This window comes from Bradyrhizobium canariense (assembly GCF_019402665.1).
Classification (GTDB): domain Bacteria; phylum Pseudomonadota; class Alphaproteobacteria; order Rhizobiales; family Xanthobacteraceae; genus Bradyrhizobium; species Bradyrhizobium canariense.
Map to the genome: position 1 here is coordinate 1 of NZ_VSST01000021.1, position 108,144 is coordinate 108,144.

Consider the following 108,144-nt stretch of genomic DNA (forward strand, 5'->3'; position numbering starts at 1 on the left):
CGAAGGCGAGCGTGCTCGCGCCTTCGATCGAGCTTGCCGCCTGCGCGGCCGCCTGGCGGCGCAGCACCGCGTTGATGCGGGCGAGCAGCTCGCGCGGGTTGAACGGTTTCGGCAGATAGTCGTCCGCGCCCATCTCCAGACCGACGATGCGGTCGACGTCCTCGCCGCGTGCGGTCAGCATGATGATCGGCGTCTGTCCTTCCGCGCGCAGCTTGCGGCACAGGCTGAGGCCGTCCTCGCCGGGCAGCATGACGTCGAGGATGATGAGGTCGACGCGATGAACGGCCATCGCGCGCGACATCTCGCGGCCGTCACTCACGGCGGTGACGTTGCAGGCGTTGTTGCGCAAATATTTCGCAATCAAAGTCCGGGTTTCGCGATCGTCCTCGACGACCAGGATGTTGGGCGATGGAAGAGTCATGAACTCTGTTTGCCTAAGATTCGGACCAAGTAGCGGAGATTTTTGTTTCGGATTGTTTCTTAGGTGTCGTTTCGAAAGGGTGCAATCCCAGGCATTGGAGCGGCAAGATTTCGTTTAGGCCGTTAACCGTGGCGGGACCGGCCCGACCTCATTTCAGCAGCGTCCGGCGGCAAGTATCAGTGGTCAGAGCAGCGGCTGCAACAGGAATTGCAAGTTGCAAGTCACCGTCAGCACGATTTTTTGAACTGAATGCGCACGCGAACAAGGGCCTTACTCGACGGCACAGAACCGCAATTGCGATCTCTCAATACAAGGGTTTCGTTCCAGGGATCGATATCCTCAAGTGGGCTCCTCTTCATCCGCTGCTGGCGAGGTGACAACGAGGAACACAAGGTCGAGCAAACCCGAATTCGAGATAGCGTGCTCGACGCCGGGCGGCAGGAAGATGACGTCGTGCTTGCGCACCACGTGGGTTTTGCCAGCGATCTCCATCAACCCCTCGCCGTCGAGCACGTGATAGACCTGCTCCTGCACCTTGTGATGATGACGCGCCACATAGGCCATCGGCTGGTACATCGAGATCCGGTAGTCGATGTGGCGTGATCCCGCGGTCTCCGGCATCACCAGCGGCTTCGACAGCGCGCCGCCGAAGTGATTGGGAAATTCGCGCCAGGGTACTTCTGCGATGTTGCGGATGAAGGCGCCGCCGGTTTCCTTGATCATCGTCGTGCTCCCTAATTCACCAGCGCGCCGCCGTCGACATAGACGATCGACCCGGTAGCAAAGCCGTTAGCCATGAAGCTTGCGATCTGCCGGGCGATATCCTCGGCCATGCCGACGCGGCCGACCGGTAGCGCGGCTGCGGTCTTGGCCAGCATCTCCTTCCGCACAGCCTCCGGCATCGCGGCTCTGATCGGCGTGTCGATCACGCCGGGAGACACTGCGTTCACGCGCACCGGCGCAAGCTCGAGTGCGAGTGCGCGGGCGAGCGATTCCAGCGCGCCGTTCGCGGCACTGATGATCGCCGAATTCGGCCGCGGCCGGACGCTGAGAAAACCGGTGACCAGAGTCAGCGAGCCGCCGGGGCGGATCTCGGCCTCCCGCGCGACGCGCCAGGCGCCCCAGAATTTTCCTTCCATGGTGGCGCGCACATCCTCCATCGGAACCGTCTTGAACGGCCCGGTGCGAAGCTGGGCGGCGGTGAGCACGACGTGATCGACGGAGCCAGCGCGGCGAAACAGATCAGCGACGCTCTGGTCGCTGGTGACGTCGGCGGAAATGGCCGTCACTTTTAGCCGCTCGGCGACGGGGTCGAGTTTTGCGGGGCTACGTGAGGCGATGATCACTTCGGCTCCGTCCGCCTTGGCGAGCTCCGCCGTCGCAAGGCCAATGCCTGAGGAGCCGCCGATCACGACGACCTTTTTGCCTGCGAGCGTCATTCCGATCTCCCGATATCTCGTTGATTGTAGATTTGCCGGCCGCGGTCAGGCCGGCTGGAAGCGCGTGCCGATGCCGGCCTTGCTCTGGCCAAGTCCCGGCAACTCCCAGACGCCGGCGCCGGACGGATTGACATCGGCAGCGATGTCGACGTCGATCAGATACGGCCTATTGGCGGCGATGCCCTTGCGGATCGCCTCGCCGAGATCGCCGGCGCGATCGACGCGCACGCCCTCGACGCCGCAGGAGCGTGCCAGGGCCGCGAAATCCGGATTGTAGCGCTCGCCGGTGTCCGGATGCTTGAAATCGGTGGCAAGCTCGCGCCCCCCGAGATAGCCGCGCTGCAGCCCGCGGATCGAGGCATAGGCGTAATTGTTCCAGACCACCCAGACTACGGGGAGATTGTACTCGACCGCCGTGCCCAGCACGTTGGCATGCATGAAAAAGGCACCGTCGCCGCACACCGAGACGCACGGCCGGTCGGGTGCCGCAAACTTCGCACCCATCACGCCGGCGACACCAAAGCCCATCGGGCCAAAGCCCATCGAGCCGATCAGTGAATCCGGCCGCTTCGGTTTGCAGAAGCCGAGCAGCCAGTTGTGGTGCACGCCGATGTCGGAGACGAGGATCGCATCCTCCGGCAGCGCCTTGTCGATCTCGGCGGCCGCGCGCTGCGGATTGATCGGCATGGTGTCGTCGGAGAAGCCGGGCGCGACGAATTTGTCCCACTCCTTGCGATAGCCGTCGATCTGCGCCAGCCATTTCTTGCGCGCGTCGGACTTCCTAACGAGGTTATCGCGACGATCGAGCTCGGCATGCACCTGCCTCAGGAAGGTGCGAACGTCGGCCATCAGCCCGAGCGCCACCGGATAGTTGCGGCCGATCTCCTCGGGATCGATGTCGACGTGGATCAGCCGTGTCGGCGGAATCGTGAAGGAATAACCCGGGATCCAGGAGCTCGAGGTGCGATCATCGAAACGGACGCCGAGCGCGAGCAACACGTCGGCCTGCCGCGTGGCGTGATTGGCCTGGTAGTGGCCGGCGCGCGCGACCAAGCCGAGCGCGAGCGGATGATTGACATCGAGTGCACCGAGGCCGCTGGCGGACGCCGCTACCGGAATTTGAAGCCGTTCGGCCAGTCTGCGCAGTTCGTCCGCCGCGCCGCCATAGCGCACACCCTGCCCGACCAGCATCACCGGCCGTTCCGCCGAAAGCAGCATGTCCACGGCCTTCTCGACGCCTTCCGGATCTGCGCCGCAGCGGCTGGAGATATTGGCGCTCCACTCGATCGCCTTCGGTGCCTCCTCGGCGGCCGCCTCCATGAAGACGTCGAAGGGCACGTCGATCACCACCGGCCCCGGCCGCCCGGTGATCATGGTCTTCCAGGCCTGCCGCACCGCGAGCGGCACCATCTCGCCGCGCGTCGGCTGAAACACCTTCTTGCACATGGTGCGGACTGTGGAAGGAAAGTCCGCCTGATAGTGCCGGTACATCTCCTGAAAGGCGCCGCGATTGAACTGGCTGGTCGGCACGTTGCCGGTGATCGCCATGAACGGCACGGAATCGAGGTAGGCATTTGCAAGCGAGATGGGCAAATTGGCCGAACCCGGCCCGCAGGAGGTGAAGGTCGCTGTCGGCCTGCCGGAGACGCGGTAATAGACATCGGCCATGAAGCCGGCGACGCTCTCGTGATGCACGGAGATCGTCTTGATCTCGGAAGAGCGCTCATACAGCGCGTCGATGAACTGGATGTTGCCGTGGCCGCACAGCCCGAACACCTGCGGCACCTTCTCCTGGATCAGATAGTCGACAATGACCTGGGCGCCATTGAGCATGTTTTTCGACATCAACACGTCTCCTGCCGGCCCACGGCTTCTTGTGGACCGATGCAGTGGACTGGACGGTCGCCGTTGGGCTGCGGGCACCCTATTTCTCATAATGCTGTACGTCAATTTATATTGTGATAGACTGCCGACCGAAGGAAACGCGGTCTGAACTCCGACGGTGACGTGGTTGCGTGCTACTGTCGCAACATCCCGTCATGACGATTCACCAGAGGGGGCCTTGTCCTTGAGATCGCGTACCAAGCCCACGACCGCCGAGAAGCCAGCGAGCCCGCGCAAGGTTGCGATCGCCAAACTGGTCACCGGCCCCAAGACCGACGGCGACGACGAGGCCGACGACAAGCAGCGTAGCGGCGGCGTTCAGTCGCTCGGCCGTGCCTTCTCGATCCTCGAACAAGTGGCGCGGCATCGCGAAGGCATTGGGCTTGCCGAGCTGAGCAAGCTGGTCGGCCTGCACAACTCGACCACTTTTCATCTGGCGAAGACCCTGGTCTCGCTCGGCTACCTCCGCCAGGAAAAGGACAACAAGCGCTACCGCATCGGTCGGCCCCTGTTTGCGCTCGCGGCGTCCGCGCTCGACGAGATCGAGATGGTCAATGTCGCAACCCCCGTGCTGGAGGAGCTGTCGCGCCAGACCGGCGAAAGCAGCCATTTCGCCGTGCGAATGGGCGATGCCGTGATCGTCATCGCCCGCACCAGCGGCCCCGGCGCCTTTCAGCTCACCGACCGCGTCGGCGTAGTGCGCCCGGCTCACTGCACCGCGCTCGGCAAGATCATCCTGGCCGCGCTCCGTCCTGAGCAGCTCCGGCGGTTCCTCGATCGCGCGGAGCTGAAACCGTCGACGCCGAAGTCCATCACCGATGCCGGCGTGCTGATGCGCGAGATCTCGGAGGTGCAGCGCACCGGTGTCGCCTTCGATGACGGCGAGTTCAATCCGGAAGTGCGCTGTGTCGCCGTGCCCGTGACCGATTTCACCGGGCAGGTGATTGGCGCGCTCGGCATTTCCGGGCCGATCTGGCGGCTCTCCAACCAGGCGCTGCACGCCGGCGCGCAAATCGTGCAGGCCGCCGCCGACCAGCTGTCGGCCGAATTTGGCGCGAAGGACCGGGCGCACAAGGCGTTTGCGCAGAAAGCCTGAGACACGCCCAAGCGGCGATTTTGCCGGTTGACACCGGCAATGGCGTTCGGGATTATCCTCCAGCATTAGAAGAACGTCTCTCACAATATCGGATGTCCGATCTTGAAGGGGGCCCGCGATGCACCCGGGGAGGAGACAAACATGATCCGCTACCGCAGACGGACGTTGTTGCAGGCGGGCGCCGCCCTGGTGGGCGCATCCGCATTTGGGCTTCCCGCAATCGTGAGGGCACAGGCCGAGCGAGTCCGGATCGGGCACCTGACGCCGTTGACGGGCTTTCTCGGCGTGATCGGCAGCTACGCCCAGTTGGGCGTCAAGCTCGCGGCCGAGGAGATCAACGCGTCCGGCGGCATTCTCGGCAAGCCAATCGACCTGCTCTCGGAAGACTCGATCAATCCGGCGACCGCTGCGACCAAGGCGCAGCGCATGCTGGAGCAGGACGGTGCGGTGGTGCTGCTGGGCGAGATCTCCTCGGCCTCCTCGCTCACCATCATGCAGGTGGCCGAACGCAACAAGAAGGTGTTCTTCTCGACCGGCGCGCGCTCGGACGCGCTGCGCGGCAAGAACTGCAACAAATACTCCTTCCACTGCGACATCCCGAACACCGTGATGGTCAACGCGGTCGGCACCGCGCTGTCGCAAAAGGGCATGGTGAAGGGCAAGAAATTCTTCACGCTCACCGCCGACTACATTTTTGGCCACGACCTACTGAAGGCGGCGAAGACATTCTTCGGTGCGCATGAGGCCAATCTGATCGGGGACGAGCTGATCGCGACCGACGTCACCGACTTTAGCCCGTATCTGCTGAAAGTGCGGCAGGCAAAACCGGATGTGGTCTGCTGCAACCTTGCCGGCAACCAGGTAACAAATCTGGTCAAGCAATATGCCGAGTTCGGCTTTCCCTACCCGCTGGTCGGCTTCAACCTCAACACCGGCGATGCCTGGGCCGCGGGTGCGGGCAATCTCAGCGGCACCTGGCCGACGGTCTGGTATCATACGCTGAACAATCCGACCTCGCAGGCGTTCGTCGCGGCGTTCACCAAGAAGTACGGCAAGCCGCCGGAGAACCACGCCTGGATCGACTACATCACGCTGAAGCTGCTGGCCGAGGCGATCAACACAACCAAGTCGACCGACAGCGGCGAGCTGATCGCCTTTTTCGAAAAGCAGGCCCAGTTCGACATCGGCAAGACGCGAAAGGCCTATTTCCGCAGCTGGGATCACCAGCTGGTGCAGGAGGCCTATCCGTTCACCGTCAAAGCGAAGGACCAGATGAAGGACCAGTGGGACATGCTGGTGCTCGGCGAAGTGGTGCCGGCGGCGAACGATGGGCTGGAGACGATCTACCCGACCAGGGAACAGAATCCCTGCGAGATGAAGGCCTGACGCGCGCACACGCGGCAAGGACGCACCATGCAGTTCGAGTTCTTGCTGGAACAGGTGGTCAATGGCCTCGTGCTCGGAGGCTATTACCTGCTCATCGCGCTCGGCCTGTCGCTGATCTTCTCGGTCGGCGGCATCGTCAACCTCGCGCATGGCGCCTTCTATGCGCTCGGCGCCTATGTCTGCGTCGAGCTGACGAAGCGTTTCGGCTTCGGCGCCTCCGTGGTGATCTCGCCGTTCGCGGTGGCCCTGCTCGGCATCTTGTTCGAGCGCTTCATCCTGCGCCGTTTCTACAGCGCCGATCCGATCCTCAGTCTGCTGGTCACGTTCGGCCTTGCGATGGTGGCCGAGCAGGCGATCCGCATGATCTGGGGTGCAGCGCCGGTCTCGACCGAGATCCCCCAAACCTTTCGCGGCTCGATCATCGTCGGGGACTTCCTGTTCTCGCGCTATCGCCTGCTGATCCTGGTCGTGGTCGCCGCCGTGCTGCTCGGGATCTGGGGACTGCTGCACAAGACCTCGTTCGGACGCGTGGTCCGCGCCGGCATCCAGCGGCCGGACATGGTCGCCGCGCTCGGCATCCGCCTTCAGCCCTACATGACGGCGATCGTGGTGCTCGGCGTCGGCATGGCCGCGCTCGGTGGTGCCTTCTTCGCGCCGATCACCACCGTGCACCCGGCGATGGGCGCCGAAATCATGACCGTGGCCTTCGTCGTCGTCGTGATCGGGGGCCTCGGCAGTTTTTGGGGCGTCGTCATCTCGGCTCTGCTTGTCGGCGTGGTGCGCGGCATCGCCATTCACTTCGAACCGGCGGCCGGCGAGGCCTCGATCTACGTCCTGATGTTCCTGGTGCTGCTGGTGCGCCCGCGCGGCCTGCTCGGCGAGCGCATGGAGAAATTCGAATGAGGAACGCCTCCACCACCGAGAGGCTGAAGCCGCTGCTGATCGCGACGATCGCAGTCATCGCACTGCCCTTCCTGCTGAGGGCATTTGGACTGTCGCTCAACACCGGCACCTGGATCGTCGGGCTCGCGATCGCGACGATGGGGCTGAATCTCTGCATCGGCTATACTGGCCTCGTCTCGTTCGGCCACAGCGCCTGGTTCGGCATCGGCGCCTATGCCGCCGGCCTGATCCAGCTTCGATACTTTTCCGGCGAGATCTGGCTGCCGCTGCTGGGATCGATGATCGTCGTCGCGATCGCAGCGAGCGCAACGGGAATGCTGATCCTGCGCCGGCGCGGCGTCTACTTCTCACTGCTGACGCTGGCGCTCGCGGCACTGGTCTACACCACCGCCTTCCGCTGGACGAGCCTGACCGGCGGCGAGGACGGGCTTGGCGGCTTGAAGCGCGGCGGCATCGGCCCCGTCAGGTTCGACAGTGCGCTCAACTATTACGCCGTGGTCGCGGCGGTCGGACTCGCCGTGCTCTACGTCCTCATGCGCCTCGTGCGCTCGCCATTCGGTCACGTGCTGATGGCGATCCGCGAGAACCAGTTGCGCGCGAGCTTTCAGGGTTATCCGGTCGAGCGCTACAAGCTCGCCGTGTTCGTGATCTCCGCTGTCGTCACCGGCCTTGCCGGCGCTCTGATCGGGTTCCTCAACTATCTCGTCTCGGCCGAAGCCGTCTCGGTGCCGTTCGCGGGTGAGCTGCTGGCAATGGTGGTGATCGGCGGCATGCGCAGCCTGCTCGGCCCCGCGCTGGGCGCGCTGTTCTTCATCCTGTTCCGCGAACTGTTCTCGATCTGGACGTCGGACTGGCTGTTCTGGTTCGGCCTCGCCTTCGTGGCCTTCGTGATGTATTCGCCCGGCGGACTCGTCGGCATCGGTGCGCTGATTATGCGGCGTCTCAATCCGCCCGCTGAAGAGTCCGCCGCGATGAGCCGGCGCAAGATCTATGACGGCCTGCCGCTGCCCGATTTCCTGCGGCCGGAGGCCCTGAAGGGCACGGTGCTCGAGGTCAGCGGTGTGTCGCGAAAGTTCGGCGGCATTCGCGCGGTCGAGAATGCGAGCATCACGGTCGCCGCCGGCGAGATCCACGCGCTGATCGGCCCGAACGGGGCCGGCAAGACCACGCTGTTCAACCTGGTCTCCGGCCTCTACGCGCCCGACCGGGGCACGATCCGCCTTCAGGGCCGCGACATCGCCGGCGTGCCGGCGAACCTGATCTGCCATCAGGGGCTGGCGCGCTCGTTCCAGATCACCAACCTGTTTCGCGGGTTGACGATCTACGAGAATTTGCGTCTGTCGCTGCAGGCACGGCGGCCAATGCGCTTCAACATCTGGAACGACATCGACGCCTACGAGGACATCCACGCCGAGACCGCTGCGCTGACAAAATTCCTCGGGCTCGAGGGCATCGAGGAGATCGAGGGCGGCGAGCTCTCCTATGGCGGGCAGCGCCTGGTCGATCTCGGCATTGCGCTCGGCAGTAAGCCGCAGGTGCTGCTCCTCGACGAACCGCTCGCGGGTCTTGCCGCGACTGAGCGCGAACGCGTCTCCCGCCTCGTCAAGAACATCGCGGCGAACATTCCGGTGCTGATCGTCGAGCACGACATCGATCGCGTGCTCGGCTTCTCGCAGACGGTGACCGTGATGAACCAGGGCGAGGTACTGATGTCCGACTGCCCGAAGGCGGTTCGTGTCGATCTGCGAGTGCAGGAGATCTACACCGGCAAGGGCATCCCCGCCGTCGCGGATCGGCGCAGCATTGAGGCCGCTGGCGGGTCCCGGACGGTGCTCCGGCTCGATGGCGTCAACACCTTCTACGGCAAGAGCCACATCCTCACTGACGCTGCGCTCGACGTGCGCGAAGGCGAGATCGTCGCGCTGCTCGGCCGCAACGGCGCCGGCAAGTCGACACTGCTCAAGTCCATCGCAGGCCTCGCGCCGCCAGCCTCAGGGACCATCGACTATCGCGGCACCGACATCGCGCTCCTCCCGGCGCCCGACATCGCGCGCCGCGGCGTCGGCTATGTGCCGCAGGGGCGCGGCCTGTTCGCCGGCATGACCGTGCGCGAAAACCTTGCGCTCGGCCGCCTCGCCCGCAAGACCGATGGCAGCGACGGCGTGGTCTGGGATGAAGACCAGATTCTGCAATACTTCCCGCGCCTGAAGGAGCGTCTGAACGTCGCCGCCGACTATCTCTCCGGCGGCGAGCAGCAGATGGTCGCGGTCGCCCGCGCGATGTCGGGCAATGTCCGCCTTCTGCTGCTCGACGAGCCATTCGAAGGCCTTGCGCCGGCAGTGACGCTGGAGCTGTTCAAAGTGTTCGATCAGCTTCGCAAGCACATGTCGATCGTGATCGTGGAGCATAATCTCGATATCGTGCTCGCGCTCGCCGACCGCGTCTTCGTGCTAGAACGCGGCGCGGTGTTTCATACGGGACCGGCGATGCCGCTTTTGACGAACGTCAATTATCGCAAGCAGATCCTTTGGCTGTAGAGCAGGAGGTTGCGCCTAGGAAAGGCAAGCGCTTACGGCTCGAACACCAAGTCGCGGTCTACAAGTTGGGAATCGGACTGAGATGCAAATGACCGTCGGGCAAACATCGCAGCCAAAGTCTGGCGGATACGCGACCAGAGTGCTGCCGTGACGAGTGTTCCCTCTCACCGGCGGGTGAGCTGAACATCGCAGCTTCAATTCACATCATTCGGCGCTTAGCGCCGGCCGCCGCCCATCCCGCCTCCGGGACCTCCGAAGCCCCCTCCACCCATTCCACCGCCCGGCCCAATGGGACCGCCGCTGGGCGCGCCGAAGCCGCCGGGGCCCGAGGGACCGCCAGGCCCTTGCCCTGTCGGAGCTGAGCCAGGCGCTGGGCCGGGGCTCGATCCCGGCGCAGTCGTCCCCGGCACGACGGGCTGGCTGCCGCCAGGCGTTGTCGCGGGACGATTTGGATGCAGGATTGAGCCACCCGGCGAGCGTCCGGTATTGCCTGCGCCGCCCGGCCCTTGCGGTGGCGATCCCGGGCCTGGGCCGATCGCTCGAGCCGAATCGACTTGAAGACCACGCGCGCGATCGAACGCGCCGTTGACCACCATGCGGGCTTCGCCGGCCGCCGGGCCAAAGCGCGAGCCGTCACGGGCAATGAGCCCCGAGCCAAGCTGGAGGTTCGATCCCGACCGCTGCACATAAGCCTCGATCGACAGGCGGCTCGCGCCGGCAAGATCCGAGAAATCGTCGATCCGCGTGCGCAACGCCTGCATCGCGCCCTGGCGCGAGCTGCCCTCAATCTGGACGCGCTGGCCGACCAACTGCGGATCGACACCGTTCAGCTTCAGTCCGCCGATACGCAGGCCATCGGGCCCGCGCTCGACCAGCCCGGTGACACGCTCGGCCGTCCCGCGCCGCGGCTCGACCAGACTGGCGACGATCACGCCATCGGTCCGGCGCAGGCCGTAGACGGCTACCTGCGTGCCCGCGCGAAGCTTTTTCTCCTTGTCGCTTGCGACGATCTTCTGGCCGAGCACTGTCAGCTCGTTGCCCTTCACCGCTTCGATCGGACCGGCGACCTCGCTTGCGATCGTGATGTTGCGCGTCACGAGCGTGCCGTCGGCCTGTCGGGTCGCAACCACGCGCGCGAGCTGACCGATGCGCAGGGCCTTGAGGCCCGCGGCCTCGCCGTCGATCCTGACAGGCACGTCGTCCGCATAAGTGATGCGCTCGCCGTTGACGTAGATGCTGCCAAACCGCTGGATCAGGCCGACGATGCCGGTGCCGCCAATACCGTGGTCGTCACCGCGCTTGATTCCCGTGCCGCCAATGCCCTGATCGGTGCCGCGCTTGACCTGCGCGTGGGCGATCGCCGTTCCGGCGAGCCAGAATCCCGTCAGCAGCAGACGGCGGGAGAGGAGCGGCGGCCGGCTCATGACGAACCACCCTCCTTGCCACCTTCCTTGACGTTTTCCTTGGCGCCTCCCTTGGCCTGCCCCTCCTCATCGACAGCCTCGCTGTAGATGTAGATGCCGAAGTTCCAGCGGGCATTGCCGCCCTTGTCCTTTGCGAGCGCGCGGTTGGCCTCGCGGTTGGCGGTCTTCAGTGCGTCCATCGCGAGCTCGCGCGAGCGCGCCTCGAGCTTCAGTGCCAGCTTCGGCGAGATATTGTTGTAGTGCACCGCGCGTTCGAGGAAGCGCGGCGCGGCACCTGAGACATTTTGCTCGGCGGCGGCGATATGATCGTGCAGATTGCGGCCGAGATAGTGCCATTTGCTGTCGTCCTCGCCTGATGGGACGAAAGCGGCCTCGACCAGCTCGATCTCATCGGTGTCGTTGATGGTAACGAGCTTGCGGTCGATCCATTCGTCCAGCACCGCGCGCGGGCGCACGTCCTTGGTGACGGAGGCGACGAGCTGCTCGAACGACGGTGCATCGCCTTCCGCCGTGCGCGGCAGCGCCAGCGGCTCGCCCCTCGCATCGGTGAACTCCGGCGCGGCAAGCCAGCGCGCGATCACGGCGCTCGTCAGCGACACCGCGGCCGGCGTCTCGTGCACGGGCGCGCCTGCGCCGCGCAGCCGCGCCACCTCCTTGCGGTGAATGCCGGTGAGCAGGCTGACGCGGCTGTCGGTCTGCTCCTTCCCCTCCAGCGCGAAATCGTGCTCGGCGACGTTGACGAACAGCTCGCGAAGCAATTGCGCCAAGGCCGGAAAGGTCATGCCGCTGCGAACGCAGAGCCGCACCAACGGGCGCAGCAGCCGTGCCAGCGGCGCGTGTAGCTTCGCGGCGGCATTCGGCTGGGGTACCGCTGCTTTGGGCCCGGACTTGGCATTCATGTCCTGATTTTAACGGCGGCCCGCGTGGGACACAATCCCACTTTTTTGCTCCACCGGTTGACGTGGTAATTTTTCCCACGTATAAGAGACGGCACTGAGGACGCGACTTGAAGGGACATTGACCATGGCCAACCGCCTGGCCCGCATTTCCAGTTCACCGCTTGCCGCTCCGATCCCCGATCGCCGCCACGGCGAGGCCGAGCCGATGCTACCGGCGCTCGTCCGCGGCGTGGTCTTCATCGCCGTGCTCGCCGCGCCGTTCCTGGCCGCACTTCTCACGGGTTGATGCCACATGAATGCGACAAGCGACTCCGCGCACCGGCCCTCGGTGCTGCACATCTTCAAGATCTATTATCCCGACCTGTTCGGTGGCACGCTTACGGTGATCCGCGACATCTGCGCGAGCCTGAAAGAGACCTTCACCTCCGCCGCGCTGGTTTGCTCGCAAGCGGGCAAGCGATGCGACACGGTTGGTGAGGTCGAGGTGGAGCGGGTCCGCTCGTTCGGCAACGTGTTGTCGCTGCCGGCGGCCCCCTCTTATCCCTGGCGGCTATGGCGGAGGATTCCCAAACACGATCTGCTGGCGCTCCACGCCCCCTTCCCGCTCGCCGATCTCGTCTTCGCCTTCGGCTTTGGCCGCAGCCGGCCGCTGGTCGTGCACTGGCATGCCGACATCGTCACCCATGCGGGCCTGCGCCGGTTCATCGAGCCGTTGATGCGGCGGACCCTGCGCCGCGCCAAGGCGATCATCGTTTCCGATCGCGTGCTGGTCGACGAGACCCCGCTGCTGCGCGAATTCGGGGACAAATGCCACGTCGTGCCGTTCGGCATCAACACCATCGCCTACGACTATCCGAACATCGCACCAAATCACGTCAACGATCGCGGCCGCCTCGTGCTCGCCTGCGGCCGGCTGGTGCCTTACAAGGGCTTTGACGTCTTGATCCGCGCCGCCGCAGGCCGCCAGTTCGAGGTCTGGATCATCGGCGAAGGCTCCGAGCGGCCGAGGCTCGAGCAGCTGGTCCGCGATCTCGGTCTCGGTGATCGCGTCCGCCTAATCGGCTCGGTGAAGGATTGCGAGCGCATCAAGCTGATGTGCCTCGCCGACGTCTTCGTGATGCCCTCCGTGACCAATGCCGAGACCTTCGGCCTCGTCCAGCTCGAAGCCATGGCCGCCGGCCGTCCGGTCGTCAACACCGCGCTCGACACTGCGGTGCCGCGCGTCGCCCGCCACGGCATGGAAGCCATCACCGTCCCGCCGGGCGACGCCGAGAAGCTCGGCGAGGCCATCGACACTCTGGTGAACGACCCCGAACGACGTCGCCGCATGGGGCTTGCGGCCCGGATGCGGGCGCAGACCCGCTATTCCGCCGCAGCCTTCAAGAAAGGCATGGAGACCGTCTATCGCGACGCTCTCACCGCCTCCTGCAAGGAGCCGTCGACCGCCGCCGCGCCGCAGACGACCGGCTGGCTGGACAGCGTGCGGATCGCGGCGGCGCTAGCCTGGTCCGACATGCGCCACCGCTATGTGCGCTCGCTGCTCGGTCCGTTCTGGATGTCGCTCCAGATGGCGATCGTGGTCGCGGTGCTGGGCTCGGTGATCGGTCAGATGTCGAACACCGACATGCTGACGCGCCTGCCGATGCTGGCGGTGTCGATGACGGCCTGGACTTTCCTCAACGGCGTCGTGCTCGATGCGACCACGGCGCTCCAGAACTCCGCGAGCCTGATCCGCGATCGGGCGCTGCCGCCGGTGATCTTCCTGCTGCAATGCACCTTTCGCCAGGCGCTGTTCGCACTGCATAACGCCTGCGTGCCGCTGGTGTTGTGGCTCGCGCTGTCGCGGCACGACCTCTCCCACACGCTGGCGGCGCTGCCGGGCCTGCTACTGTTCGTCGCCTGCACCTTTGCCCTGAGCCTGGTCCTCGGCGCCACGGCGACGCGCTATCGTGACCTCAAGCCGATCATCGAATCCACCATGATGCTCGCCTTCCTCGCCTCGCCCGTGATCTGGTCATCGGACATCATCAATCACCGCTCGACGGTGATGCGGCTCAATCCGCTGACGCATCTGTTCGCGGTGTGGCGCGAGCCGCTTGCGGGCGCCTCCATCGATCCCGGCAGCATCGTCTACGTCCTGATCACGCTGGCGCTGCTTATCCTTGCGAGCGCGCTGACGCTGGTCCACCTGCGCAAAGCTGCCTTCTGGATTTGACGCATGGTCTCGATCAGCCTGCACAACGTCTGTCTCGATTATCCGCTCTACGGCGCCTACGACTTCTCGCTGAAGCGACGACTGCTCGGCCATCTCATCCGCGAGCCGGGCGAGACGCGGATCATTCGCGCCATCGACAATTTCACGATCGAGGCCGAAGCCGGCGCCCGCATCGGGCTCGCCGGACCCAACGGCTCCGGCAAGTCGACGCTGCTGCGGCTGATCGCCGGCGTCTACCCGCTGAGCAGTGGCCGCGTCACGGTTCGAGGCAACGTCGTGCCCCTGCTCGGTCTGAATGCCGGCGTCAACCTGGACTTCGTGGCGGAGGACAATATCGCGCTACTGCTGCGGATCAGCGGCCGCAAGCCGATCCGCAGCGTGATTGACGATATCTGGGCCTTCACCGAGCTCGAGCCGCGCATGCAGCGGCTGCCGTTGCGGATGTTTTCCTCGGGGATGCTGATGCGGGTGCTGTTCGCGACCGCCACCGCCTTCCCGGCCGACATCCTGCTGCTCGACGAATGGCTCAGTGTCGTCGACGAGCACTTTGCGGAGAAGGCCGAGCGGCGGCTGCAAAACCTGGTCTCGCAGGCGGCGATCGTGATCATCGCCTCACACGACCAGCAGCTGCTGCGCCGCACCTGCTCCAGCATCATCACCCTCGATCACGGCCGCATCGCCTCGACCATCGCGGTCGAGCCGCCAGCCACCCTCGATCTACGCGAGAAACGCGCATGAAGCAGAACATCCTCGTCGTCTCCGAGTCGCTCGGACAACCCAATCACAAGCGCGGCATCTTCCACTTCACCCGGGAATTGGTCCGTTCGCTCGCCTCCGAGGGCCATGAGCTCACCCTGCTGGTGGAGACCTCGAAGCGCTACCGCAAGCTCTGCCGGCGCGAACGACGCACAAAGCTGTTTGCGGCGCAGTCGCGCAACATCGAGCTGCTTGCCCTTTATCGGTTCCTGGACGAAATCAACGTGAGCGGGCCGGTGACGCTCAGCGGCACGGGCCGCAAATTCGACTGGCTCCGCCACAGGGCCGGCATGTTGCTGTCGCGCGACAACGTCTTCTGCCTCCTGCGCGCGATCGGCCTGCGTGGCCTGAACGCGCGGCTGATCGAGAACCGGACCGCCGCGCTCGAATACATTCCGCCGGATCTGGGCCATCTCGAGCTGTTCGGTGAGTTTCAGCTCGAGCCGGGATTCTTCAACTATCAGGACTCCTCGGCCTTCTTCCTTCTGCCGCCGCCCCGGATCGACGCGCGTGACTACGATGTCGTCGTCGTGGACACCCCGACCCGGGTAGCGATCACGCGCAGGCCCGGCGCCAAGGTGATCTGCGTGATCCACGACTTGTTGCCGCTCACCGACCTCAAGCTCAGCGACATCGCGACGCGGCAGTTCCTGGCGAGAATCCGCACCAGCCTGCGCCAGGCCGACGAGCTCGCCTTCGTTTCAAACTATAGCATGATGCGGTTCAGTGAACTGTTGCCGCAGTTTGCGCACCTACCGGCGCGGGTTGTGTATCCCCGCACCCGGTTCGACGCCCCGGATGTCCTGCACCTCCCAGCCCCGTCGGGGCGTCCGGGGCGGCCGAGCTTTGTCGTGATCGTCTCGAACGAGCCGCGCAAGAACGTCGCCACCGTCATCCGCGCCTTCCGCAACGTGCCGCAGGCCGATCTCGTCGTGATCGGCTATGCCGGCGAGATCAGCCGGATGCGTAATCTGCCGCCAAACATCCGCTTCGCCGGCTATGTCGACGAGCACGAGAAGGCGGCGCTGATCGCGGAATCGCATGGCCTGATCATGCCGAGCCTTGCGGAAGGATTCGGTGTGCCTATCATCGAGGCGCTGGCCGCGAACACGCCCGTGCTGTGCTCCGACATCACCGTGTTCCGCGAAGTCGCGGGCGACCTCGCCGACTATTTCGATCCGTTCTCCACTGAGGCGATCGTCGCCTCGGTCACCCGCGTCCTGGCACGGCAGGAGGAGTGGCGCGGCAAGATCCGGGCGAGACGTCACGAACTCGCTGAACGGTTCGGCTACGAGACCCAGGCCCGGGACTTCCTTGGACATGAAATGCCGAGAGAACGCTTGGTCGCAGCCCAGTAAACATCAGCAGATGAGAGCTGAACAGGCAGCATGGTCCGGCCCTGCCAGGCCGCCAACCTTACGCGACCGATGGCAGGCCTTCGGCAAATCGGCCGCGTTGATCCGGGCTGCCGATGGGCTCGCCGGCCTGATCGCGGCGTCGCTGCCCTGGTCGACCACGGCCCCTTCGATCTTCATCGGGCTTTGGCTGCTCGTGGTGACGCCGACCATCGACTGGCGGGATTATGCGCGCAACTTCGCACAGCCGGCGTTCGCCCTGCCCTTCGCCTTTCTGCTGCTCGCGCTTTTCGGCGTCTTGTGGTCCGACGGCGCGTGGGTCGACCGGCTGCATGCGATCAAGCCGGTCGCGAAGCTCGTGCTGATCCCGGCGCTGCTCTACCATTTCAGCCGCTCGGAGCGCGGCCTCTGGGTCTGCGCTGCCTTTCTCCTCTCCTGCGCCCTGCTTGCGGTTTTATCCTGGATCGTGCTGCTGGACCCCGCGTGGAAAATCACCGCGACGGCGTCGGCCGGCGTTCCCGTCAAGAACTACATCGACCAGAGCCAGGAATTCACGCTCTGCGCGTTCGTGCTCGCGCTGCCCGCGCTGACCTTCGGCCGCAATGGAAACACGGTTGCGACAGCCATCTGTCTGGCGGTGAATCTGCTGTTCGTCACCAGCATGGTATTCGTCGCCTCGGCCCGTACGGCCCTGCTCTGCACGGCCGTGCTGCTTGCCCTGTTCGCCTGGAAGCACCTGAGCCGCCGCGCGACGCTGCTCCTGCTCGCCGGCACACTCGCCGGAAGCTTGGTCGCCTGGACCACCTCATCCTATTTGCGCCAGCGCATTACCGACGTTGCGGTAGAATACCGCCACGGTCGCGAGGACATCAGCCGGGCTTCGACCGCGCAACGACTGACTTACTGGCGCAAGGCACTTTATGCTTTTGCCGAGGCGCCCCTGATCGGCCACGGTACCGGCTCAATCAAGCGTCAATTCGAGCGCGCCGCCACGGGCGAGAGCCGCCTTGATGCCGAGATCGTTAGCAATCCGCATAACCAGACTCTCAATGTCGCCGTGCAATGGGGCCTGCTCGGTCTCATCCTGATCTATGCGATGTGGATCGCGCATCTCCGCCTATTCGCAGGCAAAGAGCTCGCCGCCTGGATCGGCTTCGTAGTGGTGGTGCAGAACTTCACGAACTCATTGTTGAATTCGCACCTCTTCGATTTCCACGAAGGCTGGATGTATGTGCTCGGCGTCGGCGTCGCGGGCGGCATGGCGCTGAAGACCAAGGCGAAAAGGCGTCCGGCAGCCAGGCTTAGCGACTAGCTCGCCCGTCGCCTTCGCCGCTACGTTGATGCGCAGCCGTACGAACCACGCGCGATCTCAGTTCATCACCGCAAGGGTTGAACGCTGGCCTTCTCCAGGCCCGATGACCCCGGGAAGATCTGCCGCTTCACCGGCGATCATACCCGACATCCGCCAGAACAGATGGGCCAAGCGCGAGAACACCAGCCGCTCGCGCTCGACGGCACCGGTGCCATCCGGAATCGTCACCGTTTCAAGGCCCACGATCTTCTTGAAGTCCGGCCAGATCGTCATCGACTGCGCGATCAGGGAGTAGCAGCGCGGGTCCTCGTCACTCTCGTCCGGTGCCGATGGCAGACCCGGATATTGTGTCGGCGTAGCGTAGAATTTGTAGGCACCATATCCGAGCTTGAGCAGGAATTTCTCGGGGGCGGCGATGTCCGCGGCGAAAGATACCAGCCGTGCCTCGCTCAGCACGTCCGGGTCGATGGCATCGAGGTCCGATACGCGGAGCGCCGAGCAGAAGGACAGATCGCGATTGTGCTCGCGGAGCAGATTGGCCAGCGGCGGCTGCTGTTGCACGGTGTCGGTGAGCAGGATCATACTCTTGAGCATCGGCGTGATTCCTCATGGAAAGAGATGGCGGGCGGTCATGACCGCACCTTCAGTGGCGTGGGATGCGAAGAAATCGTTGGCGATGCGCTGCCCCGGCGCGATCTCCAGGATGCGGTAGCGCGCCTGTGCCGCGGCATCGCGCGCTGCGTCGACGTCCTCTTGCCAAGCGCACAGCGACAGCTCGAGTCGGCCGTAGCCGCCGCAATCGGCGGCGTACGAGCCGGTCACGGCTTCCACCGTCGCGGCAACCGCGCCCGCATCGCTGGCCGAGATGTCGCGCAGGATCACGGCGATGCCGTTTGCGGTCTCGGGCTTCGCGGTCATGACCATGAAGGCATCGCGGGCGCCGGTGCGGCCGGCACGGCGGGCCGAGCGCACGATGCCTGCAAAGGCCGGATCGGGGCCGAGCTCCAGCGTCGTCGTCTGCTGGTCATGCAGGATTGTGGCGCGCATCGCGCCGAGGTCGCCCTTCAGCGCGTGATAGGAGCGCGGCAGCCATACCGTGTCGAGCGGCACCTGCGAGGAGGTCAGGCTCCAGGCCTGGTCGAGCAGATAGCCCTCCCAGATCGCGGGATATGACGCGGCGAGCTGCTGCCAGGCTTGCAGCAGCATTTCGGCGCGCTCGGTGCGGCCGAGATAGAGCGTGCGCGCGGACATTTCCCAGCGATTCCACTTGTGGAGCGCGACGTCGCAACCGACGAAGGACGGCAGCAGCGGCGCTTCGCGCAAGGTCGCACCGGCTTCGACGAACAGCAGCGGCTCGCGGTGTTTGTTCCACATCCGCATCATGAACTCGGCCTTCTCGAAGCAGAGGAGGCGGTCGCCGAATTGCGTTTCAATCGGCTCGATGTGACAGGCGAGGTCGAACCGCTCGAGCGAGTGCCGCAGCGTAAAGGCCGCGGTTGCGTCGCCGCCGCGCGGATAGCAGGAGACGATGCGGGGGCGAGTAATGGATGTATCGGCAGTGGTGAGGAGTTTCGACCAGCCGATGCCGCCCCACCACATCTCGTGCGGGCCGTCCGTGCCGCAGGGACCGACGGTGCCGAACTCGGTCAGCTTGGACTTGAGGAAGTCGAAGCCGGGATTCTCGCTTCTGGCGATGACAACGGCGCAGCCGGGATTGAGCGAGCGGTAGAACAGCTCGGCCGCGGCGCCGCTCAGCGGCTCCTTGAGAATGATGACGCCGTTTCGCCTGATGTCCGGCACATTATCGAGCGTCGGCGCGCCGTACGCGCCGACCAGCCAGCCCAGGCGATCGCGCTGGGGCCGGCAGAGCCTGATACCGCCTGTCAGCAGCAACCGATCTAGGTTTTCGTGCGTCCCGTCCGTCAATTCCGTGCCCCCGGTTCAAGTCCTCGGTCTTCAACGGCCCTGGCGACACGATCAGGCGGACTATTTGGGACTAGATCCGAGTGGTGTGATGGCCACGGAATAGACCGCGACGTCCTGCGTCATCGGGGCGATCGGGATCAGCAGGCAGCCATCCTCACTCTCCGCGCGATAATGGTCGCCGTTTCGCTGAATGCCGGCATAGACCAGGCTTTCGGCTGTGATGGCGAGCACGTCCTGGCTCTCGGCGGCGTCGCGCACGTCGTCGGCGGACTGGATGGTCACGCCGTGCAGCAGGCCCTCCGCGGCGAATTTCGGCAGCGGTAGCGCGATCATGGCGATGCCCATCGCACGCGAGACCGAAATGCGCACGCGTATCTCGCCGAGGCCGGTCCGGTGGACAGCGACCGATTCAAGACTCGCTTCGCCATCGGCACAAAACAAGCCGACCTGAACCGCGCCGCAGGGACTTTCTTCGAAGACATCGGCGGGCAGGCGGTTGGTGCCGAACAGCGTATAGAGATAGGCATAGGACGGCGACAGGCGCGCGAAGCTGCCTGCAAGCCACATTGGCGGGCCGGCCGACGTACAGGCGGCGGAGAGGCCGCGGGCGGTGATCTGATTGCGGACGAACTCGGGGTCGAGCATCGGCGCCAGCGCCTGCGTGCCGAGATTGACGTCGTGTTGCAGGCCTCCGAGCAGCGCCAGCTCGTCGTCATCGGGCAGCAGCAACAGGCGCGCCAGCGTCGCCGCGCTCCAGCGTGCAGCGACGTCGGGCGCGGCAAACGGGCTGAGACAGAAGTCGAGCGCAACGTTCCCGGCGCTCGCGGCAAAGGCGAGGGCCCCGGCCTGGAGTTCGGCCGTCAGCGCGATCTGGGTCGCGGAATGCGGGTTGATCTCGCGCAGGACCTGATTGCCTTCATAGTCGCGCACCGAGCCATCGGCGGAACAGCAGGCCTGTTCGAGCAGCGCGACGTTGCGGACCAGCATGCGCTTGACGTGAGGGGTGACCACGAGATCAGAGATGAAGCCTGCGGCGCTATCGTCCTCGGCGAGGTCGATGAAGGAATCGTCGAGAGAGAGAAGATAAGCACCATGGAGGCGAATCCTGATCCCTTCCTGGTCGAAGACCCGTCGCAAGGCCTTCTGGACGCTACCGGAATAGCCGAGATCGACGAGAACGAGGTCGGTACAGTCGTCGAAATCCGGTATCTCGTGGCGCATATAGGCGAGCAGCCGTGCACGCAGGATTGCGGCGAGCTCGAGAAGATCGCTGGTCTCCATCAAGGTGGGCAACGCTGCGGCAAGCTCCCGGCCGGTCACGATGCCATCGGGTGATGTCGCGAAGAACGCCGCGACTTTCGGCGGCAGGAGCTTGACCACTTCGCGGAAGGTCGGTGCGTCGAACTTCGCTATCTTGGGGAGGAAGTCGGCGAGCGGCTGCATCGTGTCGGCCGAGGCCATCAGGCCGACACGACGGTTGATCTCGATATAGGCGGAGGTCATGCCGTGCAGCTCCTGCCAGAGCCGGTGCGGCAGAAAACCGTCGCGGCCGAGGAAGCCGAGGGCGACGTTTCGGTCGGCGCCTGCAACCTGCCCGCAGCGCCTGGCGACGAAGGCGTCGAAGGCGGTCATCACCGGGCCGAGCACCGTCGCGCCGAGGTGGAAAGCCGGAGATTTATCGGCGCTGCGCGCGGCCATCATCCGTCGCAGCGTGCGCGAACCCTGATCGAGCCGCGAGGGCGCGCCCGGGCACAACAGCTCGAACAGCGCGGTCTCACGTTGCAGCTTCGAGGCCAATTCCCGCGAGGCCTGAGGATAGTAATGCGGACGAATGCCGTGACGCCGCGCTCCCTTGATGTCCGCGCGCTCATTGTCGCCGATGTGGAACGAGGCGCTGGCATCGATGCCCTGCTCGGTCAGGTATTTCGCGAACAGATCCTCGCTCTTGCCGCTGCCATGGTCGCAGGAGGCATAGAGAAAGTCCCACGTCAGGCCGGGGCGGCAAGCGCGCAGCAGTTGCCCCAGCCGGCTGGAATCCCAATAGGTGTCGGAGATGAATCCGACGCGGTGGCCGGCTCGTTTCATGTCCAGGTATTGCCGAAACATGTCCGGATTGGTGCGGCAGAGCTCGAGCTCCGCCGAGAATTCCGATTCGACGAGATGGTTCAGATCGCTGCGCGCGAGGCCGAACAGATTGAACGGAAAGAACGAATAGATCTCATCGATGTGAACTTCGCTTCGGCCGCGCTTCTCCTTCGCGGCCCGCCGCGCGCGCGATTCGGCCTGGATTCGATGCTGAACGAAACTCGCGGAAACATCCGGACAAGTTCTTGAAATGCCCGATAGCTCGTAAGTCCTTTCAAATACGCCATCCGGCGTCGTGCAGGCGCGAAGCAGAAATGTATCGAAAACATCGAACGACCAAGCAGAAACAATTCGCGCGCGGGGTTCGAGCCCGGTCGTTGCGGTCTTCATGCGACAATTCCCCGTCCACCATGATCATTAACGTGCGCTTGTGCGGAGTCAGGCGCCTCCACAACGAAAATAAATTCACGCGCGATTCAAAATCGCGTTCGTCGCGACTGACAGATTCAAAAAAAACGCTAGCTTCGAAAAGGTGATTCGGAAAAAATTGCCGAGTGCAGAAGTCGTCTCGCGTTCGTTCACACTCGGAAACAATCGCTTCCTGATGCGCTTCGCACGCGCCGCGTTCGATCACCTAGTGCCGCGTAATGTCAGCGTTTTCTCTCAACGACATCTGTTCAGGATGGATGATCCGCCATGGCGCGAGACGATGTGAAGATTGCAGCTGCGACGCGCGAGAGCATCGCGCAGTCGGCAATTATTGCCCGATGCTCGGCAAAAAACGACCGGCTAACATCTTGAAAACTAACAAAAATTCTTCGCCTGGAATGTTTTGGCCCCGCGTTCAACGCCTGGAAGCCGTGCGGCATGTGCGCCGTCGGCATTGCGGGTTGGAGGTTGCGGGATGAGTTACGCTGCTGATGTCTGGGCTCCCGCCGAGACCGAGATCACGACAACGATGCCGGTCGATGCGATCGTGCCGGTGATGCCGTCGGTGCCGCTCGCGCCTGATAGCACGCCTGTTGCCGCCGAAATCGTCTACGACGAGGACAGCGAGCTTCTGGACAAGCTCGCCACCGGCGACGAGGCTGCGTTCCGCATGCTGGTCGAGCGGCACATCGACCGCGCCTATGCGATTGCGTTGCGCATCGTCGGCAACGCAGCGGACGCCGAGGACGTGGTGCAGGACACCATGCTCAAGATCTGGAGCCATCGTGGTCGTTGGCAGCACGGCCGCGCCAAGTTCTCGACCTGGCTCTACCGTGTCATCTCCAACCGCTGCATCGATCTGCGCCGCAAGCCGCGCAACGAGAATGTCGAGACCGTGCCAGAGGTCGCCGACGATCAGCCGGGCGCCGTCGCGATCATCGAGCGCAACGAGCTGAACGACATGCTGGAGCTCGCGATGCAGCGCCTGCCCGAACAGCAGCGCATCGCGGTGATCTTTTCGTACCACGAGAACATGAGCAACGGCGAGATCGCCCAGGTGATGGACACCACGGTGGCTGCCGTGGAGTCGCTGCTCAAGCGCGGCCGCCAGCAGCTTCGTCAGCTGCTTCGCAAGCATGAACGCGACATCCGCACCGCGTTTACCGATTGCTAACCATAAAATTGCCCTCGCGAAAATTTTCGCGCCTGATCTCCTTGCACTCCGCCGTTTGAGCGAACGGACGGGGCTGCGGTCCGCGTCGTCGTAAGTCGATTTCAACGATGCGGCACGCTTGCCCATCAGCACAGGAGCTTCCAATGCCCGCAATCAATACCAACACCGCCGCCAACGCCGCGGTCCGCTACCTCAACATCAACTCCTCGCAGGAGACCAGCTCCCTCTCGAAGCTGTCGAGCGGCTCGCGCATCACATCCGCGTCCGACGACGCCGCCGGCCTCGCGATCTCCACCCGCATCTCCTCGGACGTGACCACGCTCCAGCAGGCCGCGACCAACGCCTCGCAGGCCAACGCGATCCTCCAGACCGCCGACGGCGGCGCCTCGAACATCTCCGATATTCTCGCGCGCATGAAGTCGCTGGCCTCCGAATCCGCGTCGGGCACCACGACCGATTCCAGCCGCGCCTACATCAACTCGGAATTCTCGCAGCTGCAGGACGAAATCGATTCGATCGCATCCGGCACCCGCTACTCCAGCCAGAGCTTGCTCGATGGTTCCAGCGTGTTCGCCTCCGGCGTCTCGGTTCTGGTCGGCTCCTCCGGCTCGGATACGATCACCATCACGCTCACGAGCCTCACCGCGTCCTCGCTCGGCGTGTCCTCGCTCGACGTCAGCTCGCTGTCGGATGCAACCTCGGCGCTGACGGCGCTCGACACGGCGATCGACACGGTATCGGCAGCGCGCGCCAGCATCGGTGCCCAGGAATCGCGCTTCAACTTCAGCGCCGACTCGATCTCGACGCAGACCCAGAACCTGCAATCCGCAAATTCGGCGATCAAGGACGTCGACATCGCGGCCGAGCAGTCCAAGCTCTCCTCGGCGGAAGTGAAGACCCAGGCCGCCGTGTCGGCGCTGGCCGCCGCGAACCAGATGCCCCAGTACCTGCTCAAGCTGCTGGGCTGATGATGATCCGGGCGGGCCGGCATGATGCCGGCCCGCTTCCTACCAGGGATGACCAGGCAAAGTGACCAGCGTCAGTTCGACCAACAGCACAAGTTCGGGCGTCTCCGTCACCACGAGCGGGACCACCAATTCGAGCAGCATCGACTGGTCGGCGCTGATTCAGGCCGCCGTCGACGCGAAGACCGCGCAGGCGGACACGATCTCGACCACGATCACGAACAACGAGGCCAAGATCTCGGCCTATCAGACGCTCCAGACCGATCTGAAAACGTTGTATTCGGGCCTGGCGTCGCTTTCGACCGCGGTGGTCAACTCGTTGTCCGCCAGTGCCTTTGCGACGCGCTCGGCGAGCATCAGCTCGACCGGCGACGTCAGCGCCTCCTCGGCGCTCTCCATGACCATCAAGAGCGGGGCGGCCATCGGCGATCACACGCTGACGATCAGCCAGCTCGCCACCGCAAACAAGGTATTCGGCACCTCGCAATCGAGCCAGACCGATGAGCTCGGCTACTCCGGGACGTTTTCCATTGGCCTGAAGGGCGGCAGCACATCCGACATCACCGTCACCAGCACGATGTCGCTCCAGGAGGTCGTCGACGCCATCAACGCCCAGACCTCGACGACCAACGTCCAGGCCTCGATCGTGCAGGTCTCCAGCACGTCGTACCAGATGGTGCTGACCGGCACCGAGGATGCGGCGGACATCGCCTATTCCAGCACGTCCGGCAACGACATCATGAACGAGCTGGGCGTGACCGACAGCTCGGGGAGCTTCGCCAACGTGATCCAGGAGGCGCAGTCGGCCGAATTCACGCTCGACGGCATCTCGATGACCCGCGACACCAACGACATCTCCGACGTCCTGAGCGGGGTCACCTTCAGCCTGCTCCAGGAGACGCCGGACGGAACGTCGCTCAACATCAGCATCGAGACCGACACCAGCCAGATCGAATCTGCGGTGGAGACGTTCGTCACCAACTACAAGACCTTTCGCGACGAGGTCATCGCCCAGCAGACGACCGCAACCGACGGCACGGCAGCCTCGAGCGCAGTCCTGTTCGGCGACGGAACCATGCGCAACATCATGGATGCGCTCCAGAACGCCCTGAACAGCACCGTGGGCGGCATGACGATGGCCGATCTCGGCCTGTCATTCAACGAGAACAACGAGCTCGAGCTCGACACCAGCACGTTGTCGGATATCCTGAGCACGAATTTGAGCGGTGTGACCAAGCTGTTGTCGGCGCAGACGACGACCTCGTCGAGCCAGCTCAGCGTTGTCAATACAGGCACGTCGCCGCAATCCTTCACGCTGGACCTGTCGGTCGATTCCGACGGAAATCTCGCCTCGGCTTCGGTCGGCGGCGACTCGTCGCTCTTCACGGTAAGCGGAACCACGATCATCGGTGCTTCCGGTTCGATCTATGCAGGTATGGCCTTCACCTATAGCGGCTCGACCTCGCAGTCGATCACGGTGACGTCGACCTCGGGCATCGCCACGCAGCTCTATCAGATCGCGAAGAATTACTCGTCGACGACCGGCGTATTGCAGACGCTGATCACCCATCTGACGACGCGCGACGACGATCTCCAGCAGAAGGTCGATGACATCAACAGTGCCGCCGCGACCCTGCAGTCGCAACTCCAGACGCAATACGCGAAATACCAGGCGGCGATCGAGAGTGCAAACAGCACGCTGACCTATCTCAAAGCCCTGCTCAATTCATCGAGCGACTAATTGTGTGAAACAGAGTGATTGATGATGCATAATCCGATGGTGTACATGGCCAACCAGGCCTATCGGGGAGCGGCAACGACCGTGCCGCCGCTCAAGGCGATCTCGATGCTGCTTGGCGGCACGATCACCTTCCTTCAGAAGTCGGTCGCCGCGCAGGAGGCGCGCCGCTTCGAGGAGGGGCACGAATACCTGATGAAGGCGACCGCGATCCTGCGCGGGCTGAGCCACAATCTCGATTTCACCAGGGGCGGGGCTGTCGCGGAACGGATGTTCCAGACCTACAACGCGTTGATCCTGGCGAGCCTGAAGGCTTTCGGCCGTCCGCGTGCGCGCGAAAACTACGAGCGCATCGTCGCCGGGCTGACTGAGCTGCGGGAGGCTTGGGAGCAGGTCGATGCCACGTCGCGCGGCGGCAAGGCCGTGCCGGCCGATTCGGCTCGCAGGGGCTGAACAGCACGGGCTGCCCGATCCTGACGGTGGGCGATGCCCCGGCCGGCCGTTTCGGCCGCTTTCCGTAGTGCTGCGGGCACCTTTGGCGCGTGAAACCGCTGAAATCCGGTTTTCCCCGTGCCTGCAATGCTTTATGACGTGGCCCGACCGAGGCTGAATCGGCGGGCGATGGACGTCACCGAGTTTGAGGAAATGATCGATCGGCTGGGCGAGGATCTCTCCTTCTGGCCCGACGATCGGCGTTTGCCCGCGGAAGAGCTGCTGGCGGGCTCCCCCGCTGCGCAGGCCCTGCTGGACGAGGCGCGCACCTTGCGTCAGGCACTCGCCGCGCCTACCGTCCGCGCGCCTAAAGGCCTCGCCGACCGCATCGCCGCCGCTGCTGCGAAAATGAAAGGCGACCCCGCCGAGCCGAGCACGGAAGGCGAGACGGCGGGGAGCTGAAGGGCTCTTTCCGACATCGTCGCTTCCTTCATCTTGTCCCACATCTTGTCCCACTTGCGGGGCGAGGTCGTGCACCGCCGCTGCGGCTCTAAATCAACCTCGCATCATCGCTCTCTAACACGCACGACACGGCAGATTTTGCCGTGTCGAAAGCCGCTTTCCCGCGCGTGAATCCCCGCCTGAATCCGCGCGTCCACCCGTTTCATCAGCACACAGATTTCAAGCGCAGCCGACCGACATCTCGTCGTCGACAGCGCGGGAAAGCCGGAGTTTCTGATGACCGTTTCCGCCACGAGTTCTGCAACGACTGCGGCCACGACGACATCGTCATCATCGAGCACGTCGTCCAGCTCGACGCTGACATCCAGCGATTTCCTGACCCTGCTGGTCAGCGAGCTCCAGAACCAGAATCCGCTGGATGCAACCTCGACCACGGACCTCGTCAATCAGCTCAGCTCCTATGCCAATTTCACCTCCCAGCAGTCGATCAACTCCAATCTCAATTCGCTTGCGAGCTCGTTCTCGAGTCTCGTGACGCTCAACTCGGTCAACTATATCGGCCACACCGTCGAGGCGAAGTCCGACACGTCGACCTTGAGCAACGGCTCGGCGACGTTCGGCTACTCGCTGTCCGCGGCCGCCTCGAACGTGTCGATCAGCATCTCGGATTCGTCCGGCAACGTCGTCTACACCGGCACCGGGGCCGGCAATTCCGGTTCAAACAGCTTCACCTGGGACGGCAAGGACTCCAGCGGAAGCCAGCGCGCCGACGGCGGCCAGTACACCATCTCGGTGACCGCGACGAACCCCGCCGGCAACTCCGTGCTCAACTACACGACCGTCACCGGCACGGTGACCGGCATCGACACATCGACCTCCACGCCATCGCTCACGGTGAACGGCGTCGCTGTCAGCGCCGCCAACATCCTCGGCGTCACGTCCTGATCTCAACGCCCTGATTTCCTCGGAGTTTCATCATGAGTCTCACCGGTGCATTGTCTTCGGCAATCTCGGCGCTCAGCGCCCAGAGCCAGTCCCTGTCCATGATCAGCGACAACATCGCCAATTCGGACACGACCGGCTACAAGACGACGTCGGGGATGTTCGACGCGCTCGTGACCGCTTCGAGCAACACGACTTCCTATGCGTCGGGGGGCGTCACCATCTCGGGCCGCGCCAACATCACCCAGCAGGGCCTGCTCGCCGCGACCTCGAACGCCACCGACGTTGCCATCCAGGGCACGGGCTTCTTCGTGGTGACCAGCGCCGTGTCCGGAGGCATCACGTCCTACACCCGCAACGGCGCCTTCACGATCAACAATGCCGGCTATCTCGAGAACAACGGCAGCTACCTCGAAGGTTGGCGCACCGACGCGGACGGCGATGTCGTCGGCAGCGAGTCGGCCAGCAACCTCTCGGCCATCAACACCCAGATTGCCTCGACCAGCGGCAGCGCCACCATCAAGACCACGATCGCGGCCAATCTACCGTCGGATGCTGCGACCGGCGACACCTATACCAGCTCGATGACGGCGTATGACTCTCTCGGTGCCGCAAACACGATGCAGATCACGTGGACCAAGACCGGCACCAACAGCTGGAGTGCGAGTTTTGCCAATCCGACCTCGTCGTCGGATACCACGACCGCGACAGGCACGGCGTCCGGCACCATCGACGTCACCTTCAACAGCGATGGCTCGCTGGCCAGCACCAGCCCGGACCCGGCAACCGTCTCAGTCACGGGCTGGACCGACGGCGCAGCCGACAGCACCATCACCATGGACCTCGGCACGGTCGGCGGCACCAACGGCCTGACACAATACGCCTCCGGCGAGACGACGCCCTCGGTCAACGTCACCAGCATCGACTCCGACGGCCTGTCTTACGGCAAGCTGTCCAGCGTCTCGATCGGCAAGGATGGCGTGGTCGACGCCACCTATTCCAACGGCGAGACCATCGCGATCTACAAGATTGCGGTAGCGACCTTCGCCGATCCGAATGGTCTTTCCGCGGCTAGCAACGGGCTCTACTCGGCGACCGTGACGTCGGGGAATGCCGCGCTACAGGCCTCCGGAGAGAACGGTGCGGGCACGATCTACGGCAGCGAGCTGGAATCGTCGACCACCGACACCTCAAGCCAGTTCTCGAGCATGATTTCGGCGCAGCAGGCCTATTCCGCCGCGTCCCAGGTCATCTCCACCGTCAACAAGATGTACGACACCCTGATCTCGGCGATGAGGTGAGCGATGCGCGATGAGAAAGCGAGCCCGGCCGGAGAAGCGCTGTTGCGCCGGCTGAAGCGGCTGGTGGCGCGGGCTTCAGCCGTCAAGGGGAACGATCGAAAGCAATTGCTGGCCTTGATCGACGACGTCGAGACGGCACGGCTCGGTCTCTTGCAGGAATGCGCGGAGATCGAGGGCGAGATGAGACAGGCAACCGTCAGGACGACCGCGATCGGTGCGTATTTGCGCAGTTCGCTGGCCGACCGCGGCAAACGGCACAATTAGAAGAAGGCGATGACCATGACTGTAGCTCAAACCAAAAGCAAAGTTGCCGCGACCAACGCCGCCAACGGCGATGTCCGGATCAAGTCGCTGATCACGCTGATCGATACGCTGACCGTGCTGGTCGCCGAGGAGAATGTCGAGCTCGCCAAAGGCCTGCCGGCCTCGCGCCTGAAGCAGGTCAACGAGAAAAACCGCCTGGCGGAGATCTTCGAGCAGACCGTCGCCGCATGTTCGGTGGGGACCACCAGCCTCAACGTGCGCGACCGGATCCTGCGCGAGCAGCTCATGGAGCGGATCCTGAAGCTGCGTATCGCGATGGACGAGAATCTGGTGCGCCTGCGCGCGGCGATCGAGGCCAGCAATCGCCGGATCGAGGCCGTCATGCAGGCGATCCGCGAGCAGATCGCGGTGGTGTCGCCTTATGGCGCGTCCGGTCGCGTCGCCGCGGGCGGCGCCGTTTCCAGCGCCACCAGCCGCAGCGCCTGACCAACGAGGAGCCGCCCGTGTCGCTCGATATCGCACGATCGATCGCCTTCAGCGGACTGTCGTCGACGTCCGTGCAGATCAGCGTGACGTCCTCCAACATCTCGAACGCCGACACCACGGGCTATACAAAGAAGACCGCGAACCAGTCGAGCAGCGTCACCAATGGTGTCGGCACCGGCGTCACGGTGACGGGCATCACCTCGACGGTCGACAAGCTGTTGCTGAAGTCGCTGATCTCTGCGACTTCAGATCTCGGCTCCGCCGATACCACCAACACCTACCTGACGTCGCTCGAAAAACTCTACGGCTCGACCAGCAGCACCGACAGTTCGTCGACCGGTACGTCACTCGCCAACAGCATCGCCTCGCTGGAATCCGCCTTGTCCTCGTTGGCGAGCACGCCGAGCAGTGCCTCGCTGCAATCCAACATCGTCAGCGCGCTCGATGACGTCGCGAGCCAGCTGCGGGAGACGTCGAGCAGCATCCAGACGCTCCGCTCAGATGCCGACCAGGACATCGCGTCCTCGATCGACGACATCAATACCGACTTGCAGCAGATTGCGGATTTAAACGCGCAGATCAAGCAGACGGCGGCGGCCGGCCAGTCGACCGCGGATATGGAGGACCAGCGCAACACCGCGCTCCAGGACCTCGCGTCCAAGATGAACATCAACTATTTCACGGCATCGAACGGCGATACCCAGATCTACACCAAGTCCGGCCAGGCGCTGGTCGACAGCTCCGCGCATACGATCAGCTATACTGCGGCGGCCAATGTGACGGCGGCGACCAGCTATATTCCCGGCTCCTCGTCGAACGGCTTCAGCGCGATCACAGTGAACGGGGTCGACATCACCTCGCAGATCACAGGCGGGGACATCGGCGCGCTCATCACGCTCCGAGACACGACCCTGACGAATGCGCAGTCGCAGCTCGATCAGCTAGCGCAGCAGCTGGCTTCCGCGATGAACCGCGTCTCGAACAGTGCGTCCGCGGTGCCGGCGCCGACGAGCCTCACCGGGACGACCAGCGTCACCAGCAGCACGGCGCTGTCCGCCACCGGAACGGTGCGCCTTGCCGCCACCGACCAGAGCGGCAACCTGGTCTCCTTTGGCGATCTCGACCTGTCGTCCTATTCCACGGTCGGTGATCTCGTCACCGCCATCAACGGCATCTCCGGGATGTCCGCCTCGGTCGATGCGGACGGCCATCTCTCGATCACGGCGACCGGTTCGCGCAATGGCGTCGCCATCAACCAGATGACGAGCTCGGTGGGAAGCTCGGGCGAGGGATTTTCCGAGTATTTCGGCCTCAACGACCTCGTGACCGGCACGAGCGCGGCGGATATCGCGGTCAACAGCAAGATCCTGTCCGGCACCAACGAGCTGCAACTGGCGACACTGGACTCCTCGTCGAGCCTGACGGTGGGCAGCACCGTGCTGTCGTCGAGATCGGCCACCGTCGTCAACGCTTTCTATGACGCGCTGACGGATTCCCGGACATTCGCCGCCACTGGCGGGATTGCCGCCACCTTCGGTTCGCTGGCCGATTACGCCTCTGCCATCGTGGCCGACGTCGCCAGCAAGGCCTCGCAGGCATCTGACACTTACACCGCGAAAGAGACCGCACAATCGACCTATGCGAGCTCGCTGTCCTCGCAATCCGGCGTCAACCTCGACGAGGAGTCCGCCACGCTCAGCACGCTCCAGAACAAATATTCCGCGGCTTCCGCATTGATCCAGGCCATCAATACCATGTACTCGGCGCTGCTGTCCGCCGTGCAGTCGTAACAGCCGGGAGGAGGCTCATGGTCGCGATGCGGGTCGCCACCTTCGCGCAGTCGAACAGGATGATCGCCGACGCGATGCGCGTGGAGTCGGTCATGGCCAACAAGCAGATCCAGGAATCGACGGGCGTCATCTCGACCGATTTCGGCGGCTACGGCTGGGATGCGCAGCACGTCGTCAACCTTCAGGTCTCGGTGACCCGCGCGCAATCCTATATCGATGCCGCGACGCTCGCCGATAGCAAGGTGCAGGTGATGTATTCGGCGGTCGGATCGATGACCGACATCCTCACGCAGCTCCGCTCCCAGCTCAGCGCAGCCTCGACCGGCAGCTCGACCGAGGCGAATTCGGTGATCACCACCGCACAGCAGATGCTGGAGCAGATGGGTTCGCTGATGAACACGCAATATGACGGCCAGTATGTGTTCGGCGGCGGCAAGACCGACACCGCGCCGGTCGATCTCACGAGCTTCGCGTCCGGTACCGGCTCCCTGACTGCGGCCGATACGAGCTACTATAACGGCGACGAGGAGATCGCCTCGGTGCGGGTCGCCGCCGACCAGACGGTCTCATATGGTGTCACCGCCGACGATTCGGCGTTCGAGGAGGTGATGCGGGTTCTCAAATTCGTGGCCAACAGCACCTCGCTGGCGTCTTCGGACATCACCAGCGCGCTCGACCTCGCCGGCACGGCGCTCGACGACACCGCGGCGGTGCAGGCCAGGCTGTCGAACAACGCGTCCTCGATCGAGACGGCGAGCTCGCGCCAGACCGACTACAAGAGTTACGCCGAGACCCTGTCGAACGATCTCACCGGCGTCGACGTCGCCGCCATCACGGCACAGCTGTCGACCTATCAGGCGCAGCTCACGGCGTCCTATTCGGCGCTCGCCAAGATCCTGAGCATCAATCTGGCGAGCTATCTGAAATAGGCAACGCCTATTCTGCGGTGATGCGCTCCATCGTCATGGAAAGAAGCCCGGCATGCTGGCTTGACACCCGCGCTTTCGATTGCGCTCCTCCACCGGGAGCGAACCGAGTTGAGCCCCGGCGAAGGCGGCCTGGGCCTGCTGCTGGGCTAAGAGGGCGGTCCAACCGACACAGACGGTTGGAACGCGCGCACTTGACCTCCCGCTCAGATCAGCGCGCAAGCGCAGATGTGCCCGCCCAGAGACAAGGAGCCAGCGAGGCTTCCTCCCGCAGCGGCTTCGTGGCGGATCGGGGTCTTCAGGTCGGCGCGTTGATAGCTCCGGTAATGGTTCGTCGGTAACCAATCGCCGACGCCCGCCGAAATCGAACAGTTCAGGCGAAAAGCCGACATAGTGGATGTATTTGAAACGGCCCTTGCGCAGCATGTACGCGCGATCGCGATCCTCCGGCTCGTTGGCCACTGCGAACAGCGAGCGGCCGGGCACGCCATCCGGATCGGCGGACAGGCCGACGCCGTCGAGCACGGTCGGATAGGCATCGACCAGCGACACCGGCGTCGCGGACGTCCTGTTGGCGGGCACGCCGTCGCCGGCGACGATCATGGGAACGACGTTGGACTCGGGTACATCTTGCCCGGATTCATAATGCCATTTGGATCCAATGCGTTCTTCACCGCCTGCATGAGCGCTACTCCCTCGCCGTGCTCCGTCTGCATGTGCACGAGTTTGTGCAATCCTACCCCGTGCTCGCCCGAGCACGTTCCTCCCATCGCGATCGCACGACGAGCGGTACGGAATGCGAGCGCCTCAGCTCGCTCCGTCTCCTCTGCGTCATTCGGGTCGAACAGGATGCCGAGGTGGAAATTGCCGTCGCCGACATGGCCGACGATCGGCGCCGTCAGGCCGGAGGCGACGATGTCGGCCTTGGTCTGAAGCAGGCAGGCCGGCAAGGCCGAAATCGGCACACAGGCATCAGTCCCCATGTTGCTCTTGCCGGGACTGAGCGCCCTCACCGCCTGATAGGAATTGTGGCGTGCCTTCCAGAGCCGGCTGCGGTCCTCCGCCCGTTCCGCGAAGTCGAATGCGCCACCACCATGTTCCGCAGTGATCGCCTGCATCATCTCGGCGTCCTCTCGCACCCCGTTCGGCGAACCATGGAACTCCAGAAACAGCGTTGGCGCTTCAGCATAGTCGAGCTTCGAATAGTTGATGGCGGCGCGCATCTGCACCTCGTCCAGCAGCTCGATGCGCGCCATTTTTAGATTGGACTGCAGCGCGGTCACGACCGCGGCAACCGCGCCCTCGAGGGACACGAATTGGCAGACTGCCGCGATGGTCGCCTCAGGCAGCCCGTAGAGTTTGAGCTGGATCTCCGTGATGACGCCCAGCGTGCCTTCGCTGCCGACATACAGGTGCGTAAGATCGAGACCGGCGGCGGATTTGCGCGCGCGGCTGCCGGTGCGCACGATATGGCCGGCCGGAGTGACGACCGTCAGGCCGAGGATATTTTCGCGCATCGTGCCATAGCGCACTGCGTTCGTGCCGGAAGCGCGCGTCGAGGCCATGCCGCCGATCGAGGCGTTGGCGCCGGGGTCAACTGGAAAGAACAGCCCCGTATCGCGGATCTGTGCGTTCAAGGCTTCTCGCGTCACGCCAGCCTGGACCCGGCAATCCAGCGATTCCGGCGAGACATCTAGCATTTTGTTGAAGCGGCTCATGTCGAGCGAGACGCCGCCGGCGAGCGCCACAACCTGGCCCTCCAACGAAGACCCTGCGCCAAAGGGTGTCACCGCCACACGATGCGCATTACAAAGCGCCAGTACGAGCGCGACCTCCTCATTGCTCTCGGGAAACACCACGAGATCGGGCACAGCGACCGCCGGCAGCCCCTCGCCATGGCTGTGCTGTTCGAGCACCGCCTGCGACGTGGTTACGCGTGCGCCCAGATGGCCGCTCAATTCCGCGCGCAATAAGGCGATCGTTTCAGGCGCGGGACGCGGCAGCGTGTCGGCATTCATAGCGTTCTCCCATCGTGCCACTCAGCTTCATCACCTCAGGGCAGCGGTGCCAGGGTCCCCGAGAGCGGGCCGTTCGTCGCGATTACCTGCCGGAAGCCCGAGCTCGGATTACGCGCTGAGCCTATCGATTCCTAAGTTCATGCGGTGCGATCGACTTGAGAGGGGTGTGGCCGAACTGGCTGTCGAACGAGGATGAAAACTTCGCGCGCAGAACTCGAATACGAGGTTCGATCTGCACCACCGATGCCTCTTTAACCGGTCCGTAGCCGCGGATGTCATCCGGATAACAGGCAAGAGCCACGGCGGCGTCGATATTCGATGCATCCAGATTTGTGGCGATTTCCTCCAGCGTGGCTAGATACTGGTCGCGCAACCTGCGTTCTATCCGCCGCTCTTGCATCCACCCGAATGGGTCGAACGCCGTGCCACGCAGCCCCCTGAAGCGCGCGAGAAGCCGTAGGACTGGCAGCATATAGCGCGCAGAGAACGCTCGTTTGCGCGGACGCCCACTTGCGGCATCGCGTGCCGATAGAATTGGCGGCGCCAAATGCAGCTTCAATGAACCGCCGTCGAACCGTGCGTCTACGCTTTCCCAAAATGATGGCTCCGTGAGCAATCTAGCGACCTCGTACTCGTCCTTGTACGCCATCAGCTTGAATGCATTCTTGGCCACGGCCTCCGTCAACCGTGTCGATCCTGGCACCGCCTTTTCCTCTGCCGTCTGGATCAAGCCCACAACCCGTTGGAAACGGTCCGCATAAGCATCGTCTTGGTACCCTCGGAGGGCATTCACGCGAAGCGCAATCTTTTCTTCCAGCGTCGTCACCGGCTGCGGTACCGTTGCGATCGGTGGATCGACATCGGCGATCAAATTCGCAACCGTGGCCGGCTCCGCAATTGCGAGCCGCCCAAGGTGAAACGCTCGCAAGGTACCTGGGACGTCCGCGCCATTTAGCCGAATGGCCTGTTCGATCGACTCCAAGGACAGCGGCAACGCCCCGATCTGAAAGGCCGAACCGAGCAAGATCATGTTGGCGACGATCGGATCGCCGTGAGTACGCTGCGCAAGCTCCTTTGCGGGAATTCTGGTGGGTCGATGGCCGGATCGCGCTTCGAGGCTGCGTATGAGGCGCTCGGCACCGAGATCAATGCTCCCATTCTCATGGAAGGTTTGCGTTGCGACAACCTGGTCGTCGACCACGATTGCAGTCGAGGAACTAAGGGTCTTCAAGGCTTCAAGCTGTGTAGCCGCAACGACGTCTGACGCGACCAGGAGATCGGCGTCATCGAGACCCAACCGGAGCGGCGCCACGCTGGCGGGCGAGGGAAGGATGCGGAGGTGGCTGTACACGGTGCCGCCCTTCTGAGCGAGACCGGTCATGTCGTAAATGCCAACTCCGCGTCCTTCGAGGTGAGCAGCCATGCCGATCACAGCGGTCGCCGTCACCACACCCGTACCGCCGATGCCAGCCATCAGAATGCCGAACGTCCGATCGTCTCGGGACCTGGACCGAGGGATCGGTAGGCGCGCCACCGCCTCCTCGAGACCAAGCGGCGCCGGCTTCCTAAGCCGGGCGCCCTCGAGCGTAACGAAGGAAGGACAGAAGCCTTCCAGACAGGACAGATCACTGTTGCAGCTGGCTTGATCGATACGTCGCTTTCGGCCGAATTCAGTTTCCAGCGGCTGAACCGACATGCAATTCGATGCGCGCGAGCAGTCACCGCATCCCTCGCACACCGCGGGATTGATCACGACGTGTCTCGAGACGGCCGGCACCTGGCCCCTCTTGCGCCGCTTGCGCTTTTCGGTGGCACAGATCTGCACGTAAACGATGACGCTTGTTCCAGACGTCTCGCGTAGTTTCTTCTGGACGTTCTCCATCTCGGTACGATGGAGAACCTCAACACCGGACGGCAGCGACTGCTCGGAACGAACGGCATCGGGGTCTTCGGCAACAACGACAACACGCTTGACGCCTTCCAGGAGGACCTGGCGGACCATTGCCCCGGCGGACAGTCCGCTCTCCACGGTCTGGCCTCCGGTCATGGCGACCACATCGTTCGCCAGGATCTTGAACGTGACGTTGGCATTGGACGCTGCCGCCGCCCTGATTGCCAAGGAGCCCGAATGGGAGAACGTCCCGTCCCCGAGATTGACGAACACATGCTTGGTGTTGGTGAAATGCGACAATCCGATCCAGTTGACGCCCTCGGCTCCCATGTGAGTGCATGGCAACGGATTGCGATCCATGAACTGGACGAGACCGTGGCAGCCGATTCCGGCCACCCCGAACGATCCCTCCGGCAGCTTGGTCGAGCGATTATGCGGACAGCCCGAGCAGAAGACAGGCCGTCGCGTCAGCGGACCTGCCTCGACCTGTTGCCACGCCGAGCTGCGCAGGTTGAGATTCTCGAATGCCGCTTGCACCTTCGCCAGGGCGGTGTCTTGTGTCACCGCATTTGCCAGGAGGCGCTGCGCAATCGCCTGCGCGACCACGGCCGAATCGAGCGGCTGATCCAGTGGGAGAAGAGGATGTCCCTCTGGCGTACGCTTGCCTGTGATGTTCGGCCGGCGGGCCAAATGGTACATCAGCGCGGCTGCTTGAAGCTCCATGTGAGGGCGCTTTTCCTCCACGAAAAGCAGCTCGCCGGCTTCGCCTGCGAATTCCGTCAGGGGCTTGGGATCGAGCGGGTAGATCAATCCGACCTTCAGGACCCCTATTCCCAAGCGCTGTGCTTCGGCATCATCAATGCCGATCCAGTTCAGGCCGGCGATCACATCCTGAAACGCCTTGCCCGCGGTGACGATGCCAAGACGGGTTGGCTGCTTCGATCCGAACGCCACTCGGTCAATGGCGTTACGCCGCGTGAATTCGTGTACTTTCGGCAACTTCTGACGGACCATGCGCTGGTCCTGCGCCGCCACCGCCAACATTTCGACCCGGATACCGACATCGCCGCCGGATGAGGCGTCTTCAAGCACCGGCGCAAGTTCATCGAGAGAAAACTCAACGGCCTGCGTACAATCGGCCGTCTCATTGACGAGCTTCAGGCCCGCAAGAAGACCGCATTCGCGCGACATCGCGAAGCCGGCCAAACCGAACTTGAAGATGTCGTGCACATCGGAGGGATAAAGGACCGGCACCTCATGAGCTGCGAGAGCAAGGTCGCTCTGGTGCGCAAGCGAGGACGATTTGCCGGCGTGATCGTCGCCAAAGGCGAGCAGCACTCCGCCATTGGGATGCGTCCCCGACATGTTGGCGTGCTTGATCGCATCGCCCGAGCGGTCGACGCCGGGTCCCTTCCCATACCACATCGCAAAGACGCCATCGTATTTGCGTCCGGGGACAAAATCGAGCTGCTGACTCCCCCACACCGCCGTCATCGCGAGATCTTCATTCAAGCCCGGCTGAAAAACGATGTCGGCTGCGTCAAGACGATCGGCGATCTTCAGCAGTTCGCTGTCCACCGTTCCAAGGGGAGAACCGCGATACCCGGAGATATAACCGGCGGTACGCAATCCCCGGGCGTGATCGAGTTCGCGCTGGAGCAAAGGCACTCTCGCAAGCGCCTGCTTTCCGGTGATAAAGATCGTCCCGTTCGTCAGGTCGAACTTGTCCGAAAGGGAGACTTCGCGCATGACAGACTTGCTCAGCATCAAGTTACTCTTACCAATGGAACTCCCGCCAGATCGGGCCCGAGCGAGCACGAGCTTTGCAGCGGCGAGATGGATTTCAGCGAGCGTGTTCCGAAGGCGGCATTCGGAGGACGCATATGAGTGCTTGCCGACGGCTTCATGCCAGGCCGGCCAGGCGTCGAGAGATCGCTGCCGCACTCAAATGTAGAATTGCGCGCGAGCGAAATGCTGCACTGGCCAGCGCGGCGCTGTGGTTCAGGTCAGGCACCGTGGCAGCCACTCCGGTTGGGAAAAGGGCGGCAACGCGGTATGGCGAACCTGCGAGCTTGTCTTCTTCTCCCACGATCACCAGCGTCGGCGCCGCGACGGCTGCCAATCTGGGCAGGTCGAACACGCAGCTCTGCCCGCGAAGGCAAGCGGCAAGGACATCGAGATCGTTGTACGGCTTCGATGCCGCGTGCTGACACAATCGAATAGCGTACGGTGGGAGGTTCCGTCCCTCCAACCTCTGCGTTGCCTTATCCCAGGCGGCCAGCGCATCGGCGAATTCGGGAGCCAGCCCGACGGTTGCAACGATCCGTTCGCCCATGCCGCCGAGCACCAGCCGCCCGATCTGATCGGGAGCCGCCAAGGCCAAGGTCATGGCGATATGCGCGCCCATGGAATAGCCAATCACGTCGAAGCTGGCCTCGCCCCAACAAGCCTCGGATGCCGCTAGAATATCCGTCGCGAACGCGCCAAGCTGATAGTCGCTCGGGTTGCGAGACTTGGTGCTGAGCCCATGGCCGCGAAGATCCGGGGCGACGACCTCGTACCCTGCAAGAGCCAGCGCGTCGAACCAACCGGTCGCGACCCAGTCGTCGTGGGCATCCGAAGCAAATCCATGCAGCAGCAAGACGCGGCGTCCCATCCCGCTTCTGAGTAAAGACAGCTGAACGGGCCGCCCATCAACGAGACGATCGACCTCCAATGAAACCCGCCTTGGTCGTTCGCTGCCAGCAGCTTTCATGGCTTCGTGCCTTGGTTCGCGGCAAGATGTTGAGGCGCAATGCTCTCGATCATGGATGCAGCAGCCAGGGCGAGGCCGTCGCCTCCAGGCGCAGCGCCGATTTGCAGACCGATCGGCAGAACATCGGTTGCGGGGGCATGCCACGGCACCGAAAGCGCGGGGCCACGCGTCAGATTGAACAATGGCGTGAAGGGACACCAGTTGAGCCAGTCGACCTCGCCGGACTCAACGGAATCCGTGCGCGGGGGAAGGCAAGGCATGGTCGGAGTCAGCAGGACTCGGACACCATCGCCCAAAAGCAGCGCCATCTCGTTCGCGATTTCCTCGCGGCGACGCTGAACGGTCAACAGCTTCTCCGCAGACAAGCTGCGTATCGGTTCGATGAATTGCAGTATCGCAGGATCGAGATCTGCACGTTTGCTCTCGGGAACCAGCGAGACGGCAAACGCACATCCAACACGGTAGAGCGTCCCAACAATATCCCGGGCCTCCTGGAGCGGGAGTTCAACCGTTTCAATCTCTGCCCGCGAGGTTAGGGCCTTCAGGGCCTCTTCCCAGCCAATCCGCACCGCGGGATGCAGATGATGCTCGATATGGGCCGGAATGCAGATGCGGAGTTCATGAGAAGTCAACTTCTTCTCAACACGGTTGGACAGCGGCGTCTGAAGCAACGACATCCAGTCCGAAGAGGCCGGTCCGCTCATCACCGACGCCGCCAGGGCGGCATCCGCGACGGTTCGCGTGATAGGACCGACGTGAGGAAGCTGCCAGAAGGCCGCCGGGTAGGGATCAAGTGGGATCGCTCCGAAGGTTGGCTTGTATCCAACAACCCCGCAGAAGGCGGCAGGTATGCGAACGGAGCCTGCGGCGTCGGTGCCTATGCCGACAAGGCCGATCCCGAGCGCAGTCGCGGCGGCAGCGCCGCCGCTGCTCCCGCCTGCATGGCGAGTTCTATCCAACGGGGTGAGGGTCACACCATTGGCGAGACTCTGAGTTAGGCCCTTCCAGGCGAATTCCGGCGTGGTCGTTTTCCCCAAAAAGACAGCACCAGCGCTCCTAAGTCGCGCGATGCTGACTGCGTCCGCAGCCGCAGGCGTTTCGGTTGTCGTCCTCGATCCGCGCCGCGTCGGCCATCCGGCGACGTTCAGGGTATCCTTGATCGTGGTCGGGATGCCGTCGAGCGGTCCGACCTGCTCGCCACGGCAGTATCGCGCTTCGGAGGCGCGCGCCATATCGAGCGCAACGTTTTCATCTACCAACGAGAACGCGTTGATCTCCGCGTTCGTCGTCGTGATCGCGTCGAGATGAGCACGAGCGATCTCGACCGGCGATACGTCGCCGTTCGAGAAGCTTGCGTGCAGTCGAAGGATTTCTCCATCAGTCGACATATACTTGATCCCGCGCCGCAGCGTAGTCTGCGGCACCTCCGAGGTAGGCCTGGCTCAATCTTGGGTCGGCCGACAGTGATCCGCTTGGGCCTTCGAGCACGATTCGCCCGACTTCGAGGACATAGCCGCGATCTGCCATGGACAGCGCGAGCCTTGCGTTCTGCTCGACCAGGATGATCGTTAGCCCGTCGGCCTTGAGTTGGCCGATCACACGAAGAATTTCCTGAACGATCAGTGGCGCGAGTCCGATCGACGGTTCGTCCAGCATTAGCAATCTAGGCCCAGACATCAGGGCACGCCCTACTGCGAGCATCTGCTGTTCACCACCCGACAGCGTGGCGGCCTTTTGCCGGCGCCGCTCCGCAAGAATCGGAAAGAGACTGTAGATACGATCGAGCGATTTCGACGGCGCGCCTGTTCGATAGCCGCCCAAACGGAGATTCACCTCGACTGTAAGATTTCCAAACAACTCCCGTCGTTCAGGGACGAGCACGACGCCAAGAGCAACCAGCTGCTCGGGACGGAGACCGATCAACTCCTGATCCTCCATCAGGATCGATCCCGCACGCGGCGGAGCCAAACCCATGATGCCGTTCAGCAGGGTGGTCTTCCCGGCGCCGTTGGCGCCCAAAACAGTAACGAGTTCGCCGGATGCTACCGAGAGAGCGAGGTTCTCGATAACCGTCGCTCGTCCATACCCCACTTTCAAGCCGCTGATCCGCAGGTTCGGCATCGGTCAGGTCCCCAAATAGGCGGCGATCACGCGCTCGTCCCGCCGCACCTCGTCTGGAACGCCGGTCATCAAGCCCTGACCCCGATCCAGAACGACGACCCGATCTACGCAGTTCATGACAAGGTCCATGTCGTGCTCGACCAGCAAGACCGACGTCCCGGCGCGCTTGAGGCGGTGCAGCAGGCTCACCAGCTTGAGCTTTTCGCCCGTGCGCAATCCGGCAGCGGGCTCGTCCAGCAGCAGCAATCTCGGTCGACTGATCAGCGCTCGGGCGACCTCGACGAGCCTTGCCTGCCCCATTGCCAACCGCGAGGCCGGCTCGTGTGCCAAGCCATCCAGTTCCACGATTTCAAGAGCGCGCCACGCCTTTGCGTAGGTTGCCGCCTCTTCGTTTCGGTCGAAGCCGAACATCCCCGATATCATCCCGGAACGACCTTGCGCGTAAGCACCGAACGCCACGTTTTCGAGCACGGTGCGCTCGGGTACTATTCGCACGTGCTGGAAGGTGCGAGAGACGCCACGATGGACGAGATCGGAGACCCGCGCAGGTGGCGCCGCGCCCATCAGAAGGACGGTGCCTTCCGAAGGCGCGACAAGACCGGTCGCGATATTGAAAGTCGTAGATTTGCCGGCACCGTTCGGACCAATGAGACCAACAATTTGGTCCGTGCCGACCGAGAACGAGATGCCTTGCAGCGCCTTGAGACCACCGAAGTTCTTGGCGATACCCGACACTGACAGCAGATCCTCGCCGGCGGTGCTGCGCTTGGACGGTGCGAGCTCAATGTTGCGAGCTGGGCGAGAGACGGAAAATCGCGGCCATACCCGCAGAAGTGCCGACCAAATGCCACCAGGCCAGCGTAGCAGCACACAGATCAGGACCAGCCCGAACACGATCAGTTCGACGTTGCCGGACAAGCCCAGCATTCGGGCCACGGTATTCTGCAGCACCATCTCAAGTGCCGCGATCGCCGTGGCTCCGAGGACCGCGCCAAACGGGTGCGCCATTCCGCCGAAAATACAGGCAATCAGAAGGTTTACGCTTGCCGTGAGCCCAAACGGTGCCGGGCTGAGGAACTTGAAATAGAACGCATAGAGCGTTCCCGACATTCCCGCGAGAATGGCGGCCACGACAAAGACGACCAGGCGCAAGCGCGCGGCATTGACCCCGAAGATTTCTGCCATCTCTGGATCGGTCTTCAGCGCTGCGATCGCTCGTCCGGTCCGGGAATGCAGCAGGCGAGACAATCCACCGCCAAACACCGCAACCAGCAGCCAAACGAGGACTGCGAACGCTCGGTCGTCAGTCAAGGCCAGAGAACCGATAGCGAGCGGCGGAATCTGCCCGAGCCCGGACGCGCCGCCGGTGACGCTGCCCCCCGCCACGATTGCAGCACTCGTCGCAATTCCGATCGCAAGCGTAGCAAGGGGCAGAAAATGGCCTTTCAGCCGCAAGGTAATGGCCCCAACCACCGCCCCGGCGCCGGCAGACGCAGCCACGCCAGCCATGAGAGCGAGCACTGGCGGAACGCCGAGGTCACGCGCCAGGATCCCAGACACGTAGGCCCCTGTGGCCATGAACGCGGCCTGCCCGAGCGATACCTGTCCGGCTATCAGCAAGAGCGTCAGACCCATGGCCGCAAGAGAGGTCAGGCCGACTGTGACGAGGAGCGTCACATCGTACTGCGGGCCGGTGGCTGCGATGATGCCAGCGAACACGAACGCTGCGAAGGCCGTGACCATCGACGCAACCGCGGGCGTACGCCGCAAGATGAAAAAATTTCTCGAGGACATGATCAGTGCTCGTGCGCTTCTGGCGGCCGAACAGCGTTCCGCCAAAGAAGGATCGGTATCACCATGAGAAAGACGATCACGTCGCGGAACGCGCTGACCTGGAATGCCGAGAAGGATTCCGTAAGGCCAACCAGCATGACTCCGATCAGCGCCGTCGGATATTCAACGATGCCACCGAGGGCAGCGGCAACAAACCCCTTCAGCCCGATCGGAAGGCCCATGTCGTAATTGGCGGTGATGAGCGGAGCCAACAACAGCCCCGACAGGGCGCTAAATCCAGCACCGATCGCGAAGCTAAGCTGGCCGGCCAGTCGCACAGGTATGCCGCAAAGCTGGGCTCCCACCCTGTTGACCGCGGTCGCCTGAAGCGCCTGCCCCATCAGGGTTCGTTCCGAGAACGCGTACAAGCCGCCCATCGCCAGGACGGCGATGCCGCAGATCCAGAGGCTCTGGTAGGCGATAAAGACGGGCCCCAGAGACACTCCGCCCTCGACCACGGGCGGCACCGACCGCGGCTCGGCGCCCCAGATCAAGACAGCAGCGCCGTGCAAGACCATGTATACGCCAACACTGACGATGAGCAGTACGACTGGCGATGCACCCGACACTGGCTCGACCGTCAATCGATAGGTGAGCGTCCCAAGCGAAGCCGTGGCGGCCAGCGAGGCCAGAACGGCGAGCCAGTACGAACCTGGAAACCTGCTGGCCGCGAACGCTGTCGCGAGCACACCCGCAATCCAGGCCGAACGGATCAACAGCACGCGAATTCTTGCTGACGCCCCAAGATGCTTGTCTGCCACGTCACGGAGCGCAAACGCCGCCAAGCCAGCGGCAACGAGCCCGCTGAGCAGATTGAACGATCCTGAAAGCGCACTCGCGAACGACAGCGCTCCCAAAGTGACATATTCGCCTTGCGCGATGTTCACCACGCGTGTCACCGTGTAGATCACGATCAGACTGAGGGCGAGGAGACCATAGACGGCACCGTTAGTGATGCCGTCGATGAGCAAGAATGAGAGGGTGTCGAGCAAGGTCTATTCCTCGATCAGGACGAACCGCCCGCCCTTGATCTGAGACAGGAACGTGGAACGCTTGTCGAGACCAAGATGGTCGGATGAGGTAATGTTGAAGACGCCGTTCACGCCCGGCCACTCGCGCGTCTTCTCCATGGCGTCCTTGATCGCCACGCGCGTGCCAGCGAGATCATCGCGCATGGCTGCGCCCTCGGACATATTCTGATATGCGTTCACGGCGAGCAGCATTGCGTCCCATGACTGCCCCGCGAACAGGTCGACCTTGCCCTTGCCGTAGGTCCCGTCATAGAGCTCGGCAAACTTCGCGAGCACGGGACCAAGCGGATTGTCCTTCGCGATCTGGTCATAGACGTTCAGCGCACCGACACCGATGATCGCTCCCTCGACATTCGCCTTGCCGATATCGACGAAGGCGTTAATCGACGAGCCGGCCCCGTGATAGATTGGCCCAGTGTACCCAACTCGCTTGAGCGCCTCATGGGCAAGATCAGCAGACGGCGGGATCGCATGGATGTAGATTGCGTCCAATCCCGCCTGCTTGAGGCGCAGCGCCTGCGGCGTGAAATTTGTATCCTGCCGCGCAAAGCGCTCGGCTGATGCGAAATCGATACCGGTCTCCTTTGCGACGGTTTGTAACTCCTTGAGACCACCCTCGCCATAGGCATCTTCCAAACCGAAGAAGCCGATCTTGTTGATGCCGTGACGCTTCATGTAATTGAGCGTGCGCTGGAGCATCAATTTATCGGACGTGGGCGTCTTGAACGTGAACGGGCGATCAGCTGCCGGCTCGACGATCGCGGCGTTCGAAGCCATGGAGATCATGGTGATCTTCGCGGCTTTTACCGTGTCGAGGATGGCCATCGAGCTTGGTGTGGTCGTGCAGCAAACGACGACATGGGCCTTGTCTTCCTCGATCGCTTTGCGTGTCAGGCTGACAGCCTTGGTCGGATCTGAACCGTCATCATAGGAAATGACCTTGACCCTGAAGGGCAAGTCGGTGCGCGCAGACCAGATCTTGTCGAACAGCGCCACTGCATTGCGCTCTGGCGCACCCAGCGCCGAGGCAGCTCCTGTCACTGAAACGATAGCTGCGATACGCAGCTCGGGCTTCTCCTGGGCGGATGCCGCCTGAGGCCCAACGAGTCCCACAGCCGCCGCGGAAATGAATGCGCATAGGCTGGCTGCGATGCGGGCACGCGTCACGGTCTTGCTCATGGAATCCCTCAGGGTTGCTGATGACATTCACACTGTGGCATCAGCGAGCATCCCCGGGCTGTATCTGCGGATACATCCGCAATGAATACAGCTATCCCTATGTGCTCCCAGATACAGCCGGCACACTTTCCAGCGGATAATCGTGCCCTTGAAACGGACATCCAATCGATCTGACAAGAGCCGCTCAAATGAATGGCAGTACGGCTGAAGATTTTCGCAGGTTATTTCGGCGCCTGACCACCGGCGTCACCTTGATAGCAGTGGCCGGGGAAAATGCCCCCGCTGGCATGACCGTCAATTCGCTTACTCCGGTCAGTCTTGATCCACCCCTGCTCCTCTTCTGTGCATCCTTGACCAGCGCGACGGCCAAACGCATCGCGAGCGTCGGCGCATTTTCCGTGAATATCCTTGCAGGCCACCAGCAGGATGTCTCGATGCATCACGCTGGCCGTCCTCTCGCAAACCCCACATGGTGTTGGCGGCAGAGCAGCGGCGTACCTTGGGTCGACGGCGCAAACGCGATCTTTCGTTGTCACCTCGTCGAGGACTACCCTGGAGGTGACCATCGCATCCTAATCGGTCAGATCGATGAAATGTTCGGTCCCGATACCGTCGCGACGCCGCTGCTCTACCACGGCGGAAGATATGCCCGCCTGCCATATGAGGATGGGGATGTCTCGAACATGGCGCGAACCGAGGATCTCTGGTGGACCGGCTAAAAGCTCAGGTCTCCGCGTTGTTCGCGAGGATGGTAAACCCGTCCTCGCTAGACAGCATTCCCTTCTCACGTAGCCTGCCCATCGTTCGCGTAACGGTGACACGAGACGTGCCCGTCATCGACGCAATCTGTTCATGCGTCAGGTGTGTGATGATCTTGCGGCCACGCTCGTGATCGATCGCAAACATCTGGCTCAGGCGGCGCAGCAACTCCAAGATCCGATCCTCAGGATCATTCGAAACCAGATGCTCCAGGCGCAAGGCGAGAATTCGCTGTTTGAGGCTGGTCAGCCGCAACATCGCCAAGGCCAGTTCGGGGTCCGCTCGCAGCAGGGGCTCGATCCGGGCAGTATCAAATTCGAGGGCCTCGGTGGGCTCGATGGCGACGGCTGTGGAAAACCGGGGGAGCCCGTCGAACGCGGCCCCTTCTCCGCACAGCGCGTTCGGTCCCATGTTTTCGAGCACGACCTCGGTGCCGTCTCTTCTGAAGATTGACACTTGCACAAGCCCGGATTTGACAAAGTAAAAGCACGTACTGACGTCATCTTGCCGATAGAGCTGCTCTCCTTCGGCAAAGCGGCGCACCCGCACCTTGCCTTCGAAGGATAGAAGCTTGGCAGCGAGGGCATCCGTCATCCGCCAAGTGGCGGTGGCTTTTTTTGACATCGTCACCGCTCATGCTTCGAAGAATCACCCGGCCGTATCCGGCGATACAGCGCGTCGCGAACGGCTCAGGTACGAAGGGGCCATGATAGCGCGACAGGAGGCAATCGCAATGGTTTTGGCTCAACGGAGCGCCGATGACGCGCAACCGGGCGTGCGCGCGGCCGAGATGGCCGTGGAAAGGACGGCCGCCCTCGTGCCGTGGCTCAGCGAGCAGGCGGCGCGGATCGAAGAGACGCGACGAATCCCGGACGATGTCGCTGAACGCCTGTTCGACACACGACTGTTCGATCTGATGCGCCCCTCGCACTTCGGCGGATTTGGCGTGTCGCCGCGCTTTGCATGGGAAGCGACCTTCCACGTCGCCAAAGCCTGCTCATCGTGCGCGTGGCTTGCGGGACTGACCAGCGCCAACATCATCATGCTCGGCAAGTTTTCGGCCGAGGCGCAAAAGGAGCTGTTCGCGCCCGGCGTATCGCCGATCGTTCCGATGTTGACCGGCGGCGTGGGACAGGACATCAAGATCGAATCCGCCGATGGCGGTATCGTTTTGAGTGGGCGGTGGAGGTATGCTTCCGGCGTAGACGTGTCCGATTGGTTGGGCCTTCTCATCAACATTCCCGGCGAAGGCCCCGCCCCTTCTGCCCACGTCGTTCTCGTCCCTCAGTCCGAATTTGCGGTCGATCACCAAAGCTGGCGCGTGATGGGGATGCGCGGCACCGGCAGCAAGAACATCAGCCTCGGAAAGACGTTCGTTCCCTCCCACCGCTTCATGAACTGGGCCGAACTGCAAGCCGGAAAGAAGCATCCGAGCTGCCCGAATACCGAACCGGTCTACGACTTCCCATTGAATACGGCCAACGCAATGTCGGTCCTGGCCCCGACGCTTGGCGTGGCGAGTGCGTGCAGCGAGGAAAGCATCAGGATCATTCGCGCCCGCGTGAGCTCGGGTAATCAGCAGGCACAGATCAACGACAAGATCGCGCAGGTCGATGCAGGTACCAGCGCCGCCACCATGAGCTTTTTGCGCGATTTCCTGCTTTCCGAGACGGCAGCAATCGAACGACAGATTCGTCGGAGCGGGACTCTTTCGCTCGAGGAACGAGGTCTTAGCCGCACCAAAGTTGCGATCGCCTCGCGTCAGGCGCTGGTCTCTGCCCAACGGCTGTTTGCTGCGCTGGGCGGATCGCTACTTCCTGAAGGCACCCGGATCGAGCGGTTGTTCCGCGACATCCACGCCATGAGCTCGCATTTCCTGCTGCAGCCCGAACCGATCGCAGAGGCGTACGGCCGCTCGCTGCTCGGCCTCGAACTGCCGCCAGGAACGCGTCTCTGATCAAGGCCACCACGAAAGGACCCTCATGACAAAGACAACCTACAGCTCCAAGAGCCCGATCTTCGCTGCCGCCGGCGGAGGGTCGATTTTTGACAAGTTTCAGTATTCGTCGGCGGTGAAGGCAGGCGGCCTCGTTTTCATTGCCGGACAGATCGGCCTCAATCCCGATGGATCCATGCCTGATACATCCGAGCAGCAGTTCGTCAATGCGTTCGAACGGCTCAAGCTCGTTGTGGAGGACGCCGGAAGCCAGATGAGCGATCTGGTCGAGCTCGTCTCCTATCACGTCGGCCTGAACTCGCATTTGGCCGACTTCATGAGGGTGAAAGAAAAATACGTTCCGGCGCCGTTTCCGACCTGGACGATTCTTGACATCGCCGGTCTGGCACGTCCGGGCCTCATCATCGAGATCAAGGCCGTTGCCGTTGCACGAAACTGAGCACAAGCACTGATCGCTTCCTCCCAGACTTGGATCGGGGCAGATCGGTCCCGATCCATTTTTTTTGGCCGTTAGTCCGCCAGCTGAGGACCTGGTCGAGAGGATCGCCGATCTCGTTGACGGTTGGAAGCCGCTACGAACGCAGCCCAACGACGGCCTCAACTTCGATCAACATTCCAGGAATCGTAAACGCCGCTATCCCGACAAGCGTACTTGCGGGCCTGCATGAGCCAAACACCTTCTTGCGAACCTCATTGACCTTGCTCCGGTCATTCACGTCCTTGAGAAAGACGTTGATCTTCAGGACATCGGAGAATGAGGCGCCGGCCGCGGCAAGAACCTCGGCCATATTTTCAAACACCTTCCGGGCCTGCTCGCTGATATCGTCGCTCACGACACTCATATCCGCGTTCAGCGGCGACACACCGGACACGAACAGCAAATCTCCCCAGCGAACCGCGTCCGTATAATGACTGACCGGCTCGTGCAGAGACTCTACCCTAAATTCTTGTCGCATTTGAATTCCTGACTTGAGCTGGCTGTGGGAGATGCCCTGTTGTCAATTCGACAGCGCGTCCGCGCTCATGAATATGCTGGCTTGAATTGCATCGCGCGTGCGCATGATGTGCAGTGAGAGGATGTTGCAAGCGGTCTCCTTGTCTCGCCTGAGTGCGGCGGCAACCAAGGCGTCCTCCTCCTCGGTGAGCGAGACCAGCTGTTGAGGCTCCAATCTCGCTGCACGACGGTAGCGATCGAAATGATCGTACAAGCCAAGGCAAAAGCGCAAAAGCCATGGCGATCCACATCCTTCGACGAGGCTGAGGTGCAGGGCTCGATGTCGTCGCTCCCATTCCGCCCCGATCTTCTGTGCGCCGCTCTCGACCTGGCGCGAGATCAATCCGAAATGATGGTGGCGTTTCACCAACTCGCCTTCCCAGTCCTCGCTGCCTTTCTCAATCGAAAGAGCGAGCGCATTCGTTTCGATCTCTGAGCGCCGCGCTGCAAGATCGAGCAAATCCGCTTCCGTGAGGGCTCCTGCACGAAAGCCTCGCTGACCCGAAAGCAGCAGAAAACCCTCCGAGCTGAGACGAAACATCGCCTCCCGAAGCGGGCTCGTACTCGCTCCATACCTCTGCTTCATCTCCTCGACGCGCAACGGCATCCCCGGCTTGAGGACACCAGTGAGAAGGTCACCCCGCATCTTCTCGTAGATGCTTTGCGCCAGGGTCTCGTCACGCATTTGAAACTCCAATTTCGCCTTCAGCATATCGCAGATTCCCGGGTGCCGATGACCAAATTTCCATCATCACCTGCTTATTGCACAATCACCGTATTTTCGAAATTATCCGCTTTGCATTGTTATTGCTGGTGAATTTCACGTGGCATGCTTCCTGCTAAACCGCCTTCGTCAACTGGAGGACAATATGCGAAACACTGTTCGAGCGATTGCTGCCACAGCATTTCTGGCGCTTGCGACCCATGCTGAAGCCGAGAGCGATGCACCGGTGACGCCCGGCACTCTGACCTATGGGACAGCCGCAACATATCCGCCGTTCCAGTCCGTCGAGGATGGCAAAATCGCCGGCTTCAGCGTCGACCACGCCGAGGCGATAGCAGCCAAGCTGGGCTTGAAGACCGCCATTGTGAATCTGGATTTCGGCGGCCTGATACCGGCGCTGCAAGCCAGGCGCTTCGACGTCATCAACTCGGCGATGCGCGTTACCGAACAGCGAAAGGAGCAGGTCGACTTCATCCCCTACATGCGCATTGGGACCAACATTATCGTTCGTGCCGGCAATCCAAAGAACGTTAGCGGACGTGGCGACGTGTGCGGGCTCAACGTGGCTGTCGAATTGGGCAGCACGATCGAAGCTTTCGCGCGAGAGGACAACGACAATTGCGTGAAGGCTGGAAAGGCCGCGGTCAACCTGATGACGTTTCCCGGCCGACAGGAAGCTGCTCTGGCCGTCCGACAATCTCGTGCCGATGCCTTCTACGACACAACCCCGGCTGCTGTTCTGGCCCTCACCCGATCGCCGGATAGCTTCCAGATTGTTGGCGAGACGTTTGGATTCACGGAGAACGGCATCGCGCTGCGTAAAGGCGATCCCATCAAGGCCAGGATCGAGAAAGCACAGGCCGAATTGATTGCAGACGGAAGCTACGACGCTCTTCTGACGAAATACAAGTTTCCGAAGGAGGTCGCGGTCACTTCACGGTAATCGCGGATCCACCGATGCAGTCAATCAACATCATCATTGAATATCTGATGTCGCCGGCATTCCGGGCGGGCGCCATCGTCACGCTCGAAATAAGCATCTGCGGTCTCGTTGGAGGCCTTTTGATCGGACTCTTTCTGGCTTTGCTTCAGCAAAGCGCGGTCCCCGGCGAACGACCGTTTCGGCTTTTCTATCTGTGGTTTTTCCGTGGAACGCCGGTTCTGTTCCAGGTGATCTTCATATTCAATGTGCTTCCAGCCTTTGGCATCGTCCTGTCTGGGTTCTCCTGCGCCGTGCTGGGCCTCGCCCTCAACGAAGGGGCCAACATGAGCGAGATCCTGCGCTCCGGACTGCAATCCACAGTCAAGGGCCAGCGACTGGCCGCCCGGGCATTGGGCATGGACGAATTCCGCATTCTCAAGCTCGTGGTTTTCCCGCAAGCGATGCGCGTGGTTCTCCCACCGATCGGCAACGAATTTATCAATATGCTGCGGCTGAGTGCCCTGGTTTCCGTGATCGCCGTGCAGGAGCTCACACTGGTTGCAAATCAGGCCGCATCCTCGAGCTTCCACTATTTGGAGGCACTTTCGGCGGCGGGCATCTACTATCTTGCGATCACCACCATCTTCATGGCGCTGCAACATGTCTCTGAACGCTGGGCCGACCCCAGGTCTCGCAGGCAAGCTGTACGGAATATGGTTCTGAACGATGTGGAAGCGACATGAGCACAGCCAAAGACATTCTCCTTGAGGTCGCCGCGCTTCACCACGCCTACGGAACTGGCCGCGCCACCTTGAATGGCGTCTCGTTCTCCCTCGCGCGCGGCGAAACCTTGTGTGTCATAGGCCCGTCCGGCTCCGGCAAATCAACGCTGGTGCGGTGTATCAACGCGCTCGAACCCATAAAAGGCGGGCGCATCGTCTTTCAAGGACAACATGTGACCGGATCCGAGCGACAAGCAAAAGCGATGCGCCGGCGCATCGGCATGGTGTTTCAGTCGTTCGAGCTGTTTACGCATCTGACGGCGGTCGAAAACGTCGCTCTCGCTCCCATCAATGTTTTGGGCGTGGAGAAAACCGCCGCGTTCCGTCAGGCTCTGTCCTTGCTTGATCGCGTCGATCTCAAGGACAAGTTCGACAGATTCCCGGATGAGCTGTCAGGCGGCCAGCAACAACGAGTCGCGATCGCACGCGCGCTGGCCATGGAGCCCGCGCTGATGTTGTTCGATGAACCAACCTCTGCACTCGATCCGGAAACGGTGCGAGAGGTCCTCGACGTCATTGCGTCGCTCAAGAGAACGGGCATGACCAGCATTGTCGTCACCCATGAAATGGAGTTCGCGCGCAGCGTCGCCGACCGTATCATCTTTATGGATGCCGGAGAGATAGTCGAAGAGGGGCGCCCTCACGATTTTTTTTCTGCACCACGTAGCAATCGAGCTCGGCGTTTTCTGAATTTTCAGAACTCGTAATTTGTGCAGGTACCGGCCGCGACGGCTCGTCAACGTCCTGCTTCGCGTTCGATCTTTAGGCGCTCTTCGGCTCCGCGACGTAGATACTCTAATTGGTCAAGCAAACCTTGCGGATCGACCAGAGGATTCGGGTCGCCTGGCTTGCGTTCGGCCGCGTTCCTCACGAAGCTCGGTCAAGCCATTGGGGAATGGATGCTTGTGAGATGAACGGAGCGAGTGGGCTGGAATCCCCGGCTTGCAGCCGCCCAAGTAAGGAACAATTGTACACTTCGGCACTTAGCTGATTCCTTTGTTGTCGAGGAAGTACCGTGGATCGCAATTTCAAGAATGAAGTCTTTTGGTCGAGCGGACAACGACCTTGTTTCCGTCCTGGACGAGATCCTCAATCTTAATGTCGAAATCGGGAAATGCGCTCACCAACATGGCCATTACTGCTTTTGCGCCCTGCGGACCGCGCGGAGCGTTCGGCGGCGAAGGGATGGGGCGCCAGTATCTTCTCAAGCAGTCCCACCTCATCGCGCGCAAAGGCCTCGTACCATTGCGACGCGATTTGCCTTGGCTCCTTCGCCGCTGGAGCAGCACTCGCCTGAACTGCTAGAAACGAACCGGCGATCAATGCGATGAGCGATTTCAGGCGTCCAACTCAACCCTGCGACAGCGGAGCGATGGCGCCCAACTGCTGCATGACCGAGTAAAGGTTTGCCACGCCCCAGTGCGCGGTGATCTTGCCGTTGACGACCTGCATCGCATCGACCGTCTCAAAACTGACTTTGGTTCCTGTGCCAACGATGCCGAGAAAATTCCCTCGATGCGTGCCGTGATACGTCTTGAAGGTGGTGACCACATCACCGTCGACGCGTTGCCAATGAATCTCCGGCGTGAAATCGGGGAAGGCTTCACGCAAGCGCTTGTAGAGGGCGAGGACACCGGCCTTGTCGCGAGCACCACCGGGCTGCGGCGTATGATCGAAGAACTCGTCCGCAAAGAGTTCGCTGAACAAGGCCCAGTTTCCTCGGCCCTGCACCTCCTCACTGTTACGGCGAACGACATTCTTGGCGGTCTCACCGACGTTGGCAGCCATTGGAATCTCCATCTTTAATCGCTCGGTCCATCGATGTCATGCTGGTTCGACGGTCGACTTGTGATTGATAGGGTGACCGATGGCATCGGAGTTCCCCACGAGCGGACGATCCCGCGCTGATCGTCTGATGGGTCACGCGAAGACCTTGCCTGCGAGCCTGGCGACCAGTTCGCCCTGGTGGCGGGCGCCCTGGAGCTCGATCTCTGAAGGCTGGCGAGAACCGTCCCCGCCGGCCACGGTGGTCGCGCCATAGGGTGCGCCGCCGACAATTTCTTTGATCGTCATTTGACCGGTATGGCTGTAGGGCAGTCCTACGATTGTCATACCGAAGTGCAGCAGGTTGGTGATGATCGAGAACAATGTGGTCTCATTGCCGCCATGCTGAGTGGCACTCGATGCGAAGGCAGCGCCGATCTTGCCGTGCAACGCACCTTTCGCCCATAAGCCACCGGCCTGATCGAGGAAAGCTGCCATCTGCGATGACATTCGCCCGAAGCGCGTGCCAGTCCCAACGATGATCGCATCGTAATTTTCCAGTTCGGCCACAGCTGCAATCGGAGCGGACTGATCGAGCTTGAAGTGGGAGCTCCTGGCAACTGCCTCCGGAACGGTTTCCGGCACTCGCTTGATGGCGACCTGGGCACCGGCGCTGCGCGCGCCTTCCGCCACGGCTTCGGCCATTTTTTCGATGTGGCCGTAGGAAGAATAATAGAGAACGAGAACTTTAGGCATCGCGAGCTCCTGAATTTGGGGCGCGTTCATTTCCGCGTCGACACTCGCAACATGCCATCGGTCTGGTTAACTAAATAGTCGAATAATCTCGACTGTTACGTTCGATCGTTTCGAACAGCGTCTACGTGGGCCGCCGTGTTGCAATCACCAGGAAGCCGCCGCGTGGCGGAGGAGAATCCTGAGGGCTCGCGACTAATTCCCGCGGGCACTCAACGGCCTCGCGTCCGCGACTTTCCTGTCGAACTCAATCGAAGTACAACGGAGGGCGGCGTGGGTTCGCGCCGATGCTGAAACCGGCCGCTCTTTTCTTCTTCGCTTCGTCATGAAGCGTCGGACGACTGCACTTCATTCGCGAAACTGACGAAGAACTGATCTGCCAGCTTCTTTGCAGAGCCGCTGATCAAACGCTGCCCCAGCTGCGCCAGCTTTCCCCCGATCTGCGCCTCGACGCTATAAGTGAGCAAAGTGCCTCCATCTTTCTCCACCAACGCAACTGTCGCGCCGCCCTTGGCGAAACCTGCAACACCTCCCTCCCCTTCGCCAGAAATCCTGTAACCATTGGGCGGGTCCAAGTCGCTCAAGGTAACCCGTCCACCGAAGCGCGCGGACACGGGACCGACCTTCATCTTGGCGACCGCCTGAAACTGGTTCTCTCCGGAACTAGCCAGCTCTTCGCAGCCGGGGATACATTTCTTCAAAACGGCTGGATCGTTAAGCTTCTGCCACACCACCTCGCGCGAGGCGGGCAGATGAACTTCACCATTCATCGTCATGGCCATGAAAGATACCTCCCGACATCACGCTCCGCAGGTTGCGGAGCGGAGTTGTTAAGCCCCGGTTCCAGCCAGGGCGTATTTTCCGGTTAGCTGCGGCGCAATGGAATCCAAACCCTTACTGTGCCTCTCTAGCCTCAACTCGCGCGACCAGGTGCGCTGCAGATCATCTCTCACCTTGACACGGAGACGTCCTAAGCCCTCGGTCTCCAGTTCGACCACGTCTCCGTGCTGAAATGCATTCAGGCCGCAGTGATCTGTGCCCGTCGCCAGGATATCTCCTGGCATCAAGGTTTGGATGGAACTGACCCAGGCTATGCTGTCCCTAACGCCGGTAATCATCTTGCGCGTATTGAAGTCCTGCTTTATCGCGCCATTGACCCACAGGCGAACCGCCAAATTCTGCGGTTCTTCAATTTCATCACGGGTCACGATGAACGGACCGATCGGCGCAAACGTGTCTCGCGATTTCATCTGGAAGAACGAGTTTGTCGTCGGCTGAAGACCTCGAGCCGAGCCGTCGATGAAATTCAAGTAGCCGAACACGTAATCCATTGCGTGTTCGGCATCGACGTTACTCGCAGTCCGCCCGATCACAACGGCCATCTCTGCCTCACCCTCGAACACGCTGGCCGGGACGTCCGGGAGCACCATCGTCTCGTCGTGGCCGATCAATGCGCTGGGCGATTTGTGAAACGCATTGATATGCGAGGACTTGATCAGACCATCGTCATAATTCACTGCCATACAGACGATCGTACGCGGCCTCGGCAACGGGGTGCGTAACCTGACTTCGGCAAGCGGAATTGGCCGGCCGCTGATCGCGGCATTTTCAACGCGACCGCGATAGTTGGCGAAATTCCCGATCAAGCCGGCCATCAGATCCTCGGGTGCGCGCCGGGGAAGATCACGCAGCTCCGCGCCGACGTCGACAATTCCCCCGCCCGTCACCACACCAAGCCGATATTCATCGAAATATGCCAGCTTCATGTTCTCTCCGTGGTCGCTCTAAGCGAGCTTGCAGGCTTCATCGAATGAAAGTCGACGGCTGCGAGGAAACACCTTTGCGGGATCGCCGTAGCCGATCCCGCAAAGAAATTGCCGTTCACTTCACTGTCCGGAGAGAAGCGCGCTCGCCGTTCTCGCGATTGCCGCCCGGACACCAGGCCGCAATACAATCCCATGGCGGCAGGCCAGCTAGGCGTTGGCCGCGTCATAGACGGTGACCTCGGCTCCCTCCGGTATGGAATCTACATCGGTGGGGCTGCCCCATTTACGGAAACCCTCGTAGGCAATCTCCCGGCGGATCTTTCCATCACGCATGTAGAAGACGTGCGTGATCCGGACGTTCAGGCGGGAACCGATCGGGAAGCCAAGGTTCGGCATTTCATCGCCGACGATTTCGACGTCGGCAATCTGGTCGTCGAACACGTATTCCTCGGTCGCAAATCGGCGTAGCGCGGTGGCTTTGTTGTATTTGACGGTCCTGAAGATCCCCATGTAGGATTTTCTGATCTCCACCGGATCGGTCAACACCACGCCTCGCATCGGAGCCTCCCAGACAATGTCGTCGTCATAGAGGGCGATTGCCTTGTCGACGCTTTCGGGGGTCTCATTGTGAAAGTGGGCGTCGACGACCTTGAGATTTCTCGCGATGATCTGCTCCCTGGTCAGGTCTTTGTCCTTTACGCCGTCATGCATCCTGCTTCTCCCTCACTTGATTTCTCGAAGAGAACTATTTCTCGTCGAGGGCGGCATTGCCGCGGTCATGCCGTAACTCGGCGACGCTTCGATTCTACGCCCCACGATGGGACCCGATCATCGCCGCGGAGATCGCGCGTCGTGTCAGGACCGAGATCAGATTGGCCCGATACTCGGCGGACGCATGAAGATCATCGATGAGCCCAGTCGTTCCGACGTCGAGGCCCTTCACCGCTTTCGCTGAAAACTCTGTTTGCAGGGCGGCTTCGAACGCATGCTCCCGAAAGACCTTTGCTTTCGCTCCCGTAACCGCGACTCGGATATCGCCATGAACCTCCGCGACGAAGACCCCGACGAGAGCATAGCGCGAGGCAGGATTGCGGAATTTGACATAGGCCGCCCTGTCCGGCAGCGGGAACTCGATCCGCACAAGAATTTCACCTTGCTCCAGCGCGGTCTCGAACAAATCGACAAAGAACTCATCCGCGGAAATCGACCGCCGATCGGTCACGAAGGTGGCGTGCATGGCAAGGGCGGCCGCCGTCAGATCTGCGGTAGGATCGTTGTTGGCAAGCGACCCGCCGATTGTGCCACGGTTGCGCACCAGGGGATCGCCGACCAGCGCCACCGCGCGCGCGAGCGATGGAAGCGTCGCCTGAACCAGCGGGGATTCGATTATCTCGATGTAACGCGTCATCGCTCCGATGCTGAGCAACTCCCCCTTCGTGCTGATCCCGGTGAGCTCGGATATACCCGCGAGGTCAACAAGAGCGGATGGCGCCGCCAGCCGCTGGCGCAGCGTCGGAAGCAGAGTTTGACCACCGGCCAACAGCTTTGCGTCGCCATCCTGCGCAAGCAGGTCCAACGCTTCGGCGAGATTTTTTGGTCTGTGATATTGGAACTGATACATCATTGCGCCTGTTGGCTCAAACGTGGGGCCGCATGGCGACCGCTCCGGCCAGGATCGCGGCGACGATGTTCTGGTATCCCGTGCAACGGCATAGATTGCCTTCCAGTTCGCGACGAACGGTCGTCTCGTCAGCCTCGGAATGACGAATGGCCAGATCGATTGCTCGCATGATCATGCCCGGCGTGCAGAACCCGCACTGCAACGCGTGGTGCTCACGGAACGCCTCCTGCATCGGATGCAACTGCTCTTCCGTGCCGATGCCTTCAATCGTGGTGATCTCCGAGCCGTTGGCCTGGACCGCCAGTATGGCGCAGGACTTCACGCTGCGGCCGTCGAGATGGACCACGCACGCGCCGCATTGGCTGGTATCACAGCCGACATGGGTGCCCGTGAGACGCAGCTGTTCCCGAAGGAAATGCACCAGCAGGGTGCGCGTCTCCACGCTGCGAACCTCGCGCTTGCCGTTCACGGTGATGGTCACATCGGGCATCGGATGCTCTCTCAAATTAGGCCGCGATAGCTTCCGCCATCGATCTGCACGTTCTGACCGGAGATGAATCCGGCTTGCACCGAGCACAGGAAGGCGCAAGCATCGGCGAATTCGCCCGGCAGCCCGAACCGCTTCGCAGACAAGCTCTCCGCGATCTGGCGGCGCGCTTCGTCAAGCGTGATGTCCTGCTCCTTCATCATGCGTTCGGCCATGAAACGCTGCCGGTCGGTGTCGATCCGCTCGGGCAGAAGATTGTTGATGGTCACGTTGTCAGCGGCTGCTTCGTGGGAAATCGACTTGCACAGTGCGGTGAGGCCGGTTCGCGCGGCCGTCGACAGGCCCATACCGGGTGCCGGCGATTTGACCATTGCCGACGTGATGTTGATGATGCGGCCGAACCGACGCTTGCGCATGCCCGGCAAAACGGCCCGGATCAAAAGAATCGGCGCCAGCATGTTGCCATCGAGCGCTGAGAGCCACGTCGCGCGATCCCAGTCTTCGAGCTTTCCCGGGGCCGGACCGGCATTGTTGTTGACGAGAATATCGGCGTTCGGACATGCGGCTATCAGGCGTTCACGGCCTTCGTCTGTCGTGATGTCCGCCTTGACCGTGACAGGCCGTTGGCCCGTAGCTTTCTCAATGCGAAGCGCCGCGCCGTTCAAGGCGTCCTGGTTACGGCCATTGACGAAGATGCGAACGCCTTCGCGGGCAAGCGAGGTGGCGCAGGCCTCTCCGAGCCCGCGCGACGAGGCGCAGACGATGGCGGAACGCCCCTTGATACCAAGATCCATGACTTAGCTGCTCCGCAATTGGAGTTCGACGCGGTTCAGATGCGCGGCAAGCCGCTCATCGTTTCCAAGAGCGACGCGGCGAATCCCGGCGTTATCACGCGGCTGGTCGCCAATGAGCGCGCGCGGCGCCGGCACCGCGCGCACCGTGTTCCGCAAGCGGCCAATTCCCGTGACCTCAACTTCGACCACATCGCCATCTGCCATGGGACGGGAGTTTGCCGGTGTACCGGTGAGGATGATGTCACCAGGTTCGAGCGTGATGTATCTGGCCAGATCGGCAATCAGATAATCGATGCCGAAGATCATCTCCTCGATCGCGCATTCCTGCACCAGCGCGCCATTCAGATAGCTGCGCAAAATGGCAGTGCGAACGTCCTGCCCCCAAACTATACCCGGGCCCACCGGGCAAAAGCCGTCGACACCCTTTGCCCGCAATAAGCCGCCCATATCCGCGTCGCGCAGGTCGTGCAGGCTGACATCGTTTGCGACCGAGAATCCGGCCAGACCCTGCCATACCTCGTCCGGCGTAACGTTGCGCATAGAACGACCGATGATCGCGGCCAACTCCCCCTCATAGTTCAGGAACTTGGAGCCCGCCGGCAGGATAAGCTCACCACCATGATGGTTGAGCGCAGATACCGGCTTTTGAAAGAACGTCGGCACTTTCGGAGGGGCGCCCTCCCCTGCAATTTCGTAGATCCGCGATCCGTAGTTGGTATGGACACAGATGATCTTGCTGGGCCGGGACGGTGCCAGGTGTTGAACCTGTTCAAGCCCGACCGAGCGGCCGTCATCCAGCATCAGCCCGCCGTCGACCGGCGTGGCCCATTGCGCGCTCCCGGCGTGGAGCACTCGCCGTCGTTCGCGCCGCTCGCCTTCGAGAACGCTCATTTGCCGTTTTCCTTCGCGACGCTGCGGATGGCCTTCCAGACCCGGTCGCTTGTCGCTGGCATATCGAGTTGCCGCACGCCAACCGGCTCTAGGGCGTTCATCACAGCATTCATGATCGACGGCAGCGATCCCACGCAGCCGGCTTCGCCGGCTCCCTTTGCCCCGAGCGGGTTCAGTTTTGTCGGCACTGGATTGCTCTTGACCGTGATATGACTGAAGACGTCCGCCCGCGGCATCGCGTAGTCCATGAAGCTCGCGGTGACCAATTGACCGGTATCGTCGTAGACGACGCGTTCCATCAGGATCTGTCCGAGCCCCTGTGCGATGCCGCCAACGATCTGACCTTTGAGTGTCAGCGGATTGATGACTGTTCCGACGTCGTCGACGATCACATAGTTGACGACTGCGACATCCCCGGTCTCGGGATCAACCTCCACCTCGCACACGTGGCATCCGTTCGGATAGGTATCCTTGGACGGCGCATAGGTCGCAGATTCATACAATCCGCCGTCAAATCCCAGGGGCAGCCGCGCCGGCACGAAGGCAGCGGCAGCGACCTGTTTCAGCGATACAGCCCGGTCGGTGCCGGCCACCAGGAAGCGACCGTGTGCGAACTCGATATCCGTTGCCGCAGACTCGAGCATATGGCCGGCGATGCGCCTGCCCTTCTCGATGATCTTCTCCGCCGCCAGATAGATCGCGGAGCCGCCGACGACTGTCGAGCGAGAGCCGTTGGTGCCCATGCCGAACGCCACCTGATCGGTATCGCCATCGGTAAAGTGCACATCACCCGGATCGAGGCCCAGACGTTCATGCAGAATCTGCTTGAAGGTTGTTTCGTGCCCTTGACCCTGATTTTTTGTACCCATCAACAATTGGACACTTCCACTCGTGTCGAAGCGGATTTCGGCGAATTCAGATTGGGCGGGACTCGCGGCCTGTTCGATCGCATTGGCCACACTGATACCGCGCAGCATTCCCCGTGCGCGCGATTGCTCGCGTCTGGCCGGAAAGCCGGCGTAATCCGCCGCTGCAAGCGCCATATCCATGTTTGCTAAGAAATCACCGCAATCGTAGTAGCAGCCTAGCGCATTCTGATACGGCATCGCGTTTGCGGGAATCATATTCCGCCGCCGCAACTCCAGCGGATCGACGTTCAACTCCCGTGCAGTATCGTCGATCAGGCGCTCAATCAGGTAGATAGCCTCGGGCCGCCCGGCCCCGCGATATGGCGCGGTCGGGCTGGTATTGGAAAGGACACCCGTGACCAGCGCATATGCAGACGGAATGTCGTAGACGCCGACCGCCGTGCCGATCATCATCGAGGGCACCAGCAAATTGCGATCCGATCCGACATACGCACCAATGTTACCGATCAGATGCAGCCGCAATCCGACAAATTTGTTGTCGCCATCCAACCCGAGCTCGATCTCGCCAACGCTGTCGCGGCCATGCTCGTCGGCCAGCACCGCCTCCGAACGCTCGCAGGTCCATTTGACAGGCCGCTGCAGTTTGCGTGCCGCCCAAAGCACCAGGCGATGTTCGACGTACTGCCATCCCTTGCTACCGAAAGCTCCGCCGATGTCGCCGCTGACCACCCGCATCTTGCTCTCGGGAATCCGAAAGACCGTGCTGCACAGCATGTTTCGCACCCGGTGAGGATACTGGCAGTCGGTGTAAAGCGTGTATCGCTCATCACCTTCGTCGTAGACGCCGAGTGCTCCGCGCGTTTCCATGTACTGCGCATGGACCCGAGTGATCACATAGCGCCGCTTGATGGTGCGTACGGCGCGCGCGAACGCCGCCTCTGTGGCGGACTTGTTACCCTTCTCGACAATGTTGGAAATATTGTCCGGGCACTCATCCCAAACCGGCGCCGCACCAGAGCTGGCAGCCGCCGCGGTATCCGTAACCGCCGACCGCGGCTCGTAATCGATGGCAATCAGTTCTGCGGCGTCTTTGGCTTCGGCAAGGCTATCGGCAACGACAAAAGCGACGGGATCTCCGACATAGCGAACCCGGTCCACGACAAGCGCCGGCCGCTGCGGAGCGAACATCGGCGAGCCGTCCGGACGCTTGCGCGGCAGTGTCGCCTTCGGCATTCCAAGGCCGTCGGCGGCGTAATCCTCTCCCGTATAGACGGCAAGAACACCCGGCGCGGCACGTGCGGCCGCCGTATCGATCGAAACTATTCGTGCGTGAGCGTGCGGCGACCGCAGCACCACGCCATACGACTGCCCCGGCAAATTGCGGTCATCCTGGAATCGACCGCGGCCCCGGAGCAAACGGGAATCTTCGAACCGGGGGACAGATTGCCCAATGCCATATCGCTTCATCCGAGACGCTCCATTGAAGCGAGTAAATCATGGGCCATGGAAAATTGCAACAGAAAATCGATTTTTCTCCAGTTTGTCGAACATAATCGATTTTATATTCCGGCTGACGCCTTGCCCAGATACGCAGCCGCCAGCCGCTCGTCGTTCAGAAAGGTCTGCCATTCTGTACCGGCAGCTTCGTGGACGATGCGACCGAGGGCCATGACATAGGCCCTATCCGTGATCTCCACCGCCACGCCGACGTTCTGCTCGATGAGGAGAATGCCCATGCCCTCCGACCGCAAGCCGCGCAGCACGTGGAGAATCTCCTTGACGATCTTGGGGGCCAAACCGGTGGAGGGCTCGTCAAGGATCAGTAGATCGGGCTGCAGCAGCAGGGCTCGCGCAATTGCGACCATTTGCTGCTGGCCGCCGCTGAGTAGCTCGATGCGAGTCCGTCTCCGCTCCGCAATCAGCGGAAACAGTTCGCAGATTCGTTGCCAGGTGAACTGCAGATTGGCGCTCCGGTAAGCTCGTCCGTGCTCCTCGGCCAAGCGCAGATTCTCTTGCACCGTCATTTCACCGAACAACCGGCGGTTTTCCAGCACCACAGCAATGCCGTGCCGCCCGCGCCGGTGCGCGGCATCCGAGGTCAGGTCCACGTCATCCTTTATAACCCGTCCTTGCGTCACCGGGCCGAGGCCACAAACCGCGTTCACCAGGGTTGTCTTCCCGGCTCCATTGGCGCCGACGATAGCGACCGCCTCGCCTTTACCTACGTGCATGGACACGCCATGAAGAACGCGCAGCTGCCCGTACCCCGCCGTCAGTTCCTTGATTGCCAGCACCGTCAAGCTCCGAGATAAACTTCGCGCACTTGCGTGTTCTTCTGGATCTCGTCCATTCCTCCACTGGCGATGATCTCGCCGAAATAGAGAACGTGCACGCAATCCGCCACAGTCATGAGCTCCATGTCGTGAGACACCAAGAGGATCGCGATGCCCTCTGCCCTGAGTTGCTCGATCCAGCGCCGAAGCGACGCGATTTCATTCGTATTGAGACCGGATGACGGCTCATCCAGCATCAACAGCCGCGGACGTCCGATGACCGCGCGCGCGATCTCCAACACGCGTCGCTGCCCGGCAGGAAGTCGCAGCGCCAAGTCGTGCCGCAGCTTCTCCATTCCGAACTTCAGGCACGCTTCCTCAGCCAGTTCGAATATCCGGCGCATATCGGCGCGCGAGCGCGGCAAGCTGAAAATATCTTCGATGACGCCGCTCCGGGTCAGCTTGCAGGCACCCGCCATGATATTTTCCAACACCGTCATCTGCTCGAAGACTTTCGGCGTCTGGAAAGTGCGGACCAGGCCGGCGCTGCTGCGCGCCTGGATGGATTCGGCCTGCATGTTGTGGCCATCGTACGCCACCAGGCCGTGTTGGTGCCGGATATAGCCGCTGATGACGTTGAACAGCGTCGTCTTGCCTGAGCCGTTTGGACCAATCAATCCGACGATGGATCCGTGCGGCACCGAAAAGTTGACATTCTTCAAGACCGAAAAGCCGCCGAAGCTGTGCCCTACGCTGCGCAGGCTGAGAATTTCCGTGTGCCCGCTCACGGTCTGGCCCCCTCGGCGCTGCGACGCCAGACTTCAGCGAGCGCTCCCGTCAAGCCGGCCGGCATCAGAACGACCACACCGATCAGGGCGACACCGAAAAGAATCTGATGGAGACCACCGAATTGACTGAGCAATTCGGGCACGACGGCAATAAAGAGCGCGCCGACGACCACGCCAATCAGCGACGTGGCGCCGCCCAGCACCGGGATCAGCAGAAAATTGATGGACTTCTCTATGCCGAAGCTTTGCACGTTGGCGAATCCGCCATAATGCGCAAACAGACTGCCGGCAACGCTGCCCAGGAGGGCGCTGAGGATGAAGATGCGTGTGCGTAGCGCGCGCGGGTTTACGGCCAGGCTGATTGCCGCATCCTGAGAATCTCGCATCGCGCGAAGCGCGAGCCCGGTGCGGCTCCGAATGAGATTGTGCGCGAGCAGCAGGCAGATGGCGACGACGCCGAGCACCAGATAATAGAAGCGCAACGGCGTATCCAGGACGAAGCTGAAGATTTGCAACTTCGGAATGCCGCCGATCCCCAGCGTTCCGCCGGTGAGCCAGTCCCATTCGAAGAACAAAGCATTCGCGACAATTCCCATGGCGAGGGTTGCCAGGGCCAGAAAATATCCGGTGAGGCGAAGTATCGGCCAGCCTATCGTCAATGCCAGCGCGGCGGAGATCAGCATCCCGACAACAAATCCGACCATCGCCGGGGCCTGAACATAGACAGTGAGATAGGCGGTCGCGTAGGCGCCGATGGCGTAGAACACGATTTGACCGAGATTGGCGATACCGCATTGTCCCAGCAACAATCCTACCCCCAGACCGGCGACGGTGTAGATCCCGGCAAAGACGAGCAGGTCGACGAAGTGGCGCGGCAGAAATGGAGGCAATGCGACACAGACGGCGATGGACAGGAGAATCACCAGGGAGCGAGAAGCTTTCATCGGTTCACCCCCCGGTCCGACCGGCGCGACCCAACAGGCCCTGCGGCATGGCGATCATGATCAGGATCAGCAAACTGAATGTGATCACATCCTTGTAGCTCGACGACACCCCGACGATCGCCATTGCCTCGATTATTCCGAGAACCAGTCCACCGATGGCCGCGCCGAGCGGATTTGTAAGGCCTCCGAGGATGGCGGCGGCGAAGCCCTTCAATGTCAGCTGCAGGCCGATCATGTAGTCCACCGGAATGATCGGTGTGATCAGAATGCCGGCCGCCGCACCGAGAGCGCCACCAAGCATGAAGGTGAACGTACGCATCAGCGTCACGTCGATACCGATACTGGCCGCTCCAACAGGGTCGATGGACGCGGCCATCATCTTCAAACCGACCGAGGTGGTACGGTAGAATTGCCGCAGGCCAATGGTCAGCAGGATACTGATCGCGATGAGCCAGATCACATGCTCGCGCACCACCGCATCCAGGATGATGTAGAGGTTGTCGCTGCCGAAGCCCGGCAGCAGGTGGCTCTCGCGTCCAAAGAAATAGAGAACCGCGGCGGAAATTGACAATCCGATCCCTATCGTGAGCAGCAGGTAGCTATCCTCCGGCGCCGCATTGCGAATCATGTAGCGAATGAACGCGACTTCGATGAATGCTCCGAGTATCGCCCCGCTCAAGCCGCCGCACAGAATGGCCAGCCAATACGGCCATCCATGGCCCGTCAGAAGCAGGACGACGACGATCGCGCCGACGACGCTGAACTCACCCTGCATGGCGTTCGGCACCCGGCTTCCCTTGAAGATCGCGGCCAGGCCAATGCCGATGAGGGCATAGGTAAGACCGTTCGTGATGCCGGCCAGCAGAGACTGCGCAAGTAGACCAACATTCATCACAGACTCCGGACGGCTCTTCACATTAACTACGAAGCGGTTCACGGACGCCGCCTAAGGCTATTTCTCCTTGGCTTGAAAGGGGAGGCGCGTGAACTGTCCGGCCACCAACTTCGAATAGACGATATTGGATAGTTTGATGCCGTTCAGATCGTCGGCGGAAAAATCGTAGTCCGTCATATCGCCCTTGAACGTACTGCGGATCGCTTCGCACACCTTCTCGTTGTTGGCACCGACATCGGCTTTTTTGAAAGCGGCGAGGATGACGTGAACAGCATCCCACCCCACCGCCTCCAGAATTTTCGGAAAGCGGCCGTATTCCTTGTGGAACAACTTCACGAACTCCGCTTGATGAGGCAAAGGATCCTCGCCGACGAGAAATTCGGGGAAGACGACGTTATCTGCCGCATCGCCCATGCTCTTGACGGTTTCATAGCTGGCCAGGCCATTCGCCGCGATGATCGTCTGCTTCATCTGCAGCTGCCGCAGGCTACGGATCGGGACGCCGGTGACCCCGACGACGACGATCGCATCGGGCTGAGCCGCGCGAATTTTCGCCGCCTGCGTCGTTGTATCCGTAGCCGAGATCTCGAATTTTTCTGTCGCTACGAACGCGATGCCATAAGCGTCCGACAGCTTCCGCAGTTCATTGTAGACCACGGTCCCGTAGCCGGAATCGTACAGTGCCCCGAGTTTCTTGGCTCCGATCGAACTCGCATATTCCAGGATCGCCTTCGCATTCAGCGCTTGCGAGGGAGCGACATGCAGGACGCATTTTCGATCCCGCTCGATCGCCGGTCCAAGCCCGGACAACGCGACTTGAGGCATCTTCAGCGGGTCTGTCAGCCCTCCAATCGCCACCGTACTCGCCGTCTGGCTCGACCCTATTAACGCCGAAACCTTCTCGCGGTGAATCAGACTATTCGCCTTGCTTATTGCTCCATCCGGATTGGACCCATCATCTTCGATGACGAGTTGGATAGGCGTGCCGTTAACGCCACCTTTTGAATTGATAATCTTCTCGGCGAGGAGCGCGCCGCTGCGCTCTGGAATGCCCAGCCCGGCGCCGGCGCCGGTCAACGCCAGGATCACGCCGATCTTGAAAGGTTCGGCGCCGGACCGTTGCGCCGCAGCCGGGGTACTGAGGAAGGCGACGCCGGCAACAATGAGCGCAAAGGCGGCTGGAGCCCGGCCATGGTAGGTTTTCTTTGCTGTCACAGCGTTTCCCCTTGGCGTTAATGTTATCGTTGTTCAGGCTTCAAGAAGCCCATATGGATTGCCAGCAGCGGCTGGAAACAAATCGAGCCGCGGCGGGCTGAAGAATTCGACGATGCGGCATTTCTCGCGATACCAGGCCTCATGTGGCGTGCTCCCGGGTATCAGGAGCACCGAGCCGGACCCGCAGCTCCGCGCGGGGTCGTCTCCCATTTGAATGTCCAATCTGCCTTCAAGCAGCCAGGTGATCTGTTCGTTTGGATGTGAATGCCGCGCGATGTGTGAGCCGGCATCGACTTCGAGCCAGAACACCATCGATTGCGCTCCCGACAACAGTTGCAACGTTCCTTCCGGAATCCGGTGAACCGGAATCCGATCCAGCCTGTGAAATGCGCGCACTGCATTTCCTTTCCCGCGCCGGCTAATAATGCCGACTAGTTGCCTGCAAATCCAAACACCGCTCGGTTGAGGATGCCCGCGTCTCTCAGGCTCAGAGAAAGCACACGGATTTCCTCAGGTCAACATGAAAATCGATTTTATTGCGCGTACATCGATTTAGTATATTTTTTCCCGGGATGCTGGGAAGGTATGGATTTTTGGAGATTTCGTGCGGATTCTGGCCTATTCTCACTTTCGCGGGCGGAACGGCGACAAATCGGAGGTTTTGACGCCGGGCCATTCCATCTACTCTCCGACGGACGTTTGCAGATTCGAACGACGACAGAGGCAGCATGTGACTGACAAACAGGGGTATTGGCTAAGTGACGGCGCGCTCGAAAAAACAGCCGGCTGAACGGACCGGCGCAGAAAGTCTGGCGTCGACCGCCTACGAACGGCTCCGCTTCGACATCATCAGCGGAGTCTTTCCGCCCGAGACGAAACTGCTGATCCGGGAGCTCTGCACCCGCTATGCAATCGGGCTCAGTCCGATCCGCGAGGCATTGAACAGGGTTTCGCGCGACGGGCTGGTCGAACACCACGACCAACGCGGCTTTTCCGTAACCGCCGTTACCGAGGCCGATCTTGAAGACATTACAAAGTCTCGCTGCTGGGCAAACGAATTCGCATTGCGCGAGTCGATCGCTAACGGCGATCAAGCCTGGGAAGAGGCGATCTTGATCGCCTATCACCGCATGGCGCGTTTATCTGGGCCAGCCGAACAATCGGACGCTCCGGTGGATGCGGCCTGGGAGCGCGCCCATCGCACATTCCACACGAGCTTGATCAGCGCCTGCAACTCAAAATGGCTCATCGGCTTCTGCGAACAGTTGTTCGACGCCGCCGATCGCTATCGTTTCCTTGCTCGCCTGCAATTTCGCGGACGAACTCAAAGACAAAACGAGCACCGGGATATCATGGACGCGGTGCTGCGCCGGGATGCAGATCAGGCCGTGCAGCTTTTGCTGGACCATTTCCGGGCAACGCTGAAATACAGCCGCCTGGAGATCGATCGCCTTAGGGGCCTGCCCAAACAAGGCCCGGTCGAGCCTGCGCATAGCCGCAAGAAACCGGCGCCGGACAACGCGCCCCGGGCCCGGCGCATGGCACGCTGAACAACACTTTTCCATCGCTCATCGCACCAGACTGCTCTCATGTTGCCAGCGAGACGCCCGGCGGCCCGCCGCCAACTCTGCCCACCTATCGCATTGGCGGCGCCGACTCCAATCAGCCGTGCTTGATGAGATTGTGGACCATCAAAGGACCGCCAAACTGCGCAAGCCGCCCGTCTGCGAGCTTGCCGAGATCAAGTCCGGAGAATCCAAGCTTCTCGGCGAGCGTCGCGACTTCGGCAGTAGCCGCCGCATCGTTGCCTGAAAGAAACACGACGCGATGTCCGCCGTCCTTTGCAGGATCGCTGGCCAGCACAGCCGCTGGCAGGGTGTTGAATGCCTTGACGACGCGCGCCCCAGCGACCAAACCGGCGACGACATCCGTCGACAGCCGTCCGCCGAGATCTTTTGGCGTAAAGCCGGGAAAGTCGATCGCATTAGTCGCGTCGACGACGATGCGCCCGTTCCACGCCGGGGCATCGCGAACGGTCTCCGGCACGCTTCCGAATGGAACGGCCAGGATGACGAGATCGGCCTTGACGGCCTCCTGGACCGAAGCCGCCTTGATATTCTTGCCGAGGGCGCCGACGAATTCCGCCAGCGACGCAGGACCACGGCTGTTGGCGACCAGAACGTCGACGTCGTTGCGGGCGAATTGAGTGGCGAGCGCGGTGCCGATGGCGCCGGAGCCGATGATCGCGTAGGTCATGGTACGATTCCTTTGCTGGTACTGTGGAGGGATGAAGTTCTGATCGCGCCGACGACAGGCGCTTCAGTGGCGCCATCACGCCGCCCGGAAGAAGCGGGCGTCGGGAAGAGGAGTGAATTCGGTCTCGCCCGGCATGCCCGGGAAGCGGCGATCACGCCAGTCTCGCGCGGCCTGCGCGATGCGTTCCTCGCTGCTGGAGACAAAATTCCAGTAGATGTGGCGTTGTTCGCCGAGCGGCTCTCCGCCGAGCACCATGAGACGGGCGGCACCCGATGCGCGCAGCACAATCTCCGCGCCCGGCTTGAACACGACCAACTGGTCCTCGCCGAAAGTGACTGTCTGGCCCACAATCTCGATTGCGCCGCTCACGACGTAAACCGCACGCTCCACGTGTTCGGCGCTGATGGCAAAGCTCGCACCATCGTCCACTGCAACGTCCGCATTGAACAGGTCGGAGAAGGTGCGCGTCGGCGAACGGAGACCGTGCAGTGAACCCGCGATCAGTCTAAGCGTCGCGCCTTCACCCTCCATCTCTGGGATATCGGCGGCGGCGAGGTGCTGGAAGCCGGGTTTTGTCTCCTCATGCCGGAGCGGCAAAGCAATCCAGCTCTGAAAGCCGAAAACCGTCCCTCCGCTTGCGCGCACCCGATCGCCGCTTCGTTCCGAGTGAACGATGCCCCGCCCGGCCGTCATCAGATTGACCTCGCCCGGGCTGATCGTCTGGACATAACCTTCGCTGTCGCGATGGACGATCTCGCCATGGATCAGGTAGGTCAGCGTGGAGAGGCCGATATGCGGATGGGACCGCGAATCCAGGCCCTCTCCGGCGCCGAAGGTGACCGGACCGAAGCTATCGAGGAAGATGAATGGACCGACCATCCGGCGTTGCGCCGAAGGCAACGCTCGTCGCACCTGAAAACCGTCGCCCAGATCACGGACGTTCGGAAGCAAGACTTGCTCGACTTCGGCTGAGTTGAATAAGGTCATGGTCGCCTCCTCGAAAGCATCAACGCTTTCAGCGACCACCATCTATGTCGATAGCCTTATCGACGAAACTGGCATAATCTAGATAGATGCGTTCGAGGAAATCGATATGGCCTCAGATCTGGGTACGCCGACACTTGACCAATTGAGAGTCTTCCTGACCGTCGTCGATGTCGGCAGCTTTGCGGGGGCCGCTCGAAAGCTCAACCGCGCGACTTCGGTGATCAGCTATTCGATCTCCAATCTCGAGGCGCAGCTCGGCGTCACGCTGTTCGATCGGGAATCAACGAGAAAGCCGCAATTGACCGAGCCCGGCCGCACGGTGCTTGCGGATGCCCGGACTGTTTCCCATGGCATCGACGGGCTTCGTGCGAAAGTGCAGGGCCTCCTTCAAGGCCTCGAGCCCGAAGTCCATCTCGCGCTTGACGTGATGCTGCCGACCGCGCGCATCGCCGATGCATTGAAGGCGTTCCGTTCGGAGTTTCCGACCGTCCCGTTGCGCCTACACATGGAAGCGTTGGGCGGGGTAACTCAGCTGCTGCTCGATCGAGTCGTGACGATCGGCGTGAGCGGACCACTGCCCGGCAACGCGGGCGTGCCCGGTATCGAGCGCATGGGTATTGGTGACGTCGCTCTGGTCCCCGTCGCATCTCCGGATCACCCGCTGGCGCGCGCCGGCAAGAACAAGCCTGGAGCGGGACGCGATCATATTCAGCTGGTATTGACGGACCGCTCGCCGCTCACGGGCAACACCGACTTCGCCGTGGTCAGTCCGCGGACCTGGCGCCTCGCCGACCTCGGATCCAAACATATGCTGCTGAAAGAGGGGATCGGCTGGGGAAACATGCCGATACCGATGGTGCAGGAAGATCTCGATTCGGGACGATTGGTTCATCTCGATTTGCCCGACGCCAAGGGTGGCATTTACAGCCTCGAGGCCATCTATCGCGCCGATACGCCACCAGGGCCCGCCGCAGCCTGGCTCATCGCGCGATTCCAAAGCCAGGTTCCGGATGTAACGATAACGGCAAAACCAAACCGAGGACCTTCCAGGAAGCCCGGGAAACTGAAAAGGAGGCGTGGACGGTTAAAGTCATGATGAAGCGTTACTTCGCTGATGCTCCATGAAGAAGATACCACGAACCGAACTCTCTATTCGATAAATTCGAACATATCCTTCGATACTATTCGACTATTCCGGGATGAGCGGGATTGGCAAACCTTCAAGCATTCACGGCCTTCCATGGTGGATGGCCTGCATGCAGCAAGGAAAACTATCGTGTCCCAATATGCCAGTGTTTCTCAGAACGACATTTCCGACGTTGATTCGAGCGTCTCTCTCGCCGTTGTGTCGCTGATCGGGCGGGTTCTGCTCAGCGCAATCTATCTGCTCTCCGGGCTATCGAAACTCGCCGCGCCGGCCGCTACAATCGGCTATATCACGTCCGCTGGCCTTCCTTTTGCCCCGCTTGGACTTGCCATTGCCGTGGGGGTCGAGATCCTCGGCGGCACAGCGTTGATCCTCGGCTATCGAACGCGCATCGTCGCGGCGATTCTGGCGATTTTCACCGTGGCGACGGCATTCGGCTTCCACAGCAATCTGGCCGACCAAGGCCAGTTCATCCAGTTCTTCAAGAATATCGCAATGACAGGCGGTCTTCTGCAGGTCGTCGCATTCGGTGCCGGGCGGTTTGGGCTCGACGCTCGAAGCACTTGATTGATACGTGGGAGCGGAGCGAACGACGCTCCCTCCCGCCTCTCTCGCGCTTCAAATCAAGCTGATCTCCAGCATTGAAGCGACTGCATATGAACGTTCGCTCTCGGACCATGGCCCGATCTGCGGCCGGTTTGTCGATCGTGCAGCCGGTCGAAGTCGCCGCAGCTCTGTTCGGCGCATCTACGGAGAGTAGCGCGCGCTTCGAACGATAGAGTCGCTTTTCCGACGCATTGGTCACGTGAAGACGGGCGACCGATGGCCAACGCTCGATAAGCTCTGTGCTTCAGCCCGACGAAGACGTTCGATTTATTCGACCCTGGTCATCGAATAATCGGGATGTTCCGATCGGTCCAGCAATGGGACCTTACTCGTGCTGCCAGACTCACATGACGGTGTCGCCGCTGAACCAAGGTTAACCGGTATGACGACGCCCCGGCCGAAGACTCCGATCGCCGACGCTAACAGAATGTCAATCGGCGTTCGACTGGGACCCCCTATCGGCATCCAAAAGGGACCCTTTGATCGGCGTGCTCTGCTGGTAGCGCTCGGGTCGTCGGAGCTGGTCGGGGTTGCGGAGACGGCGCGAGCGCGGGTTGTTTGAACATCGTCGCGGCTTTTTTCGCCAGCTGTCGTTGCCGGTCTCGACGATGTCGCAGTGATGGGTCAATCGGTCGAGTAGCGCGGTGGTCATTTTGGCATCGCCGAACACGCTGGGCCATTCGCCGAACGCAAGATTGGTGGTGACAATGATCGAGGTGCGCTCGTACCTCGACGCCCTTGAAGCGCGCCACGTCGAGCAGCACGGCACGACCGGCCATCTTGTCGCGGACGTGCTCGATACCGAGCTTCTTCGCACCGCGCGCATCGACGAGTTTGGCGTCATAGCCATTGTACATCTTGTCATCGAGAACAATGTGGCAAAGCGCATCCCACTGCGTCGACGCCTGACACGGCATGTTGATCGCATCGTCCGCGTAACGGAGATACGGCGATGGGACATCCTGATTGCCTGCCGCGGCGTCAGTGCCGGTCGCCAGCATGGTGTGGATCGGATTCCAACGGCCGCCGAACAGGCCCGATTGAATAGGCTCCTTCAGGGACAGGCCGAGCGAGAAGACCTTGCCCTTCTTGATCAGCTTCCCCGCGTTGATGAGGTCCTCGGGGCTCACATTGTGAGCGTGCCGATCTGGTCGTCTGCGCCCCAACGCCCCCAGTTCGAGAGCTTCTTGGCGGCTTCGTAGATGGCGGCTCTGTCGACTCTCATAATGATGCTTTCGTGGTTTATGCATCGAACGATAACTTGGATGGCGAGCGACTGCATCACCAGCCCTCTCCCGCTAGACCGAGCAGTAACGCTCCTTGATCTCGTCGTCGGCCAGCAACGCGGCGGCGGTGGCGTGATGCACGACTGCGCCTTGATCCAGTACGTAGGCGCGATCGGCGACATCAAGCGCCAGTTCCACGTTCTGCTCCACAAGCAGAAGCGTCGTTCCCTCCGACTTCATCTTGCGGAACAACTCGAACATCTCATCGACAAGCACCGGCATGATACCTTCCGAAGGCTCATCGAGCATAATGAGATCCGGCTTCGCGATCATGGCGCGCGCGATGGCAAGCATCTGTTGCTCGCCGCCGGACATGGTAACGGCTTCCTGATCCAGCCGCTCCGCCAGACGCGGAAAGATCTCGGCAATTTGTGCGATGCGCCGAACCTCGTCTTTCTTGTCAGGCGATGCGACGAGGCCAAGCCGCAGATTCTCGCGCACCGTCAATCCCTGCACGATGCGGCGCTCTTCCGGTACGTACGCCAGACCTAAGGCAAAGCGGACGTGAGCAGGTTGGCCCAGAACTTCCTTGCCCTTGAAAGTCACCGAACCTCGCGTCTTGTCGAGCAAACCAATGATCGATTTCAAGGTCGTGGTCTTTCCGGCGCCGTTGCGGCCGATGAGGCAGACAATCTCGCCCTTGTTCACTTCAAGGCGGATGTCCTGAAGCACATGGCTCGCGCCATACCAGGAATTGAGTTTCTCGACACGCAGCATCGCTTCAGTGCTCCCGCTGGCCAAGATAGACTCGCTTGACCTGCTCATTCTGGCGGACTTCCGTCGGCGTTCCCTCCGCCAGAAGCTCCCCGTGATGAAGAACAAGGACACGGTCACTAATCCCCATCACCAGCTTCATCTTGTGTTCGACGAGAATGACCGTGCGCTCCCTGGCCAGTTTGACGATCAGATCCATCATCACCCGGGTTTCTTCCGGGCTCATGCCCGCCGTCGGTTCGTCCAGCAGCAGCAGCCGCGGATTGGCGGCCAGCGCCATTCCAATTTCGAGGGCGCGCTGTTCGCCATGAGCGAGCTCTTTTGCGAGCCGCTCGCGGCGATCCCAAAGTCCCACCAGGGCGAGCAACTCATCGGCCTTGTCCACAAGCCCCGGAAGTTTCGCTCGCGGACGCCAGATTTCATAGCGCGAGACAAAGGCTTGCAGCCCGACGCGCACATTCTCCCGCGTCGTCAACAGCGGAAACACGTTCGTGATCTGGAAGGACTTCGCGATGCCCATATGGGCGAACTCGTGCTGCGCGACATTGGTGACATCGCGGCCTTCAAACTCGACTTTCCCGCTGGACGGCGGGAACGCGCCGGACAGCAGGTTGAAATAGGTACTTTTCCCCGCGCCGTTCGGCCCGATGATCGACGTGATCGCGTCCCGCGAGAATTCAGCGGAGATATTGTTCAGCGCCACGAACTTGCCGAACGTCTTGCTCACGCCGCTGGTGCGCAAAATGACCTTTGATGAAATGCCTGTCAAAGTCGTCATGGGTTGATCCGCTTCAAGATCGTTCCCCAGATTCCAGCCGGGAAGAACAGGACGCAGATCACGAACACGGCGCCGACGATCAGTTGCCAGTGGACGGTCCAGAGCGAGACAAGGTTCTCGAGCAACAGGAAAACTGCCGCGCCGACGAACGGGCCGAAGAACGTGCCCATTCCTCCCAGCAGCGACATCATCACCACCATGCCCGACGTCTCGATGTGCAGTATCTCAATCGGAACAACGGACAGGTGCAGCGCCATCAGCGCGCCGGCCAGGCCGCAGAATGCGCCCGACAGGATGAAAGTGATCAGCCGCGTCAGCGTCACGTTATATCCGGAAGCCCGCGCTCGCGCCTCGTTCTCCCGGACGGCTTCGATGACAGCGCCAAACGGCGATGCCAGAATCCGTGACAGCGCGAACAAAGCCAGGATGACGAACGCCGCGATGACATAATAGCGCGTCAGCGGATTAATGAAGTCGAACTGCAAGCCGAAGATGTCGATGGTCCGAACGTTGATCCCGCGCAAGCCGTTCTCGCCGCCGGTCCAGTTGATGGCCTGATAGAAAAGATAGAAAACGCATTGCGACAACGCCATCGTCACCATGGCAAAATAGATGCCGCGGGTGCGGATCGCCAGTGCACCGATCCCGGCTGCCATGACGGCACCGCCGAGAATGCCCATCGCGGTGGCCGCATACCACGGCCAGGCGAAATGCACGATCGCGATGCCGCAGAGATAAGCGCCCGTGCCGAACAGCGCAGCGTGTCCGAACGACAGAAGTCCAAGGTACCCGAACAGCAGATTGAAGCCAACCGCATAGAGGCCATAGATCAAGATGTTCACCGCCAGCGCGGTGAAAGGCATCACCAGCGGAAACACCAGCACAACGGTGCTTGCAAGAAAAGCGCGATGGCGCTTGGCGAATTCGAACCAAGCGGCTGATGCGACGACAGGCTGCGTGAGGGTCTGAGAAAGCTCATTCATCTTATTGTCCTTGCCTCAGCTCATGAGCCCGGCACGGCCGAAGAAGCCCTGCGGACGGATGAGGAGAACAATTGCCATCAGGGCAAAAATCGAAACCTTGGCCATTTCCGGTGCGAACAGCGACGTCATGCTGACCACGACACCGACCAGAAGACCGGCAATGACGGCACCCCCGATCGACCCCATGCCGCCGACAACCGTGACGACAAACGCCTCGGCCAGAATAGTTGCGCCCATTTCTGGAATGACGCCCTGCAACGGGGCGGCGAGAAGCCCCGCCAATCCCGCAATCCCGGAGCCGATCCCGAAAACGAACAGCCAGATCCGCGATAGGTTGACACCGAGAACACGGACGATCTGAGGATCGCGCGCACCTGCGCGGATTATCAGGCCGAAGCTCGTGCGCTCGAGGAAGAGCCAGAGCCCGAGCAGGACCGCTGCCGCGATGCCGATCACGAACAACCTGTACAGCGGGAAGTAGCCGACGCCAATGTTGACCGCGCCCTGGAGAATTTCCGGGGTATCAAAAGGATAACCGCTTTTGCCGAAAGCGATGCGGATGAGTTCGACCATGACGTAGCTGAGGCCGAACGTCAGCAGCAGCGGATAATCGATGCCGCGCCCATAGAGCGGCCGGATCAGGAATCGTTCCACGATCAGCCCGCAGGTGCCGACGATCAACGGGACGGCAAGCAGGCAAAGCCAGAAGTTGCCTCCCAACGATAGAAGAAACAATCCGACATAAGCGCCAACCATATAGAACGCGCCATGCGCGAAGTTCACCACGGTCAGCATGCCGAAAATCAGCGACAGGCCGATCGCGAACAGTACATAGATCGCACCGAGCGCGAGACCCGTGAACAACTGCAATGCGATGAGATCAAAACTCAGGGGGGGCATGGATGCCTCCAGGACGACGCGCACCCGCAACGGGTGCGCGTCTGTTGGTTCAGGACTTATGGCCGAGCGCCTCGCAGGTGCGCAGGTTCTTCTCATTCGGCTCTTCGGTCGCGATCACATCGTATAAATCGGCGTCGCCCTTCTGCGGCGTCGCCTTGGATTCGATGATGAACACCGATTGCACTGCCTGGTGATCACACTTGCGATAATACTCTGGCCCCTTGTAGTAATCAAATTTCAGCGCCTCGACCGCCACGATCACCTTGTCCGGCTCAACGCTGCCGGCAGCCTTTGCGCCCATCAGCAGTGTCTTCACGCCGCCATAGCCCAGCGCGCCGTAATCCGACGGGACCTTGCCGGCGTGCATCTTGCGGAATCGGTCGTTGAAGGCTTTTGCCGAAGGAATCTTGTCCTCGATGCCCCAGTAATACGAGGTGCCGCCGATAACCTCGGCAAACGCCTGCGGACCGGCGGCGACGCGGGCGGTATAGAGCAGGATCGGCGCGATGATCTTCATGGACTTCTTCAAACCGAAGTCCGTCGCCTGCTTCAGTGCGATCTGCTGGTCGCGCCCGAAGTTAATGATGCAGAGAATGTCCGGCTTGAGGGCCTGGATGCGCGGCAGCAGCGGCGAGAAATCCGCGGTTCCAAGCGGATGACGGATATCGACAAGGGTTTCGACCCCGAAGGCCTTCCCGGCTTCCTGAAAGCCGCGAACCATCTCGTGCCCGTAAGCATAGTCGGCCGTGAGGAACGCGACTTTCTTGCCGAATTTTGGGAACGCGTAGCGGCCTACCGCGCCCGCCGTGAGGTGCGGGTTGAGCGCCTCGTGAAAGGTGTATTTGCTGAAGTCCGACACTTCATTGATGATATCGGACTGGCTGATGGAATTGAAAATGATCTGGCGCTCTTTGGTGATGTTGTTGACCGCGAGCTGAACGGCGGCCGACAGGCTGCCAACGATGAAGTTGACCTTATCCTTCTCGATCAGTTCCAGCGTGCGGGTCGCTGCCTCGCCCGGATTGAGCTTGTCGTCACGCACCAGCAGTTCGGCCTTGCGCCCATTGAGACCTCCACCTTCGTTGAACTCGGCGATGGCGACTTCCGCGGCACGCACCTGATCCTGTGCTTCGGCGCCGTAGGGCCCGGTCAAAGGCACGGGAAATCCGACCTTGATTGTGGCTTCCTGCGCCTGAAGAAGATTGATGCGAAACGGCGATGCCGCGAGAACGACGCCTGCGCTGGCTGTCGTGAGCAGGCGGCGGCGTGAGATGGAGTTGGACCGTATCGTTTGCTTGGCCATGTAAATCCTCCGTGGGTGATGCTGATATTTGCGGAAACTTCGATCGGATGCGTCCGAGCGCCGTGACCACGGCCCTTGGCGGTAAAGGGATTTCAGGGACAGTGACATCGAACGGCGAATGAGCGTCGTCACGTCATTGGCCACGACAGCTGCGGTGCCCGCCTCCCCGGCTCCCTTGGCGCCGAACTCGCCGTCCGGCGCTGGAGAGACGACATGCAGGTCGATATCCGGCATTTCCAAAAACACCCTATATCTGCTATATCAGAAAAACGCTCGGCGCAATGCTAAAATCCTGATCCCGAGTACAGCCGTCTTCAGCCCCAGTCCGGTTTCGGATCGTACGATCGATGTTTGATCTTGAGGGGCATTTGGCTTTCAGCCTGCCCCAATAGGAGCAAGGCCGCCCATGCAGAGATACTTGATCTCTAAATAGTCCTCGACACCGTATTTTGAGCCCTCGCGACCGTTGCCGCTCTCCTTGACACCTCCGAACGGGGCAACCTCGCTGGAGATCAAGCCTTCATTGATGCCTACCATGCCGTATTCCAGCGCTTCAGCGACCCGCCAGATCCGGCCGATGTCGCGACTATAGAAATATGAGGCGAGACCGAACTGGGTGTCGTTGGCGAGGTTGATCGCTTCCAGGTCCGTCTTGAAACGAAACACCGCCGCAACCGGGCCGAAGGTCTCCTCGGTGAAGATCTTCATGTCTCGTGTCGCATCACGAAGAACGGTCGGTTCGTAGAAGTTTTGCCCCTGCACATGAGGCCTACCGCCTACTACGACTTTTGCGCCTTTAGAGACCGCGTCCGTGATGTGTTCCTGCGTCTTTTCGATCGCGGCATTATTGACAAGCGGCCCGACATGGATCCCCTCCGCGAAGCCATCTCCCACCTTGAGGCCACGCACGGCATCGGCCAGTCTGGCAACGAATGCATCGTAGATGCCATCCTGCGCCAGAATGCGATTCACACAGACGCAGGTCTGGCCCGCATTGCGGTACTTCGACGCGATCGCGCCACGTACGGCTTCTTCCAAGTCGGCGTCATCGAAGACAATGAACGGCGCGTTGCCGCCAAGCTCCATTGAGGTGCGCTTCATGGTGCCCGAACACTGCGCCATCAACCGTTTTCCGATGTCCGTCGAACCCGTGAAACTTAGCTTGCGCACGAGCGGGTTGGAGGTCATCTCTCCACCAATCGCGCTCGCAGATCCGGTGATGACACTGAATACGCCTTCGGGCAGGCCCGCGCGCTCGGCGAGTACGGCCAGCGCCAACGCCGAAAACGGCGTCTGGCTCGCCGGCTTGACCACCATCGTGCAGCCTACGGCGAGCGCCGGGCCGGCCTTGCGGGTGATCATGGCCGCAGGAAAGTTCCACGGCGTGATCGCGGCGCAGACTCCGATTGGCTGCTTGAGGATTACGATCCGCCTGTCCGACTGCTGCGACGGTATAGTGTCGCCGTAAATTCTCTTGGCTTCTTCGGCGAACCATTCGAGATAGCTTGCTGCATAGGCGATTTCTGCGCGGCTCTCGGCGAGAGTTTTCCCCTGCTCGGACGTCATGATGGTCGCAAGATCGTTCTGATTCTGCATCATGAGTTCAGACCAGCGCCGCAGAATGGTCGATCGCTCCTTTGCGGTTCTATCCCGCCATGCAGGCAAGGCGGTGTGGGCGGCCGCGATCGCGCGGCGCGTCTCGAGTGCCCGCATATCCGGCACCGTTCCAATGACCGACCCAGTGGACGGATTGACAACGGATAGCGTTGCATCGGGCTCTTCGGCACTTAGCCACGCTCCGCCGACGAAGGCGTGAGTACGCAACAGCGACTTATCGTTGAGTTTATCCAAGTACGACACGGCTTCAGTCCTTCTTTGCGACTGCGATGAACCAGCCGGCGTTTGACGCACCGGGCGCGCGAGGGTTGGTTTATACAGACCGAATTCTGATCATAGGATGCAGCCTGGCTCCGTCGAACTCTTTGGCTCGGCCGTCGGCCCCGATCTTGGCGCTCACCGTTGGGTAAAATGGCGATGCTGCCCCCGAGTGTTGGGTCAGGCCGGTGGACAACTGTTCGGAGGAAATCCATAACGTACTAAACGTTGACCTCCGCCCACCGGCAACCGACTGCTCAATTCCAACTGCTGGGTTCGGCCCTGAGAGCTGTCGTTTCGGCTTCATCGAGCTGGAAATCTCTCGTTATCGAAACACGATAGACGTCTCGGGCTCTTTGGCGCGAAACGAGCTTCTCGCGGACATCCTCCAAGACGCGCTTCGGATCTCGGCCGGCAGGATTGCCGTAGCCACCTCCACCGCTTGCTACGGATATGAGCGTTTCACCCGCTTCGAGCCAGGTGTCGCAGTATTGCGGCAGGGCATGCGATAGGCCGTCCGTCCGAAGTACATGTTGCTGAGAACAGGCGGCCGCTTCTCCGCCTCGCGCGCCCTTTGGATTGTTGATATTACCGTCTGCAATGAAGATCGCTTGCATGCGCGCACCGATCGGACCGTACTCGACGAGAATTCCGGGCGCTCCCCGGAAGGTACCGGCACCCTCGCTGTCGGCGATCAGGCGACGCGTCTTCACGAGGATCGGAGTGTAGACCTCGTCCAGTTCGACGCTGTCAATGAAGCACATTCCGCCATTTCCAGCATGGAGCATCGTAAGCCACGCGTCCTGCGTGGCCGCCCCCGCGCCGGCGGTATGACCGAGGAAAAGCTGATTTACATATGGCTTGCCGTCGCGCGGGTCGATCCCGGACACGACCGCCGTCGAGGGCGGGCAGAAGCATCCGATCTCGCCCATGCCAATTTCCTCAGAGATCTCGGCAAGCGCCAACTGAGTGGCGTTTTGCACCCTATCAGCAAGATTGGTCGTCGATGCCGAACAGCTGATCGGATGCTCGGGACGACCGACAACGCCACGATTTTTGATTTCGATGTCGATGCATCGGAACGATCCGGCATTCTTTGGCACGGTGGGATCGATCGAATTGAAGATGGCGATCATGGCCGACGTTCTTGTACACGCCTCCGACACGTTCAAGCCGCACGCCATCTGATCGGGATTGTCGGTGAGGTCGACATGAATCTTACCTGCGGACGGCACGACGCTAACCTTTGATGTGACGGTAATTCCGTCGGGCGGCGTACCTGGAATTGCGTCGTGGGTTGACTTTGCGGTTGCACGACCTTTCGGCAGCTTCGCAATGGCTTCGATCATTCGCTTGCGCGAATAGTCGAACCATTGCCTAGAAAAAGCCTCCAGATGATACCAGCCGAGTTCGCGTCCCATCGACAGCAACTCGCGCTCACCGATGAACGCGGCGCCGAGCATCGCGAGGAAATCGCCGTGCCACTGGTCAGGTACCCGAATCCTCATGCGACACATTCGCACGATGTCGTCCTTAACTACGTAGTCTTCGGCGACTTTGACGGCCGGAAAGATCAAGGCGCCCTCTTCGTAGACGTCGCGCGCTGTCCCGTGATAGGTGGTCGGCACTGAATTTCCGATATCCGCCTGGTGAGCTTTTGCGACCACCGTAAAACGATGAGTACCGTCGTCGTCGATGACAGGCATCAACAGCGTATGGTCTGCCGGGTGCGAATTGCCGTGATAGGGCGAGTTGTGCAGAAAAACATCACCGCGCTTGAGCACCGGATGGTACTGCTTCATGCACCGCCCCATCAAGTCGGGGCCGGAAAGCACATGTATCGGCAGACTTTCCTCTGCCGTGAGCAGATCCGATTCCGCCGTCAGTATGCAACAGGAGAAATCCTTTGCGCGGTTCAGGACGCCCGATCGACCCGTGCGGAGGAGTGTGTTTCCCATCTTCCGGCACACGCCCCCGAACCGGTTGGCCACGATCGACAGTTTCGCGCCATCCAGACGGGCGCCTGACGAGAGTTTCATCTTTTCCTCACGGCTTGATTAGAAGGCTGCCCGATTCTTCGAGCCAATAAGACGCTCCCGGATCGATGACGATCGTCGTAAATGGAGTTTCGACCACGGCCGGGCCGCTCGCAACAACCCCTGGCTTGAGGTTTGCCATCGAAACGACCGGCGTTTCGACAAGTCCGGCATCGCGAAAGTATGCTTGGCGGACAGATTTCTCTCCGAGCTTGCGCGCTGCAATCTGTAGCCGACCGAGCGGTTTCTTGCGCAATCCAGCAGACACGGCAGCGGTCCAGCACACGAACTCGACGGCCGAATGATCGTCTCTGACCGCAAAGACTTCCCGATGATGCACGTGGAAATCCTCGACTAGCGCATCGAGATCCTCCTGAGTCGCGAACAGGTTGACGTGCACGGGGATCTCGATCTCCCACACTTGCCCCTGGTATCGCGCCTCGACTGCAAACTCGATATGGCCGGACTCGCGCGTTTTTCCGGCACGCTCCAGGAACTCGAAACACCGTTGCCGCAATTCGCCGAGGACCGCATTGACGGCCTCCGCTTTCCACTCGGACGACCGAACGAAGAACATCGACCTGTACTCGTCCCGCAAATCGGACATCAAGGCTCCCGCACAACTCAGTGCGGCGCCGGTCTCTGGCATGATCAACAGAGGCGATTGCAGCCTGCGGGCGATGAAAACTGAATTGAAGCCTGCGGCGCCGCCACCGCCGATGAGCGCGGCCTCGCTGGGGTCGATGCCCTGGTTGATCGTGATTTCTTCGATCGCCTGCACCATGTTCTCAGTTGCGACCTCGACAATCGACGAGGCAGCCTCCATCAAGCTCAACCCAAGCGGCTTCGCAATCTTTTCATTGATCACAGATTGGGCTGCGTCGATGTCCAGCTTCATCCTGCCGCCGAGGAAATAGTCTGGATCGAGGTGACCGAGAACTAGCGACGCGTCGGTGAGCGTCGGCTCTTTTCCGCCCGCCGAGTAGCAGACCGGACCAGGGACGGATCCCGCGCTCTTAGGACCGACGTGAAGTACTCCGCCGGCGTCGACGCTGGCGATCGACCCCCCACCCGCTCCGACGCTCTTGATGTCGATGGAGGGAAAGCCAGTCATGTGACCGCGATAGGGATTTCCGATCCAGGTCTCTCGGGTCTTGGGTATGCGACCCCGGCGCACCACGCTGACGTCATAGGTCGTTCCGCCGGTATCGGCCACGATCGCGACGGGAAGCGAACTGTTCAAGCCCGCATAGTAGCGCCCGGCGATCGGCGCCATCGACGGCCCGGAGTTGATCGCGTGGATTGGCTGCTTGGCGAGTTCATCAGCATCCATCATTCCGCCCTGCGACGTCAGAACTAGCGCTCGTCCGCCGAAGCCGTTCTCCGTCAGCCTATTGACCAGCCCTCCAAGATACCGACTCATCAGCGGCTTCAACGAAGCATCGATGGCGGCCGACGAGGCTCTGCGATACTCCCGCAGGGTCGGATTTACCTGATGAGACAGCGTGAATGGCACATGCGGTAGCTGTGCGCGAAGGGCCTCGCCGATCCGCAACTCATGGGCGGAATTCGCGATGCTCCAAAGCAGACAGACCGCGACAGCCTCCGCGCCCGAATCGGAGAGTTCGTGGATTGTTCGCGCTAGTGCGGCTTCGTCGAGAGGTTCTACGATCGCACCCGCAGAGTTTACGCGTTCCTTGACCTCGAAAGTTAGTGCCCGCGGAATATACGGCGCTGGATACGCTATCCGGAAATTAAAGGGCTCGGATCGTCCACCCTCGCGCAGCGTGAGGATATCGGGGTGCCCCGCCGTTGTCAGCAGGGCCGTCTTTGCCGTCCTGCCGGTGATGATCGCGTTGATGGCATGGGTCGTGCCATGGACAAGCAATTCGCACCGTCCGAGGAAGTCCCGTAGCGAGGCACCCTCGTCCGCGGCCGCCACCGCCGCGGCATCAATCACGCCTTGCGCCGGGTCGCTGGGTACGGTTGCGGCCTTGAACATCTTGACCGCGCCGTCGTCGTATTCAACGATCAGATCGGTGAATGTTCCTCCAGTATCGCAAGCCAATCTCATGTTTCACCACTCGGCAGATCGACACAGAGGCAACCTCTCGTCGCTTGTTGGGAATACCTAAGTTGACTTCTTATTCTGATATTGCAGAAATAGCAAGCCCCTTCGCGCTTCAAATTGTGCCCCGATCCCGATTGCAGCGGCTCCGCATTTCTGATATTTCAGAAACTAGGCATATCAAAAGCGAGGACGGGCCATGCGCCTTAGGGACAAAGTAGCGATCATTACCGGATCAACACAAGGCATCGGCGAAGCGATAGCGCTGCGCTTCGCAAGGGAGGGCGCCAAAGTAGCGATCGTGGCGTCGAGAGACGTGAAGCGGGCCGAAGCTGTCGTGAAAAAATTGTCCGACGAAAACGGAACGGGAGCGGCGTTTGTTGCGGATTGTTCGCGCGTTTCTGAAATCAAGGCGCTCGTGGCCGCCGTCGTGAAGAAGTTTGGCCAGATCGACATTCTTGTGAACAATGCCGGCATCATGCACACCGCGCCTATCGAAGACACGACCGAGGAGATGTGGGACGCTCAGATCGATCTCAATCTCAAGGGAACGTTCTTCATGACGCAGGCCGTTCTGCCCGAGTTTCGTCGGCTAGGACGTGGCAAGGTGATCAACATTTCGTCCATTTGGGGAATCGGTGCCGGTCCGAATTGTCCCGCCTACTGCGCCGCAAAGGGCGGCATCGTGAATTTGACGCGGGCGCTTGCGGTGGAGATTGGCCGCGAGAACATCAACGTCAACTCGCTTGCACCCGGAAACATCGCGACACCGCTGAACGCACATCTCCGCGGTCCCGACATGGAAGCCTACATCGCGCAGATGCGAGCCCTGACGCCGACCGGCCGCGACTTCCTACAGCCGGACGAAATTACCGGAACGGCCGTCTATCTTGCGAGTTCCGATTCCGATGCGGTTCATGGAATTACGGTTCCCGTCGATGCTGGCTGGGGAGCCTGGTAGGAGCCCGTCCGCGAGTTATTTTCCGGTGACCGCAAAGTTCCGGGAAGCTTCGGCCGAAGCGCGTTCGGCCAACATTGTCGGAAGCCGGGGAGCAATCACCTTGATTGCCTCGTTCAGGTCTTTGCGTAGCGCCGCGGCCGCGGCCTCGGGGTCATGCCTTTTCAGGGCCGCGACGATACGCGAGTGATTGTTCACGACATCGCTGACCTTGTAGGACTGCATGTATAGATGCATGGAAGGGCCAATCCGAACCCACAGGTTCGAAATCACGTCGAGAAGGACCGCCGATCTGGCAAGTTTGTAGATCCCGAAGTGGAATAGATAATTGAGACGGATGCTTTCGGTCATGCTCTTGGCGACAACGTACTTTGCATTGACTTGTTCAAGGTAGCTGATGTCCTCGGGCGTGGCAGCCTTGGCGGCGAGGCCGGCAGCGTAGCATTCGATCTCGCTGCGCACGTTCAGAATATCGATGTATTTCTCGCGGGTGAGTTCATTGACAAAATACGCGCTCTTGTTCCTGCCCTCGATGACTCCGTCTGCTTCCAGTCTCTTCAAAGCGTCTCTCACCGGCGTCGGGCTGATGCCGAGGCCGTTCGCGATTGATCGGCCGGTAATTGCGGAGCCGGGCGCCAGAAGACCGGCCATCAGGGCTTCCTTGATAAGTCCGTAAACCTGACGTTCAACCGACTCTTCGCTATCCGGATCGAGGGACCCAATCTGCGGAGATTCGCTCTGCTTGCGCCCGCGCGTCTCTTTCGCTTTTTTCAAAGTTCCCGTCTTCAGATCGGTGAGCCTTCTGCCTTTGGTAGCATAGGGTTTCGGCACTTGCACTGAACTCCTTTTTATCGGGCGAAACGATGACAGGCCTTGATCTACATTTCTGCTATATCAGACATTTAGGAAGAGGCACACATGCGTTCTTTCATCTACTACGTCGTCCGACCGGCTTGCCGACGGACGGCGATTTCACCATCCGCTCCGTGCAGGTTGATGACGACGCCGATTCCGTCGTGCGAAATCTCATTTCGGTCGATCCCTACATGCGTGGGCGAATGATCGACCGCAAGAACTACCTACCTCCATTCGAACTGAATAGGCCGACGCGGTCGGCAAGGTGGTGAAATCGCGGGTTCCGTGGCCGTCGGCGGCTAAGTCATCAAAATGCCGGGGTGGCGCGAATACGCAAGATCGGGCGATTGATTTTCGGAAGATCGATGTGTCGCTCGGTAGGGCGTCGACGTTTCCCGATGCCATCGGCCCGCCCGGATTGCCAGCCCGGCTGGGCTCTCCAAGGTCGCAAGCTGGGGGATGCCACGTGATTGGCAGCGCGGGCCCCTCGGACAAATGCGGGTGGCTCCCGGAGTCGACCGTGCCATCAACTACGAGAGCGGAGACCTTCCGGCTGCAGATGGGCAAGGCTTGGTCACGATCTGACAACTGCACCCCGCCGCGAGTGGCAATGTTTTCTCACCGAGGAAATCACGTCGACAGAATGGCATCAATGGTGTCGACCAGAATGTCGGCGTGGTCTCTCTTAAAAACGAGCGGGGGCCGGATCTTCAGGACGTTGGCACCAGGACCCGTGGCGCTGATGAGCACTCCGGCACGGCGAGCAGCATTGACGACATGCGTTGCCAGATCGGGAGCCGGCTCTTTTCGGAGTCGGTCCTTTACGAATTCTACGCCGACGAAAAGTCCTGCCCCCCTCACGTCGCCGATCTGTTCATGACTGGCCGCGAGCACCTCAAAGCGCTCTTTGAGATAGTTCCCGACATCGCGAGCGTTTTCGATGAGACTTTCCTCCTCAATGACACCAAGTGTTGCCATCGCCGCCGCACAAGCCACAGGATTACCTCCGAACGTACTAAAATAGCGCGCCGTGCGACCGAATTCGTCGATGACATGTGGTTTGGCCACGATGCCGGCGATCGGATGCCCATTTCCCATCGGTTTGCCTAGCGTGACAATGTCCGGAACGAGCCCATGCCGCGCGAATCCCCACATGCTCTCACCTGTCCGCCCGAATCCCGCTTGAACCTCGTCCGCGATGAAGAGTCCTCCTTCCGACCGGACCAACTCGACCGCTTCCCGGAGAAATCCCGGAGGATCCGACAAGACACCGTCGCTCGAGAAGATCGTGTCGCAAACGACGGCTGCGACCCGAATGCCGTGCTTACGCATGTCGACCAGGGCCGAATGGACGCCAGAAGCAAATTCGGCTCCAACGTCGGGCCCTTTGCAGCGATACAGATCCGGAGCGCCTACGGTCCGAACAAACGGTCCGCGCTGCACGTTCGGCCCGAGCGATGGAGACAGCTTCGATACCGCGTCGGTAACGCCGTGATAGGCCAAATCCGTAACGATGAAGCCTTCGCCTCCCGTATATGCCTTTGCGATGCGTATCGCGAGATCGTTGCTTTCGCTGCCCGTGCAGGTGAACATGACGTTGCTGAGCTCATCGGGAAAATGGCCGAGCAATCGCTCCGCATAGTCAACGATCTTTTCGTGCAGATAACGCGTATGGGTATTTAGAACCGCAGCCTGCTCGCAAACCGCTGCCACGACCTTCGGGTGGCAGTGACCCACCGCCGCCACGTTGTTGTAGGCATCCAGATAGCGTTTCCCGTCGTGGTCGTACAACCAGACGTCATGGCCTCTGACAATATGCAGCGGATCCTGGTAAAAGAGTCTGTAGGCGGGCCCTAAAACTGCTTCGCGCCGCTCCAGTATCTTGCGGGCAGTCGGATCCAGCCCATGCGTCCGGCCTGGAACGAACGAGTTCACCATCCCGGCAACGAAATCACGGCTCAATTGGTTTCTCCTTGCATGCCCACATCAAGCCACGACGAAATTCGTGGCGCGACACGTTGTGAAGCGCTTGCAGTCCCGCCCATGCCCGCGCACTGTTTCTCAAGATATAAGTGCCGTTCCCGGGTTGATGGGCGGCTCGCCAGGCTGAGATGATTCCCACTAGCACTTGGCGCGCACGCACCAGATCCAAGACGACATCCAGCTCCTCCGACATGAGCGGCGTCGAACGGTGGTAGGCTCGAATGACGTCCGAGACCACCGCAACGGGGCTTTGGCCGTCGTAGTCCTGGTAGGCCAGAGCCGTCGATACGTCGGTCACGAGTGGAGCTAGAATGATATCCCCAAAGTCGATAACCCCGGATATCGCGAACGGTGCCGAGCTTTCGAAAAGCACGTTATGCGGATTGAAATCGTTATGAATGACTTGCTTTCGTAGTCTTGGCAGCGATGGAGCCGCACGCTCCTCGTACTCATCAAGCGTTATCTCGGCGAGTCGACGCTTCTCCGGATCGTTCACGAATCCGATTGCACTTCGGACACGCAGTGCGTCTGCGGCATTCCAAAGCAGGTCGTGATCGGACGCGGGATGTTCAAATGTGCGCAGCCCGGCGTCGATCAGCGCGAGCGTAGTGCCGACCGCTGACCGGATTTCGCTGGTCCCTTTGGCGGCGCCGAGCGGGGCCCCCGGCATGTACGACATCAGCCGCGCGACGTGCGGCCTGTTGCCGAATGTCTCCTGTGGCTGATCGATTCCTTCCGTTGTGGCGATGATTCGCGGCACGGGTAGCGACGGAGATTCACGCTCGAGGTGACGGAGCGCGGCAGTTTGCAAATCCGTGACGTTTGGATCTTCGGCCGGATTTGTGATCTTCAACAGATATGGTCCTCCGGGAGCGTCGATCCGGAAATTTGCGTCGCGCTCGCTCGACAGCGTCCGCACTTGACCGACCAGGTTATAGCGCCTCCTCAGAACGTCGGCGGCTTCTAAAGCCGACACCTCCGTTGGAGGAGTTTCCAACAGATGATCCAATTCGAACCTGTCCGACATCATCAAGTGTCCCGCGGCTTCATGAGCATTGACATTGCGCCGCAGCCAAGGAACAACAGGCGCTCACAATTCTGTTGTACCAGAAATAACTTGTTTCCACAACAGAAAAGCCCGCCGCGTGGAACGCAGGATCCCGCGAGGAATCCTCTCATCGAGGCGAGCATCAGGGCCTCGCGATAAGTGCCCGCCCCCTGTTCACTGGAGGCTTGTTTCGCGGGCGGGAGTCCGGTGTTGGCCGCGATCCTTATTCCCGCCTCGTCCAGCTCACGTCGGAATGAAGATGGCCACCATCTCGTTCGTGGTCGGCCCATACTCGACGAGGATTCCAGGGCGCCATGATGCTTTCCTGCGCCTCCGTCAGGGAGCCACCAGAATAAGTGTGTACACAAGAGACTTGGCTGGGAGCGAGTATTGGGGGCACTGACGGGTTTTACCGCAATCGACACCAAGGCGAGATCGGTCGGTACGGTAGCGACCTTGAACATTATCGTCGTGCCGTTCTCATATTCGGTGATGAGATCGGTAAATGTGCCGCTAAGGCGCTGCGTCTGTAGCCACGTAGCCGAACCCGGTGGAAGCCTATTCTGACATGGCAGAATTCGTCAAGACAATTTCTCTTTAAACACGCCGACCCCTTGTCGCTCATCGACGCCCACTGAATCCAGTTGAGTGCGCTACCGTATTCTGATATGTCAGAAATTAAAGGGCGCGTTCAATAGGAAAAAGCTCAACATCAATTGCGCATCATGACGTGCGACGTCGGTCTCTATCTTTCATTCGAACCCTGAGGATTTGCTATGCCAAGCACGACATGCCTTTCTCCCAACCGACTTCGGCCGATCCGCTCCGCACTTGGGTTGGCGGCTCTTTCACTTGCCGCCACTGCGATGACACCGGCCGCGGCCGACACGCCGTGGTTTCCGATGAAGGTCTACGATGCGTCATCGGGAGCGCCGAAGCCCGCGGAGTACACGCCGCTGCCGAAGGCGGAGAAGCCCTATAAGCTCTGCGTGCTCTTCCCGCACATGAAGGACAGTTTCTGGGTGGCGGTCGCCTACGGAATCGTGAAGCAAGCGGAGGCCATGAACGTCAACATGAACCTCTATGAAGCCGGCGGCTACGAGAACCTGCCCAAGCAACTCTCGCAATTCGACGACTGCATGGCGAGCGGCCCGGATGCCATCATCGTCGGCGCCATCTCGGGCGCCGGGCTGAGCAAGAAATTTGAAGAAGCCAAGGCCAAGGGCGTGCCGGTCGTCGGCGTCACCAACCCGCTGCCGCCCAATGCCTTGCCCGCGGCCAACTATGTCGACTTCGTCGCGATGGGAGAAGTCACCGGCGAAGGCCTGCTGGCGCAGACGAAGCCCGGAGACAAGCTCAACATCGTGACGTTCCCCGGGCCGGCCGGTTCAGGCTGGGCGGAATCGTTCAACGAGGGCTTCAAGAAGGCGATCGCCAAGAACCCGAACGCCAAGATTCTCGGCGAGAAGTTCGGCGACTCCGGAGTCGCGGTGCAGCTCCAGCTCATCCAGGACGCGCTGCAGGCCTATCCCGGCATGAACGTGATTTGGGGCACCGCGCCGACCGCCGAAGCTGCGATCGGCGCCGTTGCCGAGGCCGGCCGAAACGACATGAAGATCGTATCGTCTTACGAAAATCAGGCGATGCTCGACGCGCTCAACCGCGGCGATATCCTCGCCTTCGCAACCCAGTATCCCGTGGGCGAAGGCGCCATGGCGATCGACCAGGCCGTGCGCCTTATCGAGAAGAAGGCGGTCATGAGCCTTGTTCAACCGGTGGCCACGGCAATCGACAAGACCACCGTGCCGAAGCTGCAGATGGATCTCGTGCTGGCGCCGGCAAGCTGGACCCCGGTCTATTCGGTCAAGGCCAGGTGAGCCCTGCGGGCAAGCCCTTGAGGCGGGAGATGCATCTCCCGCCTCTCAACCGGCCTCCGGAGAAGCCGATGGATACCGATATCGACCCGCAGCTAGTCCCGCCTCTGCTTCGATTGCGAGGAATCTCAAAGCGGTTTTCGGGCGTCCGTGCGCTCGACCGGGTTGATCTCGATGTCCGTGCCGGCGAACTCCATGTCCTGTTCGGTGAGAACGGTGCTGGCAAGTCGACCCTTATCAACCTCGTGTCGGGAACGTTTCCGCCTGACGAAGGCACGTTCCATTTCGCTGGCGACGCGATCCACAATTTCACTCCCCAGCGTGCGCGCGCGATCGGCATCAGTCCTGTATTTCAGGAATTCTCGCTCGTCCCTAGCCTGACTGTGGAAGAGAACCTGTTCCTTGGCCGCGAAGTCGCCAGGAGCGGAGTCTTGCGCTCAGGCCAGATGCGCAAGCGCGCACGGGCGCTGATCGACGAACTCGGCTTCGACCTCGATCCCTCGCGACGGGTCGATGACCTTTCGCGCGCGCACCAGCAGATGGCCGAGATAGCCAAGGCGTTGCTCGGCAAGATTCGCCTGTTGATCCTGGATGAGCCGACTGCTTCACTGACCGAGCGTGAGACCGGGCGACTGTTCGAACTGATCGCCCGGCTCAAAAGCCAGAACGTCGGACTGATCTATGTCTCGCATCGCATGCGCGAGATCCGGGCCCTGGCCGACCGCGTGACCGTGCTGCGCGATGGCCGTCACATCCGCACCCTCGACGCCGCGACCTCGACCGACGGTGAGTTGGTCGAACTGATGACGGGGCGCAAGATCGACCTCTTGTTTCCGACCATCGCGCACGAGCCGGACAAGTTGATGGTCGATATCGAAAATCTGACGCTCACCGACGGCAGCGTTTGTGACGTGAGCCTGCACGCCCGGGCCGGCGAGATCACAGGCATCGCGGGCCTGGTCGGCTGCGGTAAGTCGGAGCTGATCCGCGCGATCTACGGGATCGAGCCGACGGCCTCCGGCACGATAAGGATTGACGGCGCGCCGTACGAATCGCCGGCGCCGCGGCGAAGCCTGAAGCGCGGGATCGCCTACTTCCCCGCCAATCGGATCGCCGAAGGGCTCGCGCTGTCCCGGTCGATCCGCGAGAACGCCTCGATGACCGTGCTTGACCTGCCGGCTTTCGCGCGATTCGGCATATTGCGGCAGGCCGTCGAGCGTACAAGGATCGCGGGCATCATGGCGCAATTGCAGCTCAGGCCGCCCAATATCGAACGACCCGCGGGCGCGCTGTCCGGTGGCAACCGCCAGAAGGTCATGCTCGGCCGTGCTTTGACGCGCGAGCTTACCGTGTTCTTGTTCGATGAGCCCAGCGTCGGCATCGACGTCGGCGCCAAGCTTGAAGTCTACGAGTTTATGAAGCGCCTGGTCGAGGCCGGCGCCGCCGTGATCGTCGTCTCGTCCGAACTACCGGAGGTGCTGGCGCTGTCGAACCGGCTCTATGTGATGCATCACGGCCGCATCGCGGCCGAGTTGACGGGCGCCGAAAAGACGGAGCAGAACGTGCTTTCAAGCTTCTTCCGGGATCATCTCACGGCGGAGGTCGCATGAGCACAGGGCTAATCGCAGCGGAGCCGCGCAGCGCGACTGACCTGCGATCGATTGCGGGCGAGATCGGGTTCTTGCCGGCACTGCTCGTGCTGCTCGTGGCCGGCATGTCCGCCGTAGATCCGCAATTCTATGGCACCGTCAACATCCTCAATATCCTACGCAACGCCTCCCTGCTGGCGATCGTGGCCTCCGGGCAGGCGCTAGTGATTGTCGCAGGCGGCTTCGATTTATCGGTCGGCGCGGTGGTCGCGCTCGCAAGCGTGGTCACCGCCAAGACCATGGCGACTACGGCCGCCGCATTTCCCGGCAACACCGCCCTTATCATCGCAAGCGGCGTCGCCGCCGGACTGGGCTGCGGGATCCTGGTCGGGCTCGTCAACGGATTCTGCGTCGCAAAGCTCAAGGTTTCCGGCTTCGTGGTGACCCTGGGCACGATGTCGGCGACCGCTGGCGTCGGCCTCATGATCACGAGCGGTATCCCCGTCTACGGCATGCCCGACAATTTCGTGAAGGGCTTTGGCCGTGCGCAAGCGTTCGGCCTTCCTACTGCCGTCCACGTGGCGATCGCGGCAATCCTGGTGATGGTGTTCGCGCAGCGGCGCACGCTGTTCGGTCGTTACATCTACGCGATCGGCGGCAATGTCGATGCGGCCGTAATGTCGGGGGTGTCGATCCAACGCCATATCGTGGGCACCTATGTCGTCTCGAGCTTGCTCGCGGCTTTGACCGGGATCCTGCTGACCGCGCAGGTCGGCTCCGGCCAGGCGAGCTTCGGCGGCGACCGGATGATGCTGCAATCGATCGCCGCTGCCGTCATCGGCGGGGTCAGCCCGCGCGGTGGCGTCGGCCGGGTCGAAATCGTCGCCATCAGCGCGCTGTTCCTGACTATTCTCGGCAATGCGCTCAACCTGCTGCACGTCGACTCCCGCCTGCAGCCGATCTTTCTCGGCGTAATCATGGTAGCGGCCGTCGCGCTCGACGAGCTCAGCCGACGGAGAAAATCCGGTGTCTGACCTCGAATTGTCCGTTGCCGCCCAGGAGACAGGCCGCGAAAAGCTGTTGCCAGCCCGATGGCTCTGGAGCGCGATTCTGCCGATCGCGATGGTGGTGCTGGTGCTCGGCTTCGCCTCGTTCGATCGCGGCGTGCTATCGTCGGCTAACCTGCTCAACGTTGCCCAGCAGACCAGCTATCTCGCCTTGTTCGCGATGGCCCAGACCGTGGTCATCCTGACGCGCGGCCTCGACCTCGCGCTTGGCCCGACAGTGTCGATGGTGAGCGTCGGCACCGCGCTCGCCATGGCCGGTGCTGCGGCGACGGGCCACGACCCTAGCGCGGTGCTGCTCGCCGGGCTTGCCGTCGGCTTCAGCCTCGGCGTCGCTTGCGGGCTCTTCAATGGCGTCGTGATCGCCATGTTCAAAGTCAATCCCTTTGTCGCGACACTCGGCAGCTACAACGTCGCGATCGGGGTTGCGACCACGCTGTCGTCCGGACGGCCTGTGCAAGGCGTGCCGACGCTATTTTCCCAGATCTTCTACGGCGGGAGCGTCTTCGGCATCCCTGCCGCCATCGCGGTCACCGTCGCCGTCGGCATTGTGCTTCATTTGGTCCTGGCGCGCACCGTATTCGGGCGATCTCTCTACATCATCGGCACCAATCCGCGCGCGGCCGCGGTCGCCGGTCTGCCCGTGAAGCGCATCCTGATTACGACCTACGTGCTATGCTCGGCGCTTGCCGCACTCGGCGCGATCATGATGACGGCGCGCACCGGATCTGGCGAGCCGAACCTCGGCGGTGCGCTGTCGCTGCAGGCGATCGCCGGCGCGGTGATCGGGGGAACTAGCCTCGCGGGCGGCCGCGGGGGGGTCGGCACGGCCGTGCTCGGCGCATTGTTCATTACGATCCTGTCCAACGGCATGAACCTCACCCGGGTCGACGGATATGTCCAGATGGTCGTGCTGGGCGCGATTGTCATTATCGGCGTTCTGCTCGATCGCCTGCGACTGGAGCGTCGCCTGTGAGTACCGGCTCTCTCATGCAAACTTGTCCAGCTGAGGCACACAACGCGGAGGCGGCATCGGTCTATGTCGCGCCTTCAGTTGCGAGCGCGCTAGATGCGCTGAGCGAATACGGCGTGGCCAAGGCTGCCTTTGCCGGCGCCACGTGCATCATGGGATCGCCGATGCGGCATGAGCCGCCAATTGCGCAGTATGTTGGGATCGGAAGGATAACCGGGGTCCGCGCTGGGCCCTCGAGGTCGAAGCGACAGTGACGCTCGCGGTACTTGCGGCCGCTTTACGCTTGAAGAACTACGTCTCTACGACGAATTCTTTACTGTCGTTGTGCGACGGGACCATCCGCTTTCGAAACGCCGGCCCACAATGGCGGAGCTGGCGCAAGAAAGCTGGGTCGTTGCGCCCCACGGGACGCCAACGCGACGCTATTTCGAGACACTTCTTATCGCCGCAGGACTCACGCCTCCGGCACAGACTTGCGAGATCGTCACCTTCTTCCTTGCGGAACAGATGATTATAAACAGCGACGCCATCGCGCTGTTGACCTATTCGGAGCGCAAGCTACGCATCGTTTCAGGCAAATTGAAAGTTCTGCCGCTAGATCTTCCCGAAAACCAGCGCCCATTGGCCTGACGTTCCGGAAATACCAGCCGCTCACGCCGGCGCAAAAGATCTTGATCGAAGCTCTCGTCGACGAAACACCCATGATTCCGAAAGGGCCTCGGACAAGGGGTCGCAAGGCGGGGTTACGATCGAAGCACGTGGCACGATAGTCTAACATGCACCTTAGCATGTCTCGACTCTGTTCGAGACTGCAGAGTTATTCAAACTCTGCAAGGTGCGTTTCGAACCTTGCATAAGCCATTTACTTCCTCCTCCATTATCGCTTGGGACCGAAATAATACGCTCCGTGCCGAACTGGTGACGTTGCGCCCTTGGTCGAGATGTAGTTGACGGTGTTGGTCTTTCCTCATCTCGGCCAGGGACAGCTGCAACGCTTCTGGGGCGCCGAACGCACGGCATACTCCCTTGATCGACCATTTATGGTGTCGATCATCACGATCACAACAAATGATTTGTCTAATGATAAGTGCACGCGCAACGTGGCCCACTGCCCGGCAGAGATCGCGCGTTGGCAAACAGCATTGGGGAGACGCCAGCACGGGCCGTCAACTTTTTTCTTCAAACAGCGCTGCATCCGTCACGCGGAGGACACTTTCACATGCGTTCGACTTTGCTTGCTGCGACGGCAGCGGCGACTACTTGTCTCGGAACTATACCGGCGCTCGCGGAAACTGCGTTCACGACGCTGGGCACTCAGGGCGGCCCCATAACGGCACCAACGCGAGGCCAACCTTCAAATCTTCTGACCGTCAACGGCACGCAGGAACCGCCCAGCGATTGTCGCTTGGGCAACGGGCGGCTCGGATCGAGAATGTCGCGATCAATTACCTTCATTTCGATCACGCCGCCGGACTCTCGGGCATGCTGGGCCTCCGATTCCAAACCATCTTCTCAAAACCCCTTCAGGTCTATGGCCCGGCCGGCACGGACGTCTTCGTCAGGGGCCTCATCGCCAGCATGGCTCCCCCTATGGAAGCCATCTGCGGCGTTTCCGGCGAACGCTCCTGTACGGCCGAACAGCTCGTTGAAGTTGATGTGGTTAGGGCGGGCGAGACCCTTACAACTTGGCGAGATCAAGGTCACAGCAGCTCAAAACTCACACTACAGTTTCAAGCCGAGCAGCCCGGAGTTCTGACCGAGGACTCAGAGATCGGCGCGCAAATCCGCGAGCCGGTTCAGCCCGCAACGCATTGATCAAGTGACCAATAAGAAAGAGACGAGATGCGGATTGTCGTTACAGGTGCGGGAGGGTTCGTGGGCGCAGGGCTAGTCGACAGACTCGCGCGACGGGCTCGTCTTCCTGAAGAGTGGAGTGACATTGCCGCAATTGTCGCGGTCGACTCACAGCTTCCTAAGGACCCGAAGAGCCCTGTCGTCAATTGCTGCGGCGATCTCACCAATCCAGGTTTCGTTGAGGACCTTCTGGCGCATCCCGTTGATCTCCTGTTTCACCTTGCTGCCGTGCCGGGCGGCAGCGCCGCCGCCAATTACGATCTCGGCTGGAACGTGAACGTCGAGACGGTCGCACGCCTGTTTCACCAATTGGCGCGGCAATCCACTCCGGCTCGCGTCGTATTCTCGTCGAGCATTGCAGTATTTGGGACCCCACTTCCTCGCGACAAGATCGATGACGAGACCCTTCCGTTGCCGACCATGAGCTACGGAGCGCAAAAACTGATCTCCGAAACGCTTCTCGCCGATCTCTCGCGACGTGGCCTCGTCGAAGGGATCTCGCCGCGTCTTTCGTGCGTCGTTGCGCGCCCTAAGCAAGCGGGCGGTCATCTCTCGGCCTATATGAGCAACATTTTCCATGCGCTCAAGGCGGGCCACACTTTCGACTGTCCTGTCTCGTCGCAAGCGACGTCCTGGTTTATGTCTCGCGATTGCTGCGTCGACAATCTCATCCTTGCGGCCACTCTTCCGTCGCATCGCTTCGCCGGCCTGCGTCGCGGCTTCAATCTCCCCGCCCTCCGATTGTCGATGGCCGACCTCGTCGAATCTCTTGTGCAAAATCTCGGCGAAAACGCACGCGATCTCGTCGGCTTCACTCCGGATTCAGAACTTGAAGGCCAGTTTGGCGCTTATCCACGTCTTGAGACTCCCCTCGCTGATTCCCTTGGCTTCCGTCACGATGGCGACGGGGCGCAACTTGTCGCCCGAGCCTTGTTGTGACGACGTCTATCAGCAGCGCAATCCCAGAAGGTCATTTCATGAGCCAGCCCATAAGGCGGATCGTCACAACCCACGACGCCGCGGGAATTTCGGTCTTTGACCACGTAGACTTGATTACGACCCGCCTGATCGACAGCCGAGACGCCAATTTTGCTCTGATCTGGGCGACGAAATCCGTCCCCGCCGAACTCAATGGCAGCGCTGACGGCGACTTTCTTGAAATGGGTAAGACGCTCAAGGGCGGTTCAGTAATTCGCGTCGTCGATTTTCTGCCTGGCTGCTCCTCGCCGATGCACCGCAGTTTCTCAATTGATTACGGCATCGTCATCAACGGCGAACTCGAACTCGTTCTCGACGGTGGTGGAGTTCAGAAGCTTACTGCGGGCGATATCGTCATCCAGCGCGGAACGAATCATTTGTGGCACAATCCGAGCGCTGACCAAATCTGTCGGGTCATCTTTATTCTGATCGAGGCCAGACCAGTGGTCGTCGCTGGGCGCGTGATGGAGGAAGTCCATCCATGATCCTCAAAGGCGAAACAGCTCGCCTGTTCGATCTAACGGGGCGCGTCGCGGTTGTCACGGGCGCGACGCGCGGCATTGGCTACGCTATCGCGCAAAGTCTTGGAGAAGCAGGCGCGCGAATCATTGTCTCAAGCGAGAATGAAATTGATTGCAACAATGCGTGCGAGCAACTGGCGGACCTCGGAATCGACGCCGTCCCCTTAGTCTGCAACCTCGCCGAGGAAGAGGCGATCGACCATTTCGTCGTGGGCGTCGTGCACAAGTTCAGCGTAATCGACATATTGGTCTGTAATGGTGGGATTGAGGGACCGGTCGGCCCGATGGAGTTAGCGCCCGAAACGGAAATCGATCGCGTTTTCGCCATCAATCTCCGCGGAGCGCTGCGTCTGACCTCACGTTTCATTCCGCGCATGGCCGACGCGGGTGGCGGCTCCGTCCTCCTGATCGGTAGCATCGCCGGTTTACGCGGCAACAAGGCCATCGGAATCTATGGCCTCACCAAGGCTGCCATCGCGCAATTGGCACGCAACCTTGCCGTCCAGTGGGGTCCGCGCGACATCCGCGTGAATTGCTTATCGCCCGGTCTCATCGATACGGATTTTGCCAAGGCCATTCAGGCCCACGAAACGGCCTTTGCACGACGGATGTCGCTGACGCCCTTGCGGCGCATGGGCGCGCCGCAAGAAGTCGCTGCGGCGGCGCTTTTTCTATGCAGCGCCGCTGGTGCCTTCATTACCGGACACAATCTCGTTGTCGACGGCGGGACAGTTATTACAGACGGCAACTGAGCGAGTTGGGATCGAAATCATCGGCAGAGTTTCTAAAGCGAGCGACGCATGGACCGGGAGGAGGCCGGCGAGGATGGCGCATGAAGAGGCTCTCGGTATTCGGCGATCAAGGCAGTGATTGCGGGGCATATTTGCCGGTCGGGATCGCGAGCTCGTTCAGACGGTGAACGCGTTCGAACGGACGCACCGTACGCCCCCTTTGGCGGCCTGTGGGGTCGGCGTTCCATGCTGAAGCCGCATCGGAACTGGTTCCTCAAGCCGCGGAAGGAGACAATTCTGGCGCTCGATATGGTCGTCGAGCGTTTGCTTTGCACAAGTCGATGCCGTCGCATTTCTTCGACGCTGAAGGATCAGCTTCAAAAATCCGTGCGCGAACGCACAGGATCGTCCCGACGTCACTGGGCGCCGGAAGAATGCGGCGCGCGGAGGACATCGGCGGTCGGCCAATTTTCCTCGACGAGACCTGGATGGCGACAGCAACGCGTCGTTATGCCTTGGCGGGGCGGTGCACAGTACGGATACAATTCGCTTTGATCGCAATGTGCTACAGACGGCGGACAGCATTTTTCGGGTGCAACGATACCAGCGCAAGCGGACCGCTGCATCAACCGCGGCACGCCCCCCGCCGCTCTCAAAACGGCGAAGTTCGTGACCACGTATCACGCCAAACGATAACTGCAATCACGCATTCTGATTTTTTGAGAATTTGCTTTGGGTATAGACAATCATCTTTACGTTCACACCAAAAAACGTGACCCATACCAGCTGGTTCACAAAGGGGGAGGAATGCGAAACTTCGCGCTATCCGAAGAGCTCTTAAAGGAAAATTCCGCTGACTCCAGCGGAAGGGAGTACGGAGAGTCTCAAGAGTTCGGGTCTGGAGACTTTCGAAGAGCGGCAGCGACTCTGGCCGCCATGGTCGCACAAATGGCGAGCCCCGCGTGTCTCATCAACGGAACCTTTGGCGTCTTCTTGGTTCCGGTCACGCAAGAATTCGGCTGGTCACGAAGCCAGTTTTCTCTAGGCATGATGATCCTCGCATGGACGACCGCCCTCAGTTTCCCTCTCACAGGGCGACTAATGGACCGGCATGGTGTCCGCGCCCTCTTGGTCCCTGGCATGTTCTTATTCGGCGCGACACTTGGCGCTCTGGCGATCATGCCAGGCAGCTTGGCGTTGTTCTACTTCCTTTTTTGCATAATCGGCATCAGCGCCGCCTGCACAGGCCCCGTGCCAGCGAGCAAGGTGATCGCGGGTTGGTTCACTAAACGCCGCGGCACTGCCCTCGCGCTGTCGGGCTTCGGCCTCGCGTTCGCCACGGCATTCTTGCCCGCCATCAGCCAAGGGATCGCAGCTCATTACGGGTGGCGCTCCGCCTTCGTCGCTCTCGCCGCTTATATTCTTATCGTCGGTCTTCCGGTCGTCTATTTCGCTTTGCATGAGTCGCCGGCTATCGTCACGCGGCGGCTAGATCCCCATCGCCTGAAGGCCAGCCTGATTGTCGCCGGCGATTTTGCCAAGGCTGCCGTCCTTTCTCTCGAACTCCGTCTCTGCCTTGCGGCAAGCGTTCTCTTCGTCCTCGTCAGCTCGGGTATGTTCGCACACCTTATCGCGCTCCTGGGCGATCGCGGCTTCGCATCCTCGGATGCGGCCGAAGTGGTCGCCTGCGCAGCGGCGGGGATCGGCGTGGCACGACTATATGAAGGTTTTGTGCTCGACTATTTCGGCACGCCCAGAGTTGCGATCGTGCTCTGTCTCCCTTCGCTCGTCGGCATCCTCATGCTGCACTACGGCTCGTCCTTCACACTTTATCTAGTTGGGGGCCTGCTTTTTGGCTTGGGCGTCGGCGGCGAGATCACCTTCATTCCCTATGCATTGAGCCAATATTTCGGCGTCGGGCACTTCACCCGGCTCTACGGCATGATCTGGGCGGCTTCAGCGATTGCCGCTGGTATCGGTCCCGTGATCTTCGGCGTGATCTTCGACCGTATGCATAGCTACGCCGTAGCATTATCGTTCGCCGAACTGGCGGTGGCCAGCACCATGGCCTGTCTGGCGTTCCTGCCACCCTACCGGCCGCGCAGTGATCGACTGTGAGGAAAGAAGCAAGCATCGATGCACGGAGTGCACCACCGGCTGCAAGGCCGGTCACGATGCTAGGGCAAGAAGATGCTCTCGATTTGCACCACTCCGCTGGACCATTGGGACAGATCAACTCGGACAGATCAACGCTCTTTGAGCATCGCGCTGTATAAGCAAGTAAAGGTATAGGCGGAGTAAGGTCATGGTTGAAACAGGTGCCAAGGATAAATCCGCTGCAGTCGCAATCATCGGCGGCGGTCCTGTTGGTCTCTTTCTTGCGATCGAGCTCGGTCTTAAAGGCCAAGCCTGCCGGCTCATTGAACGTCGCAACGGAGAGGTCACCGTGCCAAAAATGAATCTGGTCCATGTACGGACCATGGAGCATCTGCGGCGTCTCGGGCTCGAGCAGGCGGTGCGCGACGCGGGATGGCCGCACGACTATCCCCTCGACGTTATCCTCCACACCGGCATTCACGGCCACGAAATAATCCGGTTCCGCATGCCCAGCGATTGTGAACGCGACGACAGCGCCTTCACGCCGGCTCCGCTACAACGTTGCCCGCAGACCTGGTTCGATCCGCTGTTATTGCGTACCGCCGCCAATATTCCCCGTGTCGAAATTCTTCTTAACACCGAAATGCTCGAGTTCAGCCAGGACGAGTGTGGGGTCCAATACAGCGTTCGGACTGCGGGCGGCGAGGTCAAGGAATTCCAGGGATCCTATCTCGTCGCCTGCGACGGCGCCGACAGTTCTGTTCGCAGCAAGCTCGGTATTGCGCTGAACGGTTCGATGGCCCTCGATCACAATATGAATGTCTTCTTCCACTCGACGGATCTGCTGAGGAAAAATCCACTAGGCAAGGCCTCGAACTATTTCGAGCTGGGTCCGCGCGGCATCGAAAGGATTATATCGCCGATCAACGGTAGCGACCTTTGGCGGCTTGGCGTGCGCGTCAACGCCGAAACCAGCGCGGCCGATTTCCCGGCCCGTGATATCCTGCGCGACACGCTGGGCTCAAACATCCAGTTCGAGCTTCTCACCGTCACTAAATGGACGCGGCGTGAGGTAGTGGCTGAGCGCTATCGCGAAGGTCGCATCTTCCTCGCCGGCGATTCTGCCCATCAGCTTACACCAAACGGCGGTCAAGGGATGAACACCGGCATCGGCGACGCCGTCGATCTCGCGTGGAAACTCGACGCGGTTCTGAAGGGTTGGGGCGGAGACGGTCTGCTCGATACCTATGGCGAGGAGCGGCGCCCGATTGCTGAGCTCATCGTGGGAACAGCCACTAGCTATTTTCGCAAACTTGTCGACATGCCAACCTCGGCAGCGATCGGCGACGACACGCCCGAAGGTGAAAACGCCCGCGACGAGGTCGCCCGATTCTGCCGTGCGAAACAGGTACATTTTTCCCATGAGTCAGAGGGGCTGCAGCTCAACTGGCAGTACGAGAGTTCTTCGATTGTCGTTCCCGACGGCTCGCCCGAGCCGGTGTTGAACGTCGCCACGCCGATGCAGACGGCACGGCCGGGCTCACGTGCACCTCACGTTTGGCTTGCCGATGGACATTCGACGCTTGACCTCTTCGGCAAGGGTTTCACTCTGCTCGCCTTCCGGGAAAAGGGCGCAGAAGCACTGATCGTGCAGGCGCGCGAGCGTGGCATTCCTTTGTCCGTCCAGCAGATCACAAATCGTCGCGTCGCCTGTATCTATGGTGCCGACTTCGTAATCGTTCGCCCCGACGGCTATGTCGCTTGGCGTGGCGACAAGGCTCCTGCCTGTGCCGAACTTCTCTGGGATCGCCTGCGGGGCCAAAGACGCCGCAGCTCTGAGCTGCCGTGCAATCGATGCTTGACGAGGTAAATGGTATGTCTGAACTTTTGGCGAGCGATCTGTTCGAGGGACGATCGCGCAATCACTGGGCACCGAAGCCGATCCCGCCGGGGGTGCTGGGAGCCATCTATGATCTGGCTCGTATGGGCCCGACCTCGATGAATTGCCAACCTGCCCGGTTTCTCTTTATCATTTCAGAGCAGGAGAAGGCGCGCCTCGCGCCGCACCTAATGGAAGGCAACCGGCTGAAGGCGCTCGGTGCTCCCTGCGTGGCGATCATCGCACATGATCCGCTCTTTTATGAACACCTGCCGCGCATTTTTCCGATTCGGGAAGGAATGCGCGAAATGTTCGCCGGCAACAACTCTCTCACGGAGGTAACGGCCTTCAGGAATGGCACGTTGCAGGGCGCCTACTTCATGATTGCGGCGCGTGCGCTCGGTCTCGATTGCGGACCGATGTCCGGCTTCAACAACGCGAGCGTCGATCAGGAGTTTTTCGCAGAAACTGGCTACAGGTCAAACTTCATCTGCGCCCTGGGCTATGCCGACGACACACCCTTCCCGCGCCTGCCACGCCTCCCCTTCGCCGACGCCTGCAGCGTCATCTAACGGTTGGCACCGCAATATTCCCGCCGGAGCCACCACTCTGGCAGGAATATTGCGGATCTAGTGGTTGCAAATCCAAGTGCGACCGTTATCTCTGCGACCCCACATCAGCGCTAACCGGAGCTACTGGTCATCACTTTCGCACGGGAGAAAGTGTAGCGGCCGAGCCGAAGGGCGAGTCCTGCCGACAGCAGGACCGAGATCGCACCAATTCCTAAGGCGAAGTCGTAGCTGCCCGATTTGTCTGCCGTGGCTCCGAAGAGCACTGGGCCAGCGGCGCTCGAGATCATAAACACGGACATCAGGGTCGCGAGAATTTGGCCCAGGTGCCGCACGCCAAAATAGCGACTCGCGAGGAACGCAGAAACCTCGGCGTCGGCACCGTAACCGAAGCCAAACAACAGCGCGGCCACAATCATCACCGGAGCACCGTCGCCCAGCCAAAAGATCAGCATGCCGGCCGCGCTTGACGCCAGGATCGGAGCGGCGAGCGCACCGCGCGAGGTGCAGTCGAGCAGCAAGCCGGAGCCGATGCGGCCCAGAAATTGCCCCGTCGCCAAGGCTATCAGCACAAGTTCGATAGTCGCACGCGTGAGGGAATGGTCACTGAGCAACGAGACGAGATGCGGACTCAAGCCATTTACCGCAAAACCGTTGAGCGCCATGATCGTCACAAGTATCCAGTAAGTGCGCGTTCGGCGCGCATCGCGCGGCTCCAGTCCGGGTAGCGCCGGTGCCAGGGTCCGGCTATCACCTGTAGCCAACGGAGGATCTTGGGCGAGCAGACCGAGGCCGATGATCGGCAGAGCCATTACGATACCGCCGACTGCATTGCCGCTTAGCGCAATGGACAGCGACAATCCGCGCCGGCGATCAGACCAGCCGGCTACGAGACGGCTGTAAATAACCGGACCAAGCAGCACCGATGCGGCACCGAACAGTATGTAGATGATCAGGAATATCGATTTGCCGCCGTCGAAAGTGGCGAGCCAAGCAATCAAACCGGCATAGACGATGGCGCTGCCAAGCAGAACCCGACGTGGACCGATCGCATCAGCGATTCGCCCGATAAAGGGCAAAAGGAGTGCGCCGAGGATCATCCCGGCCAGAATGCCGACGGAAAAAAACGATCGCTGCCAGCCGAACTCTGTCGTCAACTCTTTCAGGAGAAAGCCGGTACTGAAAATGCCGATGGGCTGACCGCCGGCCATGAGTCCGAGGAAGCAACCGGCGATTGACTTCACCGACTGCGCTTGCGGCCTCGGAACTGCGCCAGCGCCGGAACAAACCGCCTCGGTCATACTTCTCCCCATGGTGATTTGATGACCTCGCACGTCGGTTTTGGCGCACAACTATCGTTACGCTTAGTAGCCTTGAGACCGCCAAGTCCTCATATCGAGCATTAAAGCCCGGTCCCGCTCTGGGCGGAATTATCTAAGCCAGCGCGGCTCCGGCCCTTCAGAGAAGGATCGGCCTCTCAACGTCGAATGACGCGAGGCACTCTCGAAAGGGAAATGGTCGAGTTAATTCCGTCCGCTTTGGCGGAGATTGGCCTTCCAATCCCGCGCGTGGGCTAGGCCGGGATGGATTGGTGCACTTCTATGGGCGCTTCGTCGAACAGTTCCTGTTGTCCCGGCATCAGGGCCGCGACATGCACGGCTCTTTCCTTGAGGTCGATCACCAATGCGACGTGTCCGCTGCGGCCGGGGACCATCCAGTGTACCAGAAACATGTCCTTGCGGATTTCGCGCGCGAGATAAGACAGTGTTCGCACAGGCTGGTTTTCGAGACTAAGAAGCTGGAAACTGCAGCGATCGTCATAAAAGACGAGCCGATAGCGACGCCCCGTCGAGTACTCGTATTCGAACGCATGGCCGTTGAGCTTTGTGGTTAAGCGGCCACCCACCTCGTCGGGCCGCGAACCAGGCTCGACATAAATCGGCGTGTGCGCGATTTCTGGCTTGTCCGCCAACTGGATCTCCTCTCCCATGTAGCACCGCCATCTGGAAAACGCGCCTGGCCTCCGCCAAATCGCGTCGTCCGTGACCAGCGTAAGAACGCGTCGGAAGCGAGCAGCCGCTCCGCCGGCAAAAACTGAAATCAAAAGAGCTTCGTGGCGAGCGTGAGGACGAACGTGTTCGTATTGGGCAAATTTTGCTGCGACAGCGACGTCAAGTACTTGAGCTTCAACGTCAAGGGCAGTTGCGGAATATCGTAGGCGATAACGGGACCGAGTTTCATGACACCCAAGCGCTTACCGTCCGGCTGTACGAGGACACCGTTTTTATAATCGTCTGTAATCTGTTTACCGTATCCACCGGCGACGCCGACCTGCCAGTGGCCAATCAACTGGCTGACCGCGAAATCCAACGACACGACGTCGCCCGTCTGGTAGTTGGTGAATGGATTTTTGAGCGCCTTGTCATAAAAGAAGTGTGCGTCGAATTCCGTCGCATAGCCGATCGGCAAAAGCGGGCGCGTAAGATATGTGAAGGCGATGTTAGGAATGATGAACGTCACATTCTTGCCGGGGGTCGCTAGGGCGGTCGGATCGTACGTGCCCGTGGGCAAGATCATCGAAAAGGCTGGCGCGATCGTCAGGCCGAAAGGACGGCCATTTTCGGCGCGGCCTTCCGGGGCGCCGAAACTTCCGACGTGCTTGCTCCACTTCAGCACGTCCGTATAAATGTCGAGCCAACCTTCCTTGGCCTCCGTACGGTTGACCGGAGGCAGATTTAAGTACGCGAGTTGCTGGACATAGGCAAACTGCATCGTCGAGGCGAGGCTGCCGCCAAACACCTGCGAAGGAAATTCATACAACAGGAAGCCAGCGGTAATGTTGTATTTGAAGTTGAACGTCGAGCCCGGTAATGGCTTTCCGTTAGGGCCGTCGAGTTGGCTCGCTCCGCCAGGCAAATCCGCGAGGCCAAGATACAGCCCGGGCGCTGGCGGCAGGTAGGCGTTGCGAATATCGGTTCCACCAATGGGACCGCCAAAGATGTTGCCTTCAGCGGCCGGGACGGGTCCAGCTCCCATGGCGCTGAGACCTACAATCCCAAAAGCAACTTTTTTGAGATAGTTACAGAGTTTCGTGGTGTGCTGAATACGCATTAGTCCCCCAAAAAAGAGGCCTTGGGATCGTTATTGTTGTTTCCCTAAAGGCTTGATCGACGGATCAGCGGTATATGTTCCATCCACGAGCAAAATGAGAAATCGTATGTTTCAATCGTTCGTATTCACGAAAGTGATACAATTTTATTTAGGAGATGGTGTCGTGATGGAAGGCAGCCCACCCGTCTCGTCGATCAGCCAAGCGGGAACGCCCGCAAAATGGCCGCACCCTTTAGCAAAGGGTTGTTTTCGAGAGAAGAACAATCCAGGACTTTACTCGCGATCAACAACTGACCTTGTCCATCGGCCAACTCTGCCTGAACGCACGTCAATCCCGGTGTTCAGAGAACGACGTCATCAGCGATTTTTCAGCAACTCGAAATCTGAGCAACTTGGCGAATGGCTGAAACATGAGGCCGCAAGCTCTGGGACTCGTAGGGGCGCGCGTCGGGTGACGCGGCCGAACATCTCTCCGGCAACCGCACCTTTGATATCGTTTCCCTCCGTGAGATTACGAACGCGCCGATGTGACGCTCGCGCTGTCTATTTATTACCAAGGACAAACTTCTTGCGGAGGTCGTGATTCGTCGCGACAGGGTCCTGAACGACATGCGCTGTGCGCGCCTCGGCGCTCTTGAGGAGAATGGGCCCTTATCAGTTGAAGGCGCTCTCGATGCACTTATACGCCCGCTGTTCGAACAGATAGAGAGCCGTTCGGAAGGATGGAAATCCTATCTGCTCATATTGTCCAAGCTCACCTACACTGATCAATGGCAGGAGCTTGTGCGCGAGATTTTTGATCCAACCGCCCGCCTCCAGCCTGATATCGCGCGTCCCACGCGCCTGTGCGGCTTTTCACTCACGCTTTTCGCCATGCTGCAAACTCTCGCGGTAACGCCCGTTTAGCTGTCGGAAGGACAAGCATCGGCAAATGACCTGAAGCAAGTCTATCGCGTCCCGTTGCGCTTTCGGTGACAGGACTCGTCGGGTTAGGCGATTCCGCGTCCCCATCAGATGGCGCGGCCGATTCTCAACAACTTGGCCAAAGAGCCAAAGGTTTTGCCTGCAACACACCGATGATGCGGCGTTTAGCTCTCCAAAGCGGGGGTGTGTTACCGGAAGCGCTGCCACGGAGAAAGTCTCGCAAAAAGAGGCTCCCCTTCTTGTATTTTCCAAATTGACATCAAGCCCATTATGTATCACTGATCGTGATATCAGAGGAAGCTATGAGATTTAATGGCTTAGATCTCAACCTTCTAGTCGCGCTGGACGTTCTACTCGAAGAAAAGAATGTGAGCCGCGCGGCGGGTAGGCTGAACATTACACAGTCGGCGCTGAGCAATTCTTTGGCCCGGCTGCGGGATTATTTTGACGACGAAATCCTAGTTCTGGTCGGTCGGACGATGCAGCTCACCCCTCACGGCGAGGCGCTGAAGGATTCAATTCGCGACATCCTGGTGCGTATCGAAGCCTCGGTGATCGCCAAACCGGCGTTCGACCCTGCTACCTCGGATCGGCTCTTTAAGATTTCCGCGTCGGACTTTACGCTCGCAACGCTTATGCCCCTCGCAAACAAAATCATTTCCACTCAATGCAATAGCATTCGCCTCCATTTCTTGCCGCAGACGGACAATCCAACTCGCTCTCTGGAGCGAGGAGACGTCGATATATTAATTATTCCGTCGCCCTACAGCTCTGAGGAGCATCCTAGCCATCAACTTTTCACGGAAGAGTTCGTCTGCATCGCCGATCGAAATAATCCGCTCTGCCAGAACGATCATATAACCCTTCAACAATTCTCGGACGCCCAGCACGTCGCACTGAAGCTGAGTCACGGCAAATTATCATTTGAGACGATGGCCATGGAAGAGATTGCAGTTCAAAGAAACATTTCGACACTATCCTACAATTTCTCCACGCTGCCTTATCTCGTTCTAGGAACGAACAAAATTGCGACTATTCACCGCCGGCTCGCGAGCACTATCGCAAAAAAGCTTCCTGTGAAAGTTTTCGGCTTGCCCTTTGATTTTCCCAAAATGCATCAGGTCCTTCAATGGCACAAATATCGTTCCAACGACCAAGGCCTGATCTGGCTCCGCGGCGTTTTCCAGGAGGCGGCCAAAAAGCTTTCAATCCAGGGATGAAGCCGATTGACTGAACCCCTCCGAGCAAACCTGCTTTATTTTACAACAATCACGTACCAGCGGGTCAATCTCTAAATCCAAGGGCGGCTCTGGCCGCGCGACCAATCGAAGTATTCTCGAGCCGTACTGCGATCACGGCTTCGTCTGATCACAGCCTTTCGGGCCCCGTGGCCACGGTTGCACTCACATTCGTGAGCTGGGAAGCGCCGACCAGAGCAGACGTCGCGCTGATTGAACGTACGCAGATCTCAGCGTCAGGCAAACTCGCCCACGGGCGGCGTTTTTCGAGCTTCAGCGATCCTAGGCCCTCCGTACACGGGAAACCTGTTCCGGGTGCCAGAAAAGTCGCGGTCGCATCTACGTAGGGATGCGAACTCGAGTCTCGCTGCGGATTCCGGGGATTG

At 61.0% G+C, this 108,144-nt stretch carries 99 protein-coding genes and 1 pseudogene; 45 read left to right on the forward strand and 55 right to left on the reverse strand.

The window, feature by feature from the left end:
- From FXB41_RS12765 to FXB41_RS12780, 4 genes are all read right to left on the reverse strand, one after another.
- A partial coding sequence (locus FXB41_RS12765) for a response regulator (RefSeq protein WP_219681970.1) occupies positions 1-421 on the reverse strand: 421 nt, incomplete at its 3' end.
- A gap of 339 nt (positions 422-760) precedes the next feature.
- On the reverse strand, positions 761-1,144 hold the full coding sequence (locus tag FXB41_RS12770) for a cupin domain-containing protein (protein WP_219681971.1): 384 nt from the start codon (positions 1,142-1,144) through the stop codon (positions 761-763).
- Positions 1,145-1,155: 11 nt separating this feature from the next.
- Entirely contained in the window at positions 1,156-1,860 is a 705-nt protein-coding gene (locus tag FXB41_RS12775) for an SDR family oxidoreductase (protein ID WP_219681972.1), read from the reverse strand.
- 45 nt (positions 1,861-1,905) lie between these two features.
- Positions 1,906-3,705 (reverse strand): thiamine pyrophosphate-binding protein, encoded by a 1,800-nt coding sequence (locus FXB41_RS12780; protein WP_219681973.1) that lies wholly within the window; start codon positions 3,703-3,705, stop codon positions 1,906-1,908.
- Positions 3,706-3,928: 223 nt separating this feature from the next.
- On the opposite strand from FXB41_RS12780, the gene FXB41_RS12785 reads away from it, so the two are divergent.
- The 4 genes from FXB41_RS12785 (at position 3,929) to FXB41_RS12800 (ending at position 9,666) form a co-directional block, all read left to right on the forward strand.
- On the forward strand, positions 3,929-4,840 hold the full coding sequence (locus FXB41_RS12785; RefSeq protein ID WP_246648784.1) for an IclR family transcriptional regulator: 912 nt from the start codon (positions 3,929-3,931) through the stop codon (positions 4,838-4,840).
- A 141-nt stretch (positions 4,841-4,981) separates the two neighbouring features.
- Positions 4,982-6,226, forward strand: a complete 1,245-nt coding sequence (locus FXB41_RS12790) for an ABC transporter substrate-binding protein (protein WP_219681975.1) — start codon at positions 4,982-4,984, stop codon at positions 6,224-6,226.
- Between the two features lie 27 nt (positions 6,227-6,253).
- A complete protein-coding gene (locus tag FXB41_RS12795; protein WP_219681976.1) occupies positions 6,254-7,129 on the forward strand; it encodes a branched-chain amino acid ABC transporter permease in 876 nt (291 codons plus the stop codon).
- A complete protein-coding gene (locus FXB41_RS12800; protein ID WP_219681977.1) occupies positions 7,126-9,666 on the forward strand; it encodes a branched-chain amino acid ABC transporter ATP-binding protein/permease in 2,541 nt (846 codons plus the stop codon). The genes FXB41_RS12795 and FXB41_RS12800 overlap by 4 nt, the downstream gene beginning before the upstream one ends.
- A gap of 215 nt (positions 9,667-9,881) precedes the next feature.
- Here the strand turns inward: FXB41_RS12800 and FXB41_RS12805 are convergent, their stop codons facing one another.
- Together FXB41_RS12805 and FXB41_RS12810 are read right to left on the reverse strand one after the other, a co-directional pair.
- Positions 9,882-11,090: a DUF5666 domain-containing protein gene (locus FXB41_RS12805; RefSeq protein ID WP_219681978.1), complete on the reverse strand. Its 1,209-nt coding sequence runs from the start codon at positions 11,088-11,090 to the stop codon at positions 9,882-9,884.
- Entirely contained in the window at positions 11,087-11,989 is a 903-nt protein-coding gene (locus FXB41_RS12810; protein ID WP_219681979.1) for a DUF6502 family protein, read from the reverse strand. Before FXB41_RS12810 ends, FXB41_RS12805 begins: the two co-directional genes overlap by 4 nt.
- Positions 11,990-12,113: 124 nt before the next feature.
- On the opposite strand from FXB41_RS12810, the gene FXB41_RS12815 reads away from it, so the two are divergent.
- Genes FXB41_RS12815 through FXB41_RS12835 form a run of 5 tightly spaced genes read left to right on the forward strand, consistent with a single transcriptional unit; the run spans position 12,114 to position 17,627 of the window.
- Positions 12,114-12,275 carry a hypothetical protein gene (locus FXB41_RS12815; protein ID WP_219681980.1) on the forward strand — a complete coding sequence of 54 codons (162 nt, stop codon included), beginning with the start codon at positions 12,114-12,116 and terminating at the stop codon, positions 12,273-12,275.
- 6 nt (positions 12,276-12,281) lie between these two features.
- Complete coding sequence (locus FXB41_RS12820) at positions 12,282-14,204, forward strand: glycosyltransferase (protein WP_219681981.1); 1,923 nt, start codon at positions 12,282-12,284, stop codon at positions 14,202-14,204.
- Between the two features lie 3 nt (positions 14,205-14,207).
- Positions 14,208-14,942 carry an ABC transporter ATP-binding protein gene (locus tag FXB41_RS12825; protein WP_219681982.1) on the forward strand — a complete coding sequence of 245 codons (735 nt, stop codon included), beginning with the start codon at positions 14,208-14,210 and terminating at the stop codon, positions 14,940-14,942.
- A complete protein-coding gene (locus FXB41_RS12830) occupies positions 14,939-16,318 on the forward strand; it encodes a glycosyltransferase family 4 protein (protein ID WP_219681983.1) in 1,380 nt (459 codons plus the stop codon). The genes FXB41_RS12825 and FXB41_RS12830 overlap by 4 nt, the downstream gene beginning before the upstream one ends.
- A gap of 10 nt (positions 16,319-16,328) precedes the next feature.
- A complete protein-coding gene (locus FXB41_RS12835; RefSeq protein WP_219681984.1) occupies positions 16,329-17,627 on the forward strand; it encodes an O-antigen ligase family protein in 1,299 nt (432 codons plus the stop codon).
- A 57-nt stretch (positions 17,628-17,684) separates the two neighbouring features.
- Here the strand turns inward: FXB41_RS12835 and FXB41_RS12840 are convergent, their stop codons facing one another.
- From FXB41_RS12840 to FXB41_RS12850, 3 genes are read right to left on the reverse strand one after another with little or no spacing between them, the layout of a single operon-like run.
- The gene (locus FXB41_RS12840; protein ID WP_219681985.1) at positions 17,685-18,221 is read right to left on the reverse strand and encodes a hypothetical protein; all 537 of its coding nucleotides are present in this window, start codon (positions 18,219-18,221) and stop codon (positions 17,685-17,687) included.
- A 12-nt stretch (positions 18,222-18,233) separates the two neighbouring features.
- Positions 18,234-19,553: a hypothetical protein gene (locus tag FXB41_RS12845; protein WP_219681986.1), complete on the reverse strand. Its 1,320-nt coding sequence runs from the start codon at positions 19,551-19,553 to the stop codon at positions 18,234-18,236.
- 60 nt (positions 19,554-19,613) lie between these two features.
- Positions 19,614-22,028, reverse strand: a complete 2,415-nt coding sequence (locus FXB41_RS12850) for an HAD family hydrolase (RefSeq protein ID WP_219681987.1) — start codon at positions 22,026-22,028, stop codon at positions 19,614-19,616.
- Between the two features lie 514 nt (positions 22,029-22,542).
- Between FXB41_RS12850 and FXB41_RS12855 the strand changes: the two genes are divergently transcribed.
- From FXB41_RS12855 to FXB41_RS12905, 11 genes are all read left to right on the forward strand, one after another.
- Positions 22,543-23,241, forward strand: coding sequence for an RNA polymerase sigma factor (locus tag FXB41_RS12855; RefSeq protein ID WP_219681988.1), 699 nt, complete (start codon positions 22,543-22,545; stop codon positions 23,239-23,241).
- Positions 23,242-23,384: 143 nt separating this feature from the next.
- Complete coding sequence (locus tag FXB41_RS12860) at positions 23,385-24,209, forward strand: flagellin (protein WP_219681989.1); 825 nt, start codon at positions 23,385-23,387, stop codon at positions 24,207-24,209.
- A gap of 61 nt (positions 24,210-24,270) precedes the next feature.
- Entirely contained in the window at positions 24,271-25,947 is a 1,677-nt protein-coding gene (fliD, locus tag FXB41_RS12865; RefSeq protein ID WP_219681990.1) for a flagellar filament capping protein FliD, read from the forward strand.
- A 21-nt stretch (positions 25,948-25,968) separates the two neighbouring features.
- Positions 25,969-26,397, forward strand: a complete 429-nt coding sequence (locus FXB41_RS12870) for a flagellar export chaperone FliS (RefSeq protein WP_219681991.1) — start codon at positions 25,969-25,971, stop codon at positions 26,395-26,397.
- A gap of 168 nt (positions 26,398-26,565) precedes the next feature.
- Positions 26,566-26,838 carry a hypothetical protein gene (locus FXB41_RS12875; protein ID WP_219681992.1) on the forward strand — a complete coding sequence of 91 codons (273 nt, stop codon included), beginning with the start codon at positions 26,566-26,568 and terminating at the stop codon, positions 26,836-26,838.
- A gap of 276 nt (positions 26,839-27,114) precedes the next feature.
- Complete coding sequence (locus FXB41_RS12880) at positions 27,115-27,783, forward strand: flagellar hook assembly protein FlgD (RefSeq protein WP_219681993.1); 669 nt, start codon at positions 27,115-27,117, stop codon at positions 27,781-27,783.
- A 32-nt stretch (positions 27,784-27,815) separates the two neighbouring features.
- Positions 27,816-29,081, forward strand: coding sequence for a flagellar hook protein FlgE (flgE, locus tag FXB41_RS12885; RefSeq protein WP_219681994.1), 1,266 nt, complete (start codon positions 27,816-27,818; stop codon positions 29,079-29,081).
- Between the two features lie 3 nt (positions 29,082-29,084).
- Positions 29,085-29,345: a hypothetical protein gene (locus FXB41_RS12890; protein WP_219681995.1), complete on the forward strand. Its 261-nt coding sequence runs from the start codon at positions 29,085-29,087 to the stop codon at positions 29,343-29,345.
- A 9-nt stretch (positions 29,346-29,354) separates the two neighbouring features.
- Positions 29,355-29,831 carry a flagellar protein FlgN gene (locus FXB41_RS12895; RefSeq protein ID WP_219681996.1) on the forward strand — a complete coding sequence of 159 codons (477 nt, stop codon included), beginning with the start codon at positions 29,355-29,357 and terminating at the stop codon, positions 29,829-29,831.
- A 17-nt stretch (positions 29,832-29,848) separates the two neighbouring features.
- A complete protein-coding gene (gene flgK / locus FXB41_RS12900; RefSeq protein WP_219681997.1) occupies positions 29,849-31,621 on the forward strand; it encodes a flagellar hook-associated protein FlgK in 1,773 nt (590 codons plus the stop codon).
- 17 nt (positions 31,622-31,638) lie between these two features.
- Complete coding sequence (locus tag FXB41_RS12905; RefSeq protein WP_219681998.1) at positions 31,639-32,550, forward strand: flagellin; 912 nt, start codon at positions 31,639-31,641, stop codon at positions 32,548-32,550.
- A 33-nt stretch (positions 32,551-32,583) separates the two neighbouring features.
- On the opposite strand, the gene FXB41_RS12910 is transcribed toward FXB41_RS12905, so the two are convergent.
- From FXB41_RS12910 to FXB41_RS12950, 9 genes are all read right to left on the reverse strand, one after another.
- A complete protein-coding gene (locus FXB41_RS12910; protein ID WP_219681999.1) occupies positions 32,584-33,150 on the reverse strand; it encodes an alkaline phosphatase family protein in 567 nt (188 codons plus the stop codon).
- Positions 33,147-34,565 (reverse strand): FAD-binding oxidoreductase, encoded by a 1,419-nt coding sequence (locus FXB41_RS12915; RefSeq protein ID WP_219682000.1) that lies wholly within the window; start codon positions 34,563-34,565, stop codon positions 33,147-33,149. Before FXB41_RS12915 ends, FXB41_RS12910 begins: the two co-directional genes overlap by 4 nt.
- Before the next feature lie 121 nt (positions 34,566-34,686).
- The gene (locus FXB41_RS12920) at positions 34,687-38,223 is read right to left on the reverse strand and encodes an indolepyruvate ferredoxin oxidoreductase family protein (RefSeq protein WP_219682001.1); all 3,537 of its coding nucleotides are present in this window, start codon (positions 38,221-38,223) and stop codon (positions 34,687-34,689) included.
- A 136-nt stretch (positions 38,224-38,359) separates the two neighbouring features.
- Positions 38,360-39,097 (reverse strand): alpha/beta fold hydrolase, encoded by a 738-nt coding sequence (locus tag FXB41_RS12925; protein WP_219682002.1) that lies wholly within the window; start codon positions 39,095-39,097, stop codon positions 38,360-38,362.
- Positions 39,098-39,207: 110 nt separating this feature from the next.
- Positions 39,208-40,599, reverse strand: coding sequence for an amidase (locus FXB41_RS12930; RefSeq protein WP_219682003.1), 1,392 nt, complete (start codon positions 40,597-40,599; stop codon positions 39,208-39,210).
- Positions 40,589-41,332: an ABC transporter ATP-binding protein gene (locus FXB41_RS12935; protein WP_219682004.1), complete on the reverse strand. Its 744-nt coding sequence runs from the start codon at positions 41,330-41,332 to the stop codon at positions 40,589-40,591. The genes FXB41_RS12930 and FXB41_RS12935 overlap by 11 nt, the downstream gene beginning before the upstream one ends.
- Positions 41,333-41,335: 3 nt before the next feature.
- Positions 41,336-43,126 carry a branched-chain amino acid ABC transporter ATP-binding protein/permease gene (locus tag FXB41_RS12940; protein WP_219682005.1) on the reverse strand — a complete coding sequence of 597 codons (1,791 nt, stop codon included), beginning with the start codon at positions 43,124-43,126 and terminating at the stop codon, positions 41,336-41,338.
- A gap of 2 nt (positions 43,127-43,128) precedes the next feature.
- Complete coding sequence (locus tag FXB41_RS12945) at positions 43,129-44,157, reverse strand: branched-chain amino acid ABC transporter permease (RefSeq protein WP_219682006.1); 1,029 nt, start codon at positions 44,155-44,157, stop codon at positions 43,129-43,131.
- A gap of 3 nt (positions 44,158-44,160) precedes the next feature.
- Complete coding sequence (locus FXB41_RS12950) at positions 44,161-45,375, reverse strand: ABC transporter substrate-binding protein (RefSeq protein ID WP_219682007.1); 1,215 nt, start codon at positions 45,373-45,375, stop codon at positions 44,161-44,163.
- Between the two features lie 188 nt (positions 45,376-45,563).
- On the opposite strand from FXB41_RS12950, the gene FXB41_RS12955 reads away from it, so the two are divergent.
- Complete coding sequence (locus tag FXB41_RS12955; protein WP_219682008.1) at positions 45,564-46,094, forward strand: flavin reductase family protein; 531 nt, start codon at positions 45,564-45,566, stop codon at positions 46,092-46,094.
- 4 nt (positions 46,095-46,098) lie between these two features.
- On the opposite strand, the gene FXB41_RS12960 is transcribed toward FXB41_RS12955, so the two are convergent.
- A complete protein-coding gene (locus FXB41_RS12960; RefSeq protein ID WP_219682009.1) occupies positions 46,099-46,758 on the reverse strand; it encodes a Crp/Fnr family transcriptional regulator in 660 nt (219 codons plus the stop codon).
- Here FXB41_RS12960 and FXB41_RS41715 point away from each other — a divergent pair.
- Positions 46,742-48,091 carry an acyl-CoA dehydrogenase family protein gene (locus FXB41_RS41715; RefSeq protein ID WP_219682010.1) on the forward strand — a complete coding sequence of 450 codons (1,350 nt, stop codon included), beginning with the start codon at positions 46,742-46,744 and terminating at the stop codon, positions 48,089-48,091. The genes FXB41_RS12960 and FXB41_RS41715 overlap by 17 nt on opposite strands.
- 25 nt (positions 48,092-48,116) lie before the next feature.
- Positions 48,117-48,530 carry a RidA family protein gene (locus tag FXB41_RS12970; RefSeq protein WP_219682011.1) on the forward strand — a complete coding sequence of 138 codons (414 nt, stop codon included), beginning with the start codon at positions 48,117-48,119 and terminating at the stop codon, positions 48,528-48,530.
- Between the two features lie 133 nt (positions 48,531-48,663).
- Here FXB41_RS12970 and FXB41_RS12975 read toward each other — a convergent pair whose 3' ends face one another.
- A complete protein-coding gene (locus tag FXB41_RS12975; RefSeq protein WP_219682012.1) occupies positions 48,664-49,047 on the reverse strand; it encodes a RidA family protein in 384 nt (127 codons plus the stop codon).
- Positions 49,048-49,089: 42 nt separating this feature from the next.
- Positions 49,090-49,797, reverse strand: coding sequence for a GntR family transcriptional regulator (locus FXB41_RS12980; RefSeq protein WP_219682013.1), 708 nt, complete (start codon positions 49,795-49,797; stop codon positions 49,090-49,092).
- Positions 49,798-49,909: 112 nt separating this feature from the next.
- Between FXB41_RS12980 and FXB41_RS12985 the strand changes: the two genes are divergently transcribed.
- From FXB41_RS12985 to FXB41_RS12995, 3 genes are read left to right on the forward strand one after another with little or no spacing between them, the layout of a single operon-like run.
- Positions 49,910-50,752 carry an ABC transporter substrate-binding protein gene (locus FXB41_RS12985; RefSeq protein ID WP_219682014.1) on the forward strand — a complete coding sequence of 281 codons (843 nt, stop codon included), beginning with the start codon at positions 49,910-49,912 and terminating at the stop codon, positions 50,750-50,752.
- Between the two features lie 14 nt (positions 50,753-50,766).
- Positions 50,767-51,474, forward strand: coding sequence for an amino acid ABC transporter permease (locus FXB41_RS12990; protein ID WP_219682015.1), 708 nt, complete (start codon positions 50,767-50,769; stop codon positions 51,472-51,474).
- Positions 51,471-52,220 carry an amino acid ABC transporter ATP-binding protein gene (locus FXB41_RS12995; protein WP_219682016.1) on the forward strand — a complete coding sequence of 250 codons (750 nt, stop codon included), beginning with the start codon at positions 51,471-51,473 and terminating at the stop codon, positions 52,218-52,220. The genes FXB41_RS12990 and FXB41_RS12995 overlap by 4 nt, the downstream gene beginning before the upstream one ends.
- A 321-nt stretch (positions 52,221-52,541) precedes the next feature.
- Here the strand turns inward: FXB41_RS12995 and FXB41_RS41930 are convergent, their stop codons facing one another.
- The 17 genes from FXB41_RS41930 to FXB41_RS13080 form a co-directional block, all read right to left on the reverse strand.
- Positions 52,542-52,736, reverse strand: a complete 195-nt coding sequence (locus tag FXB41_RS41930) for an ester cyclase (RefSeq protein ID WP_376707498.1) — start codon at positions 52,734-52,736, stop codon at positions 52,542-52,544.
- 127 nt (positions 52,737-52,863) lie between these two features.
- Positions 52,864-53,301 (reverse strand): ester cyclase, encoded by a 438-nt coding sequence (locus FXB41_RS13005; protein ID WP_219682018.1) that lies wholly within the window; start codon positions 53,299-53,301, stop codon positions 52,864-52,866.
- Between the two features lie 132 nt (positions 53,302-53,433).
- Positions 53,434-54,033 carry an NAD(P)H:quinone oxidoreductase gene (wrbA, locus tag FXB41_RS13010; protein ID WP_219682019.1) on the reverse strand — a complete coding sequence of 200 codons (600 nt, stop codon included), beginning with the start codon at positions 54,031-54,033 and terminating at the stop codon, positions 53,434-53,436.
- Between the two features lie 320 nt (positions 54,034-54,353).
- Positions 54,354-54,812 (reverse strand): SRPBCC family protein, encoded by a 459-nt coding sequence (locus FXB41_RS13015; protein WP_219682020.1) that lies wholly within the window; start codon positions 54,810-54,812, stop codon positions 54,354-54,356.
- A gap of 48 nt (positions 54,813-54,860) precedes the next feature.
- Positions 54,861-55,796, reverse strand: coding sequence for a fumarylacetoacetate hydrolase family protein (locus FXB41_RS13020; protein ID WP_219682021.1), 936 nt, complete (start codon positions 55,794-55,796; stop codon positions 54,861-54,863).
- A 207-nt stretch (positions 55,797-56,003) separates the two neighbouring features.
- Positions 56,004-56,507 (reverse strand): nuclear transport factor 2 family protein, encoded by a 504-nt coding sequence (locus tag FXB41_RS13025; protein WP_219682022.1) that lies wholly within the window; start codon positions 56,505-56,507, stop codon positions 56,004-56,006.
- Positions 56,508-56,601: 94 nt separating this feature from the next.
- Positions 56,602-57,417, reverse strand: coding sequence for an FAD binding domain-containing protein (locus FXB41_RS13030; protein WP_219682065.1), 816 nt, complete (start codon positions 57,415-57,417; stop codon positions 56,602-56,604).
- Positions 57,418-57,433: 16 nt separating this feature from the next.
- On the reverse strand, positions 57,434-57,907 hold the full coding sequence (locus FXB41_RS13035; RefSeq protein WP_219682023.1) for a (2Fe-2S)-binding protein: 474 nt from the start codon (positions 57,905-57,907) through the stop codon (positions 57,434-57,436).
- Between the two features lie 11 nt (positions 57,908-57,918).
- Positions 57,919-58,698: an SDR family oxidoreductase gene (locus FXB41_RS13040; RefSeq protein ID WP_219682024.1), complete on the reverse strand. Its 780-nt coding sequence runs from the start codon at positions 58,696-58,698 to the stop codon at positions 57,919-57,921.
- Between the two features lie 3 nt (positions 58,699-58,701).
- Entirely contained in the window at positions 58,702-59,589 is an 888-nt protein-coding gene (locus FXB41_RS13045; RefSeq protein WP_219682025.1) for a fumarylacetoacetate hydrolase family protein, read from the reverse strand.
- Complete coding sequence (locus tag FXB41_RS13050; RefSeq protein WP_219682026.1) at positions 59,586-61,925, reverse strand: xanthine dehydrogenase family protein molybdopterin-binding subunit; 2,340 nt, start codon at positions 61,923-61,925, stop codon at positions 59,586-59,588. The genes FXB41_RS13045 and FXB41_RS13050 overlap by 4 nt, the downstream gene beginning before the upstream one ends.
- A 92-nt stretch (positions 61,926-62,017) precedes the next feature.
- Entirely contained in the window at positions 62,018-62,752 is a 735-nt protein-coding gene (locus FXB41_RS13055; protein WP_219682027.1) for an ABC transporter ATP-binding protein, read from the reverse strand.
- Between the two features lie 2 nt (positions 62,753-62,754).
- Positions 62,755-63,519 (reverse strand): ABC transporter ATP-binding protein, encoded by a 765-nt coding sequence (locus FXB41_RS13060; RefSeq protein ID WP_219682028.1) that lies wholly within the window; start codon positions 63,517-63,519, stop codon positions 62,755-62,757.
- Positions 63,516-64,463 (reverse strand): branched-chain amino acid ABC transporter permease, encoded by a 948-nt coding sequence (locus FXB41_RS13065; RefSeq protein WP_219682029.1) that lies wholly within the window; start codon positions 64,461-64,463, stop codon positions 63,516-63,518. The genes FXB41_RS13060 and FXB41_RS13065 overlap by 4 nt, the downstream gene beginning before the upstream one ends.
- Before the next feature lie 4 nt (positions 64,464-64,467).
- The gene (locus FXB41_RS13070; RefSeq protein WP_219682030.1) at positions 64,468-65,400 is read right to left on the reverse strand and encodes a branched-chain amino acid ABC transporter permease; all 933 of its coding nucleotides are present in this window, start codon (positions 65,398-65,400) and stop codon (positions 64,468-64,470) included.
- Between the two features lie 15 nt (positions 65,401-65,415).
- A complete protein-coding gene (locus FXB41_RS13075; RefSeq protein ID WP_219682031.1) occupies positions 65,416-66,573 on the reverse strand; it encodes an ABC transporter substrate-binding protein in 1,158 nt (385 codons plus the stop codon).
- 33 nt (positions 66,574-66,606) lie between these two features.
- Positions 66,607-66,969 carry a cupin domain-containing protein gene (locus tag FXB41_RS13080; RefSeq protein WP_219682032.1) on the reverse strand — a complete coding sequence of 121 codons (363 nt, stop codon included), beginning with the start codon at positions 66,967-66,969 and terminating at the stop codon, positions 66,607-66,609.
- Positions 66,970-67,331: 362 nt separating this feature from the next.
- On the opposite strand from FXB41_RS13080, the gene FXB41_RS13085 reads away from it, so the two are divergent.
- Positions 67,332-68,123 carry a GntR family transcriptional regulator gene (locus FXB41_RS13085; RefSeq protein ID WP_219682033.1) on the forward strand — a complete coding sequence of 264 codons (792 nt, stop codon included), beginning with the start codon at positions 67,332-67,334 and terminating at the stop codon, positions 68,121-68,123.
- Between the two features lie 112 nt (positions 68,124-68,235).
- Here FXB41_RS13085 and FXB41_RS13090 read toward each other — a convergent pair whose 3' ends face one another.
- Positions 68,236-68,829: an NADPH-dependent F420 reductase gene (locus tag FXB41_RS13090; RefSeq protein ID WP_219682034.1), complete on the reverse strand. Its 594-nt coding sequence runs from the start codon at positions 68,827-68,829 to the stop codon at positions 68,236-68,238.
- A gap of 75 nt (positions 68,830-68,904) precedes the next feature.
- Positions 68,905-69,816: a pirin family protein gene (locus FXB41_RS13095; protein WP_219682035.1), complete on the reverse strand. Its 912-nt coding sequence runs from the start codon at positions 69,814-69,816 to the stop codon at positions 68,905-68,907.
- Positions 69,817-69,922: 106 nt separating this feature from the next.
- Here FXB41_RS13095 and FXB41_RS13100 point away from each other — a divergent pair, with 106 nt between their 5' ends.
- Positions 69,923-70,912 (forward strand): LysR family transcriptional regulator, encoded by a 990-nt coding sequence (locus FXB41_RS13100; protein ID WP_219682036.1) that lies wholly within the window; start codon positions 69,923-69,925, stop codon positions 70,910-70,912.
- 213 nt (positions 70,913-71,125) lie between these two features.
- Complete coding sequence (locus tag FXB41_RS13105) at positions 71,126-71,530, forward strand: DoxX family protein (protein ID WP_311985840.1); 405 nt, start codon at positions 71,126-71,128, stop codon at positions 71,528-71,530.
- Positions 71,531-71,999: 469 nt separating this feature from the next.
- On the opposite strand, the pseudogene FXB41_RS40645 reads toward FXB41_RS13105, so the two are convergent.
- The 9 genes and pseudogenes from FXB41_RS40645 to FXB41_RS13155 form a co-directional block, all read right to left on the reverse strand.
- Positions 72,000-72,296: pseudogene (locus tag FXB41_RS40645) on the reverse strand (ATP-binding protein); the annotation flags it as partial.
- Positions 72,297-72,867: 571 nt separating this feature from the next.
- Positions 72,868-73,572, reverse strand: coding sequence for an ABC transporter ATP-binding protein (locus FXB41_RS13120; RefSeq protein WP_219682038.1), 705 nt, complete (start codon positions 73,570-73,572; stop codon positions 72,868-72,870).
- A 4-nt stretch (positions 73,573-73,576) separates the two neighbouring features.
- Positions 73,577-74,347: an ABC transporter ATP-binding protein gene (locus FXB41_RS13125; RefSeq protein ID WP_219682039.1), complete on the reverse strand. Its 771-nt coding sequence runs from the start codon at positions 74,345-74,347 to the stop codon at positions 73,577-73,579.
- On the reverse strand, positions 74,344-75,330 hold the full coding sequence (locus FXB41_RS13130; RefSeq protein ID WP_219682040.1) for a branched-chain amino acid ABC transporter permease: 987 nt from the start codon (positions 75,328-75,330) through the stop codon (positions 74,344-74,346). The genes FXB41_RS13125 and FXB41_RS13130 overlap by 4 nt, the downstream gene beginning before the upstream one ends.
- A 15-nt stretch (positions 75,331-75,345) precedes the next feature.
- Positions 75,346-76,230, reverse strand: coding sequence for a branched-chain amino acid ABC transporter permease (locus FXB41_RS13135; RefSeq protein ID WP_219682041.1), 885 nt, complete (start codon positions 76,228-76,230; stop codon positions 75,346-75,348).
- A gap of 49 nt (positions 76,231-76,279) precedes the next feature.
- Positions 76,280-77,533 (reverse strand): ABC transporter substrate-binding protein, encoded by a 1,254-nt coding sequence (locus FXB41_RS13140; RefSeq protein ID WP_219682066.1) that lies wholly within the window; start codon positions 77,531-77,533, stop codon positions 76,280-76,282.
- A 375-nt stretch (positions 77,534-77,908) separates the two neighbouring features.
- Complete coding sequence (locus FXB41_RS13145; RefSeq protein WP_311985837.1) at positions 77,909-79,393, reverse strand: NAD-dependent succinate-semialdehyde dehydrogenase; 1,485 nt, start codon at positions 79,391-79,393, stop codon at positions 77,909-77,911.
- A 272-nt stretch (positions 79,394-79,665) separates the two neighbouring features.
- Positions 79,666-81,447 carry a hydantoinase B/oxoprolinase family protein gene (locus tag FXB41_RS13150; RefSeq protein ID WP_219682043.1) on the reverse strand — a complete coding sequence of 594 codons (1,782 nt, stop codon included), beginning with the start codon at positions 81,445-81,447 and terminating at the stop codon, positions 79,666-79,668.
- Positions 81,448-81,454: 7 nt separating this feature from the next.
- The gene (locus FXB41_RS13155; RefSeq protein WP_219682044.1) at positions 81,455-83,518 is read right to left on the reverse strand and encodes a hydantoinase/oxoprolinase family protein; all 2,064 of its coding nucleotides are present in this window, start codon (positions 83,516-83,518) and stop codon (positions 81,455-81,457) included.
- A gap of 193 nt (positions 83,519-83,711) precedes the next feature.
- Between FXB41_RS13155 and FXB41_RS13160 the strand changes: the two genes are divergently transcribed.
- Positions 83,712-84,473, forward strand: coding sequence for an SDR family NAD(P)-dependent oxidoreductase (locus FXB41_RS13160; protein WP_219682045.1), 762 nt, complete (start codon positions 83,712-83,714; stop codon positions 84,471-84,473).
- 15 nt (positions 84,474-84,488) lie between these two features.
- Here FXB41_RS13160 and FXB41_RS13165 read toward each other — a convergent pair whose 3' ends face one another.
- The gene (locus FXB41_RS13165) at positions 84,489-85,301 is read right to left on the reverse strand and encodes a GntR family transcriptional regulator (protein ID WP_219682046.1); all 813 of its coding nucleotides are present in this window, start codon (positions 85,299-85,301) and stop codon (positions 84,489-84,491) included.
- 32 nt (positions 85,302-85,333) lie between these two features.
- On the opposite strand from FXB41_RS13165, the gene FXB41_RS41935 reads away from it, so the two are divergent.
- Positions 85,334-85,597, forward strand: a complete 264-nt coding sequence (locus FXB41_RS41935; RefSeq protein WP_219682047.1) for a hypothetical protein — start codon at positions 85,334-85,336, stop codon at positions 85,595-85,597.
- A gap of 358 nt (positions 85,598-85,955) precedes the next feature.
- On the opposite strand, the gene FXB41_RS13175 is transcribed toward FXB41_RS41935, so the two are convergent.
- Both FXB41_RS13175 and FXB41_RS13180 read right to left on the reverse strand, forming a co-directional pair.
- Positions 85,956-87,263, reverse strand: a complete 1,308-nt coding sequence (locus FXB41_RS13175) for an aspartate aminotransferase family protein (RefSeq protein ID WP_219682067.1) — start codon at positions 87,261-87,263, stop codon at positions 85,956-85,958.
- Between the two features lie 13 nt (positions 87,264-87,276).
- Positions 87,277-88,338, reverse strand: a complete 1,062-nt coding sequence (locus FXB41_RS13180) for a phosphotransferase (RefSeq protein ID WP_219682048.1) — start codon at positions 88,336-88,338, stop codon at positions 87,277-87,279.
- Positions 88,339-89,132: 794 nt separating this feature from the next.
- Here FXB41_RS13180 and torT point away from each other — a divergent pair.
- The 12 genes from torT (at position 89,133) to FXB41_RS13240 (ending at position 102,488) form a co-directional block, all read left to right on the forward strand.
- Positions 89,133-90,233, forward strand: coding sequence for a TMAO reductase system periplasmic protein TorT (gene torT, locus FXB41_RS13185; RefSeq protein WP_219682049.1), 1,101 nt, complete (start codon positions 89,133-89,135; stop codon positions 90,231-90,233).
- 68 nt (positions 90,234-90,301) lie between these two features.
- The gene (locus FXB41_RS13190; protein WP_219682050.1) at positions 90,302-91,840 is read left to right on the forward strand and encodes a sugar ABC transporter ATP-binding protein; all 1,539 of its coding nucleotides are present in this window, start codon (positions 90,302-90,304) and stop codon (positions 91,838-91,840) included.
- Positions 91,837-92,853, forward strand: coding sequence for an ABC transporter permease (locus tag FXB41_RS13195; RefSeq protein WP_219682051.1), 1,017 nt, complete (start codon positions 91,837-91,839; stop codon positions 92,851-92,853). Before FXB41_RS13190 ends, FXB41_RS13195 begins: the two co-directional genes overlap by 4 nt.
- Complete coding sequence (locus FXB41_RS13200; RefSeq protein ID WP_219682052.1) at positions 92,846-93,859, forward strand: ABC transporter permease; 1,014 nt, start codon at positions 92,846-92,848, stop codon at positions 93,857-93,859. The genes FXB41_RS13195 and FXB41_RS13200 overlap by 8 nt, the downstream gene beginning before the upstream one ends.
- Positions 93,860-94,081: 222 nt before the next feature.
- Complete coding sequence (locus FXB41_RS13205) at positions 94,082-94,486, forward strand: LysR substrate-binding domain-containing protein (RefSeq protein WP_219682068.1); 405 nt, start codon at positions 94,082-94,084, stop codon at positions 94,484-94,486.
- Positions 94,487-95,254: 768 nt separating this feature from the next.
- Positions 95,255-95,671 (forward strand): MBL fold metallo-hydrolase, encoded by a 417-nt coding sequence (locus FXB41_RS13210; RefSeq protein WP_219682053.1) that lies wholly within the window; start codon positions 95,255-95,257, stop codon positions 95,669-95,671.
- Positions 95,672-95,698: 27 nt separating this feature from the next.
- On the forward strand, positions 95,699-96,649 hold the full coding sequence (locus FXB41_RS13215) for an NAD-dependent epimerase/dehydratase family protein (RefSeq protein ID WP_219682054.1): 951 nt from the start codon (positions 95,699-95,701) through the stop codon (positions 96,647-96,649).
- A 38-nt stretch (positions 96,650-96,687) separates the two neighbouring features.
- Positions 96,688-97,173, forward strand: a complete 486-nt coding sequence (locus tag FXB41_RS13220; protein ID WP_219682055.1) for a cupin domain-containing protein — start codon at positions 96,688-96,690, stop codon at positions 97,171-97,173.
- On the forward strand, positions 97,170-97,961 hold the full coding sequence (locus FXB41_RS13225; protein WP_219682056.1) for an SDR family NAD(P)-dependent oxidoreductase: 792 nt from the start codon (positions 97,170-97,172) through the stop codon (positions 97,959-97,961). Before FXB41_RS13220 ends, FXB41_RS13225 begins: the two co-directional genes overlap by 4 nt.
- Positions 97,962-98,876: 915 nt before the next feature.
- Positions 98,877-100,058 carry an MFS transporter gene (locus tag FXB41_RS13230; RefSeq protein WP_219682057.1) on the forward strand — a complete coding sequence of 394 codons (1,182 nt, stop codon included), beginning with the start codon at positions 98,877-98,879 and terminating at the stop codon, positions 100,056-100,058.
- 187 nt (positions 100,059-100,245) lie between these two features.
- The gene (locus FXB41_RS13235) at positions 100,246-101,907 is read left to right on the forward strand and encodes an FAD-dependent monooxygenase (protein ID WP_219682058.1); all 1,662 of its coding nucleotides are present in this window, start codon (positions 100,246-100,248) and stop codon (positions 101,905-101,907) included.
- Between the two features lie 5 nt (positions 101,908-101,912).
- Positions 101,913-102,488: a malonic semialdehyde reductase gene (locus tag FXB41_RS13240; RefSeq protein WP_219682059.1), complete on the forward strand. Its 576-nt coding sequence runs from the start codon at positions 101,913-101,915 to the stop codon at positions 102,486-102,488.
- 110 nt (positions 102,489-102,598) lie between these two features.
- Here FXB41_RS13240 and FXB41_RS13245 read toward each other — a convergent pair whose 3' ends face one another.
- The 3 genes from FXB41_RS13245 to FXB41_RS13255 all read right to left on the reverse strand — a co-directional run bounded on the left by FXB41_RS13245 (position 102,599) and on the right by FXB41_RS13255 (position 105,596).
- A complete protein-coding gene (locus FXB41_RS13245) occupies positions 102,599-103,786 on the reverse strand; it encodes an MFS transporter (protein WP_219682060.1) in 1,188 nt (395 codons plus the stop codon).
- A gap of 272 nt (positions 103,787-104,058) precedes the next feature.
- Complete coding sequence (locus FXB41_RS13250; protein ID WP_219682061.1) at positions 104,059-104,475, reverse strand: MoaF N-terminal domain-containing protein; 417 nt, start codon at positions 104,473-104,475, stop codon at positions 104,059-104,061.
- A gap of 110 nt (positions 104,476-104,585) precedes the next feature.
- Positions 104,586-105,596 (reverse strand): SphA family protein, encoded by a 1,011-nt coding sequence (locus FXB41_RS13255; RefSeq protein WP_219682062.1) that lies wholly within the window; start codon positions 105,594-105,596, stop codon positions 104,586-104,588.
- 579 nt (positions 105,597-106,175) lie between these two features.
- On the opposite strand from FXB41_RS13255, the gene FXB41_RS13260 reads away from it, so the two are divergent.
- Both FXB41_RS13260 and FXB41_RS13265 read left to right on the forward strand, forming a co-directional pair.
- Positions 106,176-106,502 carry a hypothetical protein gene (locus FXB41_RS13260; RefSeq protein WP_219682063.1) on the forward strand — a complete coding sequence of 109 codons (327 nt, stop codon included), beginning with the start codon at positions 106,176-106,178 and terminating at the stop codon, positions 106,500-106,502.
- Positions 106,503-106,822: 320 nt separating this feature from the next.
- Entirely contained in the window at positions 106,823-107,740 is a 918-nt protein-coding gene (locus FXB41_RS13265; protein ID WP_219682064.1) for a LysR family transcriptional regulator, read from the forward strand.
- Positions 107,741-108,144: the final 404 nt, after the last annotated feature.

Bases quoted from the DNA above. Each gene is read 5' to 3' on its own strand.
- FXB41_RS12770 (WP_219681971.1), bottom strand. From the start codon at position 1,144: ATGATCAAGGAAACCGGCGGCGCCTTCATCCGCAACATCGCAGAAGTA.
- FXB41_RS12775 (WP_219681972.1), bottom strand. From the start codon at position 1,860: ATGACGCTCGCAGGCAAAAAGGTCGTCGTGATCGGCGGCTCCTCAGGC.
- FXB41_RS12780 (WP_219681973.1), bottom strand. From the start codon at position 3,705: ATGTCGAAAAACATGCTCAATGGCGCCCAGGTCATTGTCGACTATCTG.
- FXB41_RS12790 (WP_219681975.1), top strand. From the start codon at position 4,982: ATGATCCGCTACCGCAGACGGACGTTGTTGCAGGCGGGCGCCGCCCTG.
- FXB41_RS12795 (WP_219681976.1), top strand. From the start codon at position 6,254: ATGCAGTTCGAGTTCTTGCTGGAACAGGTGGTCAATGGCCTCGTGCTC.
- FXB41_RS12800 (WP_219681977.1), top strand. From the start codon at position 7,126: ATGAGGAACGCCTCCACCACCGAGAGGCTGAAGCCGCTGCTGATCGCG.
- FXB41_RS12805 (WP_219681978.1), bottom strand. From the start codon at position 11,090: ATGAGCCGGCCGCCGCTCCTCTCCCGCCGTCTGCTGCTGACGGGATTC.
- FXB41_RS12810 (WP_219681979.1), bottom strand. From the start codon at position 11,989: ATGAATGCCAAGTCCGGGCCCAAAGCAGCGGTACCCCAGCCGAATGCC.
- FXB41_RS12815 (WP_219681980.1), top strand. From the start codon at position 12,114: ATGGCCAACCGCCTGGCCCGCATTTCCAGTTCACCGCTTGCCGCTCCG.
- FXB41_RS12820 (WP_219681981.1), top strand. From the start codon at position 12,282: ATGAATGCGACAAGCGACTCCGCGCACCGGCCCTCGGTGCTGCACATC.
- FXB41_RS12825 (WP_219681982.1), top strand. From the start codon at position 14,208: ATGGTCTCGATCAGCCTGCACAACGTCTGTCTCGATTATCCGCTCTAC.
- FXB41_RS12830 (WP_219681983.1), top strand. From the start codon at position 14,939: ATGAAGCAGAACATCCTCGTCGTCTCCGAGTCGCTCGGACAACCCAAT.
- FXB41_RS12835 (WP_219681984.1), top strand. From the start codon at position 16,329: ATGAGAGCTGAACAGGCAGCATGGTCCGGCCCTGCCAGGCCGCCAACC.
- FXB41_RS12840 (WP_219681985.1), bottom strand. From the start codon at position 18,221: ATGCTCAAGAGTATGATCCTGCTCACCGACACCGTGCAACAGCAGCCG.
- FXB41_RS12850 (WP_219681987.1), bottom strand. From the start codon at position 22,028: ATGAAGACCGCAACGACCGGGCTCGAACCCCGCGCGCGAATTGTTTCT.
- FXB41_RS12855 (WP_219681988.1), top strand. From the start codon at position 22,543: ATGAGTTACGCTGCTGATGTCTGGGCTCCCGCCGAGACCGAGATCACG.
- FXB41_RS12860 (WP_219681989.1), top strand. From the start codon at position 23,385: ATGCCCGCAATCAATACCAACACCGCCGCCAACGCCGCGGTCCGCTAC.
- FXB41_RS12870 (WP_219681991.1), top strand. From the start codon at position 25,969: ATGATGCATAATCCGATGGTGTACATGGCCAACCAGGCCTATCGGGGA.
- FXB41_RS12875 (WP_219681992.1), top strand. From the start codon at position 26,566: ATGGACGTCACCGAGTTTGAGGAAATGATCGATCGGCTGGGCGAGGAT.
- FXB41_RS12880 (WP_219681993.1), top strand. From the start codon at position 27,115: ATGACCGTTTCCGCCACGAGTTCTGCAACGACTGCGGCCACGACGACA.
- flgE (WP_219681994.1), top strand. From the start codon at position 27,816: ATGAGTCTCACCGGTGCATTGTCTTCGGCAATCTCGGCGCTCAGCGCC.
- FXB41_RS12890 (WP_219681995.1), top strand. From the start codon at position 29,085: ATGCGCGATGAGAAAGCGAGCCCGGCCGGAGAAGCGCTGTTGCGCCGG.
- FXB41_RS12895 (WP_219681996.1), top strand. From the start codon at position 29,355: ATGACCATGACTGTAGCTCAAACCAAAAGCAAAGTTGCCGCGACCAAC.
- FXB41_RS12905 (WP_219681998.1), top strand. From the start codon at position 31,639: ATGGTCGCGATGCGGGTCGCCACCTTCGCGCAGTCGAACAGGATGATC.
- FXB41_RS12910 (WP_219681999.1), bottom strand. From the start codon at position 33,150: ATGATCGTCGCCGGCGACGGCGTGCCCGCCAACAGGACGTCCGCGACG.
- FXB41_RS12915 (WP_219682000.1), bottom strand. From the start codon at position 34,565: ATGAATGCCGACACGCTGCCGCGTCCCGCGCCTGAAACGATCGCCTTA.
- FXB41_RS12920 (WP_219682001.1), bottom strand. From the start codon at position 38,223: ATGCTGAGCAAGTCTGTCATGCGCGAAGTCTCCCTTTCGGACAAGTTC.
- FXB41_RS12930 (WP_219682003.1), bottom strand. From the start codon at position 40,599: ATGTCGACTGATGGAGAAATCCTTCGACTGCACGCAAGCTTCTCGAAC.
- FXB41_RS12935 (WP_219682004.1), bottom strand. From the start codon at position 41,332: ATGCCGAACCTGCGGATCAGCGGCTTGAAAGTGGGGTATGGACGAGCG.
- FXB41_RS12940 (WP_219682005.1), bottom strand. From the start codon at position 43,126: ATGTCCTCGAGAAATTTTTTCATCTTGCGGCGTACGCCCGCGGTTGCG.
- FXB41_RS12950 (WP_219682007.1), bottom strand. From the start codon at position 45,375: ATGAGCAAGACCGTGACGCGTGCCCGCATCGCAGCCAGCCTATGCGCA.
- FXB41_RS12955 (WP_219682008.1), top strand. From the start codon at position 45,564: ATGAATGGCAGTACGGCTGAAGATTTTCGCAGGTTATTTCGGCGCCTG.
- FXB41_RS12960 (WP_219682009.1), bottom strand. From the start codon at position 46,758: ATGTCAAAAAAAGCCACCGCCACTTGGCGGATGACGGATGCCCTCGCT.
- FXB41_RS12970 (WP_219682011.1), top strand. From the start codon at position 48,117: ATGACAAAGACAACCTACAGCTCCAAGAGCCCGATCTTCGCTGCCGCC.
- FXB41_RS12975 (WP_219682012.1), bottom strand. From the start codon at position 49,047: ATGCGACAAGAATTTAGGGTAGAGTCTCTGCACGAGCCGGTCAGTCAT.
- FXB41_RS12980 (WP_219682013.1), bottom strand. From the start codon at position 49,797: ATGCTGAAGGCGAAATTGGAGTTTCAAATGCGTGACGAGACCCTGGCG.
- FXB41_RS12990 (WP_219682015.1), top strand. From the start codon at position 50,767: ATGCAGTCAATCAACATCATCATTGAATATCTGATGTCGCCGGCATTC.
- FXB41_RS12995 (WP_219682016.1), top strand. From the start codon at position 51,471: ATGAGCACAGCCAAAGACATTCTCCTTGAGGTCGCCGCGCTTCACCAC.
- FXB41_RS41930 (WP_376707498.1), bottom strand. From the start codon at position 52,736: ATGAGGTGGGACTGCTTGAGAAGATACTGGCGCCCCATCCCTTCGCCG.
- FXB41_RS13005 (WP_219682018.1), bottom strand. From the start codon at position 53,301: ATGGCTGCCAACGTCGGTGAGACCGCCAAGAATGTCGTTCGCCGTAAC.
- wrbA (WP_219682019.1), bottom strand. From the start codon at position 54,033: ATGCCTAAAGTTCTCGTTCTCTATTATTCTTCCTACGGCCACATCGAA.
- FXB41_RS13015 (WP_219682020.1), bottom strand. From the start codon at position 54,812: ATGGCCATGACGATGAATGGTGAAGTTCATCTGCCCGCCTCGCGCGAG.
- FXB41_RS13020 (WP_219682021.1), bottom strand. From the start codon at position 55,796: ATGAAGCTGGCATATTTCGATGAATATCGGCTTGGTGTGGTGACGGGC.
- FXB41_RS13025 (WP_219682022.1), bottom strand. From the start codon at position 56,507: ATGCATGACGGCGTAAAGGACAAAGACCTGACCAGGGAGCAGATCATC.
- FXB41_RS13030 (WP_219682065.1), bottom strand. From the start codon at position 57,417: ATGTATCAGTTCCAATATCACAGACCAAAAAATCTCGCCGAAGCGTTG.
- FXB41_RS13035 (WP_219682023.1), bottom strand. From the start codon at position 57,907: ATGCCCGATGTGACCATCACCGTGAACGGCAAGCGCGAGGTTCGCAGC.
- FXB41_RS13040 (WP_219682024.1), bottom strand. From the start codon at position 58,698: ATGGATCTTGGTATCAAGGGGCGTTCCGCCATCGTCTGCGCCTCGTCG.
- FXB41_RS13045 (WP_219682025.1), bottom strand. From the start codon at position 59,589: ATGAGCGTTCTCGAAGGCGAGCGGCGCGAACGACGGCGAGTGCTCCAC.
- FXB41_RS13050 (WP_219682026.1), bottom strand. From the start codon at position 61,925: ATGAAGCGATATGGCATTGGGCAATCTGTCCCCCGGTTCGAAGATTCC.
- FXB41_RS13065 (WP_219682029.1), bottom strand. From the start codon at position 64,463: ATGAAAGCTTCTCGCTCCCTGGTGATTCTCCTGTCCATCGCCGTCTGT.
- FXB41_RS13090 (WP_219682034.1), bottom strand. From the start codon at position 68,829: ATGACCTACGCGATCATCGGCTCCGGCGCCATCGGCACCGCGCTCGCC.
- FXB41_RS13095 (WP_219682035.1), bottom strand. From the start codon at position 69,816: ATGACCTTATTCAACTCAGCCGAAGTCGAGCAAGTCTTGCTTCCGAAC.
- FXB41_RS13100 (WP_219682036.1), top strand. From the start codon at position 69,923: ATGGCCTCAGATCTGGGTACGCCGACACTTGACCAATTGAGAGTCTTC.
- FXB41_RS13120 (WP_219682038.1), bottom strand. From the start codon at position 73,572: ATGCTGCGTGTCGAGAAACTCAATTCCTGGTATGGCGCGAGCCATGTG.
- FXB41_RS13125 (WP_219682039.1), bottom strand. From the start codon at position 74,347: ATGACGACTTTGACAGGCATTTCATCAAAGGTCATTTTGCGCACCAGC.
- FXB41_RS13130 (WP_219682040.1), bottom strand. From the start codon at position 75,330: ATGAATGAGCTTTCTCAGACCCTCACGCAGCCTGTCGTCGCATCAGCC.
- FXB41_RS13135 (WP_219682041.1), bottom strand. From the start codon at position 76,230: ATGCCCCCCCTGAGTTTTGATCTCATCGCATTGCAGTTGTTCACGGGT.
- FXB41_RS13140 (WP_219682066.1), bottom strand. From the start codon at position 77,533: ATGGCCAAGCAAACGATACGGTCCAACTCCATCTCACGCCGCCGCCTG.
- FXB41_RS13150 (WP_219682043.1), bottom strand. From the start codon at position 81,447: ATGAAACTCTCGTCAGGCGCCCGTCTGGATGGCGCGAAACTGTCGATC.
- FXB41_RS13155 (WP_219682044.1), bottom strand. From the start codon at position 83,518: ATGAGATTGGCTTGCGATACTGGAGGAACATTCACCGATCTGATCGTT.
- FXB41_RS13160 (WP_219682045.1), top strand. From the start codon at position 83,712: ATGCGCCTTAGGGACAAAGTAGCGATCATTACCGGATCAACACAAGGC.
- FXB41_RS41935 (WP_219682047.1), top strand. From the start codon at position 85,334: ATGACAGGCCTTGATCTACATTTCTGCTATATCAGACATTTAGGAAGA.
- FXB41_RS13175 (WP_219682067.1), bottom strand. From the start codon at position 87,263: ATGGTGAACTCGTTCGTTCCAGGCCGGACGCATGGGCTGGATCCGACT.
- FXB41_RS13180 (WP_219682048.1), bottom strand. From the start codon at position 88,338: ATGATGTCGGACAGGTTCGAATTGGATCATCTGTTGGAAACTCCTCCA.
- torT (WP_219682049.1), top strand. From the start codon at position 89,133: ATGCCAAGCACGACATGCCTTTCTCCCAACCGACTTCGGCCGATCCGC.
- FXB41_RS13190 (WP_219682050.1), top strand. From the start codon at position 90,302: ATGGATACCGATATCGACCCGCAGCTAGTCCCGCCTCTGCTTCGATTG.
- FXB41_RS13195 (WP_219682051.1), top strand. From the start codon at position 91,837: ATGAGCACAGGGCTAATCGCAGCGGAGCCGCGCAGCGCGACTGACCTG.
- FXB41_RS13215 (WP_219682054.1), top strand. From the start codon at position 95,699: ATGCGGATTGTCGTTACAGGTGCGGGAGGGTTCGTGGGCGCAGGGCTA.
- FXB41_RS13220 (WP_219682055.1), top strand. From the start codon at position 96,688: ATGAGCCAGCCCATAAGGCGGATCGTCACAACCCACGACGCCGCGGGA.
- FXB41_RS13225 (WP_219682056.1), top strand. From the start codon at position 97,170: ATGATCCTCAAAGGCGAAACAGCTCGCCTGTTCGATCTAACGGGGCGC.
- FXB41_RS13230 (WP_219682057.1), top strand. From the start codon at position 98,877: ATGGTCGCACAAATGGCGAGCCCCGCGTGTCTCATCAACGGAACCTTT.
- FXB41_RS13235 (WP_219682058.1), top strand. From the start codon at position 100,246: ATGGTTGAAACAGGTGCCAAGGATAAATCCGCTGCAGTCGCAATCATC.
- FXB41_RS13240 (WP_219682059.1), top strand. From the start codon at position 101,913: ATGTCTGAACTTTTGGCGAGCGATCTGTTCGAGGGACGATCGCGCAAT.
- FXB41_RS13245 (WP_219682060.1), bottom strand. From the start codon at position 103,786: ATGACCGAGGCGGTTTGTTCCGGCGCTGGCGCAGTTCCGAGGCCGCAA.
- FXB41_RS13250 (WP_219682061.1), bottom strand. From the start codon at position 104,475: ATGGGAGAGGAGATCCAGTTGGCGGACAAGCCAGAAATCGCGCACACG.
- FXB41_RS13255 (WP_219682062.1), bottom strand. From the start codon at position 105,596: ATGCGTATTCAGCACACCACGAAACTCTGTAACTATCTCAAAAAAGTT.
- FXB41_RS13265 (WP_219682064.1), top strand. From the start codon at position 106,823: ATGAGATTTAATGGCTTAGATCTCAACCTTCTAGTCGCGCTGGACGTT.